This is a genomic window from Cellulosimicrobium arenosum (assembly GCF_014837295.1).
In the GTDB taxonomy this organism is placed as follows: Bacteria; Actinomycetota; Actinomycetes; order Actinomycetales; family Cellulomonadaceae; genus Cellulosimicrobium; species Cellulosimicrobium arenosum.
The window spans coordinates 1-113,898 of the sequence record NZ_JACYHB010000005.1 but is presented as its reverse complement, the minus strand read 5'-3'; the positions used below and the strand labels follow the sequence as shown (position 1 = coordinate 113,898).

At 73.0% G+C, this 113,898-nt stretch carries 99 protein-coding genes, 3 tRNA genes, 1 pseudogene and 1 riboswitch (1 of these 104 only partly in view); of the genes and pseudogenes, 59 read left to right on the top strand and 44 right to left on the bottom strand.

The genetic code is table 11. The annotated features are described in order from the left end of the window. Both IF651_RS08050 and IF651_RS08045 read left to right on the top strand, forming a co-directional pair. Positions 1-236, top strand: partial view of a hypothetical protein gene (locus IF651_RS08050; RefSeq protein WP_191828595.1) — the 3' portion only. Its footprint begins 1,000 nt before the window's first position; the window shows 236 of its 1,236 coding nt (coding positions 1,001-1,236); its start codon lies beyond the left edge, outside the window; it ends in the stop codon at positions 234-236. Between the two features lie 61 nt (positions 237-297). Beyond that, positions 298-370, top strand: a tRNA-Ala gene (locus IF651_RS08045). A 148-nt stretch (positions 371-518) separates the two neighbouring features. On the opposite strand, the gene IF651_RS08040 is transcribed toward IF651_RS08045, so the two are convergent. After that, positions 519-1,010, bottom strand: coding sequence for a DUF4190 domain-containing protein (locus IF651_RS08040; protein WP_191828594.1), 492 nt, complete (start codon positions 1,008-1,010; stop codon positions 519-521). Between the two features lie 92 nt (positions 1,011-1,102). Between IF651_RS08040 and IF651_RS08035 the strand changes: the two genes are divergently transcribed. The 3 genes from IF651_RS08035 to IF651_RS08025 all read left to right on the top strand — a co-directional run bounded on the left by IF651_RS08035 (position 1,103) and on the right by IF651_RS08025 (position 6,223). Further along, positions 1,103-2,788 carry a hypothetical protein gene (locus IF651_RS08035; protein WP_191828593.1) on the top strand — a complete coding sequence of 562 codons (1,686 nt, stop codon included), beginning with the start codon at positions 1,103-1,105 and terminating at the stop codon, positions 2,786-2,788. A 137-nt stretch (positions 2,789-2,925) separates the two neighbouring features. Next, positions 2,926-4,425, top strand: coding sequence for a family 20 glycosylhydrolase (locus IF651_RS08030; RefSeq protein ID WP_191828592.1), 1,500 nt, complete (start codon positions 2,926-2,928; stop codon positions 4,423-4,425). A 67-nt stretch (positions 4,426-4,492) separates the two neighbouring features. Then, the gene (locus IF651_RS08025; protein ID WP_191828591.1) at positions 4,493-6,223 is read left to right on the top strand and encodes a hypothetical protein; all 1,731 of its coding nucleotides are present in this window, start codon (positions 4,493-4,495) and stop codon (positions 6,221-6,223) included. Positions 6,224-6,239: 16 nt separating this feature from the next. Here IF651_RS08025 and IF651_RS08020 read toward each other — a convergent pair whose 3' ends face one another. Further along, positions 6,240-7,943 (bottom strand): dolichyl-phosphate-mannose--protein mannosyltransferase, encoded by a 1,704-nt coding sequence (locus tag IF651_RS08020; protein WP_191828590.1) that lies wholly within the window; start codon positions 7,941-7,943, stop codon positions 6,240-6,242. Between the two features lie 33 nt (positions 7,944-7,976). On the opposite strand from IF651_RS08020, the gene rsmI reads away from it, so the two are divergent. Further along, complete coding sequence (gene rsmI / locus IF651_RS08015; protein ID WP_191828589.1) at positions 7,977-8,906, top strand: 16S rRNA (cytidine(1402)-2'-O)-methyltransferase; 930 nt, start codon at positions 7,977-7,979, stop codon at positions 8,904-8,906. Positions 8,907-8,977: 71 nt separating this feature from the next. Here rsmI and IF651_RS08010 read toward each other — a convergent pair whose 3' ends face one another. From IF651_RS08010 to IF651_RS08000, 3 genes are read right to left on the bottom strand one after another with little or no spacing between them, the layout of a single operon-like run. Beyond that, a complete protein-coding gene (locus tag IF651_RS08010; protein WP_191828588.1) occupies positions 8,978-9,574 on the bottom strand; it encodes an isochorismatase family protein in 597 nt (198 codons plus the stop codon). A gap of 39 nt (positions 9,575-9,613) precedes the next feature. Next, positions 9,614-10,444, bottom strand: a complete 831-nt coding sequence (locus tag IF651_RS17420) for a MerR family transcriptional regulator (RefSeq protein WP_206715239.1) — start codon at positions 10,442-10,444, stop codon at positions 9,614-9,616. Positions 10,445-10,447: 3 nt separating this feature from the next. Beyond that, the gene (locus IF651_RS08000) at positions 10,448-10,828 is read right to left on the bottom strand and encodes a VOC family protein (protein ID WP_191828587.1); all 381 of its coding nucleotides are present in this window, start codon (positions 10,826-10,828) and stop codon (positions 10,448-10,450) included. A 187-nt stretch (positions 10,829-11,015) separates the two neighbouring features. Here IF651_RS08000 and IF651_RS07995 point away from each other — a divergent pair, with 187 nt between their 5' ends. The 6 genes from IF651_RS07995 (at position 11,016) to IF651_RS07970 (ending at position 19,279) form a co-directional block, all read left to right on the top strand. Continuing rightward, entirely contained in the window at positions 11,016-12,197 is a 1,182-nt protein-coding gene (locus tag IF651_RS07995; RefSeq protein ID WP_191828586.1) for an aminotransferase class I/II-fold pyridoxal phosphate-dependent enzyme, read from the top strand. Between the two features lie 23 nt (positions 12,198-12,220). Next, positions 12,221-13,558: a PQQ-dependent sugar dehydrogenase gene (locus IF651_RS07990; protein ID WP_338403840.1), complete on the top strand. Its 1,338-nt coding sequence runs from the start codon at positions 12,221-12,223 to the stop codon at positions 13,556-13,558. A 302-nt stretch (positions 13,559-13,860) separates the two neighbouring features. Further along, positions 13,861-15,132: an aggregation-promoting factor C-terminal-like domain-containing protein gene (locus IF651_RS07985; RefSeq protein ID WP_191828584.1), complete on the top strand. Its 1,272-nt coding sequence runs from the start codon at positions 13,861-13,863 to the stop codon at positions 15,130-15,132. Between the two features lie 63 nt (positions 15,133-15,195). Beyond that, complete coding sequence (metG, locus tag IF651_RS07980) at positions 15,196-16,998, top strand: methionine--tRNA ligase (protein ID WP_191828583.1); 1,803 nt, start codon at positions 15,196-15,198, stop codon at positions 16,996-16,998. Between the two features lie 58 nt (positions 16,999-17,056). Continuing rightward, on the top strand, positions 17,057-17,971 hold the full coding sequence (locus IF651_RS07975; protein WP_191828582.1) for a TatD family hydrolase: 915 nt from the start codon (positions 17,057-17,059) through the stop codon (positions 17,969-17,971). 141 nt (positions 17,972-18,112) lie between these two features. Beyond that, complete coding sequence (locus IF651_RS07970) at positions 18,113-19,279, top strand: aggregation-promoting factor C-terminal-like domain-containing protein (protein ID WP_338403839.1); 1,167 nt, start codon at positions 18,113-18,115, stop codon at positions 19,277-19,279. 16 nt (positions 19,280-19,295) lie between these two features. Here IF651_RS07970 and IF651_RS07965 read toward each other — a convergent pair whose 3' ends face one another. Next, complete coding sequence (locus IF651_RS07965; protein WP_241744238.1) at positions 19,296-19,697, bottom strand: VOC family protein; 402 nt, start codon at positions 19,695-19,697, stop codon at positions 19,296-19,298. Between the two features lie 152 nt (positions 19,698-19,849). Between IF651_RS07965 and IF651_RS07960 the strand changes: the two genes are divergently transcribed. The 4 genes from IF651_RS07960 (at position 19,850) to IF651_RS07945 (ending at position 23,926) form a co-directional block, all read left to right on the top strand. Then, positions 19,850-20,188: an HTH domain-containing protein gene (locus IF651_RS07960; RefSeq protein WP_191828580.1), complete on the top strand. Its 339-nt coding sequence runs from the start codon at positions 19,850-19,852 to the stop codon at positions 20,186-20,188. 447 nt (positions 20,189-20,635) lie between these two features. Then, entirely contained in the window at positions 20,636-22,006 is a 1,371-nt protein-coding gene (locus tag IF651_RS07955) for a transglycosylase family protein (RefSeq protein WP_338403838.1), read from the top strand. 88 nt (positions 22,007-22,094) lie between these two features. Continuing rightward, entirely contained in the window at positions 22,095-22,961 is an 867-nt protein-coding gene (gene rsmA / locus IF651_RS07950; RefSeq protein WP_191828579.1) for a 16S rRNA (adenine(1518)-N(6)/adenine(1519)-N(6))-dimethyltransferase RsmA, read from the top strand. Continuing rightward, positions 22,958-23,926, top strand: a complete 969-nt coding sequence (locus IF651_RS07945; RefSeq protein ID WP_191828578.1) for a 4-(cytidine 5'-diphospho)-2-C-methyl-D-erythritol kinase — start codon at positions 22,958-22,960, stop codon at positions 23,924-23,926. The genes rsmA and IF651_RS07945 overlap by 4 nt, the downstream gene beginning before the upstream one ends. 57 nt (positions 23,927-23,983) lie before the next feature. Here IF651_RS07945 and IF651_RS07940 read toward each other — a convergent pair whose 3' ends face one another. Then, a complete protein-coding gene (locus IF651_RS07940; RefSeq protein ID WP_191828577.1) occupies positions 23,984-25,081 on the bottom strand; it encodes an acetylxylan esterase in 1,098 nt (365 codons plus the stop codon). On the opposite strand from IF651_RS07940, the pseudogene IF651_RS18350 reads away from it, so the two are divergent. Both IF651_RS18350 and IF651_RS07935 read left to right on the top strand, forming a co-directional pair. Continuing rightward, positions 25,080-25,638: pseudogene (locus IF651_RS18350) on the top strand (ATP-binding cassette domain-containing protein); the annotation flags it as partial. The gene IF651_RS07940 and the pseudogene IF651_RS18350 overlap by 2 nt on opposite strands. 113 nt (positions 25,639-25,751) lie before the next feature. Beyond that, positions 25,752-27,074: an ATP-binding cassette domain-containing protein gene (locus tag IF651_RS07935; protein ID WP_422110465.1), complete on the top strand. Its 1,323-nt coding sequence runs from the start codon at positions 25,752-25,754 to the stop codon at positions 27,072-27,074. A gap of 25 nt (positions 27,075-27,099) precedes the next feature. Here the strand turns inward: IF651_RS07935 and IF651_RS07930 are convergent, their stop codons facing one another. The 8 genes from IF651_RS07930 to IF651_RS07895 form a co-directional block, all read right to left on the bottom strand. Continuing rightward, positions 27,100-28,104 carry a TetR/AcrR family transcriptional regulator gene (locus IF651_RS07930; RefSeq protein ID WP_191828575.1) on the bottom strand — a complete coding sequence of 335 codons (1,005 nt, stop codon included), beginning with the start codon at positions 28,102-28,104 and terminating at the stop codon, positions 27,100-27,102. A 113-nt stretch (positions 28,105-28,217) separates the two neighbouring features. After that, positions 28,218-29,042, bottom strand: coding sequence for an ABC transporter permease (locus IF651_RS07925; protein ID WP_191828574.1), 825 nt, complete (start codon positions 29,040-29,042; stop codon positions 28,218-28,220). Further along, positions 29,039-29,986 carry an ATP-binding cassette domain-containing protein gene (locus IF651_RS07920; RefSeq protein ID WP_191828573.1) on the bottom strand — a complete coding sequence of 316 codons (948 nt, stop codon included), beginning with the start codon at positions 29,984-29,986 and terminating at the stop codon, positions 29,039-29,041. The genes IF651_RS07925 and IF651_RS07920 overlap by 4 nt, the downstream gene beginning before the upstream one ends. 133 nt (positions 29,987-30,119) lie before the next feature. Next, positions 30,120-31,379: an MFS transporter gene (locus IF651_RS07915; RefSeq protein ID WP_191828572.1), complete on the bottom strand. Its 1,260-nt coding sequence runs from the start codon at positions 31,377-31,379 to the stop codon at positions 30,120-30,122. Between the two features lie 47 nt (positions 31,380-31,426). After that, on the bottom strand, positions 31,427-31,933 hold the full coding sequence (locus IF651_RS07910) for a MarR family winged helix-turn-helix transcriptional regulator (protein ID WP_191828571.1): 507 nt from the start codon (positions 31,931-31,933) through the stop codon (positions 31,427-31,429). Positions 31,934-32,039: 106 nt separating this feature from the next. Continuing rightward, complete coding sequence (locus IF651_RS07905) at positions 32,040-33,278, bottom strand: ABC transporter permease (protein ID WP_191828570.1); 1,239 nt, start codon at positions 33,276-33,278, stop codon at positions 32,040-32,042. Next, positions 33,275-34,267 carry an ABC transporter ATP-binding protein gene (locus IF651_RS07900; protein ID WP_191828569.1) on the bottom strand — a complete coding sequence of 331 codons (993 nt, stop codon included), beginning with the start codon at positions 34,265-34,267 and terminating at the stop codon, positions 33,275-33,277. Before IF651_RS07900 ends, IF651_RS07905 begins: the two co-directional genes overlap by 4 nt. A gap of 58 nt (positions 34,268-34,325) precedes the next feature. Then, complete coding sequence (locus IF651_RS07895) at positions 34,326-34,922, bottom strand: TetR/AcrR family transcriptional regulator (RefSeq protein WP_191828568.1); 597 nt, start codon at positions 34,920-34,922, stop codon at positions 34,326-34,328. 151 nt (positions 34,923-35,073) lie between these two features. Between IF651_RS07895 and IF651_RS07890 the strand changes: the two genes are divergently transcribed. From IF651_RS07890 to IF651_RS07840, 11 genes are all read left to right on the top strand, one after another. Then, positions 35,074-35,145 (top strand) — tRNA-Gln (locus IF651_RS07890). Between the two features lie 30 nt (positions 35,146-35,175). Continuing rightward, positions 35,176-36,861: a bifunctional UDP-N-acetylglucosamine diphosphorylase/glucosamine-1-phosphate N-acetyltransferase GlmU gene (gene glmU / locus IF651_RS07885; protein WP_191828567.1), complete on the top strand. Its 1,686-nt coding sequence runs from the start codon at positions 35,176-35,178 to the stop codon at positions 36,859-36,861. 67 nt (positions 36,862-36,928) lie between these two features. Then, a complete protein-coding gene (locus IF651_RS07880) occupies positions 36,929-37,912 on the top strand; it encodes a ribose-phosphate diphosphokinase (protein ID WP_191828566.1) in 984 nt (327 codons plus the stop codon). Between the two features lie 91 nt (positions 37,913-38,003). Then, entirely contained in the window at positions 38,004-38,159 is a 156-nt protein-coding gene (locus IF651_RS07875; protein ID WP_191828565.1) for a hypothetical protein, read from the top strand. 3 nt (positions 38,160-38,162) lie between these two features. Further along, positions 38,163-39,071 carry a hypothetical protein gene (locus tag IF651_RS07870; RefSeq protein WP_191828564.1) on the top strand — a complete coding sequence of 303 codons (909 nt, stop codon included), beginning with the start codon at positions 38,163-38,165 and terminating at the stop codon, positions 39,069-39,071. 58 nt (positions 39,072-39,129) lie between these two features. Continuing rightward, positions 39,130-39,870 carry a GOLPH3/VPS74 family protein gene (locus IF651_RS07865; protein ID WP_191828563.1) on the top strand — a complete coding sequence of 247 codons (741 nt, stop codon included), beginning with the start codon at positions 39,130-39,132 and terminating at the stop codon, positions 39,868-39,870. A 307-nt stretch (positions 39,871-40,177) separates the two neighbouring features. After that, positions 40,178-40,804 carry a 50S ribosomal protein L25/general stress protein Ctc gene (locus tag IF651_RS07860; protein ID WP_191828562.1) on the top strand — a complete coding sequence of 209 codons (627 nt, stop codon included), beginning with the start codon at positions 40,178-40,180 and terminating at the stop codon, positions 40,802-40,804. Positions 40,805-40,919: 115 nt separating this feature from the next. Further along, entirely contained in the window at positions 40,920-41,522 is a 603-nt protein-coding gene (gene pth, locus IF651_RS07855; protein ID WP_191828561.1) for an aminoacyl-tRNA hydrolase, read from the top strand. Between the two features lie 101 nt (positions 41,523-41,623). After that, positions 41,624-42,784 (top strand): glycosyltransferase, encoded by a 1,161-nt coding sequence (locus IF651_RS07850; protein WP_191828560.1) that lies wholly within the window; start codon positions 41,624-41,626, stop codon positions 42,782-42,784. Further along, the gene (locus IF651_RS07845) at positions 42,781-44,682 is read left to right on the top strand and encodes a Wzz/FepE/Etk N-terminal domain-containing protein (protein WP_191828559.1); all 1,902 of its coding nucleotides are present in this window, start codon (positions 42,781-42,783) and stop codon (positions 44,680-44,682) included. Before IF651_RS07850 ends, IF651_RS07845 begins: the two co-directional genes overlap by 4 nt. Beyond that, positions 44,679-45,863: a glycosyltransferase gene (locus IF651_RS07840; protein WP_191828558.1), complete on the top strand. Its 1,185-nt coding sequence runs from the start codon at positions 44,679-44,681 to the stop codon at positions 45,861-45,863. The genes IF651_RS07845 and IF651_RS07840 overlap by 4 nt, the downstream gene beginning before the upstream one ends. Here IF651_RS07840 and IF651_RS07835 read toward each other — a convergent pair. The 6 genes from IF651_RS07835 to IF651_RS07810 are packed head-to-tail and all read right to left on the bottom strand — an operon-like array spanning position 45,808 to position 53,521. Beyond that, complete coding sequence (locus tag IF651_RS07835; RefSeq protein ID WP_191828557.1) at positions 45,808-46,965, bottom strand: glycosyltransferase; 1,158 nt, start codon at positions 46,963-46,965, stop codon at positions 45,808-45,810. The two genes, IF651_RS07840 and IF651_RS07835, sit on opposite strands and share 56 nt — an antisense overlap. Next, positions 46,962-48,023: a glycosyltransferase gene (locus IF651_RS07830; protein WP_191828556.1), complete on the bottom strand. Its 1,062-nt coding sequence runs from the start codon at positions 48,021-48,023 to the stop codon at positions 46,962-46,964. Before IF651_RS07830 ends, IF651_RS07835 begins: the two co-directional genes overlap by 4 nt. Further along, positions 48,020-49,159 (bottom strand): glycosyltransferase family 4 protein, encoded by a 1,140-nt coding sequence (locus tag IF651_RS07825; RefSeq protein ID WP_191828555.1) that lies wholly within the window; start codon positions 49,157-49,159, stop codon positions 48,020-48,022. Before IF651_RS07825 ends, IF651_RS07830 begins: the two co-directional genes overlap by 4 nt. Then, the gene (locus IF651_RS18200; protein WP_191828554.1) at positions 49,156-50,493 is read right to left on the bottom strand and encodes an O-antigen ligase family protein; all 1,338 of its coding nucleotides are present in this window, start codon (positions 50,491-50,493) and stop codon (positions 49,156-49,158) included. Before IF651_RS18200 ends, IF651_RS07825 begins: the two co-directional genes overlap by 4 nt. Next, positions 50,490-52,520 (bottom strand): glycosyltransferase, encoded by a 2,031-nt coding sequence (locus IF651_RS07815; protein ID WP_338403836.1) that lies wholly within the window; start codon positions 52,518-52,520, stop codon positions 50,490-50,492. The genes IF651_RS18200 and IF651_RS07815 overlap by 4 nt, the downstream gene beginning before the upstream one ends. 50 nt (positions 52,521-52,570) lie before the next feature. Then, complete coding sequence (locus IF651_RS07810) at positions 52,571-53,521, bottom strand: glycosyltransferase (RefSeq protein ID WP_191828553.1); 951 nt, start codon at positions 53,519-53,521, stop codon at positions 52,571-52,573. 173 nt (positions 53,522-53,694) lie between these two features. On the opposite strand from IF651_RS07810, the gene IF651_RS07805 reads away from it, so the two are divergent. From IF651_RS07805 to IF651_RS07795, 3 genes are read left to right on the top strand one after another with little or no spacing between them, the layout of a single operon-like run. Beyond that, complete coding sequence (locus IF651_RS07805; protein ID WP_191828552.1) at positions 53,695-54,738, top strand: NAD-dependent epimerase/dehydratase family protein; 1,044 nt, start codon at positions 53,695-53,697, stop codon at positions 54,736-54,738. Then, positions 54,735-55,979, top strand: coding sequence for a class I SAM-dependent methyltransferase (locus IF651_RS07800; protein ID WP_194719999.1), 1,245 nt, complete (start codon positions 54,735-54,737; stop codon positions 55,977-55,979). Before IF651_RS07805 ends, IF651_RS07800 begins: the two co-directional genes overlap by 4 nt. Next, on the top strand, positions 55,976-56,851 hold the full coding sequence (locus IF651_RS07795) for a glycosyltransferase family 2 protein (RefSeq protein ID WP_191828551.1): 876 nt from the start codon (positions 55,976-55,978) through the stop codon (positions 56,849-56,851). Before IF651_RS07800 ends, IF651_RS07795 begins: the two co-directional genes overlap by 4 nt. Before the next feature lie 34 nt (positions 56,852-56,885). On the opposite strand, the gene IF651_RS07790 is transcribed toward IF651_RS07795, so the two are convergent. Genes IF651_RS07790 through IF651_RS07775 form a run of 4 tightly spaced genes read right to left on the bottom strand, consistent with a single transcriptional unit; the run spans position 56,886 to position 60,625 of the window. Further along, on the bottom strand, positions 56,886-58,196 hold the full coding sequence (locus tag IF651_RS07790) for an NAD(P)H-dependent oxidoreductase (protein WP_338403835.1): 1,311 nt from the start codon (positions 58,194-58,196) through the stop codon (positions 56,886-56,888). After that, positions 58,193-58,741 carry a dTDP-4-dehydrorhamnose 3,5-epimerase gene (gene rfbC, locus IF651_RS07785; RefSeq protein ID WP_191828550.1) on the bottom strand — a complete coding sequence of 183 codons (549 nt, stop codon included), beginning with the start codon at positions 58,739-58,741 and terminating at the stop codon, positions 58,193-58,195. The genes IF651_RS07790 and rfbC overlap by 4 nt, the downstream gene beginning before the upstream one ends. Position 58,742: 1 nt before the next feature. After that, entirely contained in the window at positions 58,743-59,543 is an 801-nt protein-coding gene (locus tag IF651_RS07780) for a sugar phosphate nucleotidyltransferase (protein ID WP_206715237.1), read from the bottom strand. Next, the gene (locus IF651_RS07775; RefSeq protein WP_191828549.1) at positions 59,540-60,625 is read right to left on the bottom strand and encodes an acyltransferase family protein; all 1,086 of its coding nucleotides are present in this window, start codon (positions 60,623-60,625) and stop codon (positions 59,540-59,542) included. Before IF651_RS07775 ends, IF651_RS07780 begins: the two co-directional genes overlap by 4 nt. 271 nt (positions 60,626-60,896) lie before the next feature. Between IF651_RS07775 and IF651_RS07770 the strand changes: the two genes are divergently transcribed. From IF651_RS07770 to IF651_RS07755, 4 genes are read left to right on the top strand one after another with little or no spacing between them, the layout of a single operon-like run. Next, complete coding sequence (locus IF651_RS07770) at positions 60,897-61,508, top strand: serine O-acetyltransferase (protein ID WP_191828548.1); 612 nt, start codon at positions 60,897-60,899, stop codon at positions 61,506-61,508. Continuing rightward, complete coding sequence (locus IF651_RS07765; protein ID WP_191828547.1) at positions 61,505-63,430, top strand: HAD-IIIC family phosphatase; 1,926 nt, start codon at positions 61,505-61,507, stop codon at positions 63,428-63,430. Before IF651_RS07770 ends, IF651_RS07765 begins: the two co-directional genes overlap by 4 nt. Next, positions 63,423-63,659 (top strand): acyl carrier protein, encoded by a 237-nt coding sequence (locus IF651_RS07760; protein WP_191828546.1) that lies wholly within the window; start codon positions 63,423-63,425, stop codon positions 63,657-63,659. The genes IF651_RS07765 and IF651_RS07760 overlap by 8 nt, the downstream gene beginning before the upstream one ends. 10 nt (positions 63,660-63,669) lie before the next feature. Beyond that, complete coding sequence (locus IF651_RS07755) at positions 63,670-64,665, top strand: glycosyltransferase (protein WP_191828545.1); 996 nt, start codon at positions 63,670-63,672, stop codon at positions 64,663-64,665. A 30-nt stretch (positions 64,666-64,695) separates the two neighbouring features. Here IF651_RS07755 and IF651_RS07750 read toward each other — a convergent pair whose 3' ends face one another. Genes IF651_RS07750 through IF651_RS07710 form a run of 9 tightly spaced genes read right to left on the bottom strand, consistent with a single transcriptional unit; the run spans position 64,696 to position 73,810 of the window. After that, positions 64,696-65,505 (bottom strand): polysaccharide deacetylase family protein, encoded by an 810-nt coding sequence (locus IF651_RS07750; RefSeq protein WP_191828544.1) that lies wholly within the window; start codon positions 65,503-65,505, stop codon positions 64,696-64,698. Continuing rightward, positions 65,502-66,644 (bottom strand): glycosyltransferase family 4 protein, encoded by a 1,143-nt coding sequence (locus IF651_RS07745; protein ID WP_191828543.1) that lies wholly within the window; start codon positions 66,642-66,644, stop codon positions 65,502-65,504. Before IF651_RS07745 ends, IF651_RS07750 begins: the two co-directional genes overlap by 4 nt. Further along, on the bottom strand, positions 66,641-67,780 hold the full coding sequence (locus IF651_RS07740) for a glycosyltransferase (RefSeq protein WP_191828542.1): 1,140 nt from the start codon (positions 67,778-67,780) through the stop codon (positions 66,641-66,643). Before IF651_RS07740 ends, IF651_RS07745 begins: the two co-directional genes overlap by 4 nt. Beyond that, positions 67,777-68,970: a glycosyltransferase family 4 protein gene (locus IF651_RS07735; RefSeq protein WP_191828541.1), complete on the bottom strand. Its 1,194-nt coding sequence runs from the start codon at positions 68,968-68,970 to the stop codon at positions 67,777-67,779. The genes IF651_RS07740 and IF651_RS07735 overlap by 4 nt, the downstream gene beginning before the upstream one ends. Then, a complete protein-coding gene (locus tag IF651_RS07730) occupies positions 68,967-69,911 on the bottom strand; it encodes a glycosyltransferase (RefSeq protein WP_191828540.1) in 945 nt (314 codons plus the stop codon). The genes IF651_RS07735 and IF651_RS07730 overlap by 4 nt, the downstream gene beginning before the upstream one ends. Next, positions 69,908-70,870, bottom strand: a complete 963-nt coding sequence (locus tag IF651_RS07725; RefSeq protein ID WP_191828539.1) for a beta-1,6-N-acetylglucosaminyltransferase — start codon at positions 70,868-70,870, stop codon at positions 69,908-69,910. Before IF651_RS07725 ends, IF651_RS07730 begins: the two co-directional genes overlap by 4 nt. Next, complete coding sequence (locus IF651_RS07720) at positions 70,860-71,678, bottom strand: ABC transporter permease (RefSeq protein ID WP_191828538.1); 819 nt, start codon at positions 71,676-71,678, stop codon at positions 70,860-70,862. The genes IF651_RS07725 and IF651_RS07720 overlap by 11 nt, the downstream gene beginning before the upstream one ends. Positions 71,679-71,694: 16 nt before the next feature. Continuing rightward, positions 71,695-72,909, bottom strand: a complete 1,215-nt coding sequence (locus tag IF651_RS07715; RefSeq protein WP_206715235.1) for an ABC transporter ATP-binding protein — start codon at positions 72,907-72,909, stop codon at positions 71,695-71,697. Positions 72,910-72,964: 55 nt separating this feature from the next. Beyond that, positions 72,965-73,810 (bottom strand): hypothetical protein, encoded by an 846-nt coding sequence (locus tag IF651_RS07710; RefSeq protein WP_191828537.1) that lies wholly within the window; start codon positions 73,808-73,810, stop codon positions 72,965-72,967. 178 nt (positions 73,811-73,988) lie between these two features. Between IF651_RS07710 and IF651_RS07705 the strand changes: the two genes are divergently transcribed. Continuing rightward, the gene (locus IF651_RS07705; protein ID WP_191828536.1) at positions 73,989-74,951 is read left to right on the top strand and encodes a glycosyltransferase family 2 protein; all 963 of its coding nucleotides are present in this window, start codon (positions 73,989-73,991) and stop codon (positions 74,949-74,951) included. Here the strand turns inward: IF651_RS07705 and IF651_RS07700 are convergent. Continuing rightward, positions 74,948-76,000 carry a glycosyltransferase gene (locus tag IF651_RS07700; protein WP_191828535.1) on the bottom strand — a complete coding sequence of 351 codons (1,053 nt, stop codon included), beginning with the start codon at positions 75,998-76,000 and terminating at the stop codon, positions 74,948-74,950. The genes IF651_RS07705 and IF651_RS07700 overlap by 4 nt on opposite strands. A gap of 190 nt (positions 76,001-76,190) precedes the next feature. On the opposite strand from IF651_RS07700, the gene IF651_RS07695 reads away from it, so the two are divergent. Next, positions 76,191-77,327: a glycosyltransferase family 4 protein gene (locus tag IF651_RS07695; protein WP_191828534.1), complete on the top strand. Its 1,137-nt coding sequence runs from the start codon at positions 76,191-76,193 to the stop codon at positions 77,325-77,327. A gap of 51 nt (positions 77,328-77,378) precedes the next feature. Beyond that, complete coding sequence (locus IF651_RS07690; protein ID WP_191828533.1) at positions 77,379-78,347, top strand: phosphoenolpyruvate carboxykinase (ATP); 969 nt, start codon at positions 77,379-77,381, stop codon at positions 78,345-78,347. A gap of 10 nt (positions 78,348-78,357) precedes the next feature. Here the strand turns inward: IF651_RS07690 and IF651_RS07685 are convergent, their stop codons facing one another. Then, positions 78,358-80,226, bottom strand: a complete 1,869-nt coding sequence (locus tag IF651_RS07685; RefSeq protein WP_191828532.1) for an ABC transporter ATP-binding protein — start codon at positions 80,224-80,226, stop codon at positions 78,358-78,360. 205 nt (positions 80,227-80,431) lie between these two features. On the opposite strand from IF651_RS07685, the gene IF651_RS07680 reads away from it, so the two are divergent. The 6 genes from IF651_RS07680 to IF651_RS07655 all read left to right on the top strand — a co-directional run bounded on the left by IF651_RS07680 (position 80,432) and on the right by IF651_RS07655 (position 85,142). Further along, complete coding sequence (locus IF651_RS07680) at positions 80,432-81,589, top strand: nucleotidyltransferase family protein (protein ID WP_191828531.1); 1,158 nt, start codon at positions 80,432-80,434, stop codon at positions 81,587-81,589. Between the two features lie 169 nt (positions 81,590-81,758). Further along, positions 81,759-81,941, top strand: a complete 183-nt coding sequence (locus tag IF651_RS07675) for a hypothetical protein (RefSeq protein WP_191828530.1) — start codon at positions 81,759-81,761, stop codon at positions 81,939-81,941. A gap of 2 nt (positions 81,942-81,943) precedes the next feature. Beyond that, positions 81,944-83,113, top strand: a complete 1,170-nt coding sequence (locus IF651_RS07670; protein ID WP_191828529.1) for an asparagine synthase-related protein — start codon at positions 81,944-81,946, stop codon at positions 83,111-83,113. A gap of 139 nt (positions 83,114-83,252) precedes the next feature. Beyond that, positions 83,253-83,411 carry a lasso RiPP family leader peptide-containing protein gene (locus tag IF651_RS07665; RefSeq protein ID WP_191828528.1) on the top strand — a complete coding sequence of 53 codons (159 nt, stop codon included), beginning with the start codon at positions 83,253-83,255 and terminating at the stop codon, positions 83,409-83,411. Positions 83,412-83,478: 67 nt separating this feature from the next. Continuing rightward, positions 83,479-84,648: an asparagine synthase-related protein gene (locus IF651_RS07660; protein ID WP_191828527.1), complete on the top strand. Its 1,170-nt coding sequence runs from the start codon at positions 83,479-83,481 to the stop codon at positions 84,646-84,648. Continuing rightward, complete coding sequence (locus IF651_RS07655) at positions 84,645-85,142, top strand: lasso peptide biosynthesis B2 protein (RefSeq protein WP_191828526.1); 498 nt, start codon at positions 84,645-84,647, stop codon at positions 85,140-85,142. The genes IF651_RS07660 and IF651_RS07655 overlap by 4 nt, the downstream gene beginning before the upstream one ends. A gap of 7 nt (positions 85,143-85,149) precedes the next feature. On the opposite strand, the gene IF651_RS07650 is transcribed toward IF651_RS07655, so the two are convergent. From IF651_RS07650 to lhgO, 3 genes are read right to left on the bottom strand one after another with little or no spacing between them, the layout of a single operon-like run. Beyond that, the gene (locus IF651_RS07650; protein ID WP_191828525.1) at positions 85,150-85,401 is read right to left on the bottom strand and encodes a PqqD family protein; all 252 of its coding nucleotides are present in this window, start codon (positions 85,399-85,401) and stop codon (positions 85,150-85,152) included. A gap of 33 nt (positions 85,402-85,434) precedes the next feature. Then, positions 85,435-86,085, bottom strand: coding sequence for a phosphatase PAP2 family protein (locus tag IF651_RS18195; protein WP_191828524.1), 651 nt, complete (start codon positions 86,083-86,085; stop codon positions 85,435-85,437). Position 86,086: 1 nt separating this feature from the next. Further along, the gene (gene lhgO / locus IF651_RS07640; RefSeq protein WP_338403834.1) at positions 86,087-87,358 is read right to left on the bottom strand and encodes an L-2-hydroxyglutarate oxidase; all 1,272 of its coding nucleotides are present in this window, start codon (positions 87,356-87,358) and stop codon (positions 86,087-86,089) included. Between the two features lie 161 nt (positions 87,359-87,519). Between lhgO and mfd the strand changes: the two genes are divergently transcribed. After that, positions 87,520-91,206, top strand: a complete 3,687-nt coding sequence (gene mfd / locus IF651_RS07635) for a transcription-repair coupling factor (RefSeq protein ID WP_191828522.1) — start codon at positions 87,520-87,522, stop codon at positions 91,204-91,206. Between the two features lie 6 nt (positions 91,207-91,212). Here mfd and IF651_RS07630 read toward each other — a convergent pair whose 3' ends face one another. Further along, on the bottom strand, positions 91,213-93,276 hold the full coding sequence (locus tag IF651_RS07630) for an acyltransferase family protein (RefSeq protein ID WP_191828521.1): 2,064 nt from the start codon (positions 93,274-93,276) through the stop codon (positions 91,213-91,215). 185 nt (positions 93,277-93,461) lie between these two features. Here IF651_RS07630 and IF651_RS07625 point away from each other — a divergent pair, with 185 nt between their 5' ends. Then, positions 93,462-94,580 carry an acyltransferase family protein gene (locus IF651_RS07625; RefSeq protein ID WP_191828520.1) on the top strand — a complete coding sequence of 373 codons (1,119 nt, stop codon included), beginning with the start codon at positions 93,462-93,464 and terminating at the stop codon, positions 94,578-94,580. A 19-nt stretch (positions 94,581-94,599) separates the two neighbouring features. On the opposite strand, the gene IF651_RS07620 is transcribed toward IF651_RS07625, so the two are convergent. Continuing rightward, on the bottom strand, positions 94,600-94,818 hold the full coding sequence (locus tag IF651_RS07620; RefSeq protein WP_191828519.1) for a PLD nuclease N-terminal domain-containing protein: 219 nt from the start codon (positions 94,816-94,818) through the stop codon (positions 94,600-94,602). A 383-nt stretch (positions 94,819-95,201) separates the two neighbouring features. Here IF651_RS07620 and IF651_RS07615 point away from each other — a divergent pair, with 383 nt between their 5' ends. From IF651_RS07615 to IF651_RS07600, 4 genes are all read left to right on the top strand, one after another. Next, on the top strand, positions 95,202-95,927 hold the full coding sequence (locus IF651_RS07615) for a nucleoside triphosphate pyrophosphohydrolase (RefSeq protein ID WP_206715226.1): 726 nt from the start codon (positions 95,202-95,204) through the stop codon (positions 95,925-95,927). 186 nt (positions 95,928-96,113) lie between these two features. After that, positions 96,114-97,394, top strand: a complete 1,281-nt coding sequence (gene eno, locus IF651_RS07610) for a phosphopyruvate hydratase (protein WP_191828517.1) — start codon at positions 96,114-96,116, stop codon at positions 97,392-97,394. A gap of 184 nt (positions 97,395-97,578) precedes the next feature. Further along, the gene (locus tag IF651_RS18190; RefSeq protein ID WP_191828516.1) at positions 97,579-98,310 is read left to right on the top strand and encodes a septum formation initiator family protein; all 732 of its coding nucleotides are present in this window, start codon (positions 97,579-97,581) and stop codon (positions 98,308-98,310) included. A 57-nt stretch (positions 98,311-98,367) separates the two neighbouring features. Continuing rightward, positions 98,368-98,898 carry a DUF501 domain-containing protein gene (locus tag IF651_RS07600; protein WP_422110461.1) on the top strand — a complete coding sequence of 177 codons (531 nt, stop codon included), beginning with the start codon at positions 98,368-98,370 and terminating at the stop codon, positions 98,896-98,898. A gap of 18 nt (positions 98,899-98,916) precedes the next feature. On the opposite strand, the gene IF651_RS07595 is transcribed toward IF651_RS07600, so the two are convergent. Further along, positions 98,917-101,058: a SpoIIE family protein phosphatase gene (locus tag IF651_RS07595; protein ID WP_191828515.1), complete on the bottom strand. Its 2,142-nt coding sequence runs from the start codon at positions 101,056-101,058 to the stop codon at positions 98,917-98,919. A 168-nt stretch (positions 101,059-101,226) separates the two neighbouring features. Between IF651_RS07595 and IF651_RS07590 the strand changes: the two genes are divergently transcribed. The 7 genes from IF651_RS07590 to IF651_RS07560 all read left to right on the top strand — a co-directional run bounded on the left by IF651_RS07590 (position 101,227) and on the right by IF651_RS07560 (position 108,293). Then, positions 101,227-102,243, top strand: coding sequence for a Ppx/GppA phosphatase family protein (locus IF651_RS07590; protein ID WP_191828514.1), 1,017 nt, complete (start codon positions 101,227-101,229; stop codon positions 102,241-102,243). 142 nt (positions 102,244-102,385) lie between these two features. After that, complete coding sequence (locus IF651_RS07585; RefSeq protein WP_191828513.1) at positions 102,386-102,718, top strand: PadR family transcriptional regulator; 333 nt, start codon at positions 102,386-102,388, stop codon at positions 102,716-102,718. Next, entirely contained in the window at positions 102,718-104,127 is a 1,410-nt protein-coding gene (locus tag IF651_RS07580) for a hypothetical protein (RefSeq protein ID WP_191828512.1), read from the top strand. The genes IF651_RS07585 and IF651_RS07580 overlap by 1 nt, the downstream gene beginning before the upstream one ends. A gap of 224 nt (positions 104,128-104,351) precedes the next feature. After that, positions 104,352-105,944: a Na+/H+ antiporter gene (locus IF651_RS07575; protein ID WP_191828511.1), complete on the top strand. Its 1,593-nt coding sequence runs from the start codon at positions 104,352-104,354 to the stop codon at positions 105,942-105,944. A gap of 100 nt (positions 105,945-106,044) precedes the next feature. Further along, positions 106,045-107,613, top strand: coding sequence for an NAD(P)/FAD-dependent oxidoreductase (locus IF651_RS07570; RefSeq protein ID WP_191828510.1), 1,569 nt, complete (start codon positions 106,045-106,047; stop codon positions 107,611-107,613). A gap of 98 nt (positions 107,614-107,711) precedes the next feature. Continuing rightward, a tRNA-Leu gene (locus IF651_RS07565) sits at positions 107,712-107,785 on the top strand. 115 nt (positions 107,786-107,900) lie between these two features. Next, positions 107,901-108,293: a hypothetical protein gene (locus IF651_RS07560; protein WP_191828509.1), complete on the top strand. Its 393-nt coding sequence runs from the start codon at positions 107,901-107,903 to the stop codon at positions 108,291-108,293. A gap of 47 nt (positions 108,294-108,340) precedes the next feature. Here IF651_RS07560 and IF651_RS07555 read toward each other — a convergent pair whose 3' ends face one another. Then, the gene (locus tag IF651_RS07555; RefSeq protein WP_191828508.1) at positions 108,341-108,703 is read right to left on the bottom strand and encodes a glyoxalase superfamily protein; all 363 of its coding nucleotides are present in this window, start codon (positions 108,701-108,703) and stop codon (positions 108,341-108,343) included. Between the two features lie 63 nt (positions 108,704-108,766). Beyond that, positions 108,767-108,903, top strand: a riboswitch (TPP riboswitch). On the opposite strand from IF651_RS07555, the gene IF651_RS07550 reads away from it, so the two are divergent. After that, positions 108,894-109,673 carry a TenA family protein gene (locus IF651_RS07550; protein ID WP_191828507.1) on the top strand — a complete coding sequence of 260 codons (780 nt, stop codon included), beginning with the start codon at positions 108,894-108,896 and terminating at the stop codon, positions 109,671-109,673. Its footprint overlaps the riboswitch before it by 10 nt. 34 nt (positions 109,674-109,707) lie before the next feature. Here IF651_RS07550 and IF651_RS07545 read toward each other — a convergent pair. Continuing rightward, positions 109,708-113,898: Ig-like domain-containing protein (locus tag IF651_RS07545; RefSeq protein ID WP_191828506.1), on the bottom strand; the 4,191-nt coding region annotated here is incomplete at its 5' end.

Genomic DNA, 113,898 nt, shown 5'->3' with positions numbered 1-113,898 from the left:
TCCCGGCGCCGACGTACACGATGAAGCCCGCGGCGCCCCGTCGCGAGCCCGCTCCGCTGCCGCCGGAGGAGACGGCCCAGCCGGCACCGTCCGACCGGTCGGTCGCGGCGTCGTCGGTCCCGGCGGGCAGGGTCGACGAGGGGTCCGTGGCCGAGGACGCCAAGAAGCCCACGACAGAGACGCTCGGGCTGGACCTCAACGAGATCCTGGCTCGCCGCCGGGTCGCGGGGGAGTGACGGTCGGCTCGACCGGTTTGCAGGATCCTCCCCCGGGAGTGCTAATCTGTACCCGCTTCACGGGGCTATGGCGCAGTTGGTAGCGCGTCTCGTTCGCAATGAGAAGGTCGGGGGTTCGAATCCCCCTAGCTCCACCGACCAGAAGGCCGGAACTCTCGAGTTCCGGCCTTCTGCGCGTGCACCCACGGACTGCTGCGGCGGTACCGGAACCGGCAGATACGCAACAGGCCCGCTCCTCACCAGAGGTGAGGAGCGGGCCTGCTCCGTGACGCTGACGAAGGGTCAGCTGCAGGTGTAGGTCACGCCGTCCTCGAAGTGCGTGCCCGGGCCGAGCTCCGCGCACTTCTCGAGCACCGCGCTGGTCCCGATCCCGATCACGATGGCGACGATGATGCAGATCACGAGGACCACGGAGCCGACGATGATGCCCGCGAGCGCGAGGTTGTTCTTGTAGCCGGCCTTCTTGGACTTCCGGAGGGCCACGATGCTGAGGATGAGGCCCACGATGGACAGGCAGCCGAGGAAGGACAGGACGAGGCCGACGATCCCCATCGTCCGGCCCGGGTCCTGCTGGGGCGCCGAGTAGCCCGGCGTCGAGCTGTACTGAGGCGCCTGCGGAGCCTGGGGCGCCTGGCCGGCGTCGTACGATCCGGGCGCGCCGTACTGGGGGGCGCCGCCCTGCGGGGGCTGGCCGGCGGGGCCCGGCTGGGACTGGCCGTAGGGGTTCTGTCCCTGCGGATCCTCAGGCTGGCCGGGCTGCTGCGGGGTGGACATTCGTTGTCTCCTCGTCGGTCACGGAAAATGCCGTCACGACTCTCTCACATCTGGGGTTTCGAGGGGAACGAAACCTGCGGGATGATGGTGTCGTGAACCCACCAAACATCCGCTTCGTCTCGTTTGCGTCGACGATGGCTCTCGCCGTCGGGGCCGCTGCGGGGCTCGCCGGCTGCACGGTGGAGCGTGCGGAGGCGAACAGGACGACCGGACAGGGCACGCTGGTCGCTCGGGCCGCAGAGCCGTCGAGCCGGGTGACCGTCCTCGGGTCCGGCGACCCTGCGGAGCTCGCGCTCACGGCGAGCCAGACGTTCTTCTCCTCGGCCCCGGTCGTCGTCCTCGCACCCGCCGAGGACGCCGTGGCGCAGGGGGTGGCGGAGGTCGCCGCGGTCCAGCTCGCCGGCCCGGTGCTGCTCGTCGGCGGGTCGATCTCCGGCGACGGGCTGCGCAGGGAGCTCGCACGGCTCGGGACCGTCGCCGTCGTCGACGTCCGCGAGGACGCGCTGCCGCCGGGGCAGCGTGCCGACTCGGGCGCGGACGCCACCGGGCCCGCTGCCGGCGCGGACGACGCGCCGCTCCCGGACGCGTCGTCCCCGCTGGACGTGCCGGACGACGTCGAGCACGTGCGCCTGGACCCGGATGCGCTCACCCCGTCGGGCGAGCTCGACCAGCGCGACCTCGGCCGTGTCCTCGACGCGCTCCCCGCGCGCGGCGAGCCCGACGTGCTGACCGAGGTGCTCGTGCTCACGGAGGCGGAGGGCGACGAGCCCGCGGCGGTCGCGACGGCCAGGGCCGCCGGTGCCGTCCCGCTCGAGGTCCCGACCGGAGATCCCCGTGCGACGAGCGAGGTCGTCGAGGCGATCAGCTCGGCGAAGGCGCTCGCCGTCGTCGGGATCGGTGCCGGCTTCGGCACCTCGGAACAGCTCGGATGGCGCATCGCTGCCGCGGAGACCGGCACGGTCCTGGCGAACGGGACCCAGCTCGCGTTCGCGCAGGGCACGCGCTACGTCGTCGTCGGCGCGGACGACGTCACGGGAGCCGCGGGCCTCGTGGACGGCGGCGCGGCCGCGGCCGACCGTGCGGTCGCGGCGGCGGAACGGTTCGCGGCGCAGGACGCCGACGCGGTCACGGTCCCGGTGCTGGAGGTCGGGGCGACCCGGGTCTCCTCGCTGGCCGGCGAGGACGGCGACTACTCGGCCGAGACGGTGCCGGACGCGCTGCTGCCCGTCCTCGAGGCGGCCTCGGGCGCCGACGTACCCGTGCTGCTGCGGCTCGAGCCGGGAACCGGGACGTTCGACGAGCAGGTCGCCGAGTACGCGGACCTGCTCGCGCGCCCCGACGTCGGGGTGGTGCTCGACGCCCGTGGGCGGTACGTCGACGGCAGGCGCTCCGGGGTCGTCGAACCCGCCGAGGTGCAGGCCGCGCTCGACGCGGTGGCCGCGACGGTGCGCGAGCACGGGCTGCCGCAGAAGCTCGTCGTGCTGCAGACGTCCGACCCGGCGGTCGCGCGCCGGGGCGTGCGGCCGGCCGGGGGGCCCCCCCCCGCCGGCGCCGGGCGCGATACCGGCGACGGCGAGGTCGCGCTGGTCGTCCAGCCCGTCGGGGCCGGGGGGTACGGCGCACGGGCGCAGGCGTGGGCGGAGCTGGACGCGCTGCTCGACGACGTGTCGCCCGACGGCGTCCGGGCCGCCTGGACGACGGGGTCCTCGGACCCCGCGCTCGACGTCGCCGGCGTGCTCGCGCTCGACCCGGTGCCGCAGTACGTCGCGGGCCGCTAGGCGTCCTTCGGCGGAGGAGGCGGTGCGAACGGCTGGCCCACCGGTGCTCCGCCAGTTAAGGTGGAGTCCTTGCAAATTACGGAACGATTCGATCGCACCGTGCGGGCAGATCGGACGCCGACGTCACGAGGAGCCTGATGGTCGCGCTCATCCCCCAGCCGCTGGACGTGCGGACCGCTGACGGGCACCTCGCCCTGGGCGGTCTCGCACCTGAGGCCTCGCCGCCCGGTTCCGTGCCCGAGCCGCTCGTGCGCGTCGTCCTCGACGAGCTGTCCGCGATCCTCTCGGCACGGACCGCCGGCAGGGACCACGGTCCCGGGGAGGGCGATGCTCACCGGGCCGACCGACCACGCCAGGCGCCGCTGCGGCTGCGCATCGACCCGGTGGCCGGGCCCGCCGGTTCCACGGACCCCGAGCGGTACACCCTCGTCGTGACGGCCGACGGCGTCACGCTCACCGCCCCCGAGCCGCGCGGGCTCCTGCACGCCTCGCGGACGCTCGCCCAGCTCGTGGAGGCTCCCGGCGAGGGGGAGCAGGCCGCGCGCGTGCCCTGCGTCGTCGTGCACGACGCGCCGCGATACTCCTGGCGCGGACTGTCGGTCGACGTCGCGCGCCACTTCTTCGACCTCGACGCGCTGTGCCGCGTGGTCGACGTCATCGCGTCCTACAAGCTCAACGTGCTCCACCTGCACCTCACCGACGACCAGGGGTGGCGCGTCGAGTCCCCATCCAGACCGGAGCTGGTCGAGCTGTCGGCCGGCAGCGACGTGTCCGGCGGACCGGGCGGGCACCTCTCGCTCGCGGACCTCGAGGCACTCCAGGACCACGCCGCCGAGCGGGGCGTGACCGTCGTGCCCGAGATCGACGTCCCCGGTCACACCAACGCGGCCACCCACGCGTACGGCGAGCTGCGCCCGGACGGGGTCGCGACCGACACCTACCAGGGGATCGAGGTCGGGTTCTCCCGTCTCACGTACGACCTGCCCGCGACCGAGCCCTTCCTGCGCGACGTGCTCGGCGACCTCGCGCGGGTCACCGACGGACCGTACGTGCACTTCGGCGGGGACGAGGTGCTGAGGATGGAGGCCGACGAGTACGCCCGGTTCGTCGAGCTCTGCGAGCGGGTCGTCCTCGAGTCCGGCAAGACCCCGGTGGCCTGGCAGGAGGCGGCCAAGTCGCCGCTGCGTCCCGGCACCCTCGTGCAGTACTGGGACACCCACCCGGGCGACCTGACCTACCTCGTCGACGCGGCTCGTGCGGGCACGCGCGTGATCATGTCGCCGGCGAACCGGGTCTACCTCGACATGAAGTACACCGCGGACTTCCCGCTCGGGCTGGAGTGGGCAGGCCACGTCGAGCTCCGCGACTCCTACGACTGGGAGCCGGACGACGCCGTCCCCGGCCTCCCGCCGAGCGCGATCGAGGGGGTGGAGGCCGCCGTGTGGACCGAGACCCTCCGGACGCCCACCGACCTGTTCACGATGCTCCTGCCGCGACTGTCCGCCGTGGCCGAGGTGGCCTGGTCGGCGCCGGCGCGCAAGGACTGGGACGACTACCGTCGGCGGGTCGCGGTCCAGGGCGCGGCGTGGCGGCGCGAGGGTCTGCCGTTCCACCCGACGCCTCAGGTCGACTGGTGAGGGGACTCACAGCCGCTCGGCTCCCGACCGGCTGGCGCAGCCGTCAGGACCTTGCAAGCATCGAGTGATGCCCTCTCGTCTTTCCCCGTCCAGGCCGTCCCTCGTCGCGCTCGCGCTGGGTCTCGTCCTCGCCCTCGCGGGGTGCACGGGCGGCGGCTCGGGTCCCGGGCCCACGACCGACCAGGAGTCAGAGTCGTCCGAGCCCCCGGCGGCTGCCGCGGCGGACGTGGACGGCGTGCGTGTCCTGCCCGGGTCGGACGCGGGGACGCTCGCGCTCGACGCGAGCCGCGCCCTGTTCGCGTCGTCGCCGGTCGTGGTCGTCGTCGCGGACGGGTCGACCACGGGCGACGCTGAGGACGACGGCGAGGAGGGCAGCGACCCCGCCCCGAGCGTCGCCGTCGCGTCGGCGGCCGCCGACGTCGTCGCCGGGCCCGTGCTCGTGGTCGACGGGACCGTCACGCACGACGACCTCGCGGCAGAGCTCGAGCGGCTCGGGACGACCGCGGCTGTCGTCGTCCGGCCGGACGCGTCGGACACCGCGACAGCTGATCCCGCGGCGTCGGGCACCGCCACGCCCGAGGACCCCGCGACGTCGGGCACCACCACGCCCGAGGACCCCGTCGAGGAGCTGCTGGGAGATCTCGAGACGGTACGTGTCGATCCGACGGACGTCATGAGCGACGACGCGGCGGTGGACGACGACGCGCTCGCCGACGCGCTGGCCGACCTCCCGGAGACGGGCGAGCCACGACGGTCGACGGGGGTCCTCGCACTGACGGACCCCGCCGCCGCACCGGCGAGCGCGGCCGCGGAGGCGACCGCCCGCGCGTCGGGCGCGTCGCTGCTCGCCGTCCCCGGCGGCGATCCGCGGGCGTCCGCGGAGACGGTCCAGGGCGTGCACGACGCCCAGACGGCCGACGGCTACCGCGCGACCGTGGGCATCGGGTCGACCTTCGGCACCGACGACGACCTGTCGTGGCGGGTCGCGACCGCGGCCACCGGCGTCGAGCTGCCCGCGGGCGGTCAGCTCACCCTGCCCGGCAAGCGGTACGTCGCGCTCTACGGAGCGCCGGGAGTCGCATCTCTCGGAGTCCTGGGCGAGCAGGACGTCGACGCGACCATCGCGCGGGCGAAGAAGCTCGCCGCCCAGTACGAGGACCTGTCGGACGAACCCGTCGTGCCGACGCTCGAGATCATCACGACGGTCGCCGCCGGGGCGGCCGGCGACGACGGCAACTACTCGAACGAGCGCCCCGCCGACCTCGCCCGGCCCTACGTCGACGCCGCACGCGAGGCCGGCGTGTACGTCGTGCTGGACTTCCAGCCCGGCCGGACCGACTTCCCCACCCAGGTGAAGCAGTACGAGGACCTCGTCCTCGAGCCGAACGTGGGTGTCGCGCTCGACCCGGAGTGGCGGCTCGGCAAGGACGAGAAGCACCTCGAGCAGATCGGGCACGTGGACGTCGACGAGGTGAACGCGGTCGGCGACTACCTCGCGGGGCTGGTCCGGGACAACGACCTGCCGCAGAAGACGTTCCTGCTGCACCAGTTCCGTACGTCGATGATCGCCGGTCGCGAACGGCTCGACACCGGTCACCCGGAGCTCGCCGTCGTCATCCACGCCGACGGGCAGGGCGGCCAGGAGGCCAAGCAGGCGACGTGGCGCACCCTGCACCACGGCGCCCCCGACGGCGTGTACTGGGGCTGGAAGAACTTCTACGACGAGGACGCGCCGATGCTCACCCCGGAGCAGACCATGCGGGTCGAGCCCACCCCGGACTTCATCAGCTACCAGTGAGCGACGCGTCCGCCGGTCACACCCAGCTCGGCAGCCACATGTGCGCGTTCCAGAACCAGTACGGCACCTGCCAGCCCGTCCAGACCGGGTAGAAGAACACGCTCACGACGCCGATCACCGTCAGGAGCGCGACGATCCCGGCGCGGACGTGGGACCGCCGGACCCGGGAGTGCTCGGTGTCCTCCAGCGCGACCGTCAGGACGTACACGAGCGTGAGCACGACCCACGGCGTGAACGCGATCGAGTAGAACGTGAAGATCGTCCGGTGCGCGTACCCGAACCACGGCAGCCACCCGGCCGCGATGCCGCTGAGGACCGCGAGGGCCCGCCAGTCGCGCCGCAGGAGCAGCAGGACGAGCGCCGCCACGACCGCGAGCGCCGCGGACCACCACAGGATCGGGTTGCCGAGCGACGTGATCGCGCGCGCGCAGGTGTCGACGCCGCACCCGCTCGCGCCGACGGCGTCCTTGCGCCAGTAGAACGACGTCGGGTGCCACTGCACGATCCACCCGAGGGGGTGCGCGGCGTACGGGTGGTCCGACTCGAGCCCGTTGTGGAACTCCCACATCCTGCGGTGGTACTCCCACAGGGAGCGCAGGGCCGGCGGGAGCCACGGCACGCCCTCCCCGGGGCTCTCCACGGCCCACTGGCGCAGGTAGGCCCCGGAGGAGGCGAACCACGACGTCCACGCGGCGAGGTAGGACACCAGCGCCGTCGGGACCATGACGAGCGCCGCGGGGATCGCGTCGACGATCAGCGCGTCCTCCCACCAGCGACCGACCCCGGCCGTGCGGCGGGCCGTCGCGTCCCACAGGACCGAGAGCACGGCGAACACCGCGAGGAAGTAGATGCCGGACCACTTCACCCCGCACGCGAGGCCGAGCGAGACGGCGGCGGCGAACCGCCACCAGCGCCAGCCGAGGCGCGGCCCGTACCTCCCGATCACGCCCCCGGCGTCGAGGATCGCGGCGCAGCGGTCCGCGAGGCGCCGTCGGGCCTGCTCGCGGTCCAGCAGCAGGCACCCGAACGCGACCAGCACCCAGAACATGAGCATGTTGTCGAGCAGCGCGATGCGCGAGTGGACGATCGCCTCGCCGTCCACGGCCATGAGCGCCCCGGCGACGATCCCCATCGCGGTCGACGCGAACAGCCGTCGCGCGATGCGCGCGACCAGGACCACCGCGACGATGCCCACGACCGCGGACGCGATGCGCCAGGACCACGGGTTCTCGGCACCGCCGAACAGTCGCATCCCGCTCGCGATCATCCACTTGCCGAGCGGCGGGTGGACGACGTAGTCGGCGCTCGGGAGGTACGTGTCGACGTCTCCCGCCTCGAACGCGGGGTTCGGCTCCTCGGGCCAGTCCGCCTCGTAGCCGACGCGCAGCAGGGTGTAGGCCTGCTTGACGTAGTAGGTCTCGTCGAACACGAGGGAGCCGGGCTTGCCGAGGTTCCACAGCCGGAGCACCGCGGCGACGACGGCCACGATCGCGACGCCCAGCCAGCCCCACAGCCGGTCGTGGCGCGTGGCGCCCAGCGCCAGCCGTCGCGCTCCCAGCAGCGCGACGAGCAACCGCTCACGGTGGTTCGGCGGGTCGGTCGGGCCGACGTCGCGGTGGGGCTCGTCGACGCTCGACGTCAGGTCGCGCTCGGGCGTGGCCGCGGGTCGGTCGGACACGTCGGGATGGCGATCGGCCGGCGGCTGGGACACGCAGGACATGGTAGGCGCTCGCCGCTGTGGCACCCTGGCCCCATGCCCGCCCCGACCCCCGACCGCCCGCGCCGCGCGCCGACGTCCGGCACCGGCTCCGACGTGCTGCCCGGCACCGCGGCCGCCTCGCGCGAGGCGGGCCACCTCGTGCTCGCCGGTACGCCGATCGGCGACGTCGAGGACGCGAGCCCGCGCCTGCGCCGCCTGATCGCCGAGGCCGACGTGGTCGCGGCCGAGGACACGCGTCGGCTGCACGCGCTCGCGTCGCGGCTCGGCGTCCAGGTCGGCGGGCGCGTCGTGAGCCTGCACGAGCACAACGAGAGCGAGCGGGCGGACGACCTGCTCGACGTCGTGGCGGGCGGGGGGACCGTCCTCGTGGTGTCCGACGCCGGGATGCCCGCCGTGTCCGACCCCGGGTTCCGGGTCGTGGCGCGGGCGGTGGAGCGGGACGTCCCCGTGACGTCGGCGCCGGGGCCGAGCGCCGTGCTGACCGCGCTCGCGCTGTCCGGGCTGCCGACGGACCGGTTCTGCTTCGAGGGGTTCCTCCCGCGCAAGGCCGGGGACCGGTCACGGGCGCTCGCCGCGCTCGCGGACGAGCGTCGGACGATGGTCTTCTTCGAGGCGCCGCACCGGGTCGCGGAGGCGCTCGCGGCGATGGCGGACGCGTTCGGCGCGGACCGGCCGGCCGCCGTCGCGCGCGAGCTGACGAAGACGTACGAGCAGGTGCTGCGGGGCGGGCTGGGCGAGCTCGCGGCCCGTGCGGCCGACGAGGCGCTGCGAGGGGAGATCTGCGTCGTGGTCTCCGGAGCTCCGGCGCGCGGCCCGGTGCCGCTCGCGGACCTGGTGCCGGAGGTGCTCGCGCGCGTCGACGGCGGCGAGCGGCTCAAGTCGGTCGTGGCCGAGGTCGCGGAGGCCGCGGGCGTGCACAAGCGCGACCTGTACGCGGCAGCGCTGGAGTCGCGAGCCCGCTGACGACGGCCTGCGCCGACGAGCTGTCAGCGGGGGTGAGGCTGGGGACTCACGGAGTGCTGACAGGTCGGGGATCAGTGCCCGACGACGGTGCTCACGTCCAGCTCGACGCCTGCCGCCCGGAGCTCCTCGCGCGCCGCGGCGCCCAGCTCCGGCGTCACCGGCACCGTGAGGTCGGTGAGCACCCGCGTCGCGAGCCCGAGCGCGTGGGCGTCCAGGGCCGTCGCCCGCACGCAGTGCGACTCCGCGATGCCGACGACGTCGACCGTCCCGACGCCCGCGGCCCGCAGCAGGTCCGCGAGCTCGCGTCCCTGCGGGTCGACTCCCTCGAAGCCCGAGTAGGCCGCCCGGTACTCGCCCTTCTTCACGGCCACGTCCGCGTCGAGCCCTGCGAGCGCGGGGTGCAGCTCGGCGTTCGGCGTCCCCGCCACCCCGTGCGGCGGCCAGGTGTCGACGAAGTCGGGGGACGCGCTCCAGTGGTCACCGGGGTCGACGTGCCAGTCCTGGGTCGTCACGACGAGGTCGTAGTCGCCGCGGTGGTCGCGCGCGAAGTCCGCGATGCGCTGCGCGACGTCGTTCCCACCCTCGACGGCGAGCTCGCCGCCCTCGCAGAACGTGGGCTGGACGTCGACGACGATCAGGGCGCGGCGGTCCGGGGTCAGCTCGGTCATGGTCCCACTCTGCCACCGTGCCGGTGCGGTCGGCAGGAGTCAGGCCCGGCGCGGGGTCCAGAACGACCACGGCTCGTCCTCCGGCCCGAGCGCGCCGTACTCGCGCACCCCGTAGGGCTGGTCCGTCGGGCCGAACGTGATCGTCCCCCCGCGCGCCACGACGGCGGCGTGGTGCGCGTCGACGTCCTGCACGGTGACGACCAGCATCCCGGTCGCCGCGCCGAGCGCCGCGGGCGAGGCGAGCCGCCACCGCGGCGCGACCCGGTGCAGCAGCACGAGTCCGTCCACCGTGCGCACCTCGGCGTGCACGACCTCACCCTGGTCGTCACGGTGCACCGGGCCGGGCTCCAGACCGAAGACGCGCACGAGGTGCTCGTGGGCGCGCCCGAGGTCCGCGTAGACGAGGACCGCGATCCTGCGCAGCGGTTCGGTCGCCGCGAGCCCGGTGTCCTCGAGCACCGCGAGCAGCCGGCGGCAGACGTCGGTGTCGGGCTCGTCGTCGCTCGACGACGCCGGGCCGCTTCCGCCGGGGAGCGACGTGCTCGCGTCGGTGAGCCGGTGGAGCAGCCGCTCGGTGCGCAGCACCTCGTGCTCGAGCGCGGCGAGGTGGTTGCGCAGCGCGCCGTCGAGCCGCCACGAGGGATCGTCGAGAGCACGCGAGATCTCGTCGAGCGGTGTGCCGAACCGCCGCAGGACGCTGATCCGGTAGAGCCGCTCGACGTGCTCGCGACGGTAGACGCGGTGCCCGGCCGGCGTCCGGTCTGGACGCAGCAGGCCGACGTCGTCGTAGTGGTGCAGGGTGCGCACGGTCAGCCCCGAGGTGGCGGCGAGCTCACCGACGCGCCAGGTGCTCGACCCCTCGCTGCTCACGGTTCACCGCGTGGGGGTGCTCAGGGCCCACCGGTGCCCGAACGGGTCGACGAGCCAGCCGCGCCGCTCGCCGTCCTGCTCGGTGGGCTCGCGGTCGGGCGTCGCGCCGGCCGCGACCGCCGCGGCGTAGGTCGCGTCGACGTCGTCGACCTCGAGCACGACGGCGCTCGTGCTGTGCCCGACGGTCGCCGGGGCGTACGCGCCGTGGTCGTGGTACTCGTCCGACAGGTAGAAGACGTCCGTACCGATGCCGAGGGCGACGAACCCGATCTTCGTGCCGTCGTCGTAGCGCTCTCCCGTCTCGCGCGCTCCGAACGCCGCGGCGTAGAACGCGACGGCCGCCGCGCCGTCGTGCACCGTCAGGTACGGGACCAAGCGTGTCATGTCCGTCTCCCTCGCCGGGCGGCGGTACGTCGCCGCCGCTCCCGACGACCGTAGGCCCTCACGCCACGTGAGGTGCAAGGGCCTGGGCGAGACGCGACGGCGGGCCCGCAGGCGCGGGCGTACGCTTCCGGGACCCGAGTCCCGCGCGAGCCCCGCGCGGGCACCTGCACAGAGCTGGAGCACTGCGATGGAGTTCCGCCGGATCCCCGGTCTGCCGCCCTACGTCTTCACGATCATCGACGGGCTGAAGATCGAGGCACGCCGAGCAGGTCGCGACGTCGTGGACCTGGGGTTCGGCAACCCGGACCTGCCGAGCCCGGAGATCGCGGTCGAGAAGCTCGCGGAGGCCGCGCACAACACGCGCAACCACCGCTACTCGGCGTCGCGGGGGATCCCCAAGCTGCGCGAGGCCGTCGCGGGCCTGTACCAGCGCAGGTTCGGTGTGAGCCTCGACCCGGAGACGGAGATCATCTCGACGATCGGCGCCAAGGAGGGCTTCAGCCACCTCATGTGGGTGCTGCTGCAGCCGGGCGACGTCGCGCTCGTCCCGACCCCGAGCTACCCCATCCACATCTGGGGTCCCTACTTCGCGGGTGCCGACGCCCGGCAGGTCCCCATCGGCGACGGGACGGACGCCGCGGGGTACATCGATCGCATCATCGAGGCGTGGGAGCTGGGCTGGCCCAAGCCGCGCGTGGTCGTGCTGTCGTTCCCGCACAACCCGACGACGACCGTCGCGACCAAGGAGGACCTGCAGCGCCTCGTCGACTGGGCGCGCGACAAGGACGTCGTGCTCGTGCACGACCTCGCCTACGCCGACATGACGTTCGACGGGTTCCGCCCGCCGTCGATCATGGAGTGCGACGGCGCGCGCGAGGTCGCCGTCGAGCTGTACTCCATGACGAAGTCGTTCTCCATGGCGGGCTGGCGCGTGGCGTTCCTCGTGGGCCGCCGCGACGTCGTGGGCGCGCTCGCGAAGCTCAAGAGCTACCTCGACTACGGCACGTTCCAGCCCATCCAGATCGCAGCGACCGTGACGCTCAACGAGGCGACCGAGTACCCGCAGGAGGTCTCGGGCGTGTACGAGTCCCGGCGCGACGCCCTCCACGACGGCCTGCAGCGCATCGGCTGGGACATCCACAAGCCGGGCGGCACGATGTTCGCGTGGGCGCGCATCCCCGAGCCGTACCGCGACATGGGCTCGATCGAGTTCGCGACCCACATCGTCTCCGAGTGCGACGTCGCGGTCTCGCCGGGCGTCGGCTTCGGCCCGGGCGGCGACGAGTTCGTCCGCTTCGCGCTCATCGAGAACGAGCACCGCATCGCCCAGGCGATCCGCGGCCTGAAGCGCGGCCTCACGCGCCTCTGACCCGCGAGATCGACCTGTACGTCGTGACGTCGACCCACCGAGGGTCGATCTCGGACGTACGGGTCGACCTCGCGGGCGGGCGCCTGAACCGCGACGATGGGGTGATGCGAAATTGCTGTCGGCGCGGAGCCGCCGTCGTCATCGGTGTGCTCGCCGCGGCGCTCGCGGCCTGCTCGTCCGGGCAGGGGCCTTCGCCCACCGGCTCCGGCTCGGGCGGTCCGCCCGCGACGTCCGACGCCTCCTCGGAGCCCCCGGAGGAGCCGGCCGAGACCGACCCGACGCCGTCCGGTGAGACGGGGCTCGTCGTCGTCCCCGACGTGGAGGTCGAGGTGGCCGACGTCGCGACCGGCCTCGACGCGCCGTGGGGGCTCGCGGGCCTGCCGGACGGGACGCTGCTCGTCTCGCTGCGCGACGAGCGCGGTCTCGTGGTCGTCGACCCCGACTCGGGCGAGATCCAGGACGTGGGCGGGCCCGGTGCCGACGAGCTGCGGGACGAGACGGTGACGGGCGGCGAGTCGGGACTGCTCGGGGTCGCGGTGGGTCCCGAGGGGGGCGACGGCGCGGGCGAGGTGTTCGTGTACCGCACGGCCGCGGACGGGAACGAGGTGCTGCGCGGGACGCTGGACGGTACCGGGCTGTCCGAGCTCGACGTCGTGCTCGACGGGATCCCCGCCGCGCAGTTCCACGACGGGGGACGGCTCGCCTTCGGTCCCGACGGGTTCCTCTACGTCGCGACCGGGGACGCGACGCAGGACGGCACGTCGCAGGATCCCGGGTCGCTCGGTGGGAAGATCCTGCGCATCACGGTCGACGGCGAGCCCGCCCCCGACAATCCGGAGCCCGGGTCGCCGGTGTGGAGCCTCGGGCACCGCAACGTCCAGGGGATCGCCTGGGACCCGACGGGGCGGATGCTCGCGAGCGAGTTCGGGCAGAACACGTGGGACGAGCTCAACGTCGTCGAACCCGGTGGCAACTACGGCTGGCCCGACGTCGAGGGATCGGGCGGGCAGGCCGACGGGTTCGTGGACCCGGTCGCGATCTGGGGGACCGACGACGCCTCGCCCAGCGGTCTCGCCGCCACGCGCGAGGGCGCGTACCTCGCAGGGCTGGGAGGCGAGCGGCTGTGGCGCGTCCCGTTCGCGTCGCCCGACGGCGGGTCGTCCGCCGACGCGTTCGGTGAGCCCCAGGTGGTGGTCGAGGACCTGGGCCGGTTGCGCGCCGTGCTCGTCGATCCCGCGGTCGAGCAGGGCGAGGACGGGTCGTCGGCCCTCTACGTCCTGACGAACAACACCGACGGACGCGGCGAGCCGCGCAGCGGGGACGACCGGCTCGTGCGCGTCGCGATCAGCCCTGCGTCCTGATCGTCCGATATCGCCGCGCGCTCGCGACCACCGGGTGCACGCCCCGGTGAGCGTTCGTGAAGAGTCTGGGAGCGTCCCCGCGTGGTTTGGTCGTTCATAACGGATCGGTTACGGTCGATTGTCTCGTGCTGCAGGATGCACCTGGAAGGTGTATCGGCCACGCGAGCTCGCGGCGTCGGACGCGCACCAGGCGTGACGCCGACTCACGGCCGGACGGGCTGAACCGGAACGGACTCCCGCGTCTCCACGAGGCGTGCGGACATCCGGCCGGGCCCGGATACCTCCCGAAGACTTGGACCACCATGCGCAACCCCTTCCGTACGACCGCGCCCGCGGTCGCGCCCGAGGACGTCCACCAGACTCCCGACGGCGGCACGGCGTCCGACACCACGACGCCGACCACGCGCGCGAACCGGCGCGCCCTGAACCGCTCGTCCCGTCGTCGGCGGCTCACCGTCGTCGCTGCCGCGACCGCGCTCGCGTTCGTCGGGACCGGTGCGGTGACCTACAGCCACGCGAGCAAGACCGTCACGGTCGACGTCGACGGGTCGACCCGGACCGTGACCACCACCGCAGGGACGGTCGCCGGTGCCCTCGACGCGGCAGGGGTCGAGGTCGACGATCGCGACGCGGTCGCCCCGGACCCGGCCCAGCCGCTGCACGAGGGCTCCGACGTCGTCGTTCGCCTGGGCAAGAAGGTCACCGTCGAGACGGACGGGAAGCCCTCGGACGTCTGGCTCACCGCTCTCGACGCGAACGAGGCCCTCGACACGCTCGCAGCGCGCGGTGACGACGTCAGCCTCGTCGCGTCGCGCTCCGGCGAGCGTGCGTCGCTCGGGATCAGGCTCGACACCGACGGTCCGGTCGAGGTCGTCGCCGACGACGAGACGGTGACCGTCCCCGACGGCAGCGCCGGTGCCGACGCGGTGCTCGCCGAGGCCGACGTCGAGCTCGGTGAGCTCGACCGGGTGAGCGTGCGCCCGACCGAGGACGACGAGGCGGACGCCGCCGTCGCCCTGGTGGTGCAGCGGGTCGAGGTGAAGCGCGAGAAGACCACGAAGGCGCTGCCGTTCGAGACCGTCGAGAAGTCCGACTCGTCGCGCTACACCGACGACCCCGCCGTCGTGAAGCGCGAGGGCAAGAAGGGCACGCGGACCACCGTCGCCGACGTCACGCTCGTCGACGGCTCGGAGGAGTCCAGCGACGTCGTGTCCGACGAGGTCACCACGAAGCCCGTGGACAAGGTCGTGGTGCGAGGGACCAAGGAGCGCCCGAAGGACCCCAAGACGATCGGGAAGCTGATGGCGGCCGAGCGCGGCTGGACCGGTGCCCAGTGGCAGTGCCTCGACAACCTGTGGACCAAGGAGTCGGGCTGGAGCACGACGGCGGACAACCCGACGTCGAGCGCCTACGGGATCCCGCAGTCGCTGCCGGGCTCGAAGATGGCCTCCAAGGGCTCCGACTGGGCGACCAACCCGGCGACGCAGATCGCGTGGGGCCTGGACTACATCGCCGGCTCGTACGGCTCGCCGTGCGGAGCGTGGAGCCACTCGCAGTCGGTCAACTGGTACTGAGCGGACCGTGCGCTCCCGGACGTCCGGGCGCCTGACCGCGACGGACGACTAGGATCGGGCCCCATGACCCACATCCTCTCGGCCGTGGCGTGGCCGTACGCGAACGGCCCGCGCCACATCGGTCACGTCGCAGGTTTCGGTGTTCCGTCGGACGTCTTCAGCCGGCACATGCGCATGGCGGGTCACGACGTCCTCATGGTCTCCGGGACGGACGAGCACGGCACGCCGATCCTCGTGCAGGCCGACAAGGAGGGCGTGAGCCCGCAGCAGCTCGCGGACCGCTACAACCGCGTCATCACCGAGGACCTGCAGCAGCTCGGCCTGACGTACGACCTCTTCACGCGGACCACGACGCGCAACCACTACGCCGTCGTGCAGGAGATGTTCCGCACGGTCCACAAGAACGGCTACATGGTCGAGCAGAAGACCATGGGCGCGATCTCGCCGTCCACGGGCCGCACGCTGCCGGACCGCTACATCGAGGGCACGTGCCCCATCTGCGGGTACGACGGCGCGCGCGGTGACCAGTGCGACAACTGCGGCAACCAGCTCGACGCGATCGACCTGATCAACCCGAAGAGCAAGATCAACGGCGAGACGCCGAAGTTCGTGGAGTCGAACCACTTCTTCCTCGACCTGCCGGCGTTCGTCGACGCGCTGGGGGACTGGTTGCGCACGCGCACCGCGTGGCGTCCGAACGTCCTGAAGTTCTCGCTCAACCTGCTCGACGACGTGCGCCCGCGCGCCATGACGCGAGATATCGACTGGGGGATCCCCGTCCCGCTCGACGGGTGGGAGGACAACCCGAGCAAGCGCCTCTACGTCTGGTTCGACGCGGTGATCGGGTACCTGTCCGCCTCGATCGAGTGGGCGCGCCGCTCGGGCGACCCGGACGCGTGGCGCGCGTTCTGGAACGACCCGGAGGCGCGGTCGTACTACTTCATGGGAAAGGACAACATCACGTTCCACTCCCAGATCTGGCCGGCCGAGCTGCTGGCGTACGACGGCCGGGGGAGCAAGGGCGGTGCGCCCGGCCCGTACGGCAACCTGCAGCTGCCGACCGAGGTCGTCTCGAGCGAGTTCCTCAACGTCGAGGGGCAGAAGTTCTCGTCCTCGCGCGGCGTCGTGATCTACGTGCGCGACATGCTCGCGCGCTACCAGCCGGACGCGTTCCGCTACTACGTCGCCTCGGCGGGCCCCGAGACGCAGGACGTCGACTTCACGTGGGCGGACTTCCAGCGCCGGACCAACGACGAGCTCGTCGCGGGCTGGGGCAACCTCGTGAACCGCACGGCGAGCATGGTGCACAAGAACTTCGGCGCGATCCCGACGCCGGGCGAGCGGCACCCGGTCGACGAGGGCGTGCTCGCCACGACGACCACGGCGTTCGGCCGGGTCGGCGAGCTCATCGCGACGCACCGCCAGCGTGCCGCGGTCGCCGAGGCGATGAAGACGGTCGGCGAGGTGAACAAGTACGTCTCGGACACCGAGCCGTGGAAGCTCAAGACCGACCCGGAGCGGCTCGGGACCGTGCTGCACACGGTGACGCAGGCCGTGAGCGACCTCAACACGATCCTGTCGCCGTTCCTGCCGCACTCGGCCCAGCAGGTGCACGAGGCGTTCGGCGGAACCGGCACGTTCGCCCCGCAGCCGCGCATCGACGAGGTCACGGACCTCGACGACGACTCGCGCCGCTACCCGATCATCACCGGCGACTACCGCCAGGGGGAGGGTGGGACGGTCCCGGCGTGGGAGCCGCGCCCGGTGGCCCCCGGCACGCCCGTGGGCAAGCCGACCCCGGTGTTCACCAAGCTCGACGACTCGATCGTCGAGGACGAGCTGGACCGGTTGCGCGAGTCCTCCTGAGCCCGACGCAGGAGCTCGGTCCCCGAACGAGACGTCCTACCTCGGCGAAGGAGGAGGCATGGCCAGGAACCGCGAACGCGGATGGCCGCCGGACCCGGAGCCGCTCCGGGTCCCCGTGGTCGACAACCACACGCACCTGGACTCGATCGCGGACGTCCTGCCCGACGACGTCCCTGCCCCCGACCCGGCAGCGCACCTGGAGCGCGCAGCCGCGGTAGGTGTGGACCGGGTCGTCCAGGTCGGCTGCGACCTGCCGTCGGCACGCTGGACCGACGCCCTCCTGCGTGGCGGGATCTCGTCCGTGGTGGGGGCCGTGGCCATCCATCCGAACGAGGCCGTGCTGCACGGGGGGGTGCGGGAGGTCGGGCCGGACGGGCTCGAGCCCGCCCCCCAGGCGCACCACGCGGTCTCCCTCGACGAGGCGATCGCCGAGGTCGCGGCCATCGCGCGCGCGAACGAGCGGGTGCGGGCGATCGGTGAGACCGGCATGGACCTGTTCCGTACAGGCGCCCAGGGCGAGCATGTACAGCGTCAGGCGTTCCGGGCCCACGTCGCGCTCGCGAAGGAGCTGGGCCTCGCGCTGCAGATCCACGACCGGGACGCGCACGCAGAGGTGCTCGACGTGCTCGCCCGCGACGGCGCGCCGGAACGCACGGTCTTCCACTGCTTCTCGGGCGACGCCGCGATGGCACGGTTCTGCGCCGGGCAGGGCTGGTACCTCTCGTTCGCCGGTCCGGTCACGTTCCGCGCCAACGACGGGCTGCGCGCGGCTCTGCGCGAGGTCCCCCTCGGCCAGGTGCTCGTGGAGACCGACGCCCCGTACCTCACGCCGCACCCCTACCGCGGCCGTCCGAACGCTCCGTACGTCCTGCCGGTGACCGTGCGTACCCTCGCGTCGGAGCGCGACATCGACGTCGACGACCTGTGCCGGCAGATCTCCGCGACGTCGACGAGCGTCTACGGCTCCTGGTAGCCGCGACCGGGTGAACCGGAGGTTTCACCCGGGCGCCCGCGTCCGCTACGGTCGACACGGTGCCTCGTGCACCGTTCGACGTCACGCACCCGTGCGTCGGGCCCGCAGAGGGAGTCCGACCCGCCCAGGAGGGAACGCCGCGTGCTCGCACCTGACGGGACCGTGCGCCGCCGCATGCAGCGCGTCGTGGCACAGGGGGCGGTCGTCGTCACCCTCCTCGGGGTCATCGGGGCCTTCGCGACGATGCACAAGAGCGTGGTCCTCGACGTCGACGGTGACGTCCACCAGGTCTCGGCGTACGGCCGGACCGTCGCCCAGGTGCTCGACTACCAGGACGTCTCGGTCGCGCCCGAGGATCTCGTCGAGCCGGCGCTCGACGACCCGGCCCGGGACGGCGGAACGATCCTCGTGCGCTCGAGCCAGGACGTCACGCTCGAGATCGACGGCCGCGAGCAGACGATCACCACGACCGCGCAGACGGTGGGAGAGCTCCTGACCTACCTCGGACCGCGCGCGGAGAACGCCGTCACCGACGTCTCGCGCTCCCAGGAGCTGGGCCGCGAGCCGATCCGCGTCTCGACCCTCAAGACCGTGCGCGTCGCCGTGGACGGTGTGGTCATGCCCATCACGACACCCGAGGCCACGGTCCGGGGTGCCCTCGCCCAGGCGGGGATCACGCTGGCCGAGGGCGACAGCACGTCCGCGCCGCTCGACGCCGCCGCCGTCGACGGCATGCTCGTCCTCGTGAGCCGGGCCGCGGCGACGTCGGACACCTCGACCGAGGTCCTGCCGTTCGAGACCGAGGAGGTGGAGGACCCCAACCTGCCGGAGGGCCACCGGGTCGTGGTGCAGTCGGGCCACGTGGGCGAGGCCACGACGACGTACTCCGTCGAGACCCTCGGCGGCGCGGAGGTGTCTCGCACGGTGCTCGCGCAGGTCGTGACCGTCGAGCCGCGCGACGAGATCATCAAGATCGGCACGATGGACGTCTCGGTCTCGGTCGACCCCGGCTCGTCTCGCGCGATCGCCCGGTCGCTGGCAGCGCAACGGGGTTGGGGGGACGACCAGTTCTCGTGCCTCGACAAGCTCTGGGCCAAGGAGAGCGGCTGGCGCGTCGATGCCGACAACCCGTCCTCGAGCGCGTACGGGATCCCGCAGGCGCTGCCCGGGTCGAAGATGGCGAGCGCGGGTTCCGACTGGCGGACCAACCCGGCGACCCAGATCACGTGGGGCCTCGGCTACGTCGAGGGCCGCTACGGGACACCGTGCTCCGCCTGGTCGCACTCGGTGGCCGTGGGCTGGTACTGACGGGTCGCAGCCTCCGTCACCTCACGTCGTCGGCTCGCGTGAGCATGCGCACGTAGTGCGGGTTCTCCATGATGCCGAGGACGTTGCCGAACGGGTCCACGACGGCTGCGGTGACGAACCCCTCGCCGTTCCCACGCTCGACGACTCCCTCGTACTCGGTCGCACCCAGCTCGAGGAGACGGGCGAACGACGACCGCACGTCGCCGACGTGCCAGTTGACGACAGCGCCCCCCGGTGCGTCGGGCTGGGGGTGCGGCGAGTACGAGCGCGCGATGATCCCCAGCTCGTGCTCGTGGTCCCCGACGCGGAACTCCACGTAGCCGCCCGGGACCACGTAGTAGGGCTCGCGGCCGAGGACGGCCGTGTACCAGGCCGAGGCGGCCTCCAGGTCGTCCGCCCACAGGTTCAGCGTCGCCATCCCTCGCAGCATGCTCGTCTCCCTCGCGTGGTCTCGTGCGCGGGCGGGTCTGCGCCCTCGCCGTGCACGGCTTCTCGGCCGTGAGCGCGACGCTACGAGCCTTTGCGGAACCTTCGGTTCCTCTTTCCGCGTCGGTGCCGGAGGATGGAGCCGTGCTCGACACCTCCGTCCGCCTCCTGCGGCTGCTCGCGCTGCTGCCGTCGCGCCCGACCTGGACGGGGCCCGAGCTGGCGGGCCGGCTGGGTGTGACGACGCGCACGGTGCGCAACGACGTCGAGCGGCTGCGGCTGCTCGGGTACGAGGTGCGCTCGACGCCCGGGGCCACGGGCGCCGACGCGCTGCGCGCAGCCCTGGTGAGCGTTCCGGCGGGAGGGCCGACGGTCGACCCGCAGGTCCTGACCGACGTCGCGACCGCCGTGCGCGATCGTGTCGGGCTGCGCGTGGAGTATCGCTCGCACGACGGGTCGACGAGCCTGCGCGCCGTCGGCTGACCGTGATCGACCCGCCGGAGCTGCGCGTGGTCCTCGAGCGCGCGGGCGAGCGAGCTGCTCGCGCGGCGGGGCGCGCGTGACGGCCGTCGGGTCGTGCGACCCGCTCGTGAGGAGTGCGTGGAGACTGCTCCGACATTCACGGAGATACTCGGACAGAACCTCCGAACATATCGCGCCAGGGGTTGGACTTCGATAACGGATCGGTTACGGTCGATCGTCGCCCGATGTGTGAGCGCACCTTCGACGGACCGGACCGGTCGGTGGAGCACGGTGCACGATCGCGCGGACGATGCGTCGCCGTCGGACCCTGGGGAAGGGGTGTCGAGGCGTCGCCGGTAGCCGGATCGGCTGTTCGAGACCTTGTGGTGCCCGTCCCTGCGGAGGCGGGCGGCACGGTGCGCACGCGCGCCGAGGCCACGGGTGGTGCGCACGCGCCGTCGAGCATCCGTGCCCGGGCCCCTCGACGACTGGACCCGAGTGAACAATCCCTTCCGACGGACCGCGGACGCGGCCGGAGCTCCACAGAGCACCGACTCCACCCAGACCCTCTTCGACCCCACGGTCGAGACGCCGGCAGCAGCCGCCTCGACCCCGACGGCCCGCCGTCGCCGCTGGCCGATCGTCGCCGGCGCGACCGCCGTCGCCCTCCTTGCCACCGGCGGTGTCGCCTACGCCAGCGCCCACAAGACCGTCGAGCTCGACGTCGACGGCGAGATCACCACCGTCTCCACCTTTGCCGGCTCCGTCGACGGCCTCCTCGAGGAGCAGGGCGTGAGCGTGGACGATCACGACCTCGTGGTCCCCGCGTCCGGCGCCGCGCTGCGCGGCGGGAGCGACGTCGTCGTGCGCTACGGGCGCGAGGTGCCCGTCCAGATCGACGGCGAGGACGACTCCGTCTGGCTGACCGCGCTCGACGCGGACGAGGCCCTGACCACCCTGTCCTCCCGCGGCAGCGACGTGCGTCTCGTGGCGTCGCGCTCCGGCGAGCGCGCGTCCCTGCCGATCCGCCTCGAGGCGGACGGCCCCGTGAACGTCGTCGCCGACGGCGAGACGAAGGTCGCGCCCGACGGCAGCGTCGGCATCGACGGCATCCTCGACCAGCAGGGCGTCGTCCTCGCCGACCTCGACCGCGTGCACGTGGTGCGCGACGACGACGCACCCGCCGACGAGCCGGACGTGTCGCTCGTCGTGCAGCGCGTCAAGGTCGAGGACGAGAAGAAGACCAAGAAGATCGACTTCGAGACCGTCACCAAGAAGGACGACTCCCGCTACGCCGACCTCGGGCCCGTCGTGACCCAGGAGGGCAAGAAGGGCGTCCACACGACCGTGTACTCGGTCACCACGGTGGACGGTGAGGAGGAGTCCCGCGAGAAGCTCTCGGCGAAGGTGACCACGAAGCCCGTCGACAAGATCGTCGTCGAGGGCACGAAGGCGCGTCCCGCGCCGGAGCCCGAGCCGGAGCCCGAGCCCGCGCCGAGCACCTCGTCGAGCTCGTCCGACTCGTCGTCCGACTCGTCCGGCTCGTCGTCGTCGGGCTCGTCCTCCCCGGCACCCGCCCCCAAGGCCACGGGGTCCGCGCCCGCGGGCGTCTGGGCGCAGCTCGCCCAGTGCGAGTCCGGCGGCAACCCGGCGACGAACACCGGCAACGGCTACTACGGCCTGTACCAGTTCTCGGCACAGACGTGGCACGCCATGGGCGGCTCCGGTCTCCCGTCGGAGAACTCGGCCGCCGAGCAGACGCGGCTCGCCAAGAAGCTCCAGGCACAGTCGGGCTGGGGCCAGTGGCCCGCGTGCTCGGCCAAGCTCGGGCTGCGCTGAGCCGACCACGAGGAACGACGCCGAGGGGCGGGGCGCGCACTGCGCCCCGCCCCTCGGCGCGTCCGGGCAGTCGGTAGGCTGGGCGATCATGAACGACACGCGAGGCGCCCTGCTGGGTCCGGCCGAGATCCGCGACCTGGCGGGGCGCCTCGGCGTGCGCCCGACGAAGACGCTCGGGCAGAACTTCGTGCACGACGGAGGCACGGTCCGCAAGATCGTCCGGACGTCGGGCGTGACCGCGGGGGAGCGCGTCGTCGAGATCGGCCCGGGGCTGGGCTCGCTGACGCTCGGCCTCCTCGAGGTGGGGGCCCGCGTCGTCGCGGTCGAGATCGACCCGGTGCTCGCGCGCCAGCTCCCGACGACGGTGGCGGCGCACGTGCCCGACCTGGGCGACCGGCTCGAGGTGGTCGGCGCGGACGCGCTGGACGTCGTGGAGCTGCCCGGCCCACCGCCCACCGCGCTCGTCGCGAACCTGCCCTACAACGTGGCCGTGCCGGTGCTGCTCACGTTCCTCGAACGGTTCGACTCGCTCCAGCGGGTGCTCGTCATGGTCCAGTCCGAGGTCGCGGACCGGCTCGCTGCCGGCCCGGGCTCGCGGACCTACGGCGTCCCGTCGGTCAAGGCCGCGTGGTACGCGTCGGCCCGGCGTGCCGGGACCGTGGGGCGTGCCGTCTTCTGGCCCGTCCCGAACGTCGACTCCGCGCTCGTCGCGCTCGACCGGCGCGAGCCTCCCGTCACGACCGCGTCGCGCGAGGAGGTCTTCACCGTGATCGACGCCGCGTTCGCCCAGCGGCGCAAGATGCTGCGTTCCGCGCTCGCGGGGATCACCGGGTCGTCGGCCGCCGCCACGGTCGTGCTCGAGGCGGCGGGCGTCGACCCGCAGGCGCGCGGCGAGACCTTGGACGTGCAGGACTTCGCCCGGATCGCCGAGAGCCTCGCCATGGTGGGCGCGTGAGTCCGCACCTGACGGCAGCGCCGCTGCCGTCGGTCCGCGTGCGCGCGCCGGGGAAGGTCAACCTGTCGCTCCGCGTGGGCGCGCTGCAGGACGACGGGTATCACCCGCTCGTGACGATCTTCCAGGCGGTCGGGCTGAGCGAGGAGGTCGTGGCCCACCAGGTGCCCGCGGGCGCGGGCGTGTCGCTCGGCGTGACCGGTCTGCAGGCCGAGCTCGTCCCGACCGACCGATCCAACCTCGCGTGGGGCGCGGCCGAGGCGCTGGCCGCCCACGTCGGCATCGACCCGGACGTCCGGCTGGAGATCGTCAAGGAGGTGCCTGTCGCGGGAGGCATGGCCGGGGGCTCCGCCGATGCCGCCGCGGCGCTCGTCGCGTGCGACGCGCTGTGGGAGACGCACGTGCCCCGCTCCGAGCTGCTGGAGCTGGCGGCAGGCCTCGGGTCCGACGTCGCGTTCGGGCTCGTCGGGCACACCGCGGTGGGTACGGGGCGCGGGCACGCGCTGACGCCCGCGATGGTCCGCGGCGAGTTCCACTGGGTGTTCGCCGCCAGCAGGGAGGGCTTGTCGACCCCTGCGGTGTTCCGGGCGTTCGACGAGTCCGCTGCCGCGGCGTCCGAGCTCGAGCTGGCCGACGACACCGCGCTCATGCAGGCGCTGCGCGCCGGCGACCCGGTGGGGCTGGGGCAGACCCTGCACAACGAGCTGCAGGACGCCGCGATCTCGTTGCGCCCGGCGCTCGGGCGGACCATCGACCTCGCGCTCGACGCCGGCGCGCTCGGGGCGATCGTCTCCGGCTCCGGCCCGACGGTCGCCGCGCTGGCGCGCAGCCGCCAGCACGCTCTGGCCATCGGGGCGCACTGGACCGCCGAGGACGCGTGCGACGCCGTCTACTGCACGACGGCGCCCGCGGCGGGAGCGCGCGTCGTCCCCCGCGCGTCCAGAGAGCGTCCCGGCAACCTGAGGTAGCGCGTCGCCGTGCCGGGATCCCGGCCGGGACCAGGTTCCCGTCTCGGGCTCGCAGTGCTATCCCGCGGGGTGCGGGTTCTCGTGCGGCAGGTGGGTGCGTAGCCACGCGAGCTGGGGTGCGAACCGGTAGCCCTGCCCGCCCTCGTGGTCGTTGAAGCGGTAGACGTCGATCGCCCGGTCGACCGTGCCGCTCGTGCCACCGCCGGTGACGCCGCCCGTGTCGCCCGCGCCGTGGGGCGCGGCCGAGGCGGCACCCCAGCCGTTGTACGCCGCGTACACCGTGGACGGCGGGCACGTGAGGTCCATCAGCCCGACGGAGAACAGCGCGGGGGCCGTGGCGCGGCGTGCGAGGAGAGCGACGTCCACGTAGGAGAGCGTGCGGAACACCTCCTCCTCCGCACCTCGGTGGACGGCGAGGTACCGCGTGATCTCCCCGTACGGGTCGCGGTCGGTGATCTCGACGGCGCGGCGGTAGTGCGAGAGGAACGGTACGTCCGGCGTCGCCGCGGCCAGGCCGTCGGCGAGACCCGCCACCGCGACCGCGATGCCGCCACCCTGGCTGATCCCGGCCACGGCGACGCGCGCCGGGTCGATCCCGGGCAGGGAGCGGATCGCGTCGACGGCGCGCACGCCGTCGGTGAAGACGCGCCGGTAGTAGTGGTCGTGGGGATCGGCCAGGCCTCGCGTGAGGAAGCCGGGCACGGCCGGTCCGGACCCGACCGGGTCGGGCGTCCCGCCGCCCGCGCCCCAGCGGCTGCCCTGGCCGCGCGTGTCGACGACGAGGTGGGCGTACCCGGCGTTCGCCCAGGTCAGGTGCTCGTGCGCGAGCCCTCGCCCACCGCCGTACCCGATGAACTCGACGACAGCGGGCAGCGGCGGCCCGTCCCCGGTCACCGCCGCGCGGGCCGCGTCGGCCGGCCGCACGAGCCAGGCCTTGATCGCGTGACCGCCGAACCCGGGGAACGTCATGTCGTCGACCACGACGAGGGGGAGCCCGGCGTCCACCCGCTCGAGCCGCACCGTCTCGGCGAGCTCCCCGCCCGCCTCCCGGGACTCGGCGAGCGTCGTCGTCCAGAACGCGTCGAGGTCGGCCGGTTCGTCGATGGTGGGGGAGTAGGCCTCGAGATCGGCGAGCGGCAGGTCGAACAGCGGCATGCCCGGACCCTACCGCTGCGTCGGCGTGATGCTCCCACCTGCCTCGACGGATTCCTCGTCCGACGTGCCGGGCGCCTACGCTCGTCGGGTGGCACACCTTCTCGGCGTCGACGGCATCTCCCTGACCGTCGGCACGCGCACCCTGCTCGACGACGTCTCGCTCGGTCTCGACGACGGCGACCGCGTCGGCATCGTCGGCCCCAACGGCGCCGGGAAGTCGACGCTCCTGCGCCTGGTCGCCGGGACGCAGCAGCCCGACGCCGGCCGGGTCACCTGGGTGGGCGGCCTGCGGGCCGGTCTGCTCGACCAGCGCGACGACGTCGGGACGGGCGCGACCATCCGCGACCTCGTGCACGGCGACTCCGAGACGCACGCGTGGGCGTCGGACGCGAGCATCCGCGCGGTCCACGACGGGCTGCTCGCCGACCTCGACCTCGACGCCTCGGCGGACACGCTGTCCGGCGGCCAGCGGCGCCGCGTCGCGCTCGCGGCGCTGCTCGTGGCCGACCACGACGTGCTGCTCCTGGACGAGCCGACCAACCACCTCGACGTCGAGGGCGTCGCGTGGCTCGCGGAGCACCTGCGCTCGCGGTTCGCGCGGCCGGGTGCGCGGGGCGCGCTCGTGGTCGTGACGCACGACCGCTGGTTCCTCGACGCGGTGTGCTCGCGGATGTGGGAGGTGCGCGGCGACGGGTCGGGCGCGATCGAGGGCTACGAGGGCGGGTACGCCGCGTACGTGCTCGCGCGCGCCGAGCGGGCGCGGACCGCGGCGGTCACCGCCGAGAAGCGCAACAACCTGCTGCGCAAGGAGCTCGCGTGGCTGCGCCGTGGCGCGCCTGCGCGCACGAGCAAGCCGAAGTTCCGGATCGACGCCGCGAACGCGCTCATCGCCGACGTCCCCGCGCCGCGCGACACGACGGAGCTCACGCGCACCGCGACCAAGCGGCTCGGCAAGGACGTGCTGGACCTCGAGGACGTCACCGTGACGGTCCCCGCGCGGCCCGTGGCTCCGGGTGCCGGGCATACGGCGGAGAGTGCGGGCGGCGACCGCCGCGTGCTGTTCGACGACGTCACCTGGCGCCTCGGCCCGGGCGACCGGTACGGCGTCGTCGGCGTGAACGGCGCCGGCAAGACGACGCTCCTCGCACTGCTCGCCGGGCGCCGCGAGCCCGAGTCCGGGCGCGTCAAGCGTGGCAAGACCGTGCAGGTCGCGGAGCTCACCCAGGACGTCGACGAGCTCGACGACATCGCGGGCCTGCGGGTCGTCCAGGTGATCGAGAGCGAGAAGCGCTCGGTCGTCGTCGACGGCAAGGAGCTCACGGCGTCCCAGCTCGTCGAGCGGCTCGGCTTCACGCGCGAGCGCTCCCAGACGCTCGTGCGCGACCTGTCCGGTGGCGAGCGCCGCCGCCTCCAGCTCCTGCGGCTCCTCGTGGCCGAGCCGAACGTGCTCCTCCTCGACGAGCCCACCAACGACCTCGACACCGACACGCTCGCCGCGCTCGAGGACCTGCTCGACGGCTGGCCCGGCACCCTGGTCGTCGTCTCGCACGACCGGTACCTGCTCGAGCGCGTCGCCGACCGTCAGGTCGCCCTGCTCGGCGACGGCCGCATCCGGGACCTGCCCGGCGGCGTCGAGCAGTACCTCGCGCTGCGCAACGCCGCGCTCGCCGCGGCGGGGCCGGCCTCGACCGCGGGGGCGCCGTCGGACGCCGGCACCTCGGGGACCGGCGGTGCGCTGGATCCCGACGGCGTGCCCGCCGCGACGCCGGGCCCGTCCGCGGCCGAACTCCGCGCCGCGAAGAAGGAGATCAACCGCATCGAGCGGCGCCTGACGAAGATCGCCGAGGCCGAGGCGCGGCTGCACGACCGGCTGGCCGCGCAGGCGACCGACTACGAGGCGGTCGCGGGCCTGGACGCGGAGCTGCGCACGCTCGCCGCGGAGAAGGACGAGCTCGAGGCGGCGTGGCTCGAGGCTGCGGAGATCGCCGGCTGACGGCGGTCGGCTCGCGGTCCCTGCGTCAGTCCCGGGACTTCTCCACTGCCGCCCGCACGGCGTCGCGCTCTGCCCGTCGCGCGTCGCGCAGCGACCTCTCGAGCTCGCGCACCGACTTCTGCGCCTCCCGCAGGCGCCGTTCGGCGTCGCGCCGCTGGAGCGCGGCTCGCTTCACCCGGGGATCTCGCGCGTGCGCGGACACCTGGTCGTGCCCGGCGTCGTCCGCCTCCTCGTCGGGCTCCGTCCCGCCCGGGTCCTGCTCCGAGCGGACGTCGCGACCTGCCCCGGGGGCGCCGGCGGCGCGCACCCCGACGTAGCTCTCGAGCCCGTCGAGGATGCGTTCGAGCCCCCACGCCGTGTCGTCGATCTGGCCCTCTCCGCCGTACGCCCCGGAGTCGACCAGCGGGTACAGGTTCGGGAAGCGCACGTCGTCCACGAGCGTGCGCAGCGCCGCGACGACGGCCGCCTCGTCCGGTACGCCGTCGGGGGAGTGCTCGGCTCGGGCCAGGTCGGCCTCGAGCTGTACCGCGCTCTTCGTGTACCCGCTGGTCAGGAGGATGACGGACATCTTCTCCTCCTCGTCGAGCGGGGTGGAGCGCAGCGCGCGGAGACCGGCGTCCGCCGCGCGCAGGTTGTTCGGCGTGAACGGGGCGCCGGTGACCGGGATCGAGAGGTACCAGGTGTGTGCCCGGAAGAGCTCCATCGTGAACTGCACCCATTCCCGCAGCTCGGCGCGCCAGTCGGCCGGGTCGTGCGCCGGGGGGTACTCGACGTCGAGCACGGCCTCCTGCATGAGCAGCAGCAGGTCGTCCTTGCTCGTCACGTACCGGTAGAGAGACATCGTCGTGAAGCCGAGGCTCTGCGCGACCTTCGCCATCGAGACCGCCGCGAGGCCGTCGGTGTCGGCGATCTCGACGGCGGCCTCGACGATCCGCTCGATGCTCAGCTCACGCTTCGGCGCACGCTCGGGCCGCTCGGCCACCCCCCACGCGAGCGCGAGTCGGTGCGGAAGCTCACTCACATCACTCATCGAACCATCATCCCCGACCCACACCCACCCGTCCCCGCCGAGCATGTGCCTGCGGCCTGTTCCGGGCTCGGGACGGGACACGGGCACATGCTCGACGGGAGGTAGGGGCATGGTCAGCGAGCCGTGCGGTGATGGTAGAGGATCGAGCCGGCCGTGGTGCTCACGATCAGGGTTCCTGCTAGCCAGGCTGTCGCCGCCGCCGCGGTGGCGCCGTCCCCCGAGCCGGAGAGCAGGCCGCGCAGCGTCTCGATGATCGGCGTGAACGGCTGGTGCTCGGCGAAGCCGTGCAGCCACGTCGGCATGGTGTCGACGGGGACGAAGCCCGAGCTGAGATAGGGCACGAACAGGAACAGCATGTTCACCGACTGCGACGCGTCCACGCTCAGCACCAGGCCGAGAGCCGCGCTCAGCCACGTGAAGGCGAGGACGGCGAGCACCGCGAAGCCCACGACGCCCACCCAGCCCAGCGGGCCGGCGTCGGGCCGGAAGCCGAGGGCGACCGCCACGAGCACGACGGTGCACGCCGAGACGAGGTTGCGGGCGACGCTCGCCAGGACGTGGCCCCACAGCGCCGACGGGCCGAAGATCGGCAGCGTCTTGAAGCGGTCGATCGTGCCGCTCGTCATGTCCTGCGCGACCGCGGTGGCGGCGGTCGCCGAGCCGAACCCGAGGCACATGACCAGGACGCCCGGCACGACGTAGTCGATGTAGTCGCCGCTGCCGCCCGAGATGGCACCGCCGAAGATCACCACGAACACGAGCATGATCGCGACCGGCAGGACGAGGGCGGTGACCAGCCCGTCGACGCTGCGCAGCTGGCGCCGCGTCTCGCGCGCGACCATCGTGCGTACGTCGCGCACGGCCGTGCCGACGGACTGGGGGCGACGGGTCGCGGGCACGCCGCGCGTCGCGCGGGCCGGCAGGGTCGTGGTGGTCATCGTGCGGTCTCCTTCGAGGTCAGGGCGAGGAACACGTCGTCGAGCGTGGGCTTGACGACGCTGACTCCGCTGACGGCGAGCCGGTGCGTGTCGGCCGCCGCGAGCAGGTCGCGGATGGTGCGCACGGGGTCGGCGCTGGGTGCGGACAGGGACAGGTCCTTGTCGTCGGTCGTGGTCGACACCATGCCGAGCCCGGCCGCGAGGTCGGTCGCCGCGGCGAGGCTCGCGCGGTCCTCGAACGCGACGCGCACGTGGTCGCCCGCGACGAGGGACTTGAGCTCGCTCGCCGTGCCGCGCGCGGCGACGCGGCCGTCGTGCAGGACGGCGATCGTGTCGGCCAGGCGGTCGGCCTCCTCGAGGTACTGCGTGGTGAGCAGGACGGTCGTCCCGTCGGCCGCGAGGCCACGGACGACCTCCCAGAGCTGGGAGCGCGAGGCGGGGTCGAGGCCCGTCGTGGGCTCGTCGAGCACGAGGAGCGCCGGGTCCGCGACGAGGCTGATCGCCAGGTCGAGGCGCCGACGCATCCCGCCCGAGTAGGTCCCGACGCGTCGGCCCGCGGCTGCGGTCAGGTCGAACCGCTCGAGCAGCTCGGCCGCGCGGGTGCGCACGGTGCGCCGGGGCAGGTGGGCGAGGTCCGCCATCATGACGAGGTTCTCCGCGCCGGTCTGGAACTCGTCCACCGCCGCGTACTGGCCGGTGAGCGCGATGAGCTCGCGGACCCGGCCGGCGTCGGTCGTGACGTCGGCGCCCCCGATCCTCGCGGTGCCCGCATCCGGTCGGACGAGGGTCGTGAGGATGTTGACCGCCGTGGTCTTGCCGGCGCCGTTCTGCCCGAGCAGCGCGTAGATCTCGCCGTGGCGGACCGTGAGGTCGACGCCCCGCAGCACGTGGTGGGCGCCGTAGGACTTCTCGAGCCCCTGGACGGCGATCATCGGCTGGTCCATCGCATTCTCCTTCTCGTCGGTCGGTGCAGTCTGTGTGCGGCGCACACGATGTGTATGCCATAAACGATGTTTACACCATAAACACGTACGTTGACCGATGGCAAGGGCTCTCGGGGTCGACGTCGGGCGGCGGCTACCGTGCGGTGGGCTGCTGCCCGCGCGGGCGGCCCGTCAGCACCAGCCCGATCCCCGTCATGACCAGCAGCGCGCCGAGCACGATCGCGACCGGCGTCGTCCACGTCCCCGTCAGCGTGTGCAACGCGCCCGCAGCCGTGGGGGCGAGCGCCGCGAAGGAGTAGCCGACGGTCTGGACGGTGGCCGACGCCGCTCGCGCGCGGGCGGCCGTCGGGAACCGGTGCGCGACGAGCGTGAAGATGACGACGAAGTTCGCCGCCTGGGCGATCCCGGCCATCGAGGCCCACACCGCCCAGGCCTCGGGTGCGACGAGGAGGCCGGCGGGCAGGGCGAGCCACAGGACCGCGACCGCCGCGAACGACTGACGCCCTGAGAACCGGCGGGCGGCGAGCGGGACGGCGAGCCCGCCCACGATCGCGAAGCCCTGGAACAACGACGCGGCGCCGCCCGACGCGCTGCGCGGGATGCCGGCGAGGCCCTCCAGGATGAGCGGCAGCCACGCCGTGAGCGCGTAGAAGCTGGACGACTGCAGCGCGAACATCGCGCACAGCCCCCACGTGAACGGCGTCGCGAGGACGCTCCGCTCCGCGCCGGGGGCCGTCGCCCCCGGACCGACCACGCCCGACGCCGCGGCCTTCGTCGCGCCGGGTCGTGCCGGCGCGTCGTGGGGGACGACTCGCCACCACCACACGAGCGCGACGACCGCGAGGACACCCCACGAAGCGAGCGCCCAGCGCCATCCGACGAGGCCGGCGAGCGGCGCGGTCAGGGCCGTCGTCGCGACGGTGCCGACGTTGATCGCGGCCGTGTAGAGCCCGGTCACGGTACGCACGTGGCCGGGGAAGTCGCGCTGCGCGATCATCGGGACGGCGAGGTTCGCGGTCGTGATGCCCAGGCCGAGCAGCACGGTCCCGGCGAACGTGCTGCCGTACCCGAGACCGAACCCGCTGAGGTCCGCCGAGCGCAGCAGCGTGCCGGTGAGGATGAGCGCGAGCGCGATCGCGATCGCCGTGCGCAGCGACGATCGTCCGAGGAGCCCGGCCACCGCGGGCGTGGCGAGCGCGAAGCACAGCACCGGGATGCCGGTGAGGAGACCGGCCGCGGCCGCGGTGAGGTGGAGGTCGGCCGCGACGTCGGTCACGACCGGCGGCACCGACGTGATCGGTGCACGCAGGTTGACGGCCACGAGCAGCACGGCGACGAGCAGGACGCCGTCGATCCCGCCCCGGAAGGCGGGTCGTCGTCGTGGCGGGGTCATGGGTGCCGATCTCCCGATGTGTGCCGGGTAGCGGGCGCGTCGAGGTGCTAGTCGAACTGTCCCACGACGGCGCGCAGGAGCGCGGCGAGCGCGGGGCGCTCGCCCGGTGCGAGGACGTCGAGGACCTGGGCCTCGACCGCCAGCAGGTCCGTCATCGCGGCATCGACGCGGTCCAGCCCCTCGGCGGTGAGACCCACGAGGACACCGCGACGGTCGTCGGGGGAGCGGCGGCGCTCGACGAGGCCGCGCGCCTCGAGCCGGTCGATCCGGTTGGTCATGGTGCCGCTCGTGACGAGCGTCTGGGTGACGAGCGCGCCGGGCGACAGCCGGTACGGGTCGCCCGCGCGGCGCAAGGCGGACAGGACGTCGAACTCCCACGTCTCGAGGTGGACCCGGGCGAACGCGGTGCGTCGTGCGCGATCGAGGTGGCGCGCGAGGCGGTCGACGCGGGAGAAGACCGTGAGCGGCTCGACGTCGAGGTCGGGGCGCTCGCGGTGCCAGGCCGCGACGATCCGGTCGACCTCGTCGGGTCCGACGTCGCAGTGCTGCTCCATGACGCGAGACTACTCGACATCTCTCGACATCAAGACTCTTGATGACCCGGGGCGCGACCGGTCCCGGGCTGAGGGAGGGCCCGGTGGCGCCGGGCCCTCCCCGCGGTCACGACGTGCGCAGCGCGTCCTTGAGCTTGACGCGTGCGCCGGTCCGGAGGACCGCGTTCGAGTAGATCGTCGCCGCGAGCCACACGAGCAGCGGGATGACGACCAGCGAGAGCCCCAGCGCGAGCAACGCCTCCCACGTCTCGGCGCTGCCGAGCGCGATCCGTACCGGCATGAGCAGCGGCGAGAACATCGGGATGTAGGACAACCACACGACGAGCGGGTTGTCCGGCGCCCACGGGGCGACCGAGATGCCGATGACGTACGGCACCACCATGAGGAACGTGACCGGCGTCGTCACGGCGCCGACGTCCTCCTGGCGCGAGACCAGCGCGCCCAGCCCGGCCATGAGCAGCGCGTAGCTCACGAAGCCGACGACGAACCACACGAGGGCCCACGCCGCCGCGGCGCCCAGGTCGATCGTCGACGTGTCGACGAGGCCCAGCCCGAGCGCGGTCCCGACCCCGGCGACCACGACGAGCGCGACCTGCCCGAGCCCGACGAGCCCGATGCCCAGGACCTTGCCCGCCATGAGGTGCCACGGCCGGACCGTGGCGAGCAGCAGCTCGACGACGCGGCTCGTCTTCTCCTCGACGACGCCCTGCGCGATGAGCTGGCCGCTGATCATGATGGACATGAACAGCAGGACCCCGGTGACGAGGCCGGTCACGTAGCGGGTCGGGTCGAACTCGGTCGGCTCGCCGATCGTCCGTACGGTCGGCTCCGCGCCCGCGATCTCGCCCGCGACCTGCCCGGGGTCGCCGCCGAGCTCGGTGACGGCGTCGGACAGCGCGGCCTGCTGCGCGACCGTCGCGAAGACCGGTGTCAGGGTCGCCGACAGTTCGGTGTCCACCACCACGGTCAGGTCCGTCCCGGATCCGGTGACGAGCGCGTCGAGGTCGCCGTCGCGCACCTGCTCCTCCCCGGCCGCGTCGTCCGCGACGGGGACGACCTCGAGCGGTGCTCCCAGGGCGTCCCCGGTCGCGGAGATCGAGTCGGAGAGCTCCTCGGCTGCCGGCGTCACGCCGACGCGTTCGGCGCTCGGCCCGGACCCGGTCGCCAGGTTGAGGACGAAGCCGCCGGCCACCACGACGGCGACCAGCACCACGGTCAGCCACACGAACGACCTCGACCGCAGCCGCGTCATGATCTCGCGTCCCGCGACGAGGCGGATCGACCCCCAGGAGGTCAGGGTCCCGGTGGTCGGCTGCCCGACGGCGGGAGTCCGGTTCGCGCTCATGCCGACACCTCCGTGGTCGTCCGGGTCGTGCCCGGGGTCTTGCCTGCGGCCGCAGCGTCGTCCGCGCCGTCGTCGACGGGCGAGCTCACGACGTCGCGGTACAACTCCGTCAGCGTCGGTCGCACGAGGGAGAACTCGCGGACCGGACCGGCGGCGAGGGCCGCGCGCAGCACGTCCTGCTCGCGGCCGCTCTCGGCACCGGTCCCCTCGCCGGGGGTCAGCTCCACCACGGTGCGCGACCCGTCGAGGCTCAGCGCGCGCGCACCGGGCACGGACCCGATCCACTCCGACCCCGGTGGTCCGTCCACGACCCAGCGCTCGGTCTCGGTCCGCCGCACCTCGTCGATCGTGCCGACCTCGACCATCGCGCCGTCCTTGATGATGCCCACGCGGTCGCACAGCCGCTCGACCAGCTCGAGCTGGTGGGACGAGAAGACGACGGGCACACCCGCGTCCGCGCGGTCGCGCAGCACGCCGCTCATGACGTCCACCGCGACGGGGTCGAGGCCCGAGAAGGGCTCGTCGAGCACGAGGAGGTCCGGGTCGTGCGTGAGGGCCGCGGCGAGCTGGACGCGCTGCTGGTTGCCGAGCGAGAGCTTCTGCACCTCGTCGTCGCGACGGGACGCGACGCCCAGGGTCTCGGTCCAGCGTTCCGTCGCGGCCCGGGCGTCCGGGGCGGAGAGCCCGTGCAGGCGCGCGAGGTACGTGAGCTGGTCGCCGACCCGCATGCGCGGGTACAGGCCGCGCTCCTCGGGCATGTACCCGATGCGCCGGCGCACGTCGTGGTCGATGCGGCTCCCGTCCCAGCGGACCTCGCCGCCGTCGGACGAGAGCACGCCGAGGATGATGCGCATCGTCGTCGTCTTGCCGGCCCCGTTCGAGCCGACGAAGCCGAAGATCTCCCCGGCGCGCACCTCGAACGACGTGCCGCGCAGCGCGTGCACCGTGCCGTACGACTTGGTCAGTCCGTCGATCTCGAGTGAAGGCATGCACACAGCCAACCACCGGATCGGGCAGCGGACCCGGGACATTCGTCACGTGTCGGTCTCAGGGCGTCACGAGCCGCGGGCGGCGCTCCATGCTCGACAGGCCGTTCCACGCCAGGTTCACCAGGTGCGCGGCGACCTCGGTCTTCTTGGGGCTGCGCGCGTCGAGCCAGTACTGGCCGGTGAGCGCGACCATCCCGACGAGCATCTGCGCGTAGATCGGTGCGACCTTGGGGTCCAGACCACGTGTCTTGAACTGGTCGGCGAGCAGGTGCTCGACCTGGGTCGCGACGTCGCCGATGAGGCTCGAGAACGTCCCGGTCGCCTGCGCGACGGGGGAGTCCCGCACGAGGATGCGGAACCCGTCCTCGTTCGTCTCGATGTAGGTCAGCAGGGCGAGCGCGGTGCGTTCGAGCAGGACCTTGGGGTGCCCGCCCTGGTCGAGCGCGCCGGACAGCGCGCCGGTGAGGGACTGCACCTCGCGGTCGACGACGACGGCGTAGACCCCCTCCTTGCCCCCGAAGTGCTCGTACACGACCGGCTTGGACACCTCGGCCCGTGCGGCGATCTCCTCGACGCTCGTCCCCTCGAACCCCTTCTCCGCGAACAGGCCGCGGCTGACGGCCAGCAGCTGCTCGCGTCGCTGGCTCGCGGTCATGCGGGAACGGGGGGTACGTCTCGACTCGGCCACGGGTCCATCATGCCGTGCGCGTCATCGGGCACGGGTCTCCACCTGGCAGACTGGACCCCGACGCACCGGCCGCCTCGATCCCGCACGCGTGGGGTCGCCCGCGCGGGGGTGGGTCCGATCCGCCTTGGTGTAATCGGCAGCACAAGGGTTTTTGGTGCCCTTGGTCCAGGTTCGAGTCCTGGGGGCGGAGCCCGTGCCACCGAACTCGAGGGGATCCTCCATGGAAGAGCAGCAGGGCACCAGCGACGTCGACACCCCAGGAACCGCCGTCCCCCCCGCTGCCGTGATCGTGCTCGCCGCCGGCGAGGGCACACGGATGAAGTCGTCCACCCCGAAGATGCTCCACACGATCGGCGGGCGCAGCCTCCTCGGGCACGTGCTCGTCGCGTCCCGCTCGCTCGACCCGGCGCTGCTCGCCGTCGTCGTGCGCCACGAGCGCGACCGGGTCGCGGAGCACGCGCAGGGCACGGACCCCGCGGTCGTCGTCGTCGACCAGGACGAGATCCCCGGGACCGGTCGCGCCGTGCAGTGCGCGGTCGACGCGCTCGACGCGAAGGCGCACGCCCGGGCCGTGGTCCACGGCGTGCCCGACGGCGAGGAGGGCCGCGGTCTCGGCGACGGGCTCGAGGGCCCGGTCGTCGTGACGGCCGGCGACACCCCGCTGCTCGACGGCGGCACGCTGGCCCAGCTCCTCGCCGCACACGTCGCTGACGGCAACGCGGTCACGATGCTGACGACGACGCTCGAGGACGCGACGGGGTACGGGCGCGTCGTGCGCGACGCCACGGGTGACGTCGAGCGGATCGTCGAGCACAAGGACGCCTCGGCGGACGAGCTCGAGATCCGTGAGATCAACGCGTCGATCTACGTGTTCGACGCCGCGGTGCTGCGTCGCGGCCTGGGCACGCTCGGGCGCGACAACGCGCAGGGCGAGGTCTACCTGACGGACGTCGTCGCCGCGGCCCGTGCCGAGGGCGGCGCGGTGCGCGCCCTGGTCTCCGACGACCCGACGATCGTCGAGGGCGTCAACGACCGCGTCCAGCTCTCGGTGCTGCGCGCCGAGATGAACCGTCGGATCGTCGAGGACTGGATGCGCGCGGGCGTGACGGTCGTCGACCCGTCGACCACGTGGGTCGACGTCGACGTCGAGCTGGCCCGGGACGTGACGCTCCTGCCGGGTACCCAGCTCCACGGCGCGACCGTCGTCGGCGAGGGTGCGACCGTCGGTCCGGACACGACGCTCACGGACACCGAGGTGGGCCCGGGCGCGACGGTGACCCGCACGCACGGGACGCTCGCCGTCCTCGGTGCCGGGACGAGCGTCGGCCCGTTCGCCTACCTGCGTCCGGGCACGGTCCTGGGCGCCCAGGGCAAGATCGGCACGTTCGTCGAGACGAAGAACGCCGAGATCGGCGAGGGCTCGAAGATCCCGCACCTGTCCTACGTGGGCGACGCGACGATCGGCGAGCACACGAACGTCGGCGCGGCGTCGGTCACCGTCAACTACGACGGGGTGCACAAGCACCGCACAGTGATCGGCTCGCACGCGCGGACGGGAGCGGACAACATGTTCGTCGCGCCCGTGACGGTGGGCGACGGCGCGTACACCGCGGCGGGGTCCGTGATCCGCCGCGACGTGCCGGCCGGGGCGCTCGGCGTCAGCGCGGGATCCCAGCGCAACATCGACGGCTGGGTCGAGCGGCGTCGGGCGGGCACGGCTGCGGCCGACGCCGCGGCGCACGCCCGGTCGAAGGACCCGCAGGCCCCGGCGGTCGGCACGCAGGCCCAGGCCCAGCTCGCCGACCACTCCGCCGCGGCGACCGCCGAGCGCCCGTCCCCACCGCCGCCCGGCCCCGAGCTCGAGCACACCCTGGACGCGCTGCGCAACGCGCGCCAGGGCGAGTGACGCGCGAGACTGCAACCCACGACGACTCCCCGACACCGGACCCGAGAGACGAAGGAAACCCACTCGTATGAGCAGCACGATCGCCGGAACCGGGGGCAAGTCCCTCGTCCTCGCCACGGGACGCGCGCACCCCGAGCTCGCCATCGAGGTCGCACGGGAGCTGGGCATCGACCTCCTGCCCACGACCGCCTACGACTTCGCCAACGGGGAGATCTACGTCCGGTTCGGCGAGTCCGTGCGCGGCGCGGACGTGTTCATCCTGCAGAGCCACACCGCGCCGATCAACCAGTGGATCATGGAGCAGCTGCTCATGGTCGACGCCGCCAAGCGGGCCTCGGCGCGCACCATCACCGTGGTCCAGCCGTTCTACGGCTACGCGCGCCAGGACAAGAAGCACCGCGGCCGTGAGCCGATCTCGGCCCGCCTCATGTCCGACCTGTTCAGCAAGGCCGGTGCCGACCGCCTCATGAGCGTCGACCTGCACGCGGCACAGACGCAGGGCTTCTTCAACGGGCCGGTGGACCACCTGTGGGCCATGCCGATCCTCACCGACTACGTCCGCACGCGCGTCGACACGACGAACGTCACCGTCGTCTCCCCGGACGCGGGGCGGATCCGGGTCGCCGAGCAGTGGGCGGCGAAGCTCGGCGGGGGACCGCTCGCGTTCGTCCACAAGACGCGCGACGTCACGCGGCCGAACCAGGCCGTCGCGAACCGCGTCGTCGGCGACGTCGAGGGCCGCGACTGCGTGCTCGTCGACGACCTCATCGACACCGGCGGCACCATCGCCGAGGCCGCCCGCGTCCTCATGGAGGCCGGTGCGAAGTCGGTCATCGTCGCCGCGACGCACGGCGTGCTGTCCGACCCGGCCGCGCAGCGCCTCTCCGAGTCCGGTGCGAGCGAGGTCGTCATCACCGACACCCTGCCCATCGCCGCCGACAAGCGGTTCCCGCAGCTCACCGTGCTGTCTATCGCGCCGCTCCTGGCGCGTGCGATCCGCGAGGTGTTCGACGACGGGTCGGTCACCTCGCTGTTCGACGGCAACAGCTGAGCACCGGTGCGCGGCGCGATTTCATCCTTGCGCAGCGTGCGGGAAGACGGAACCGTGGAGTCGTCGGGAAGACGACCTCGCAGGAGACGCGATGACCCTGGAGCCGGGCACCTACGTCGGTGAGTACCACTGGGACGGCGAACGCCTCCTGCGGTGGGACGGCACGAGCTGGACCGTGCCGATACCCGGTGCCGGGCCGGACCAGCAGCCGGCCGTGGACGACTACACGTCCCCGTCCGAGGGCTGACAGGTGCCCGCGCCCGACACCGGCACCCAGTCGGTGGAGACCGGCCTGACGGTCGCGCGCATCAGCTCCTACGACGCGTCGACGGCGCGCCTGCGGGACGTCGCCAAGTGGTTCGCGACGTCGACGGTGGCCTTCGTCGCGTTCCTCGCCGCCGCCTTCCCGATCGCGGGCATCGTCTCCGACGTCGGGTCGGTGACCTGGCTGGGGGTGGTGCTGGGCCTGGTGATCCTCGTCGCGCTCGGCTACGTCGTCGCACTCGCGGCCCAGGTCCTCGCGCCCCAGGTCGTGACGGTCGACGCGGTCGCCACCGAGCCCGAGCTCGACGGTCTGCGCACCCAGATCGATGGCGCGCCCTACCTGTTCCTCGGGCTGTGGGCCGACGACGTCGCCGGGTTCGTCGACCGTCGCAGCGAGGTCTTCGAGGACCAGAGGATCGTGCGAGGGCTTCTCGGCGACCCGGGAAGCGGACTGGCACCCGAGGTGATCGAGGCTCTGCGCGAGCGGCTCCGGCAGATCGAGCGGGACCTCAGCATCCTCGGCTGGGTCGCGTACCGCGTCGAGTCCGCCGGGCTGTACGCACTGACATGGCGCCGTTTTCGACGACTGCGCGTCCACGCCGCCCTTGCCGTGCTCGTCGCCTCGGCGAGCCTCGTCCTCCTCGTCGCATCGGTGCGCGAGGGCGCGAGCGTGCAGTACGCCGGCAGTCCCGTGACCGTGACCTTCCTCGACTCCGTCGAGCCCGACCCGACGAGCCTGCTCGGCGTCGACTGCCCGGAGACCGTCGACGGGGAGCTGGTCTCGGCCGTCGCGGAACCACCCTGGACCGTCCACGTCGACCAGGCCGGTTGTGATCCGGTGACGCTGAACCTCACGGCGGACCAGGCGGTTCTCGTCATCCACGACGCGCCCTGACCTGTTCAGTGACAAAGAGCACGGGGTGGCCCCCGTCCGGAGAGCTAGCGTGGACGCCATGCTCATCCTGGAGGACTACCTGCTGCTGACCCTCGACGACGAGACGGGGAAGGCTGCCGTCGACGTGAGCTACCGCGAGCAGGCCGCGGCCGGCGCGCTCCTCGTCGAGCTCGCTCTCCTGGGTCGGGCGGACCTCGCCGGCGACGGCGACGGCGGTCGCGTGGGCCGCATCGTCGTCCGCGACACCGCCTCGACGCAGAACGCGCTCCTCGACGAGGCGCTCGACGTCGTCCGGTCCAAGGAAGGGGCCACGCCCAGGGCGCTGATCGAGCCGATCGTCAGGCTCAAGCCCGCCACGCGCGCGATCGAGTCGCTCGCGGAGCGTGGAGTGCTGCGCCGCGAGCAGGGCAGGATCCTCGGCATCTTCCCGACGACGCGCTGGCCGGCCGCCGACTCGCGGCACGAGGACGGGTTGCGGACCGAGCTGTGGCGCGTCCTCGTCGACGGTGGGCGCCCCGACGCGCGCACGGGAGCGCTCGTCACGATCCTCTCCGCCAGCGGGCTGGCGAGCCAGGTCCTCGCGTCGGGCGGCGACCGCGGGGCTCCCGCGGTGGTGGGCGGGTCGCGGCGCTGGGGGCTGCGGGACCGGCACGCCGTGGACGAGCGCGCCCGGGAGATCGCCCGCGAGAGCTGGGCCGGTGCCGCGCTCAAGGCCTACGTCGACGAGATCGCGGCCGCGGTGCTCGTCAGCACGACCGTCGCGACCACCGCGGCGACGTCGGCGGCGATGAACGGCTGACGGCGATGAACGGCTGACGGCGATGAACGGCTGACGGCACTGGGCTGCGGGTTTCGCCACCCCGCGCTGCCCGGGTACAGTAGTCAGGTTGCCTCGGCGAGGGACGTCTGACGGCCGGTGAGAGCCGGAGGGTCAGGTAGGACCTGTTGGATCTCCGTAATCGACTGGGCGGTCGCTCGTCCGCGCGTCCGTCATGTGTCCCGCGCCGACGCAACCGCCCGTCCGGGGTCGGCCCTCTCACCGCCCGGACAGCCGACCGCTCCCCCCTGGTGGCCGGCCCGCAACGCATCTTCCAGGAGTGATCCACGTGTCCGAGATCAAGCTCGCAGCCGAGTCCCGCACCGAGTTCGGCAAGGGTGCGGCACGCCGTATCCGCCGTGCCGACAAGATCCCCGCCGTGCTGTACGGCCACGGCGGCGACCCCGTCCACGTGACCCTGCCGGGTCACCAGACGATGATGGCGCTCAAGCACTCCAACGCCCTCTTCTCGATCGAGCTCGACGGCAAGGGCCAGCTCGCGATCGCCAAGGACGTCCAGCGCGACCCGGTCAAGGGCGTCATCGAGCACGTCGACCTCCTCGTCGTGAAGAAGGGCGAGAAGGTCGAGGTCGACCTCTGGGTCCACGTCGTCGGCGAGTCCGCGCCCGGCACGATCCACCTCGTGGACCTCCAGGAGATCACGGTCGAGGCCGAGGCCACGCGCATCCCCGAGTCCGTCGAGGTCTCCATCGAGGGCCTCAAGGCGGGCGAGACCGTCTACGCGCGCGACGTCAAGCTCCCGAAGGGCGTCACGCTCGTCTCCGAGAACGACCTCGCCGTCGTCTACATCTCCGTGCCGCAGGACAACTCGGCCGACATCGAGGCCGCCGAGGCTGAGGCCTCTGCGCAGGCCGCCGAGTCCGAGGCCGCCGCGGAGACCCCCGAGTCCGAGTGACCTCTGCGGGGCACCGCGACGCAGGTGCCTCCGCCCAGCACGACGCGACGCCCGGTACCGTGACGGTGCCGGGCGTTCGTCTGCCCCCGACGCACTTCACGAAGGACCAGGTGACATGACCGACCAGCTGTGGCTCGTCGTCGGGCTCGGCAATCCCGGGGACCGGTACGCCGGGAACCGGCACAACGTGGGCCACATGGTCCTGGACGTCCTCGCGGGCCGCGCCGGTGCACGGTTCGCGCGGCACCCGCGCGCGCAGGCCGCCGTGGCCGAGGCGCGGATCGGCATGCTGCCGGGTGGTCGCCCGGGACCGCGCGTGATCCTCGCGAAGCCGAGCACCTACATGAACGTCTCCGGCGGACCGGTCTCGAGCCTCGCGAGGTACTACGGCGTCGAGCCGGACCACGTGCTCGTCGTGCACGACGAGGTGGACATCCCGTTCGGGACGATCAAGCTGAAGACCGGTGGGGGAGAGGGCGGCCACAACGGGCTGCGCGACGTGACCAAAGCGCTCGGGACCAAGGACTACGTGCGCGTGCGCGCGGGGGTGGGGCGCCCGCCCGGGCGGACGGACACCGCCGACCACGTCCTCAAGGACTTCAAGGGCGCCGAGGCCAAGGAGCTGCCGTTCCTGCTCGACGACGCCGCCGACGCGGTCGAGCTGGTGCTGACCGAGGGGCTCGCGACCGCGCAGGGGCGGTTCCACACCAAGGTGTGACTCGGGGTTTCACCCGGGTGAGTGTCCGGTTCGTCCGGTCCGCCCTCCCGCGGCCGACCTAGGCTGGTTCGCGCCGAGAGTCGGCCGAGCCGGGAGGTGCCATGACCGAGGGTGTCGCTCTCGCGCACGACTACGCGACCCAGCGCGGCGGCGCCGAGCGCGTCGCGCTGCTGCTCGCCGACGCCTTCCCCGGGTCGCCGATGTACACCACGCTGTACGACCGGGACGGGACGTTCCCCGAGTTCGCCGCGCTCGACCTGCGCACGTCGTCGCTCGACCGTGTCGGTGCGCTGCGGCGGCACCACCGGATCGCGCTCCCGGCGCTCGCTCCTGCGATCGACCGCCAGCGCGTCGTCGGCGCGGACGTGCTGGTGGCGTCGTCGACCGGCTGGGCCCACGGGTACCGGGGCGCGGCGAAGACCGTCGTCTACTGCCACGCCCCGGCGCGCTGGCTCTACCAGCGCGACCGGTACCTCGGGCCCGACGAGGGCGGCCTCGCCCACCGCGCCCGACGACGCGCGGTCGGGGCGGCCCTCGGGCTCCTCGCACCGGGGCTGTGCCGGTGGGACGCGGCGGCGGCAGGCCGTGCCGACGTCTATCTCGCGAACTCGACCGTCACGCAGCGCGCGATCCGTGCCGCGTACGGGATCGACGCGGAGATCCTGCCCCCGCCCCCGGCGCTGCTGCCCGCCGGGGAGGAACGGGCGGTGCCCGGCGTCGAGCCCGGCTTCCTCCTGTGCGTGGCCCGCCTGCTCCCGTACAAGAACGTCGACGTGGTGATCGAGGCGGCGCAGGCCACCGGGCGCACGCTCGTCGTCGTGGGCGACGGGCCGGACCGCGGGCGCCTGGGGGCGTTGGCCGCGCGGTCCGGTTCCGTGCACCTGCTCGGCCGGGTCGACGACCCCACGCTGCGCTGGGTCTACCGCAACGCCTCGGCGCTCGTCGCGGCGTCGTACGAGGACTACGGGCTCTCGCCGCTCGAGGCCGGTGCCTTCGGACGACCGAGCGTCGTGCTGCGTGACGGCGGCTACCTCGACACGGTGGCGGACGGCGTGAACGGCGTCTTCTTCGACGCGCCGGAGGCCGGGCTCGTCGCGGCCGCCGTGGAGGCCGCGGCCGCGCGCCCGTGGGATGATGGCACCGTCGTGGCGCACGCGGCGACGTTCGGCCGGGACCGGTTCGTCACCCGGCTGCGCGCGGTGGTCGACCAGCAGCGGGGCCCGGTGCCGGCAGGACGGGCGGGCGGAGAGGGAGGCAGATGACTCTCAGGGAGTTCATCCGGACCGTCTGGGCAGCCAAGTACTACGTCCTCGCCGCCGTGCTCGTCGTCCTGGTCGGGGCGGGCGTGTACCTCGATCGCCAGACCACCGTCTACGAGGCGACCGCGAACGTGCAGATCGTGGCGGCGGAGTCGGTGCCGGGGGCGAACCAGGAAGCCTCGTCCGTGACCGTCGACACCGAGCCGGAGATGGTCCGGCTCCCCGCGGTCGTCGAACCCGCGACCGAGGCCCTGGACGACGGCACCGACCCGCGGGTGCTGGCCGCGAACGTCGAGGGCTTCTACAACGCCGAGGACCTGACGATGTCGGTCGTGGCCCGTGGCGGTTCTCGGGTGCAGGCGGCGCACCGCGCCAACGCCGTGGCTCAGGCGTACATCGCCTACCTGCCCACGGTGCTCGACGAGCAGGTCGCCGCGCTCGACGAACGCCGTGACGCCCTGCGCGAGCAGCTCGACAAGCTCCAGGGCCAGCTCGTGCTCGACCCCGACGACCCCTTGGCGCAGGCGGAGCGCGACACGATCGTCTCCCAGTACCAGGCGGTCTCGGCCCAACGCAGCACCTTCGACTCGATCGTCAGCCCGGCGGTGCTCGTCGACCCGGCGACGTCGGCCGTCCCGCTCGGGCTGCCCGCCCCGCTCGTCCTGGCGATCGCCCTGCTCGCAGGGCTCGTCGCGGGCGTCGGCCTCGCGTTCGCCAAGCGCGGCCTCGACCTGCGGGTGCGGACGACGGCGGAGGCCGTCCGGCTCGCCGCCACGCCCGTGCTCGCGGAGCTCTTCGACGTCCGCAGCGCGGACAAGGAGTTCCGGCACAGTGGGAACCTCCCCGTCTCGAGCCGGCACGCCTCGCCCTTCACCGAGTCGGTCCGTGAGCTGCGCACCGCGGTCCGTGTCTCGCTGGGAGACGTCCAGGACGCCGTCGTCGTCGTGACGGCCGCGGACCCGCACGCCCCCCGGGCGTTCATCACCGCGAACCTCGCGGCCTCGTTCGCGCTCAGCGGTCGCTCGACACTCGTCCTGTGCGGGGACCTGCGCCGTCCGCAGCTGGCCGACCTCCTGCCCGCACCCGAGTCCTGGTCCGGCGAACCCGGTGAGATCCGCCCCACGCGCATCCCGAACCTCCAGCTCATGTCGATCCAGGACGAGGAGATGGACCCGGCCGACTTCCTCGCGACGACCGACGTGCGGAACCTGGTCGACGGACTGCGCGACAAGGCGACGATCGTCGTCGTCGACGCGCCCCCCGTCCTCGCCGCCGCCGACGCCACGATCCTCGGCGGGTACGCCAACGGCGTCGTACTCGTCGCCTCGCTCGAGCGGACCGACCGCGTGGTCCTCCAGGAGGCGGCCGAGCGCCTGCGCATCAACAACGTCCCGCTCGCGGGCATCGCTCTCGCCGGGGTCAAGGGCGACCGACGCATGCACTACGCGTCCTCGTACGGTGCGGACGCCCCCCTCGTCGCGTCGGCGGAGCCTGCCGAGGACGAGACCGCGGCCGGGTCGCCCCCGTCAGCCGAGGTCGCGGACGGCAGGCCCTCCGACCCGGTCGAGCCGGGTAGGTCGACCGGCACCGTCCCGGCGGCCGAGAGCGACGACGCGACCGGGAAGCGGGCCGCGGACGCGACCGAGAAGGCGACCGCGCCCGAGCACGAGACCGCGGACGAGAACCCGGTCCCCGCGGAGGCGATCGGGCAGGGCTCTCCGGAGCGCAAGAAGGACTCGGACGCCCCCGACCCGGGCTCCCGGCGAGGTGCCCGGGCGCAGGCGCGACGGCTCGAGCCGAAGTGGTCGAAGGTCCCCGGCTCGCAGGGGGGGGCGGCACCTGACGAGCCCCAGCGCACGGTGGACGACGACGGCATCCGGCGTCGTCCGTTCCGATGGTGACGGCGCCACCCGGTCCCGTACGCGTCCTGGTCCTCGACCACACCGCCCGGCCGAGCGGCGCCGAGCTGGCGCTCCTGCGCCTCTGCGAAGCCCTCGGCCCGGACGTGTCGGTCCGGTGCGTGCTGTTCGCGGACGGGCCGCTCGTCGGCCGGTTGCGCACGCTCGGCGTGCCCACCCGGGTGCTGCCGCTCGACCGGCGCGTGGGCGGTGCGTCGCGGACGGCGCTCGCACGCCCGGCGCTCGGGCACCTGCGCTCCGCGTTCGCGCTCGTGCGGTTCCAGCGCGACCTGCTCCGCCTGATCCGGGTGACGGGCCCCGACGTCGTGCACACGACCTCCCTGAAGGCGGACCTGCTCGCTCTGCTCCCCGCGGTCCTCGCCCGGCGCCCGCTCGTGTGGCACATCCACGACCGCATCGCGTCCGACTACCTGCCGCGCGCGCTCGTTCGGCTGGTGCGGGTCGCCGCGCTCGTCCCCGCGGCGCTCGTGGCGAACTCGCGGGCGACGGCGTCCACGCTCGGGCGCTCCGCGGTGGTCGCCTACCCCGGGCTCGCCCCCGGTCAGGTGCGCCCCGGGCGGCGGACCCCGCCGTCGGGACCGCCCGTCGTGGGGTTGCTGGGCCGGATCAGCCCGACGAAGGGCCAGCTCGAGCTGGTGCGCGCCGTGCCGTTCGTCCTGCGCCGGCACCCGGGTACGACGTTCCGGATGGTGGGCGCGCCCACGTTCGGGGAGCACGAGTACGAGGCTGTGGTGCGGGCCGAGGCGGAACGGCTGGGTGTCGCGCCGAGCATCACCTGGGTGGGCGCGGTCACGGACCCGTCGGACGAGCTCGACCGGTTGGCCGTGCTCGTGCACGCCTCGCCCGTGCCGGAGCCGTTCGGTCAGGTCGTCGTCGAGGGGATGGCGCGCGGGGTGCCGGTCGTGGCGACCGATGCGGGGGGTGTCCCGGAGATCGTGGGTCGCGGCGCGCAGGCACTCGGGGAGCTGGTCGCTCCCGGTGACGTCCGGGCGCTCGGCGAGGCGATCGTCGCCGTCCTGGACGACCCGGTGGGGTCGGCGGAGCGGGCCGAGCGAGCCCGGGTCACGGTCGCGGAGCGGTTCACGGCACGCCGGACGGCGCAGACCGTCACCGCGGTCTGGTGGGACGTGACGCGGCGGTCGCGGCGAGCGCCTCGGCCATGAGCGCGGCCTGACCCGACCAGGTGGGGACGTCCGCGAGGGCGGCGACCGGCGGGACGTCCTGGCGGGAACCGAGCAGCGCGTCGCGCACGGCGTCCGGGAAGTCGGCGCTCTCGACGGCGCGGACGTGCGCGTCGGTCCGTTCGCGGAAGCCCGCCACCGGCGTCGAGACGACGGGTCGCCCGACCGCGAGGTACTCGTAGAGCTTGATCGGGTCGAGGCTGTCGGTGAAGGCGTTCACCAGGTGCGGCACCAGCAGCACGTCGGAGTGCTGCAGGTATGCCGGGACGCTCTCCCAGTCGCGCGCCCCCAGGCAGCGCACCCCGAGCCGCGCGAGCTCCGCGAGGTCGTCGCGCGCGACGTCCACGACGGGGCCGACTACGACGAGCGTCCCCGTGCCATGGACCGCCTGGGCGGTCGCGGCGAGCAGAGGGACGTCGAACCGGTCGGGGTGCACCGTGCCGACGTACAGCGCCACCGGCCCGGTCGGGAGATCCGCAGGGCGGTCGTGGCGGGCGCGGTAGCGGTCGACGTCGACGGCGTTGGTCACGAGCCGTACTTCCCGGTGCGCTCCCTTGCTCGTGGCGAGCGCGGGCGAGCACACGACGACCTGCGCGCACCGGTCGAGGAGGATCGCCTCGTCCGACACCAGGCGTCGGTGCTCGTCGTCGGTGCGGTCGGCGACGAGCCAGTCGTCCGTGACGTCGTACAGCGCGGGCCACCCTGTCGCGCGGAGCAGGTTCGCCGCGGCCGGGTCGTTGACCCACAGCACGGGCGCGGCCATGGCGAGGCGCCGCGCGGCGGCGACGGTCGCCCGGGAGAGGCGCCGGTCGGCGCGAGGGTCCAGACGCCGGGGGAGGAGCTTCGTCGGCTGGTACAGCCACAGCCGGTCGCGGTCGACCCCTGCCACCTCCGGCGCGCGGCGCAGACCCCGGCCGCGCCGCGGCCGCCACCCTCTGCTGAGCGAATGGAGCGGGTCGGCCGCGGGCTCCACGAACAGCACCCGCAGCCCCGGGTCCGCGCGGAGCAGCTCGGTGATCAGGTACTGGTTCCGCCTCCACACGGCGTCCCATGCCTCGAGCGAGGCGACGACGACGTCGGTCATGTCGACCCCAGCGCCGCGCGGTACACCCGATCGGTGGCGATCGCCTGGGCGGAGGGGCTGAACCGGTCCTCCTGGCGCGACCTGGCCGCCGCAGCGATCGCATCTCGACGCCCGGGGGCGTGCGCGAGCACGGCGAGGGCACGTCCTGCTGCTGCCGCGTCGAGCGGGGGATTGAGCAGGACGTCGTCGATCCCACCGAGGAGCTCGACGTGCCCCCCGGCATCCGCGGCGACGACGGGCAGCCCGTTCGCCATCGCCTCGAGCACGCTCAGCCCCAGCCCTTCGACAGGGCATGGCGCGAGCATGACCGACGCGCGGCCCATGAGTGCGTCCACGTCGTCGAGCCGGCCGAGGAAGCGGACGCTCGTCCCGACGTCCAGCTCCTCGGCGAGGTCCACGAGGGCCCCACGCTCGGAGCCGTCGCCCGCGACGTCGAGCCGCCATCCCTGTGCGGCGAGACCGGACGCGTGGAACGCGCACAGCGCGGCGTCCGTCCGCTTCTCCGGCTCGAGCCGCTGCGCCACGAGGACGACCGGATCGCGCTCGTCGGAACGGGGGAACGTGGTGCTCGCGGACTCGAACCCGGGGCGCACGACGACGCTCGGCCCGTCCACGGCGTCCGCCACGTACGTGCTGATGGCGATCTGGGCACTTACCCGGCGCCGGGCGACCGCCGCGACCACGGGGCCGAGCCGACCGGTCCCCCGGGGGCGCGCGAAGTGTCGCGTGGCGACGACCGGAGCCAGCCGTCGCCGACCGGCCCCGACGAGGGGCAGCAGGGTCGCGGCGACCGTCGCCGCCACCTCGGCGGCGGTCATGTGCACGTGCACGACGTCCGCCTCGGGGCCGAACCGCAGGAGCGCGAGCACGACGGCCCGCGTCGTCGCGCCCGGCACGAGGCGCACCGGCGCGGCACCGAGCGTCCTAGCCATCGGAGCGGCGTCGCCGCCGACGACGACGACCTGGTCACCCTGCTCCGCCTGGGCGCGAGCGAGCCTCGCGACGTGCCGCTCGACGCCCGCGAACCCGTCGGACCGCACGGCGTGCAGGACCCTCACAGCGTGACCCGCCGGCCGGTGGGCGACTCCTCGAGGTCGCGCAGCACCTCGACGTAGCGACGCGCGACCGCCTCCCAGGAGTGCTGCTCGGCTGCGGCGCGGGACGCGGCGGCGAGCAGCGTCCGGTCGCGGGCGGCGAGATCGCGGACGGCAGTGGCGATCTCCTCGGCGTCCGCCGCCACCACGTAGCCCGACGCGCCGTCGACCACGACATCGGGCACGCACCCGACCGGCGTGGCGACGACCGGAACCCCGCACGCGAGCGCTTCGAGGACCACGAGGCCGTACGACTCGTACGCGCTGGGCAGGACGAGGGCGTCGGCGGCGTGCAGGACCGGGCGGGGGTCGGGCGTGCTGCCCAGGAGGTGGACGCGGTCGGCGAGACCGCGGGCGCGGACGTCGCTGCGCAGGCCCCGGACCATGTCCTGGGTACCACCGGCGACGACGAGGTGGGTGTGCTCGTCGAGGCGCTCGAGCGCGTCGACCACGAGCGGCAGTCCCTTGCGGGCGAACTCGTGGCCGACGAACGCGAGCACGGTGGCGGGCTCGGGCAGGCCGAGCGCCTGGCGCGCCGTCGTCCGCTGCGCCGCGGTCGGCGGTGCGTACCGCTCGATGTCGACACCGTTGCCGAGCACCACCGTCGGCGGGCGGAGCCGGGGGTAGGTCGCGCGGAGCGCTGCGTCCTCCTCGTGCACGAGGTTGACGACCAGGCGATGACTGCGACCGGAGTACCGCAGCGTGTCCCTCGTGGCGATGAACAGGTGCATCGGGTTGCGGGCCATGCGCAGCGCGAAGCGCCCCCGCGACCGCATGGCGACCTGCAGGATCCCGTGGTTGACGTAGACGTCGCCCGCGAGCGCGTCGTTGTGACACACGCCGACCGCGGCCGGATCACGCCTCAGCGCGCGCCGTGCGAGCACGGTCCCCACGGTGGAGAACCAGACGACGCGCAGCGCGAGGACGAGCTTGCCGCGCGCGCCGGGCCCCGGTTCGGGGAGCCAGGACCCGGCGGCGTCGTCCAGGGTGAAGCGCGCCGTGGGCACGCCGAGCCGTTGCCACTCGGCCTCGAGATGGTGCGCGACGGCGCCCACCCCCGTCCCCGGTCCGATGGTCGGGACGATCTGGAGGATCTTCATCGACGGGTTCTCTCCATCTCACCGACGGACGTGAGCTCACGGTCGGGGTCGAGGCCGACGAGGCCGTCCCGCACGGCCTCTCGGGAGCGGGCGTAGGCCTCGGCGCCGACGCAGACACCGGCGATCACGAACGGCAGCGTCACGACGATCGACGACCAGAAGAGGTCGAACTGCCCCTGGACGAAGCGGGCCAGGATGACGGTGAGCGCGAGCGTCCCGAAGCGGGGGTTCATGCGCCACAGGACGACGACACACCCCCCGAACAGGATGAGGAAGCCGAGCAGTCCGATCACCCCCGCGGACGAGAGGACCTCGAGCTCCGCGTTCGGCGGTTGGAACACGTACTGCGTGCGTTCGGCGACCCACCATCTCAGTCCGACGCCGACCCACGGGCTGGTCCGCCACACCTCGAGGGCCTGCTCGTACCACGTGAGGCGCTGGTTCGCGGAGTTGAACTCGTTGTCCGACGAGAGCTGCTCCTGGACGGCGAGCACCACGAAGTAGATCGCCGGGATCGCGGCCAGCAGGATGAGCTTTGACCGCTTGCGGTCGGGGTCGGCGCGCAGCGTGATGATCATGATGCCGATCGCCATTCCGACGAGCCCCTGCCGTGCCTGGGACGCGAACACGGCGAGCGCGCACAGCCAGAACGACGTGTAGGCGAACCAGCGGGGCCAGCCGACCCACCAGGGTCGCGCGTAGGCGACGAGCGCCGCGATCCCGAGCACGCAGCCGATGAAGTTCTTGTGCATGCCGTACGGCCACACGAGGTACACGGGTCCCGTGATGCCGGCGGCGAGCTGCTGCACAGCGGCGACACACGTCAGCACGGCGATGATCAGGCACGGGACCATGAAGAGCGTCAGGCCGATCCGCGCGCGCCCCGCGCGTCCCACGGCCCAGCCGACGACGAGAGCGCCGCCGGTCGACAGCCACGCGTGGAACCACTCGACGGTGTTCTGCGGGTACGGGTTCGCGATCACGGTGAAGAGCGTCGCGACCTGGTAGACGGCCGTCAGCCACAGCAGGCTGCGCAGCTGCGGCGAGAAGGGTCGGGGGCCGAGGACGAGGGCCGCCCACATCGCGGCGAAGACCGCGAAGTCGCTCATCGTCAGGTCGACCCCGCTGCCGCCGACGCGCTGGACGATGACGAGCGCTGGCATCGCGAGGATCGGGAGCGCCACCGGCTCGTACGCGGTGAGGCCGACGACGAGCACCGCAGCGGCGAGCGCGACGGCGACCGCCGACTGGGTGGGGACGAGATAGCCGATCACCACCAGCACGGCGACGACCGCCAGCGTGCCGACGAGCCAGCCCGTCGACCGCCGTATCACTGCGTCCCCGGCGCGCGGAGGCGCCGCTCGGCGACTGCGGGGCCCTCGACGTAGAGCCGCAGCCGGGTGCGCGCGGCCACTCGTGCGTCGCCGCGTGCCAGGACCGAGCGCACGGCGGCACCCGCGACGGCGCCCGCGCGCGCGGCCCACCAGCCGGGCGCCCCGTGGTGCTTGCGCTGGAAGTGCTCCTGCGAGGCGTGGAAGTGCGTGTCGCGGCGCGTGGAGTCGGTCGAGGTCGCGCCACCGAGGTGCACCGCGACGACGTCGTCGTCCACGGCGTGGCGCCACCCACGCTGGTTGGCGCGATACGACCAGTCGGTCTCCTCGGCGTAGAGGAAGAACCGTTCGTCGAAGGGCCCGACGTCCTCGAGGGCGGCGGCCGAGAGCAGGAGCACGGAGCCCACGACGAAGCTGCGGTCGGCGGGCATGCGTCGCAGGCGCCCGAGCCCGACGGCCTCGACCCAGGTCGCGAGGGGCGACGGGTAGGGCCACACGACGCGCGCCGGGCGACCGTCGCCGTCCACCTGGGCCGGCCCCACGCTCGCGGTCCGTGGCGCGGCGTGCAGCGTGCGCTGGAGCCGCGCGACGTCGTCGGCGCTCACCACGGCGTCGGGGTTGAGCAGCAGGACGTCGCGGCCGGGCGCCTGCCGGTGGGCGAGCGCGTGGTTGACGCCGGCGGCGAAGCCGCCGTTGCTCCCCGGGTCGAGATAGCGACCGCCCGCGAGCTCCGTGATCTCGCGGATCTCGGGCAGCGACGAGTTGTCCACGACGGTGAGAGGGAGCTTGCCGACCAGGGGGGCGAGGGCCGACCGGACGAGGTCGGGGGCGCCGTAGGCGACGAGCACGGCCTCCGGGGGTTCGGGGTCGGTGCCGGGATCGGTGCCTGGACCGGTCCTGCCGGTCGTCGGGCCGGTGATCGCGTCGTACAGGGCAAGGTATCGCCGAGCGACCTCGGTCCAGGTGCAGGCCGCGGCGCGCGCGGCTCCCGCCGTCCGTAGCGTGGACGCGAGCCCCGGTTCCGTACCGATCCGAAGGAGGGCGTCACGCAGTGCGGACGGGTCGCCCGGCGGGACGAGCAGCCCGGCGTCGGCGACGACGTCCGGGAGTGCTCCGCTCGCGCTCGCCACGACCGGGGTGCCGCAGGCCATGGCCTCGATCGCGACCCGACCGAACTGCTCGACCCAGCCGGGGGTCGTGAGCGACGGCACCGCGACGACGTCGACACCGCGGTAGAAGTCGGCCAGCGCGGCGTCGTCCAACGACCCCACGAACGTCACGCGCTCGCCGGACCGGCGCGCCCGCAAACGCAGGGCGGCCTCCTGCGGTCCGGCGCCCGCGATCCGCAGGACGAGGCGGTCGTCGGCCTCGACGGCGTCGAGCAGCACGTCGATGCCCTTGTGCGGGGCCAGCCGGCCTGCGTAGCCGACGACGACGTGCGAGGCCACGGGCGTGCGAGCTTCGGCCGCCGGGCGGAAGACCCGCGGGTCGAGACCGAGGGGCACGGTCTCGACCACACCGCGGGCGCCCTTGCGGCGCACGATGCGTCCCGCCTCGTCGTTGCACACCGAGACGGCGGCGGCACCGCGCAGGGCTCGTCGCTCGAACCAGCGGAAGGGTACGGGGTAGCGCTTGTCGAGGTTCTGGGCGGAGTACAGGACGTACGGCTCGATGCCCCGACGCCGTCGGCCGCGCACCCGGTCGACCACGTGGCGCAGCGACCGCAGCGCCAGGATCTCGGCGGTGGCGAGGGCGAACGGCTCCTCGTGCAGGTCGAGGACGTCCCGGTCCTCGCCGAGCGCGCGCCACAGGGGACGAGGGTCGTAGACGAAGAGCGCGGGGTGGGTGCCGAACGTGGCGGCGCCGACGACCGGCTCGCCCGGCCGTGGGTCGAGCCGGACCCGGGAACCCGCCTCGTCCCACTCCTGGGCGGAGACCAGGTGGACCTCGGCGCCGGCGTCCCGCAGCATGCGTTCGCGCTCACGCCAGGCCGTCACGACGGCGCTGTGGGAGATGCGCAGGACCTTCACGGTCCGATTCTTCCTCAGTTCCGGGCGCTGGCGGCCGGTTCGCGCCAAGATCACCCGCCCGGATGCTGCCGACCGTGGGCCACCAGCCGTCGCTCGTGCCGTCGGTGCCGCCTGTGCTCCTCGCGAGGACCGGCAGCGTGCCGGACCCGAACCGGCCCGCGGGCGAAGTTCCCCGCGCGCTCGAGGCACTCGTGCCGTGGGGTTCCCGCGTGCAGCGCGGCCCGGGCCAGGGCCTCGACGACGACGGCGGCCCGTGACAGCTGCCAGCCGGCCGCGCCGTAGTGCTTGCGCAGGTACTCCTCGAGGGACGCGTTCTTCTCGAGCTCGCGGAGCCTCTCGTCGGTGCTGGTCCCGCCGCCGACGTGCATCGCGGTGGCCTCCTCGACGACCTCGTTGGTCCAACCCGCCAGATGAGCGCGGTACTCCCAGTCCGTCTCCTCGAAGTACAGGAAGAAGCGCTCGTCGAACCCTCCGACCTCGTCCAGGGCCTGCCTCCGCAGGAGAAGGACGGAACCCACGACATACCGTCCACGCTCTCGGAGGCGGTGCGCCGAGCGTGCGGCGTCCGCGACGTAGCGAGCCGGCGTCGGGAACGGCCAGCACACCTGGGACCGGACGCCGTCGGCGTCGCACTGGCTCGGGGTGACGCACGCTGCCCCCGGGTGCTCCCGCAGCGCCGTCTGCAGCACGGCGATGTCGCGTGGCCGGACGACGGCGTCGGGATTGAGGAGGAGGACGTCACGCTCGGGCGCCTGGCGGCGCGCGAGCGCCTGGTTGACGCCGAACGCGAAACCTCCGTTGCGCCCGAGGTCGTGATAGACGCCACCCGCCGACGTGGCGATGCGCTCGATCTCCTCAAGCGAGGAGTTGTCGACGACCGTGAGGGGCATGAGCCCCGCCAGGGGTTCGAGCGCACGACGCAGCAGCTGGGGCGCACCGTACGCCACGACGACCACCTCGGGAGGTGGGTGGTCGCCGACGCCGAGCGGCGGCACGTCCATGTCGTCATTCTCGTCCCGATCCGACGCGATGCCCACCGTCGGGCCAGGAAATCACCCGCTCTGCGCGTACGGAAGGAGGTCCGCGCCAGAATCCACCCGCTCCCGGGGTTCCGCTCCCGCGACGGACGAGTAAGTTCGGTCCTGTCCTGGCATGACTGAAATGGGGGAGTATCGTGCGCGTTCTCGTCGACGGTGACCGTGGCTACATCGGCGCGGTTCTCGTACCGTACTTCCAGGCAGCCGGGCACGACGTCGTCGGCCTCGACGTCGGGTGGTACGACGGGTGCGACTTCGGTCCGCCCGTGAGCGGGTACGAGCAGCGAACCGGCGACATCCGGGACGTACGCCCACAGGACCTGGAAGGTTTCGACGCCGTCGTGCACCTCGCGGCGATCTCCAACGACCCGCTCGGCCATCTGAACCCCGGCTCGACCTACGACGTCAACGCCCACGGCGCGGTGCACATGGCGCGGACCGCCAAGGCGGCGGGAGTGCCCCGGTTTCTGTTCTCGTCGTCGTGCTCGCTGTACGGGGCCGGCGGTGACGGGAAGGTCGCCGAGGACGGCGCATTCCACCCCGTCACGCCCTACGGCGAGTCGAAGGTGATGGCGGAACGCGGCATCTCACCGCTCGCCGACGACACCTTCTCGCCGAGCTACCTGCGCAACGCCACCGCGTACGGTTCGTCCCCGCGGCTGCGGGCCGACATCGTCGTCAACAACCTCACGGGGACCGCGTTCACCCGGGGCGAGGTCCGGCTGCAGTCCGACGGGTCGCCCTGGCGGCCCCTCGTGCACGTCGAGGACATCTCGCGCGCGTTCCTCGCGGTGCTCGAGGCGCCGCGGGAGTCCGTCCACGACCAGGCGTTCAACGTCGGCCGGGACGAGGACGTCGTCCAGATCCGCACGATCGCGGAGCAGGTCAGCGAGATCACGGGTGCCCCGGTGTCGTTCGCTCCCGGCGCCGGGCCGGACACGCGCGACTACCAGGTCGACTTCGCGAAGATCGGCGAGGTGCTGCCCACGTTCGAGCCGCGGTGGACCGTGCCCGCGGGGATCCACGAGATCTGGGAGCATGCGAACGAGCGTGGCCTCATTGCCGCCGACTTCGAGGGTGAGCGCTTCGTGCGCCTGCGCCGGATCGAGGCGCTCGCCGCGTCGGGCCGGCTCGACCTGAGCACGCTGCGCCTGCACGGCGAGGGCGCGGTGACGTCATGACCGTGCGCACCTGCCGCCTCTGCGACGCCGAGCTCGTCACGACCTTCGTCGACCTCGGGATGAGCCCGCCGGTCCAGAGCTTCGTCCCGCCGGAGCACGTGGACGAGCCCGAGACGTTCTACCCTTTGCACGTGCGGGTGTGCGACCGCTGCCTCCTGGTCCAGCTGCCCACCTACGTGGCGGCCGAGGACATCTTCACCGACTACGCGTACTTCTCGTCGTTCTCCGACTCGTGGGTGCGTCACGCCGAGACCTTCGTCGCGGACGCCGTCGAGCGGATCTCGCTCGACGACTCCTCGTTCGTGGTGGAGATCGCGAGCAACGACGGCTATCTGCTGCAGCACGTCGTGGACCGCGGGATACGCTGCCTCGGCGTCGAGCCTGCCCGCAACGTCGCCGAGACCGCCCTCGCGCGCGGGATCCCCACGGAGGTCGACTTCCTGGGAGAGGAGACCGGTGCGGGGATCGCCGCGCGGCACGGACGGGCCGACCTCGTCGTCGCGAACAACGTCATCGGGCACGTGCCCGACCTGCGCGACTTCGTCCTCGGCCTGCGCCGGCTCGTCGCCGACGACGGGTGGGTCGCCGTCGAGATCCCGCATCTGCTCCGCCTCATCGAGGGCAACGAGTTCGACACGATCTACCACGAGCACTTCCAGTACTACACGCTCCTGACCATGCAGCGCGTGCTCGCCGTCGCCGGGCTCGAGGTGGTCGACGTCGAGGAGCTGAGCACCCACGGCGGGTCGTTCCGGACGTGGGCGCGCCCGCGGGAGCACGCGGGCGCGCCGGCCGCGGCGGTCGAGCGGGTGCTCGCGGCCGAGCGGGAGGCGGGGCTGCACGCGCTGTCGGGGTACGCCGGGTTCGCCGCCCGGGTCGCGCGCGTGCGCGACGACCTCGTGCGGTTCCTGATCGACCGCTCGGCGGAGGGTGCGACCGTCGCGGCGTACGGTGCCGCCGCGAAGGGCAACACGCTCCTCAACTACTGCGGGGTCCGCCAGGATCTCCTCGCGTTCTGCGTGGACCGCAACCCCGTCAAGCAGGGCACGTTCCTGCCGGGGACGCACATCCCGGTGCTCGCCGAGGAGGCCCTGGTCCACGCCCGGCCCGACTTCGTCCTCCTGCTCCCCTGGAACCTGCGGGACGAGATCGTCGAACAGCTCGCCTACGTGGCCGACTGGGGCGGACGCCTGGTGGTCGGCCTGCCGAGGCTCGAGGTGCTCGAACCGGCCCGGTCATGAGCGCGGCGCCTCCCGTGAGCGTGTGCCTGCCGGTGTACAACGGTGAGCGCTACCTCACCGAGACCCTGCTCTCGGTGCGGGCGCAGACGTTCGGCGACCTGGAGATCGTCCTGTCCGACAACGCGTCGACCGACGCGACGGCGGAGATCTGCCGCGAGCACGCCGCTGCGGACCCGCGCATCCGCTACGTACGTCATGAGATGAACCGGGGCGGTCTGTGGAACTTCAACGAGGCGATCCGGCTCGCACGCGGCGAGACCGTGAAGCTCGCGGCGGCCGACGACGTGCTGCGCCCCCGCTTCCTCGAGGTGTGCGTCGCGGCGCTCGACGAGGGCGGACCCCAGGTCGTCCTGGCCTACCCGCGCACCCAGATCATCGACGGGGAGGGGACGATCACCGAGGACCTGCACGACGAGGGCCTGCGGGGAGACCGGGCCACACCCCACGAGCGGATCGCCGAGGTCCTGCGGGCGCAGGCGGCGCACCTCGTGTTCGGCCTCTACCGCACGGACGTCCTGCGCACCACGCGTGGGCTGCGCCCCACGATCGGCAACGACGTCGTCGTCCTCACCGAGATGGCCTGCCGCGGTCGGTTCGCGCTCGTGCCGGAGCAGCTCTTCCTGCAGCGCCGGCACGCCACGCAGTTCTCCGCGCAGGGTGCACGGCAGGTCCAGTTCCACGCGCCCGGCAAGAACGTGCGCTTCGACTTCCCGCACGCACGCCTCGCGGGCGAGCTGTGGTCGGCGGTGACCAGCTCGCGGCTGCGGGCCGAGGAGTCCGTCCGGTCGCTGGCCGCCGTGACGACGAACTGGGTCCTCCCGCGCTGGCGCGGCGTCGCCGGTGACGTCCGTCGCGCCGTCACCGGCCGCTGAGACGCGCTGAGACGACCGGGACGCCGGAGGGCTTTCAGGAACCCAGCACGGCGAGGCTGCCGCCACGGCCGGACTGGGCCCGGCGCAGCTCGTCGGACAGCCGTCCGCCGGGGACCGTCACGTCGGCGTAGGTGACGGCCTGGTCCCGGATGACGGGGCGCACGAGCGTGCAGCCCTCTGCGAGGCCGACCGGGAGCAGCGCGTCGCGGGACGTCACGTCCGCCCGTTCGCACTCGCCGAAGTAGTGGTACCCGCCGAGACCGTCCAGGACGGTTCCCGCCGGCAGATCGGCCTTGGCGACCGTCACGACGTCGACCGTCGGCGGGCCCGCGGGGTGCAACGTCGTCTCGCCGAGCAGCACGGTGCGCGCGATGGTGTCCGGAACCTCGAAGTGGCACAGGTGGTAGGGCGTGTAGAACGAGTAGAGGGGACCGGTGCCCAGCTTGTAGAGCTCGAGGTAGTGCTGCTGACGGGGATCGTCCATCGCGGCGAGCACGTACACCCCTGGCCCTGGCTTGGCGCCCACGACGTAGTCGACCGCACCCCCGAGGGCACGCAGCTCGTCGACGTCGTAGCGCTGCGTGAGCTCGTCGACGTGGCCGTCGTGGTCGCGCCCCAGCAAGCCGCGGCGGTGCACGGACATGCCGGTGGCGTTCGCGACGAGGGCCTGCTCCACGTTGACCTTGGTGCCGTCGGCGAAGCTCGAGACCATGCGGGGGTCCTGCCCCCAGCGCGCGGCGAAACCCTGCTGCGTCGTGGGATTGCGGAAGCGGTCCTGGAGGCCCTTGATGTTGCCGCAGACCAGCGGCTCCAGCCCGATCCGCCGGACGTACCGGTACAGGTTCATCTGCACGCCGGGCTGGTCCCCGTCGCACCCCGTGTACACGACGCCGGCCGACGCAGCCCGGCAGGCGAGCTCCCATCCGAGGGTCGCGTCGAGCTCGGCGTTCATGAGCACGAGGTGCTTGCCGTGCTCGAACGCGCTGAGCGCAGCCACCGCACCGAACTCGACGGCACCGGTGACGTCGACGACCACGTCGACCTCGTCGGCGGCCATGACCGCCGTGACGTCCTGGGTGAGTGCGACCCGGCCGGCCCGGGCGCTCCTGTCGACCGCGGTCGCGGAGTCGACGACGTCGACGTCGTCCACGCCGGCCCACGCGAGCGCGGTACGCGCCTTGTCGACATCGCGACAGTGCACGGCCGTGACGACCATGCCGGGCGTGGTCCCCATGATCTGCAGGACCAGCGCCTTTCCCATGAAGCCCGGACCGAGGACCGCGACCCGGATCGGGCGGCCGTCGGTGGTGCGCCGCGCGAGGCCGGCGTCGGTGGTGATCGTCACGGGGCGGTGACCTCTCGTTCGGCGAGCAGCGACCACGCCGCGTCCTTGGGCGAGACGAGGCGTACGGGCAGCGGCCAGGCGATGCCGAAGGCCGGGTCGTCGTGACGGTACCCGTCCTCGCCGGCGGGCACGTACGGGACCGAGCACTGATACATCATCTCGACGCCGTCGGTCAGCGCCTGATAGCCGTGGGCGACGTAGGGCGGGACGAACAGCGCGCGCCGGTTCGTGGCCGAGAGCTCGACCATCACGTGGCGGCCGAACGTCGCCGAGCCCGGCCGCACGTCGACCGCCACGTCGGCGATCGCACCTGCGACGCACCGGACGAGCTTGCCCTCCGCGTGCGGGGGAGCGAGCCGATGCAGGCCTCGCACCGTCCCGGCGAACCGGTTGGCGGACATGCTGGTCTGCGCGACCTCCGACGGCAGCCCGGCGGCGGCGAACGTCTCGGCGTCGAACGTCCGCGCGAAGAAGCCGCGCTCGTCCGTGAGCAGGTCGAGATCGACGATCGTGACACCGTCGATCTCGGTGGGCGTCAGCTGCACGTCAGGCCCACACCTTCCACGGCGCGTCGCCGGTGTCCCAGCGTCTGTTGAGCTCGGTCCAGTCGCGGAACGTGTCCATACCCATCCAGAAGCCCTTGTGCTCGAAGACGCCGAGCTTCCCGTCGCGCGCGAGCTTCTGCAGCGGCCGGTGCTCGAGCATCTCGTCCTGGTCGTCGACGAGGTAGTCGTCGACGAAGGAGCGTTCGAACAGGAAGAACCCGCCGTTCACCCAGCCGGTGGCGAGCGTCGGCTTCTCGTTGAACTCCGTGACGACCTCGCCCGTCACGTGCATCTCGCCGTACCTGCTGCTCGGGTGCACGCCTGTCACGGTACCGACCGCGCCCGAACGCTCGTGCTGGGCGAGGAGATCGTCGATGCGGACGTCGCCGATCCCGTCCCCGTACGTCACCGCGAAGCGCGGCGCGTCGAGGTACTTCGCGGCGCGAAAGATGCGCGCAGCGGTCGCGGTGGTCAGGCCGGTCTCGGCGAAGGTCACGCACCAGTCCTCGACCTCGTTCGTGTGGAACACGGCCGGCTCCCCGGCCCCGAGGTCGAGCGTGAAGTCGGCGGTGAGCGTGCGGTAGTTGAGGAAGTACTGCTTGATGAGCTCGGACTTGTACCCGAGCAAGAGGACGAACTTGCGGAACCCGTAGTGCGAGTACGTCTTCATGACGTGCCACAGGATCGGGCGTCCGCCGATGTCCACGAGGGGTTTGGGCAGGCGTTCGCTCGCCTCCCGCAGCCGGGTACCCATGCCTCCGCACAGGATGACGACGGGGATGTCTGCAGGGTCGGTGCTCACGGGGTGCCCTCCTGGGCCAGCTCGGGCGCGGCTGCGGGGGGCACGTCGGTGCGGCGTACCCCCACCCAGCGGCGCGGTACCGCGGTGGACGGCCACTCGAAGAGCCAGCCGACGATTCTCACGTGCCGGAGTCGTACGAGTCCGTACGCGACGGCAACGGCGAGGACGAACAGGGCGAGCACGAGGATCGGCGTTGCCCAGGAAGGCGGCTGGGCACCGCTGCGCGCGGCGCCGTCGACGAGCAGGACCAGGAGCGGGAAGTGCGTCACGTACACGACGACGGAGTTGCGGCCGAGCAGCTCGACGAATCCGGTTCGGCCACCGTCGACGGCGATCATGGACGCCGCGATCACCCCGAGCACCCCGACGGACGACAGCAACGCGTACGCGCCCGAGTGCTCGAACGCCCCGGTCACGAGGACGAGGACGACGGGAGCGAGGCCGAGGACCACGAACAGGGGGCGCCGCGCTCTGACGGACCGCAGGAGGCCGGGGTACAGCGTCAGCGCATAGCCGGCGAAGAAGAACCCGCCGAGGTAGAGGAGAGACTTCGTGCGTCCGTCGGAGACGACGTCGAGCGGCGTGGACACGGAGATCAGAGCGAGCACGAGCACCACGACACCCCAACGAGGCAGCAGGCGCACGAGCGGGGCGACGGTGAAGTAGCAGAGCAGGAAGAAGATGAACCAGAGGTAGCTGGTGGCGTACCAGGTCCGTGGATCGAGGATCGGTCCCGGGAGATTGCCCACCGCTGCGAGCACCAGGACCCAGACGAGGTAGGGCCAGAGGAGCGTGCGCGCCTTGCTGACGTAGTAGACGACGAGCGGTTTGCGGAAGGCCAGCGGCAGCAGCATGCCGGAGAGCGCCATGAGGGCGGGCATCCGGTACGGCATGAGCAGTACGTCGAGGCGCAGCATCCACGCCGGGACGGGGTAGGTCTCGGCGAGGATCAACGTCGCGTGGCTGAGCACGACGAACAGGACCGAGACACCCCGGACGACATCCATCCACCGCTCGCGCGGCCGGTCGGCGGAGACCGGCCTGCCGGCCCGCGCGGGACGCGTGCCATGACCGACAGCCATCGGCGTCTCCCCACGGTCGGTCTTCCGCGGGACCGGTCGCCGGTCGCGACTGCGGCCCCATCCTCTCTCGTGGATGCTATCGACACGGGCGAGCAGTCAGTAGGTCGGCGACGGGTGAATGTCCGTCCCCACCACGGCGGGAGCCGGGTGAAATGCGCCGGGTTCGTCTACCGGCAGCCGTTCGTGCGGTCTACGCTCCCGGAACAGAGCAGGTCCTCGTGGGACACGGTGCCAGCAGACGGAGAACGGAGAGGCACAAGTGGCCGACGCCTTGAGCAGATCGACGGACGAGACGGATGAGACGGTCGAGACCGACCGGTCCACCACGTCGAGCAGCGCGGCCTCGTCCTTCGCGGAGCTCGCACGCCTCGTCCGGGAGGATCACCGCTTCAACAGCGAGGGACTGTGGACGCCCGGGTTCTACGCCGTCGCGGTCCACCGTCTCGGCGCGTTCGCTGCCGCTCCAGGCTGCCCGCCTCCGCTGCGTCGCGTGCTGGCAGCCATCGCCGACCACGCGTCTCTCCTGGTGCGGAACGTGCTCGGGATCGACGTCCCGCGGACGGTTCGCCTCGGCCGACGAGTGGAGTTCGCGCACCAGCACGGGATCGTCATCCATCCCCTCGCCACGATCGGGGACGAGTGCGTGGTCCGCCAGGGAGTGACGATCGGGGCAGGCAGCGGCGAGACCGAGGCATTCCTCCGCCAGGCGCCGACCATCGGTGCGCGGGTATCGCTCGGCGCGGGGTGCGTCGTCGTCGGTGCGGTCACGATCGGCGACGACGCGAAGATCGGTCCGAATGCCGTCGTGATGACGAACATCCCGGCAGGTGCGACAGTCCTCGCGCAGCCTCCGCGGATCGTGCGGGCCCGGTCCACGTCGTGAGCTCCGACCTGGTGGCCGAGGCGCGGCGTCTGGCCGACGAGGGCGACATGGCCGGGAGTGCCGCGGTGCTCGCGAGGCTCGCGTCCGACCCATCCACCATCGGTGCGTGGCCGGCGGCGGACCGCGTCCAGGGCCGGTTGCGAACCGAGGACGGCGCGGCGCCCTGGGCACGACGCACGGTCCGGCTCGCTCTCCTCGCCTCGCACACGAGCGGCCAGCTGGCGTCGGCGCTGCGGGTCGCCGCGTTGGCCCACGGGATAGCGCTCGACGTGTACGAGGCGCCCTACCACGCGTACGAGCAGGAGATCGCTGACCCGACGTCGGGCACCTACACGTTCCGCCCCGACGTGGTCCTCCTCGCCGTCGACCAGCGCGAGGCGCGGCTGCCGGACATCTCCGCGGACCCCGACGAGGACGTGCGGCGCGAGGTCGCCCGGTGGCGCTCGCACTGGGGCCTCCTGCGCTCGCGGACCGCTGCCCTCGTGCTCCAGACGTCGTTCGTGCCCGCGCCCTACGACGCGCTGGGTGACGTGGCGCTGCGGACCCCGGGTTCGCGCCGGCGCCTCCTGCGACGGGTCAACGACGAGCTCGCGGTCGCCGGGACGGCGGGAACGTACGTCGTCGACGCCGAGGCCGTCGCCGCCGAGGTCGGTGCCGATGCGTGGTTCGAGCCGCGCTACTGGCACGCCGCCAAGCAGAACGTCGGCCCGGGTGCGGTGCCGTTCCTCGCGGGGCGCGTGCTCGACGTGCTCGCGGCGGCTCTGGGCCTGGGGCGCAAGGTGCTCGTCCTCGACCTCGACAACACGTTGTGGGGCGGTGTCGTCGGAGAGGACGGACTCGGGGGGATCGTGCTCGGGAACGGGCCGGCGGGCGAGGCGTTCGCCGAGTTCCAGACGTACCTCGCGTCGTTGCGCCGCCGTGGTCTCCTCCTCGCCGTCTGCTCGAAGAACAACCCCGCGGACGCGCGACTGCCCTTCGAGAAGCACCCGGAGATGCGGCTCCGGCTCGACGACATCGTGGCGTTCGAGGCCTCGTGGGACACCAAGCCCGAGGGGCTGCGCCGGATCGCGAAGCAGCTCGACGTCGCCCTCGACGCGCTCGTCCTCGTGGACGACAACCCCGCCGAGCGCGAGATCGTCCGCCAGCTCCTGCCGCAGGTCGGCGTGGTCGACCTCCCGGAGCAGCCGAGCGGGTACGTGCGGGCCGTCGCGTCGTTCCCGGGTCTCCAGTCCGTAGGGCTGACGGCCGACGACGGACGACGCACCGAGCTGTACCACGCTCGGCGTGAGGCGGCCGAGCTCGAGAGCCGTGCGGCGACCCGCGAGGGCTTCCTCGAGAGCCTGGACATGACGGCGCGCATCGAGCCGCTCGACGAGGTGAACCTGCCCCGCGTCGTCCAGCTCATCGCCAAGACGAACCAGCTCAACCTGACCGGTCGGCGGCACCGGTCGGCCGAGGTGCTCGAGCTCGCCGGGCGTCCGGGCGCGGTCGTCTGGGGGCTGCGTGTCGCGGACCGCTTCGACGACCACGGGCTCGTCGGAGTGCTCGTCGCGGTGCCGGAGGGGGAGGACCTGCGGATCGACACGTTCGTGCTCTCGTGCCGCGTGCTGGGGCGGACCGCCGAGCGCGCCCTGCTCGACGCGCTGCGCACCTGGGCGGTCGCGCAGGGCCGCACGCGCATCCTCGCCGAGCTCGTCCCGACCGACCGCAACGCCCCGGCCCGCCCGATCCTGCCGGAGGCGGGCTTCCGCCCGACGGATCCGCCGCCGGGCGGGGAACAGTCGTCGCAGTGGTGGGAGCTCGTCGTGGACGAGCAGGGGATCGGGTCACCGTTCGTCGCGTGGACGGGTCCGGACGAGATGGCAGGTGGTGGTCGTCCCGACGCGGCGGCCCGGGACGACGAGGAGGACATTCATGGATGAGGTCGAGGAGGGTGTGGTCGAGGTGCTGCGCGAGGTGTTCGCGCAACCCGACCTGGTGGTGCTGCCGTCGACGACGGCCGGCGACGTCGACGGCTGGGACTCGCTGGCGCACCTGAACGTGCTGTTCTCGCTCGAGAGCCGGTTCGGCGTGCAGTTCACCGACACCGAGATGGGTTCGATCCAGGACGTCGGAGAGCTCACCTCCTCCATCCGGACGAAGCTCGGCTGAGGAGAGCGTCGTGGGCACGTCGTCGCCGCCGGTCTCGGTCGTCATCGCGGCGCGCGACGCCGCCGCGACGCTCGGCGAGCAGCTGCGTGCGGTCTGCCCCCAGGTTGTTGCGGTCGGTGGAGAGGTGCTCGTCGCCGACAACGGCTCGCGCGACGCGACGCGCGACGTCGCCGAGGAGGCGGGCCGACGCTGGCCAGGTGTCCGCGTCGTCGACGCGAGCTCCGGCCGCGGGCCGGGGGGCGCTCGCAACATCGGCGTGGAGCTGGCAGGGGCGTCGCTCGTCGCCTTCTGCGACGCCGACGACGTGGTGGCCACTGGGTGGCTCGAGGCGATGCTCGCGAGCGAGCGCGTCGGCTCGCTGCGTGCGGGTCGCCTGGACGACTCCCGCTTCCCGGGCGGGCAGTCCTGGTTGCAGCAGGCGGACGGGCTGATGCACAACCCCCTGATGCCGGGACTCTGGTGCGCAGGTGCCGGGAACATGGCCGTGGGCAGGGAGGCGTTTCTCGCGATCGGCGGGTTCTGCGAAGAGCTGCGTGCGGGTGAGGACGTGGACCTGTGCTGGCGGGCACAGCTCGCCGGGGTCGAGATGCACAGCGTCCCCGACGCGGTCGTCTACGTCCGCCACCGCGTGACGCTGCGTGGTATCTATCGGCAGATGTACGGCTGGGGAACCGGGTCCGCGGTCCTCGAGGAGCGGTACGCCGAGCTGCGGGCCGCGGGCCTCGGCGCGGCACCGGACCAACCGTCCGCCGACGGTCCGCCGACTCAGGTCGGTCGTCGTGCGAGCGTCCGACGAGCGGCCAGGGGGTCGGTCAGGAGGACGGCCCGGCTGGCGACCGCCGCGGGCCGCGCCGACCTGGCCTCAGCGCTGGGGGAGCGGCGTGGTCGTGCGCGCGGCACGTTCGGAGCCGAGGTGCCCCGGCTGTCGCTCGACGACGTCGAGCGGGCACGACGGCGCGTGGGTGCCCTGGGCGAGGCCGGCGGGCACGGAGACCGCGCGACCTGATCGTCCCGGCTGCCCACCGCCGTCGGCGGGTCAGCGCACGAGATCGGGTCCGTAGCTGCGCAGCACGCCGCCGGGTCGCACGTCTCCGACCGTCGCCGCCCGCAGACCGGCCGCGGCCATACCGGTCAGCACCCCTCGCAGGACCTCGGCACGGTCGAAGTGCGGCAGCTCTGCGGGCTCCGTGGCCAGCTCCGGGTCGGCGCGGTCGTCGTGCAGCAGGAGGAACGCGCCCGGTCGAAGGGTTGCCAGCGCGTTCTGCGCGAGCGTGTGCTCGTCGTCGTGCAGCCAGTCCTTCGCCTCGGCCGTCCAGAGGACGACGTCGAGGCCTCGGGCACGAAGGGCGGCGTTGACGCGCAGGGTGCTCGCCCCGTACGGAGGGCGGAAGAATCGCACGGGGACCTGGGCGACGTCCTCGACCGCGCGGCGCGCACCGAGCACGGACGAGACCGCCGCGCGTGTCGACAGCCGCGTCAGGCGTCCGTGGTCGGCGCCGTGCAGCGCGATCTCGTGGCCCTCGGCGACCGCGCGACGCACGACGTGGGGATGCCGGCGAGCAGGACCGGCGAGCACGAAGAAGGTCGCGCGGGTCCGGTGCTCTGCGAGCACGTCGAGGATCCGCGGGGTGTGCTCCGGGTGCGGGCCGTCGTCGTAGGTGACCACGACCCGGTCCAGCGGGTTCCTGGCCCGGAAGGCGGGAAGCACCGGGCCCAGTGCGGCGGCCAGCACCGCGTCCGCAACCCGCTCACCACGTCCACGGGGCTCGGGCACCACCCGGTCCGTGAGGTAGCGACGCCGCACGACGCGGTCGCGACGACCCCCCGGGCCGGCCTCGATGCTCATGAGGTGCTCCGCAGCGCCGCGTCGAGATCGTGACGCGCCCGGTCCCAGGAGTTGGCCTCGGCCCACGCCCGAGCGGCGGTCCGGGCGCGCGCGAGCTCGGCGCGATCGGTCGCGAGGAGCTCGATCACCTCCGCGACCGCCGCCGGGTCATCGGGCGGGACGAGGCGGGCACCGTCCCCGGCGAGCTCGGGGATGCCTCCCACGGAGCTCGCCACCACCGCTGCACCGGAGGCCATGCCCTCGAGCACGGTCAGACCGCTCGGCTCGGACCAGACCGACGGGACGACGACGACGTCCGCGTCCTGCATGAGCGCGACGACCCGGGAGCGCCCCTGGAACGGCAGGAACGACACCCGGTGGCCGAGCACCCCCGCCCGGGCGCGCAGCGACTGCTCGTAGGGTGACGGACCGGCCGCGGCGTCGAAGCCCTGCGACCCGACGACAGTCGCACGGACATCGGTCCGGTCGAGCCGCGCGAGTGCCTCCACGAGCACGTGCACGCCCTTCTCCGGGACCACTCTTCCGACGAACAGGACGTGCAGCTCGTCGTCGTCCCGTGGGGCCGCACGTGGCCGGAACTGCTCGACGTCAACCCCGTTGCGGACGACGACGACCCGCTCGGCGAGCCGGGGGCCGACCTGCTCGCGCACATGGTCGGCGAGGTACGTGCTGACGCACACGATCGCGCCTGCGCGGTCGAGGGTTCGGCGGATCTCGGCTCGGCCATAGGTGCGCAGCAGGTCGTTGTGCGCGTACAGCACCGGGACGTGCGGGCCCCTCACGAGCGGCACGAGCTGGGGAGCGTTGTGCGCGAGGACCACCGAGGGCGCCCATCGCTCCTGCCCCGAGAGGGCGGCGCCCAGCTCTCGACGTGCCGCGGGCCGGGGAAGACCGAGCCGCCCGAGCCCCGCGTCGGCGGCTCTCGCCGCGCGCGGGGGGACCGGTGCCTGGTCGTACTCGACGACGTCGGCGCTCGCGTAACGGTCGGGATACGTTCCACGCGCCACGAGCACCGTCGGGCGGCGGGCGGACGCCGAGGCGAGCCCGTGCACGACCGTCGGGACCGCCGAACCGGTGCGGGGGGAGTAGTGGTCCCCAGGGGTCAGGAGGTGCACCTCGCCCAGGCGCGGCCCCGTCATGCTGCCCGGACCCCGCCCTCGGCGTCGAGCACCCTCACGAGGGCCGCGACGGACGCCTCCCAGCCGAACGCCTCGGCCCGCTTCCGCGCCCGGCGGCCGAGGTCGGCGCGCAGAGCGGGATCCTTCGCGAGCTCGGCGATCGCCTCGGCGACCTCGCCGACGGAGGGCTCGACAAGCCGTGCCGCGTCGCCGACGACCTCGGCAAGGCCGCCGGCCGGCACGGCGACGACCGCGCACCCCGTTGCCATCGCCTCGAGCGCGGCCAACGAGAAGGGCTCGGGCACCGAGGTCAGCGCGAGCGCGACGTCGTGGTCGCGCAGCAGGCCCGGCACTGCGTCGTGCGGTACCTCACCGAGGAGGCGCCCACCGGCGGAACGTATTGCGGCGGTCAGCTCCGCCCGGTAGGTGACGACCCGCGCCGGGTCCATGCCGAACGTCCGCAGCGCCCCCGCGACGGCGAGATCGACCGGGACGCCGCGCGCGCGCAGCGAGGCGACCGCACGCGCCGCGACGAGCTGGCCCTTGTTGGGGTCGATCCGTGCGTGCAGGACCACCCGTAGAGGTCCGTCCTCGCGCTCGCCGGAGCGTGGGTGGAAGAGATCCAGGTCGACGCCGTTGGGGACGACGTCGATCCTGTCGAGCGGCACACCGTGGCGCTCGAACGTCCAGTGCCGGACGTAGTCGCTCACGGCGACCAGCCGGCAGGCGTGCGCAGCCTCGGCGACGGCGTCGTCGACGACGAGGTTGTGGAGCCACAGCAAGACGTTCCGCCCGCGAGCCGCGAGCATCTGGGCGAGTCGCGCGTCGTTGTGCACGACGAGGGTCCCGGGCGGCGCTACGGCGATGACCTGCTCGCGGTAGCGATGATGCGGGTCGACCGGGGAACGACGTACGACACGTGCCAGGCGCCGGGCCACGCGGACGGGGAGCGAGGCCGAGGGGCCCCACGCGGTCGCCGTCACAGGGACGTCGTCGAGCAGCACAGGTCCGTCCAGTCGGGGTGAGACGACCTGGACCGGCCGGCCCCAACCCTGGAGACCGCTTGCCAGGTGTGCGGTGACCCTGGCGACGGCACCAGCACCCTGCCGGACGAACGGCTCGTCGGCAGGAAGGACGAACGTCGTCGGCTCGTTCATACGGCGACCTCCGGGTCCGGCGCCGACGGGAGGCCGTCGACGAGGGCGGACCACGTCCGGTCCCACGTGAACTCTTCGGCGCGTGCCCGCGCGGCACCCCCCAGCCGATCCCGCGCCGGCCTGTCCCGCAGCAGCCGCTCCAGGGCGTCGGCGAGCGCCACCGGCGACTCGCGGGGGACGAGCAGACCGGCGTCGCCGACGAGCTCCGGCGTCCCGCCCGTCGCGGACGCGACGAACGGCAGCCCGGTGGCCATGCCCTCGAGGACGGTGAGCGCGCACGGCTCGTCCCAGCGCGAGGCGAGCACCTGGACGTCGGCGCGGCGCAGGACGTCGGGCAGGTCGGCGCGCGCGACGTGGCCCGTCGTCCGCACGTCGACTCCGCCGGCGCGCAGGGCCGCGACCCGCTCGGCGACGGCCGTGCCGAACGGGCCGCCGTCGGAGAACCCCCAGTTCGTGTCCCCGATGACGAGGACCGTCAGCTCGACGCCCCGGCGCTGGAGGACCTCTGCGGCGTCCAGGAAGACGTCGAGGCCCTTCTCGACGGCGACGCGGCCGAGGTGGGCCACCGTGAGGGCGCGCTCCTCGTCGTCGAGCCCGGGCGCCGCGCCCGGGGTGAACCGTCCTGCGTCCACGCCGTTGCGGGCCACGCCGACGCTCCCCGGCGACAGGCGGTAGACCTGCTCGACGGCGCGCGCGAGGTAGGCGCTGACCGCGACGGTGCGCACGCGTGAGCCGTGGAGCGCCGCGTAGGCGCGCCGCCAGCGGTCGCCGGCAACCTCGAGGTTGTGGAACCAGTGGACCACCTGGGTGTCGGTCAGCACGCGGGCGAGGTGGACGGCGACCTCGGGGTCGTTGCTGCACACGGCGGTGTCGGCGGGTGAGCGGCGCAGCGTGGCACCGACGAGCCGCGCGTACGATGCCTGGTCGGCGTGCGCCCACCCGGAGAGACGACGGAGCGCGCGACCGGCACGCCGGTCCGCGAACGGGTGCGGGTGCGGTCGGACGACCTCCACGACGGGCGTGGGGTACGTGGGTGCGGCGGCTGGGCGGGTGACGACCCGGTCGACACGGAGCGAGCCCTGCTCGGTGCGCAGCAGCTCCCACAGGCACGTCGCGATCGCGCCGCTCACCGTCGGCGTGAACGTCTCGCGCGAGTTGTTGACGAGCGCGACCCGCGACGGCGTGCTCATCGCTCGGCCTCCGCGTGCAGGTCGAGGCCGCGCTCGTCGTAGCGCCGAGGGGTGCCGCGCAGCCGCAGCATCTCGCGGTGGAAGGCGAGCTCGCGCCGTGCTCGGAGAAGCCTCTCGTCGAACCCGTCGCGGGCGGTAGCGCGCCGGAGGACGAGCTGGGCACGGTGCGCGCCGACCCGGGCGCGCTGACCGCGCAGCCGCGTGTGCAACCAGTGGTGGTAGAGAAAGGCGTCGCACCTCCCGTAGCCCTCGGCCTGGGTCCCGAGCCTGGTGGCGTCGAGCCGGTCCGGCGCGAAGTGGTGCAGGACGGTCGCGTCGGGCACGCCGCGGACGCGGAAGCCGGCCTCGAGCGCCTGCACGTAGAGCACGACGTCCTCGGAACCCGGGTAGCGCGGGGTGCCGAGCATCGGGTCGAACGCGAGGCGGTCGAGCACCGTCCGGGCGACCGCCATGTTCGCACCCATGGGGCACGGGGAGATCTCGGGCGGCTCGGGCACGTGGGCGTAGTAGGAGGCGCGCAGCTCGTCCGTCATCCACGGTCGCTCGAGGTCGTCGGCCATGCGGACACCACCGGCGACGACGTCCGCAGTGCCGGACCGTATCGGCGCGGTGACGGCGAGCAGCCAGTGCGGGGGGACCACGACGTCATCGTCGGTGTAGGCGACGATCGCGCCCGTCGCCGCGCGGGCACCGGCGTTGCGGGCTCGTCCGATCCCCGCCACGGGCTCGTGGACGTAGCGTAGGCGCGCGTCCTGCGCGGCGAGCGTGCTGACGACCTCCGCGGTCCCGTCGTCGGACCCGTTGTCGACGACGACGAGCTCGGTGGCGAGGCCGGCCTCCTCGGCGAGGTCGAGCGCGAGGCGGACGCTCGCCAGCGTCCGGCCGAGCCGCGCGGCCCGGTTGCGCGTGCACACGACGACCGAGACGTCCACGCCGCTCACCGCGACCCCACGAGCCGGTCGAGGTCCTCGGTGATCGCGCCGAGAGGGCCGTCCCCGACCTTGCGGGCGAAGGCGGCCCCGGACCCGCGCGCGGACTCCAGGTCCTCGGGACGGAGCACGAGGTGGGGGCGGCGGTCGAACCTCTCCCACGGCGCGTACGTGGTCGGTCGGTCCTTCACCCGGAGCCCGGTCGTGTTGTGGACGACGGAGTGCAGGAACGACTCGTCGGGGACGAGCGTGCGGGTGAAGTGGCGCACGACGGCGCGTGGCGCGTCGAGCGCAGCGGTGCGCGCGGCCGGCCCGAGGGCCATCCACTGCTCGCCCTTGTGCAGCGTCCAGCCCGGGACGGGGAACGGTGCGTCGCGGAGCGCGACGGCGTAGCCACGTCCCCAGAAGTTCATGACCGCGGGGTACCGCTCGTGTCGGCCTGCGCGCCTCTCCAGCCTGCGCACGACCGCGTCGAGGACGCGGGCAGGCACGGCGAGCCGTGGCCGCGGCAGCATCGTCCAGCGCGCCCCGTACCGCCGGGTCTCGTCCCAGGCGAGCGGGTGGTCGCCGTCCTCGGAACGGGACCGCTCGACGGGGCGGGAGCGGAGCAGCGCGTCGGCACCGCTCGTCCGGACCTCGTGCTCGAACTCGGTGAGGTCGCGCACCGGCCAGTCCTCGCCCGAGACGAGGACCGACCAGCCGCACCCGGCCCGTTGACCGGCCGAGAGCAGAGCCAGGGTCGCCTCGACGAGCGACCAGTCTCCCCACCGGGTCCGGACCCGGTGGCCGATCACGGTCGCACCGTCGGGCAGGTCGGCGGGCGGCGGCTCCTGTGACGACGCGTCCCAGTGGACGAGGACCGTCGCGCCCGGGCTGAGCTCCAGCACGCGTCGGACGAGCCGGGAGACCTGTGCCGGCCTGCGATGGCCCAGGACGAGGTACGCGAACGGTGCCGGCTGGTCAGATGACATCGGCGAACTCGCGCTCGAGCGACTGGAAGACCAGCACCCCCGCGAGGAAGACCACGGGGGCGACCACGGCGAGCGCGATCATCTGCCAGGCCGGAGGCGCGGGCGTGCCGAGCAAGGACCAGCGGAACGACTCCAGGAGCCACGTGACGGGGTTGGCCGCGAAGAGCGGCTTGAGGTTCTCGGGGACCTCGGACAGCGCGTACGCCACGGGGCTCGCGTACAGCAGGATCTGGAAGAACCACGGCAGCACGTAGCCCACGTCCCGGTACCGGACCATGAGCGCGGAGGCGGCGATCCCGATCCCGGCGCCGAGCAGCGCGGTCAGGACGGCCCAGACGGGCAGCGTCAGCACCGCCCAGCCGGGGTTGATGCCGAAGACGAACAGCAGGACGACGGCGAGCACGAGCCCCACGAGGAAGTCCACCGCCACCGACGCGACGGTCGACAGCGGGACGAGGAGGCGAGGGAAGAACACCTTGGACACGAGCGCCTGGTTGCCGACCAGGGACGCCGCCGACCGCGTCGCGATGCCGCTGAACAGACCCCAGGCGAGCATGCCCGCGAGGCTGAAGACGATGTAGGGCACGTCGCCGCTCGACAGGTTCGCGACCTCGCCGAAGACGACCGTGAAGATTCCTGCGGCGGCGAGCGGCTGGATGAGGACCCAGGCGACACCGAGCGCCGTCTGGCGGTAGCGAAGGATGAGGTCGCGCTGGGCGAAGCGCACGAGGACCTCGCGCGACGTCCACAGCTCGCGCCAGCGCGGGAAGTTGAGCCGGCCGGGCGGGTTGATGACGGTCGTCTGCATCTGTCCTCAGTGCCTCTCAGTACTGCTCGTAGGCGAAGTCGGCGTGGATCACGCCGCGTCCGATCCCGTCCGCCTCGGCCAGCTCCGGGTAGGGGAGGTCGGGCAGCACCTCGATCTGGGCCGCACCCTCCCACGCGTCGAGCACTCCGGCCTGGCAGACGAACATGTCGATGGTGTAGCGGCCGGGCTTGAGCCACAGGTTCTTGATGACGAGGCGTCCGCGCTGGGCCGTCGCCGGATCGAGCCACATGCCGACCAGACGCGAGTCGCACTGCGCGATGACGGTGCCGTTCTCGTCGTTGACGTGGCAGGACACGTAGTACTGCCCGGGCACGTCAGGATTGGGTCCGACTTCGAACTCGACCGACTTGTCGGCGTCCGACGTCGTGTAGAGGTCCTCGACGACGACGTCCGTGAACCGGAGCTGGCCGGACCCACCGCGGTTCGACGGGTCGGCCTGCGCGAGCGCGAAGCTCTCGAAGCTGGCCCGGTACTCGTGCAGGGTGGACTCGACGCTCCCGTGGTGCAGGAGCCGCCCGCGGTCGAGCAGCACGGCGGAGGTGCACAGCGCCTGGACGGTCTGGACCTGGTGGCTGACGTACAGGACGGTGCGCCCGTGCTGCGCGGCGTCGCGCATCTTGGCGAGCGACTTGCGCTGGAACTCCGCGTCCCCGACCGCGAGCACCTCGTCGATCGCGAGGATCTCCGTGTCCAGGTGCGCTGCGACGGCGAACGCGAGCCGGACGTACATGCCCGACGAGTACCGCTTGACGGGGGTCTCGAGGAACTTCTCCACGCCGGAGAAGTCGACGATCTCGTCGAACCGGCGCCGGATCTCCTGACGTGTCATGCCGAGCAGCGCACCGTTGAGATAGATGTTCTCGCGCCCTGTGAGCTCCGGGTGGAAGCCCGTGCCGACCTCGAGCAGGCTCCCGACGCGCCCGCGCATCTCGATGCGCCCGCGGGTCGGGGCCGTGATCCTGGTGAGGATCTTCAGCAGGGTGGACTTCCCGGCCCCGTTGCGTCCGACGATGCCGAGCGCCTCGCCCTGGGCCACGTCGAAGGTGATGCCGTCGAGCGCGTCGAACGTGCTCCACGACCTGGCGGCGCGGGGGTGCCGCAGACGCTTCAGCGCAGCCTCGGCAGCGGTCGCGGGACGGTCGCCCGAGGCACCGATCCGGTAGGTCTTGCCGACCCCGGACAGATGGATGGCGGGCGGTGTGGACGTCACGCGACCACAGTAGGTCGTGCGTGCGGGCCGGGACCACGGTGGACGGGGTGAATTGTCACGGTCCGCCGACCGTGCCGGGGACCTGGCGGCGCTCGTCCTCCCGAGATCCCGCCCGGGCGTCGGCGACCCGGGCCCGCAGCACGTGGACCCGGTGCTTCAGCGCCTCGCGCAGTCCGTCCCGCACCGGGCGTGCGGACCTGCGCGGTGCGAGGAACCCGCCGACCAGCTCGCGTGCGGCCTGCTCGTCGTCGTCGAGCTGGTCGAGGAAGGTCTCCATCTGCTTCTCGGCGTCGTCGGTGCGGTACCCCCGCGAGGCAGGGTGCGTCACGTGCACCGTCGAGTCGAGCAGGACCTCGCGTCCGGTCGCGCGGGCGTAGCACGCGGCCGCCCAGTCGATGCCCCAGCCGACGTTGTTGATGCCGTAGTCATGGCGCGCGAGCCGGACGACGGCGTCGGCCGACAGAGCCCAGACGATGCCGTCCACGAGCGCGACGTGGTGCAGGTGCTGCCCCGCGTCGGCCAGGTGGGTGACCCGCAGCGGCAGCGGCGTGAAGCTGACGTCCGGAGCCCAGACCGCGAGCCGTTCGCGCGACCCGAACGTCTCGGCGCAACGGGTGACGAGCGCCGGCCAGTCCTCGCACGTCGCGTCCGCCTGGACCTGCAGCATCACCCCGGGATCGTCCCGCTCGAGCTGGCGCCGCAGCGTCTCGGCGAACTTGGGTCCGTAGAACCAGTCGTCGGGCACGGCGACCCACTCACCAGGACCGTCCCACCGCTCGTCGTCCTGGTTGGAGTAGACGACCGTGAGGCTCCGCACCACAGGCTCGATCGCGGTCGCGACGGTCCGCGCGGACTCGCCACGCCCGGTCCAGGCGATGATGAACGCATCGATCTCGGTCATGGTCGCTCCCGGTCCGCTGGTACCGCTCACTCGTCTACCGCCCGCGCCGAGCGTACTGGCGCCGTGCGTCGTCGTTCGGGTGAAATCCGGCACGGGAGCTCTCGTAGGCCGCGTGACCGCGGGTGAAGTCTGCACGTGCTCTGCTGCCAGCGGGACCGGGGACGGATACCTTCGGTGCATGCCGAGCCCCACCGTCTCCGTCGTCATCCCGACGTACAACCGGCCGGAGCACCTGCGCACCTGCCTCGAGCACCTGGCGGGTCAGGTGCCGCCCGCCGACGCGATCGTCGTCGTGGACGCGTCCACCGGGTCCGAGTCGCGAGCCGTCGTCGAGGCCGCCGAGGGCGTGCACTACCTGCGCAACGACCTCGGCGCGGGCCACACCGCGGGCTCGCGGCAGATCGGCGTGGCCGCGACCACGACGGACGTGATCGCCTTCGTCGACGACGACGCCTACGCGAGCCCCGGCTGGTTGGCAGCGCTCCTGGTGCCGTACGGGGACCCCGCTGTCTCCGCCGTGGGCGGCCGGGCAGCCAACGGGGAGCCGGGGGAGGAGCTCGAGGGCGCGGACCAGGTGGGCAGGTTCCTCCCCGACGGGACCCTGACGGGCTTCTTCGCCGCGGATCCCGGCCACGACGTCGACGTCGACCACCTGCTGGGCGCGAACATGTCCGTGCGCCGGGCCGCGCTCGACGAGGTCGGAGGGATCCGGGACATCTATCCCGGGACGTGCTTGCGGGAGGAGACCGATGCGGTCCTCAGGATGCGTATGCGAGGGGACAGGGTCGTCTACACGCCCGCCGCCGAGGTCAGGCACGTCGCCGGTCCGTACGCGAAGGGCCGACGGTTCGACCTCCGGTACTCGTACTACGCACAGCGCAACCACCTCGTGCTCCTCGGCGCCACCGTGGGGATCCGCGACACGCACTTCCGGCGGTACCTGCTGGTGTCGCTGCGCGCCGCGGGCGGCGAGATCGCCTACGCGGCCCGGGCCTTCGGGCGGCTGCGGACCCGTGAGGGCTCGGTCGTGCGCGGGGTGGCGAACGGGCTGCTGCGCTCGGTGTCGACCTTCGCCGGGATGCTCGTCGGCCTCGGGCGAGCGATGACCCTGCCGGCCGCGGCGCGGGGCACCACCCGCTAGGTACGCGCCAGCACCTCGCGCCACACGGACGCGTGTGCGGCGGCGCTCGCGTCCCACGTGAACAGACGCGCGCGGGCGAGCCCTCGCTCGACACCGGCGTCCACGCCCTCGTCACGGGTCAGGGCGTGGACGAGACCGTCCGCGAGCCCCGCGCCGTCGGGCTCGACGAGGATCCCCGCGTCGCCGCAGACCTCCGGCAGGGAGGAGCGTGCGGCAGCGACCACGGGGACCCCGACCGCCATCGCCTCGAGCGCGGGCAGCCCGAAACCCTCGTAGATCGACGGGACGACGACGGCCCGGGCCCCGGCGACGAGACCCGGAAGCCGCTCGTCCGGCACGAGGCCGACGCGCACGGCGCCGTCGAGCGCGCCGAAGAGCCGGTCCCGGCGCTCCGACGGCGGACCGCTGAGGACCAGCGTGACGTCCGGGTGGGCGCTGCGGACGGACGGCCACGCCGCGGCGAGACCTTCGAGGTTCTTGCGGGTCGACGACCCCCCTGCGTGCAGGACGTACGGGCCGTCGACCCCGAGGTCGTGCAGCGCGCCCGGGGACAGGGGCAGGGCCTCGAAGAACCGGTCGTCGACGCCGTTGTGGACCACGTGCACGTGGTCCAGGCCGAGGCGCTCCGCGACGTCGTCGGCGGCGAACTGCGAGACGGACACGACGGCGCGTGCGCGCCGCGTCTCCTCGGCGGCGAAGGGCTCGGGCGCGGACTCGTCGGGGAACCGCCACGCGACCGTGTCGTGCACGGTGACGATCTCCGGGACCCGGGCCGGCGGGAGGGACAGGCCCATGCGGTGCACCACGTCGGCGCCCGGGTACATCAGCGCCCCGACGGCGCGACGGACCCCGGCGGGCGCCTCGCGCAGCACCCAGTGCGGCAGGCGTGCGGTCCCGGGGAGCGGGGAGCGCAGCGACCGCGTCACCGAGCGGCCGACGTCGACGTCCGGGCCCAGCGCGGACTGCGCGCGTCGCGAGACCTCACGCTCGTAGACCTGCTGTCCCATGGGCACGCCCACGGCGATGGTCGCCAGCGTCAGTCGTGGCACCCCGCACCTCCCGTCCGTCGTCCGGCAGACCGTCGTCCGCGGACCCTCATTGTCGGGGAGCGCGGCCTGGTGGCCCACGGTCAGGGCCGGGGTTCACCCGCCACGCCGGGACCCGAGGCCCGATTTCACCCGTGAGGCGAGGGAACGGGCGCCTACGCTTCCAGGGTCCGCCACCCCCCGAAGGAGGCTCATGACGACCGCGGTCGCCCTCGTCACCAGCTCGTTCCTGCCCCGGGCCGGGGGCGTCGAGGAGCACGTGCGGCACGTCGCGCACGCGTTGCGGGACGCCGGGCACCGCGTCGCCGTGTGGTCGGTGGACCAGGGCGACGAAGAAGTCCCGCACGACCTGGACGGCATCCCTGTCCGCTACCTCCCGACCCCGATGCCGGCGCGCAACGTGGGGTCCGTCGTCGACCTCGTCCGCCACGCACCCGGCGCGCTGGGTGCGTGGCGCGCGGCGTACCGGGCGGATCGACCGGACGTGCTGCACGTGCACTGCTACGGCCCGCAGGGCGTGTGGGCCCACGGGCTCTCCGCGCTCACGCGGACGCCGCTCGTGGTGACAGGACACGGAGAGACCTTCATGGACGCGCACGACGCGTTCGACACGTCGGCGCTCCTGCGCGCAGCCCTGCGCCGCTCGCTCGCCGAGGCGTCCGCCGTCACGGCCTGCTCGGGCTACGCGCTGACCGACCTGGAGCGGCGGTTCGACCTCACGCCCGGCGCGGGGACGGTCGTGCCCAACGGGATCGACCTCGACGAGGCGGGCGGAGCCCGCCCGTCGTGGCTCCCGGACCGCTACCTCCTCGCCGTCGGGCGGGTCGTGCGCACCAAGGGCTTCGACCTGCTGCTGGAGGCCTTCGCGCGGGCGGACCTGCCCGAGGACGTGCGCCTCGTCCTCGGCGGCGACGGCCCGGAGCTGGAGCCGCTGCGGCAGCAGGTCGACCGGGCCGGCCTCGCGGATCGTGTCGTGCTGCCCGGGCGGCTCTCGCGTCCTGAGATCGTCACGACGGTGGCCGCCGCGCAGGCGCTCGTCGTACCGAGCCGCGTCGAGGCGTTCGGGATCGTGGTGCTCGAGGGATGGCGCGCGGGCGTTCCGGTGGTCGTCACCTCGAGGGGAGGGCCGCCCGAGTTCGTCGACGAGGCGCGCACGGGACTCCTGGTCGACCCCGAGGACGCCGGTGCGCTCGCGCACGCGCTCGAGCGCGTGGTGCACGACCGTCCGCTCGCGGACCGGCTCGGTTCGCAGGGCCGCGCCGAGGCCGGCCGGTACAGCTGGGACCGGGTCGCCGCGGCGTACGCCGCGCTCTACCCGGCCAGAGGGTGAACTTCGCCGGCGGGCCGTGGTGGCGGCACCCGCGGCGGCTAGCCTGACGCCGTGACGCACAGGGTCGGGGTCGGCGAGGCCGGGTGGGAGCACGTCCGGCTGTACGGCCTGCACGTGGTGTCCGAGCTGCCGCTGCACCAGGACCGACCTGCGGACCCGGCCGAGCCGGTCGACGTGACGGTGCGGTGGGGCGACGAGATCGTGGACGCCTCGGAACCGGCGGACGCCCGGACCCTCCTCGACTACGCCGACGGCGACCGGGCGTTCTACACGTTCTTCGAGCGGGCATCGGGGGACTACCTGCTGCGCTTCCACCGCACGTGCGACGTGCACGTCTCGGCCGACCTCGCCACGGTCCACGTCCATCTGCGTGCGGGAGCGGACCCGGGCGTCGCCGCCATCCTCGTCACCGGGGCCGTGCTGTCCTTCCAGCTCTACCTGCGCGGTGTCGCGGTCCTGCACGGCAGCGCGGTCGACATCGGGGGTCGGGCCGTCGCGTTCGTCGGCGCGTCCGGCATGGGGAAGTCGACGATGGCGACGCTGCTGTGCGCCGCGGGCGGCTCGGTGATCACCGACGACGTCCTGCGCGTCGACCTCGACGGCACGCCCTCCGTCCGGCTCGGGGCGAGCGAGCTGCGCCTGCGCAAGGGTGCGGACGAGCTCGTCGGCCGGTTCGAGGGCGAGGATCCCGCCGTGCGCACCAGCGCGGACGCGCGGCAGGTCCTGCGGCTCGGCGCGGGTGCCGACGACGCGCTGCCCCTGGCCGCGATCGTCGTCCCCTGGCCCGACCGGGAGCACGCCGAGCTCGACGTGGAGCGGATCGAGCCGACCGTCGCGGTGTTCGCGCTCATCACCTACGCGCGGTTGCTCGGGTGGAAGGACAAGACGGTGGTCGACCGGCACTTCGCCCAGGTCGCCCAGATCGCGCGCAGCGTGCCCGTCTACCGGGCACGCGTGCCCTGGGGCCCGCCGTTCGCGCCGGACCTCGCTGAACGGCTCCTCGCCGAGCTCGACGTCTGAGCTGCCGGGGTCAGGGCGTCGACCGCCCCGGGTCGAGGTAGGCGTCCGCCTGCAGCGTGAACAGGTCGGCGTACAGCCCGCCCCGGGCCATCAGCTCGTCGTGCGTGCCGTGCTCGGCGACGCTGCCCTCGTCGAGCACGTAGATGCGGTCCGCGGACCGCACCGACGAGAAGCGGTGCGAGATGAACACCGCCGTGCGCCCGGCGAGCACGTCCCGCAGGGACTCGAAGAGGTCGTGCTCGCCCCGCGGGTCGAGCGACGCCGTCGGCTCGTCGAGGATGATCAAGGGCGCGTCGCGGTAGAACGCGCGGGCGATGGCCACCCGCTGCCACTGCCCGCCGGACAGGTCGCGCCCGCCCCGGAAGAGGCGCGAGAGCATCGTGTCGTACCCCTGGGGGAGCGCGGACAGGAAGCCGTCGGCACCCGCACGGCCCGCGGCGGCGCGGACGCGGTCGTCGTCGCCGGGCGCCTCAACGTCCCCGACCTCGACGTTGTCGCGCGCCGAGAACGCGTACCGGACGAAGTCCTGGAAGATCGGCGCCACGCGCTCGCGCACGGTCGAGCGGTCCAGGGTGCGCGTGTCGCGGCCGTCCCACCGGACGGCGCCGTCGTCGGCGTCGTAGAGCCCCGCGAGGATCTTCGCGAGCGTCGTCTTCCCGGACCCGTTCTCCCCGACGAGCGCCACCACCTCGCCGCGCCGGATCGTCACGTCGACCCCGCGCAGCGCGGGCACGTCGCTGCCCGGGTACGTGAAGCCCACGTCCTGCGCGTGGATCTCCGCGAACGACTCGGGGGCCGGGTCGCCGGCCTCGAGGGAGTCCGCGGACGGGCCCAGCTCCATGAACGCGTCGACGTCGTCGAGGAAGAGCCCTGCCTCGAAGATGGACTGCACCGACCCGAGCAGGGTCGCGACCTGGCCCTGCAGCATGCGGATCGCGACGATGGCCGCACCCGCCTGTGCCACCGTCATCTCGCCCTGCGCGATGAGCCAGACGACGAAGAACAGCGTCACCGCGAGGACGAGAGCCGAGGCGAGGTTCCCCACGACGCTCAGGAGTGTCCGGCGCCGCAGGTGGACGGCCAGGTCCTCCTGGTACCGCCCGTACAACCCGTCGAACCTGCGGCGCAGCGTGCGGCCGAGCCCGAAGGCGCGGATCTCCTTCGCCTCGTTGCGGCCCGTGAGGACGATCGACAGGTAGCCCCGCTCGCGCGCCGGGTAGGTCTGACGGACGGAGAAGTCGAACTCCAACCGGCTCTCGCGCCGGTTCGTGAGCAGCAGCGGCAGCCCACCGAGGACGAGCAGCCCGAGGAGCGCGGGATGGATGGCAGCGAGCGTCAACCCCACCGTCACGGTGACCGCGGCGCTGCCGAACGCGCCGAGGAGCGCCTGCGTCACCTGCAGTGGACGGCTCGCGGCGTTCGCGCTGACCCGCTGCAGCGAGTCGTAGAACGCGGGGGACTCGAACTGCCGCAGGCTCACGCGCGTCGCGACCGCGAGGACCTGCTGCCAGGTCCGTCGCGCGACGGAGTCGGCGAGGAACCGGCGGATCGAGCCCTGGACGCTGCCGACCAGCGCTGCCGCGCCCATGAGGACGGCGAGGGCCGCGACCGGTCCGACGAGGCCCTGCATGCTGCCGCCCTCGGACAGGTCGACGACGGCATTGAGAAAGCGTTCGACCACCAGCACCTGTCCGGCGAGCAGGACGGCTCCGACGAGCTGGAGGGCGGCGAGCGCGAGGAACAACCAGCGACCCGAGCTCCAGACCAGGGACGTGCTGCGCGCGACCAGCGTGGCGCCGCGGCGGAACGAACGCCGCTGGTTGCGCTCGCGCACCCGCAGGTCGAGCGGGTCGACGAACGTCTCGCCGTCGCCTGCCATGGCAGATCCTCCTCGCGTCGCACGGTCCTGCCGACCGCTTCGCCAGTGTCTCAGCGCCCGACCACACGCAGGAGCGCTGCGTCGGGTGAAACCTCGCCACGGGGCACCGCACCGCCGACGTCGCGCGGTACTGTCGCTCGCGGCCGGTGCGCGACGGAACGACGACCTGACGCACGGCGGTCGACCGAGGGGAGGCAGGACGGCGGTGACGGCGCAGGACGACACGACGCTGCGACCGCTCGCCCGGCTGCTGATCGACGCCGTCCGCGAGGACGCCGGGACGTCGTGCCCGCCGGGGCTGCGCGGCACCTCGCCCGAGGACGTGGTCGCAGCCGGCCGGCTGCACCGCGTGACGCCTGCCGTCGAGCGCGTGACGCGCGCGTGGCCGGACGAGCCGGCAGGCTGGCGCGCAGCCCTCGAGCAGGCCAAGCACGACCAGCTCATGCGGCACCTGCGGGCGCTCGCGGACGTGGCCGGTGCGGGCGCGGTCCTGGACGCGGCCGCGGTCCCGTGGGTCGTCGTGAAGGGTCCGGTGCTCGCCGGAGCGATCTGGCCCGTCGTGAACATGCGCGAGTACTACGACGTCGACCTCGTGGTCGCGCCGCACCGGTTCGAGGACGCGGTGGCGGCGCTGCAGGAGCGCGGGGTCCGTCTGCTCGACCGGAACTGGCCGGAGATCCGGCGCACCGGCCGCGCGGAGCTCGCGATGCTGACCCCCGCCGGGACACCGCTCGACCTGCACTGGCACGTCGCCGTCCCGGCGGAGCTGCGGCGCGCGTTCCCCCTCGACATCGACGCCATGCTCGGACGGCGCCGCCACGTCGAGGTGGGAGGACGCGCGGTGCCCACGCTCGATCCCGTCGACACGGTGCTCCACCTCGCCTTCCACGCGGCGCAGGCCGGCGCCAACCGGCTCATGTGGCTCGCGGACGTCCGCTTCGCGCTCGAGCACGGCCAGGTCGACGTCGCCGAGCTCGAACGTCGCTCGCGCGCGGCGGGGACCTGGCTCGGCGTCCGGTCGGTCCTCGCGCGCGTGCACCGGGTGCTCGGACTCCCGTCGGACCGGGTACCGCGCGGTCCGGCTCCCGCCTGGGTCCGGCTGACCGGGTTGCGCGACGCCCGTCGGCCCTTCCCCGGGCTTCCCGGAGACCCGGCGCTCGGCGGCAACGAGTACTCCGCGGCACGCCGCGGGGTGCTCGACAGCGCGGGAGTCCTCGCCCGCCACCACCTCGCCGCGCGGCGTGCAGGCCGTCAGCACGACGCAGGGCTGGACGAGCGTCGCCCGCTGCAGGTCGACGTGCCGGACGGGCAGGCGAGGCGGGACTACTTCCGCTCGGTCACGGAAACTTCTCGGTCGAGCTGACCTGGACGGCCGTCCAGCCCGTTCGGGTGAACTTTCCACCGCTGCGGGTGGAATGTTGCACGGGCCCCCGGGTCACGCCCTCGGCGCCGGTATTCTCATCGAGGTCGGGCGCAGCCGCGTGCGACGGATCCCTCGCCTCCGGGCGACCCGATAGAAAGGTCGGTGGCTCATGATGTACTCACCGCCCTCGATCACCTCCGTGGGAACGGTCCAGGGCCTGACCCTCGGCTACCCGCAGAACTGCAAGTACGGGCACGGCGCCGACAACACCCTGCCCAACCAGCTGCCTGGCCTGGCAGACGGGAGCGGCGACTGGAAGCCCGGCTGCGGACCCGGCGACCCGCTGTCCTAGAAGTGACCCTTCCGGGTCATCATCCTGACCTCCTCCGTGTCGACGATCTCGAGATCGCGAGCGGGTGGGTCTTCGGACGCACGCGCGCCCCTCAGATACCCCGTACCGGAGGGGCGCGCGCCGTTCTCGAGGCGGTCGTCCGCGAGTCGCTCGCAGCGGCGCCGACGTTCGTCGGTTTCTCGGGCGGGCGGGACTCGTCGCTGGTGCTGGCGGTCGCCGCCCACGTCGCCCGGCGCGACGGCCTCCCGCTCCCCGTGCCCCTCACCCTGACATTCCCTGGGGTCGCGGGGGCTGATGAGACGGAGTGGCAGGAGCTCGTGCTGGCCCACCTCGGTCTTCGCGAGCGCGTCGTCGTGCGGGTGACGGACGAGATGCGCCTGCTCGGAGAGGCCGCACGTGCCGGCCTCGCGAGTCGTGGTCTCGTGTTCCCCGCCGTGGCCCAGGTCGACGGTGTGCGGCTCGCCCAGGCCACGGGAGGGTACCTGCTGACCGGCGAAGGCGGCGACGACGTCCTCAACCGGCGTCGCGGCACGCCCCTGTACCTCCTGCGGCGTCGCCTCGCGACACCTGCCCTGCCGACCCGACGTCTGCTCCGCGAGGTCGCGGGCGCCCTCCGGCCGGTCCGCACGCTCCCCCGTGGCCGGTACCGCGACGCCCTGCCCGAGTGGTTGCGCCAGGACGCCGCGAGCGAGGCAGCGTCGCGGCTCGCCGCCGACGACACGTCGCCGTTGCGCTGGGACCGTGCCGTGCACGGTCTGCTCGGCTCGCGGGCGACGCACGTCGTCCTGAACAACCTGTCGGTCGTCGCGCGCGAGCACGACGTCCGCTACGTCCACCCGCTGGTCGACCCACGGTTCGTCGGGGCGCTCGCCGTGGACGGCGGCGCCTGGGGCTTCGCCGGTCGCACGGACGTGATGCGTCGCCTCGCCGCGGACCTGCTTCCCGACGCGGTCCTCGCACGCACGTCCAAGGCCTGGTTCAACGCGACGCGGTGGGGGCCCGAGGAACGGGCGTTCGCACGGAGCTGGGACGGGTCGGGCATCGACCGGGACCTCGTCGACCACGACGTGCTGCGCGCATCCTGGGCGACGACCGCACCTCCCGCGGCCGCAGAGCTGCTGCTGCACGCGGCCTGGATCGGCTCGGGAGGGGCCAGCCGGTCACCCGGGTGAAATACACCCCGGAAAGGTTCTCGCCGCAAACGATCGGGCCTACGCTCACGATTGCTGGAAACGATCGCCTGCGGCGAGGTGAAAGGCCGTCCGGTCACCGACCGTGATGACGAGCACGACATCGTGAGAGGAGGAAACGATGGCTTACGAGGCACCCAAGATCTCGCGTGTCGGCTCCGTGCGCGGACTGACGCTCGGGTGGGACACCTGGCGCGAGTACCAGGACGAGGCGTACTTCTACGGGCACAAGATCCCGCTCCCCGGCTCCGGCGACGACGACGGCAGTGACCTGAGCTGACCACCTGTGCTGCGCGGCGCCGTCTGGCACGGCGTCGCGCAGCAGCACCCGATCTCGAGGTTGACCTGTGGACGACCGTCCCGACCCGTTCCGGCGGCTCACTCCGTTCGAGGTCGCGCTCTCTGCTCCTGTCGGCACGTCCGAGCACGCGCTGCGGGCGACCGTCGTCGGCTCCGCGCGCGCCGCGCTCGAGCGTTCCGTTCTCCCCGCGCTCCGTACCGGTTCCTGCCGCGTGCTGTTCTCCGGGGGGCGCGACTCCTCCCTCGTCCTCGCGGTCGCGACCGCGGTCGCACGCAGGGAGGGTCTTCCGCTTCCCGTCCCGGTCACGGCGGTGTACCCGGGGATGCCCGAGGCCGACGAGAGCGAGTGGCAGGCCCGCGTCCTCGGGCATCTCCGCCTGACGGAGCGCATCGTGATCGAGGTTCGTGCCGAGCGAAGTCTCCTGGGCGACGTCTCGGTGGGATCCCTCGCACGGCGGGGCCTCGTGTGGCCCGCCGCGGTGCAGAGCCAGCCGATGCTGTTCGACGGGCTCGGCCACGGCGTGTACGTGCTCACGGGCGAGGCCGGTGACGGCGTGCTGGCCCCGGTGCGCGGGACGCCCCTGCACCTCCTCGCTTCCTCCCGCCGGCGGCCGTCGCGCGCACTCGTGCGGGCCGCGATCGGGGCGCTCGAGCCGTCGACCCTCGCACGGTGGCGCCTCCTGCACGGGGACGGTCTGCACGACGCGGCGCCCTGGCTCCGGCCGCGAGCGCTCCGGGCCCTCGTCCGCGAGTCGGTCGAGGCGCGCGGGCCGTTGCGTTGGGACGCGGCCAAGCGCGCGCTCATGGAGCGCCGCGGCTCGGTCATCGCGCTGCACAACATCGTCGCAGGCGCCGCGGAGCAGGGCGTGACGCTCAGCCACCCCCTCGCGGACGAGTCGTTCGTGGCGGCGCTCGCGGCGGACGGCGGCGCACGGGGGTTCCGTGGTCGGACGGACACGTTCCGCCGCCTCGGCGCCGACCTGCTGCCCGACGATGTCCTGGCACGCTCGACCAAGGCGCGCTTCAACTCCTCCCGCTGGGGCGACCGCGAGCGCGACTTCGCCGCCTCGTGGGACGGTAGCGGTGTGGACCCCGAGCTCGTCGACGTCGAGCGCCTGCGGCGCGAGTGGTTGGGAGATGCGCTGCCCTCTGCCCAGTTCCTCGTCCATGCGGCGTGGCTCGCGACCGCCCCACGGACCACCCGGACCACGGCATGAGCGCCGTGACGACGCTGCGTCGGCTGGCGCGCGGGGCACGACGAGTGCCGCTCTCCCGGTGGCCGGGCCTCGTCCGGACGGCGGGGCTCGTCGTCGCGATCGAGATCGGCGTCCGGACGGCGCGTCTGCCACGCGTCTCGGGGTGGGCAGGCGTGCCGCTGGCCGACGCGCCACCGACGCCCGCGTCGTCGGCGACACCGGCCACCGATCGTCCGGCGCCGCTCGAGCTGAGCGTTCGCGAGCGGGTCGGCGTCGAGGACGCGCGCCGGGTGCTGTCCGTCCCCGGGGTCGACGGGACGTGCTTGCGGCAGTCGCTCCTCGTCGGCCACGTCCTGCGCCGGCGGGCGCCTCGGCTGGTCCTCGGCGTCGCGAAGCGGGGCGGCGCCGTCGCCGCGCACGCGTGGATCGAGGTCGAGGGGTGGACGATCGACGACTTCCACGTCCTGGCGCGCCCGCCCGTCGGATTCGAGCGGTTGCCCGCCGGAGTCTCCTGAGCCGGAGTCAGCGGAGCAGCTGGTGCTCGACGAGCTCGTCCACGAACGCCTGCGCGTCACGCAGCGCGTCGTCACGCTGGATCTCGAACTGGGCGACGAGGGCGTCGGCGAGGTCGTCGAGACTGCGGTCCTCGACGAGCAGCTTGGTCAGCAGCGCGCCGCTGGCGTTGGTCGTCAGGTAGACGGAACGCTCGAGGTCCAGCAGGACCAGCTCGCCGTCGATCTCCTGCCAGGTCACACCGTCGGTGCGGATCTGCATCTCGTCCTCCGTCCGCCGGGCCGTCCGGCCGGTTCAGGCTACCGGCGCGTCCCGTGCCGGGCGAGGATGAAAACGGTCCTCCCGCCGGCGCAGCACCGCCGCGGCGGTGCCGCCCAGGGCACCGACGAGCAGGACCGAGGCGACGACGTCGCTGGGTCGATGGGCATGCCCGATCACGGATGCGACGCACGCCATGGTGATCAACGCCCCGGCGGTGAGCGCCGCCGGACGCGTCGCCCACGGCCACAGCAGCACCGCGGCCACGGAGAGGGCCGCGGCCGCGGTCACGTGGCCCGAGGGCAAGGTGTTGTGCGTGTACCCGAGGTCACCGAGGAACGGCCGGGTCAGGGCGACGTCCCGCAGCCAGCCGGAGAGCGGCACCGCGACGAGGACGAGCCCGGTCGCGAGCGTGACGGCCAGCCACCGGCGTCGGACCAGGGCCACCACGCCGAGGACGACGCACAGCAGGACGAGCACCGCCGGCAGCACCGCACGCACGAGCGCCGCGACGAGCTGCACCCCGTACGGGAAGCCCTGGAACGAGGCGAACCCTGCGACGTCGACCTCTTGGCCGACGTACGTCCGCACGGCGACGAGGTACAGGACGACGAACCCGAGGGCGAACACGCCGACGCCGACGAGGTCCCACGGGACACGGGTGCGCCGCGCCGTCGCGGTCCTCACGTCAGGCACCGCGGACGAGGCCACGGTCGAGCTCGTCGACGAGGTGGCGCGCGATCTCCAGCGACGCCGTCGCCGCGGGGGAGGGCGCGTTGATCACGTGCACCTGGCGCGGACCGCGCGCGATCAGGAAGTCGTCGACGAGCGAGCCGTCGCGCGCGAGCGCCTGGGCCCGCACGCCGGCCGGCGCCGGGACGAGGTCCTCGGGACCGATCCCCGGGACGAGCCGGGCGAGCGACGCCGCGAAGAGCCGCCGCGACGCCGAACGGGCCACCTCTCTCGCGCCGGGGACGAGGTTGCGCGCGCCGAGACGCCACAGACCGGGCCACGACAGCTCGTCGCGCAGGTCACGCAGCGACACGTCGCGCCAGGTGTAGCCCTCCCGGGCGAGTGCGAGCACCGCGTTCGGTCCGGCGTGCACGCCGCCGTGGACCATCCGCGTCAGGTGGACACCGAGGAACGGGAACCGGGGGTCGGGGACCGGGTAGATCAGGCCATGGACACGCTCCGCCGCGTCGGGCGTGAGCTCGAAGTACTCGCCGCGGAACGGGACGATGCGGGCGTCGACCCGGACGCCGCACGTCCGGGCGAGGCGGTCGGCGTACAGACCCGCGCACGCGACCATGGCGTCGGCGCGCACCATCTCGTCCCCGTCGCGACCTGTGACCTGGACGCGCAGGCCCGTGGTGTCGTGGGTCACGCCCATGACGCGTGTCCCGGTGCGCAGCCGGCCCCCGGCCGCGCGCACCTGGTCGGCCAGGACCCCGCACACGCCGCGATAGTCGACGATCCCCGTCGACTCGACCCGCAGCGCGGCGACGCACGACACCTCGGGCTCGTGCTCGCGTGCCTCGGCGGTGGAGACGCGCCGCGCCGGCACGCCGTTGGCGACCGCGCGCTCGGCGAGGACGTCCAGCCGCGCCCGCTCGCCCTCGTCCACCGCCACGACGAGCTTGCCGCACGTCTCGACGGCGACGCCGTGCTCGCGGGCGAACAAGCTCATCGACTCCGCGCCCGCTCGCCCGAGCCGCGCCTTGAGGCTGCCCGGGCGGTAGTAGAGACCGGAATGGATGACCCCGGAGTTGCGGCCCGTCTGGTGCCGGGCGACGTCGTCCTCCTTCTCGACGACCACGACCTCGTCGCCGCGGGCCGCGAGCCGCGCGGCCGTCGCGAGCCCGACGATGCCGGCGCCCACCACCACAACCTTCATGCGTCGCTCTCCTCGCGCTGCGCGGTCCTCGTCCGAGGCTAGTGCGCCGGCGCTCGCAGTGACCATGCGCACGGCGGGTGATTCCGGGCCCCGGCGTGCGGCGCCCGACCTGTCACCGGCCCGGCGTACGCTGGCTCCTGCTCGTCCGAGCCCGCCCGATCGGTGGTTCTCCCGCATCGGACGTCTCGCGCTGCCCCCGTCGCCCGTTCCCGAAGGACCCGCGCCCCATGAACCTCACCGGCATCCTCCCCGCGCTGCTCGCCGACCCGGCCGCGGCGGCCGTCGTCGAGCACGTGCGTGCGCGGGGCGAGGCGGACGTCGTCGGCCCGTCCGGGTCGCGCCCCCCGCTGCTCGCGGCGATGGCGGGCGCGCGGGCGACGTCGGGCCGCGAGCCGGGGACCGCGGCGTCGGGCTCGCGCCCGCTCGTGGTGGTCACGGCCACGGGCCGTGACGCCGACGAGCTCGCCGCGAGCGTGCGGGCCTACCTGCCCGACGAGCTGGGCGACGTCGTCGCCGTCCTGCCGAGCTGGGAGACCCTGCCGCACGAGCGGCTCTCCCCGCGCGCGGACACGGTCGCCAAGCGCATCGCGGTGTTCCGCCGGCTCGCGCACCCGGATGCCGACATCGGTCCGACGGGGCCGATCCGCGTCCTCGTCCTGCCGGTGCGCGCGCTGCTGCAGCCGGTCGTGGACGGCCTGGGCGAGCTGGTCCCGGTCGAGCTGCACGACGGCGCCACCGCGGACCTCACGGACGTCGCCGAGCGCCTCGTCGCGGCCGCGTACACGCGTGTGGACATGGTCGAGCGGCGGGGCGAGTTCGCCGTGCGCGGCGGGATCCTCGACGTGTTCCCGCCGACGGAGGACCACCCGCTGCGGGTCGAGTTCTGGGGCGACGAGGTGTCCGAGATCCGCTGGTTCGCGGTCGCCGACCAGCGCAGCCTCGAGATCGCCCAGCACGGGCTGTGGGCGCCGCCGTGCCGCGAGATCCTGCTCACGGAGCCGGTGCGCGAGCGGGCCGCCGCGCTCGTGGAGCACCTGCCGGGCGCGGTGGAGATGCTCGACAAGATCGCGGGCGGTGTGGCCGTCGAGGGCATGGAGTCCCTCGCGCCGGCGCTCGTGGACCGCATGGTCCCGGTGCTCGAGCTCGTGCCCGACGACGCGCTGCTCGTGGTCGACGACGCGGAGCGGGTCCGGCGTCGGGCGCACGACCTCGTCGCGACGACCGAGGAGTTCCTCGCCGCCGCCTGGACCGGCGCGGTCGCGGGCGGGAACGCGCCGATCGACCTGTCCGCCGCGTCGTTCGAGACGTTCGCCGAGGTGCGCGCCGTCGCGCAGCGCCGCGGGCTCGGCTGGTGGACGATGTCGTCGTTCGCGCTCGACAACCCGGACCTGGACGTGGCCCCCGAGGAGACCTCGGCGGGTGGCGCGTCGTCGGGCACGAGCCGCTCCCACGTGGGCGAGAGCGCCGACGGGGTACCGACGTTCACGATCGGGGCACGGGACGTCGAGTCCTACCGGGGCGACATCTCGCGCGCGCTCGACGACCTGCGCGGGCTGCAGCACGCGGGCTGGCGCCTCGTGCTCACGACGGAGGGGCACGGCCAGGCCCAGCGCATGGTCGAGCAGCTCGGCGAGGCCGACACCCCGGCCCGGCTCGTGGCGCGGCTGGACGACGAGCCGGAGGGCGGCGTCGTCTCCGTGACGCCCGCGATGGTCGGCAAGGGGTTCGTCGCCCCCGAGCTGCGCCTCGCCGTCTTCTCCGAGGCCGACCTCACGGGCCGCGCCGGGACGGGTACGCGCGACATGCGCAAGATGCCGTCGCGACGGCGCAACGTCGTCGACCCGCTGCAGCTCAAGGCGGGGGACTTCGTGGTGCACGAGCAGCACGGCGTGGGGCGGTTCGTCGAGCTCGTGCAGCGCACGCTCGGTACGGGCGGCAACGCGGCGACGCGCGAGTACCTGGTCATCGAGTACTCGGCCTCCAAGCGCGGTCAGCCGGGGGACCGGCTCTTCGTCCCGATGGACCAGCTCGACCAGGTCACCAAGTACACCGGCGGGGAGTCGCCGAGCCTGAACAAGATGGGCGGCTCGGACTGGCAGAAGACGAAGTCGCGCGCGCGCAAGCACGTCCGGGAGATCGCGAGCGAGCTGATCCGGCTGTACTCGGCGCGGATGGCGACCGAGGGCTACGCGTTCGGCCCGGACACGCCGTGGCAGCGCGAGCTCGAGGACGCGTTCGCGTACGTCGAGACGCCCGACCAGCTCGCGACGATCGACGAGGTCAAGGCCGACATGGAGAAGACGGTCCCGATGGACCGGCTCGTGTGCGGGGACGTCGGCTACGGCAAGACGGAGATCGCGATCCGCGCCGCGTTCAAGGCCGTGCAGGAGGGCAAGCAGGTCGCGATCCTCGTGCCGACGACGCTGCTCGTCCAGCAGCACTTCGAGACGTTCTCCGAGCGGTACGCCGGCTTCCCCGTGTCGGTCAGGGCACTGTCGCGGTTCCAGACCGTGAAGGAGTCGCAGGAGGTCGTCGCGGGGCTGGGTGACGGCACGGTCGACGTCGTCATCGGCACGCACCGCCTCATCACGGGCAGCATCCGGTTCAAGGACCTCGGCCTCGTGATCATCGACGAGGAGCAGCGGTTCGGCGTCGAGCACAAGGAGACGCTCAAGCAGCTGCGCACCAACGTCGACGTCCTCGCGATGTCCGCGACCCCTATCCCGCGCACGCTCGAGATGGCCGTCACGGGCATCCGCGAGATGTCGACGCTCGCGACCCCGCCCGAGGAGCGCCACCCGGTGCTCACGTACGTCGGGGCGTACGAGGAGAAGCAGATCTCCGCCGCGCTGCGCCGTGAGCTGCTGCGCGAGGGTCAGGTGTTCTACGTGCACAACAAGGTCGAGACGATCGACCGCACGGCCGCCCGGCTCCGCGAGCTCGTGCCGGAGGCCCGGGTGGGCGTCGCGCACGGCAAGATGAGCGAGAACCAGCTCGACCAGGTGATCCGTGCGTTCTGGGAGAAGGAGCTCGACGTCCTCGTCTGCACGACGATCATCGAGACCGGCCTCGACATCTCCAACGCCAACACCCTCATCCTCGAGCGCGCCGACATGCTCGGGCTCTCGCAGCTCCACCAGCTGCGCGGCCGCGTCGGCCGCGGTCGCGAGCGCGCCTACGCCTACTTCCTCTACCCGCCCGAGAAGCCCATGACCGAGACCGCGCACGACCGCCTCGCGACCATCGCGGCCCACACCGACCTCGGCTCGGGCATGCAGGTCGCGATGAAGGACCTCGAGATCCGCGGCGCGGGCAACCTGCTGGGCGGCGAGCAGTCGGGGCACATCGCCGGCGTCGGGTTCGACCTGTACGTGCGCATGGTCGGCGAGGCCGTCGCGAACTTCCGGGGCGACGGCGACGAGGAGCAGCCCGAGATCTCCATCGAGCTCCCGGTCGACGCTCACCTGCCCGAGTCCTACATCGCGACCGAGCGGCTGCGCCTCGAGGCCTACCGCAAGATCGCCACGGCGACCGACGAGCCGCAGCTCGCCGAGGTGCGCGCAGAGCTCGTCGACCGGTACGGCGCGCTGCCCGACGTCGCGTCCGCGCTGTTCGACGTCGCGGACTTCCGCAACCACGCGCGCCGCGCCGGGCTCACCGACGTCACTGCACAGGGCAAGTTCATCCGGTTCGCCCCCGTCGATCTCGCCGAGTCCGCGCAGCTGCGGCTCAAGCGGCTCTACCCGGGCACGCTCCTCAAGCCCGCGATCCGGGCGTTCCTCGTGCCCTTCCCGACGACGGCCCGCATCGGCGGCCGCGCGCTGCGGGGGCCCGAGGTGCTGGCCTGGGCACGTCAGCTCATCGACGCCGTCGTCCTCGGGGACGTGAGCGCGGCGGCCCGGGTCGGGACCTGAGCGAGCTCAGCCCGGGCTCTCGGTCGGGACCTTGGTGACGCTCCCGGGCTCGGGGCCCTCGACATGGATCGACAGGCCGAGCTCTTGGAGCTCTGCGTCGAGCGCCCCGGTGAGCGTCCGGGCGTAGGTCGCGGTCAGGTGGTCCCGGTCCTGGTAGGCGACGACGTTGCCGATGACCGCGGAGCACGCCCGGGCGCTGCAGAAGAGCTCGGACACGTCGAGCTGGTGCGCATCGGTCGCGGGCGCCCGGACGGTGCTCCATTCCGCGTACACGAGGTCGCGGTGCTTGGCACACGGATCGGGGGTGCCGTTCTCGAGCAGGCACTCGGGGACCGACCATGCGAAGCGCGGTGTGTCGCGAAGAGCGACGACGTCGACCCCTTCGAGGACCAGCTCGTCCCACGCCAGAATCTGACCTTCGTCCGGGGGGCGTTCCACCCCCGACGTGCCGGTCCAGGTCCCGCTCAGGAGGACGAGGTCCGGGGGCTCGCTGGTCAGCTCCTCCATCGCGTTCGCACTCCATCGCCCGCATGCCGGCCGGTCCGGAGGGGAGGGTGTCTCGACGCCGAGCCGACAGCCGTGCTTGATCATGGCGGTCACCGACCAGCCATGTCGTTCTGCGACGGCGACGGCAGCGGGGATCCACTGCTCGATGTGCGAGCCGCCGACCAGCGCGAGCCGTGGCGCGTCCTGGGCTCCGGTCGTGAGAGGGCACCGGACGACGGCGTCGTAGCGCGGTGCGTCGAGGTGCGACTGGACGCACGAGTCGTCGACCGGCTTGTCGAAGGCCGCCAGCTCGGGAGCGGGCCTCGGCGGTTGCTCGCCACCGTCAGCACCCTCGTGGAGCGCTCGTGCGCCGACGTAGGTCGAGCGGTCGGCAGCCAGGACGAGCTCGTCCTGGACCTTCGTGTGGATCGACGTCGTCACGCCGAGACCCCCGAGAGCGACGGTGAGGCACGCGGCCGCGACGACGAGGATCGAGCGCCGCGGCGCGATCCTCGAGAACGTCGAGCGCAGCGGCCGCTCGACGAGACGTGTGGTCGCCCAGGCGAGCGCGCACGACACGAGGAGGACGAGGACCGCGCCGCGGTAGCCGAGCTCGAGGTGGAAGCGATAGGCGAGGTAGAACACCATGACCGGCCAGTGCCACAGATAGAGCGCGTAGGAGCTGTCCGCCACGACGCGCCAGGGGCGGTTGTCGAGCAGCCGGCGGGCGAGCGGCGACCCGCCCGCGGATCCGACGATGACCAAGGAGGCTGCACCCACCGGCCAGAGCGCCCAGGGGCCCGGGAAGAGCGACCCGCCGTCTAGCACGAATCCGCAGGTGACGAGGAGCAGGAGGCCGCCGACCACCAGCACCCCACCCAGCCGACGCGGAAGCCGGAGGTACGGGAAGACGAGTGCCAGCGCGGCACCGATCCCGAGCTCCCAGAAGCGTGTGAAGGTGCTGTAGTACGCGACGTCCTGGTCCGTCACCGACGTGACGGCGGCGTGCGCGAAGGACAAGAGCGTCATCGCGCCGACGAGTCCGGCGACCGCGCGGCGTGCGGGCACGCCGGTGCGGCGCGCGAACCGGTGGACGCCGAGGAGGACGAGAGGCCACACGACGAGGAACTGCAGCTGGACCGACAGCGACCAGAAGTGCTGCAGGGGATTGGCGGACGGGCCCGCGCCCCCGTACGAGAGCCCCGTCCGGACGAGCTCCCAGTTCTCGAGGCCCACGGCTGAGGCAGCGACCTGCTGCGCGATGCCGGGCCATCGGGTCGCGGGGAGCACCAGCGCGGTGAGCAGCGCCACCACCGCGAGCACCAGCAACGACAGCGGCAGGAGCCGCCAGAAGGTCCGGCCGACCTGGCGGCTCGGGGCGAACGTCCCGTCGTCGAGACGTGACGTGACGGTGAGCGTGCAGAGGAAGGCCGAGACCACGAGGAACACGTCCACGCCGCCGGACACCCGCCCTTGGCCGAAGAGGTGGAAGACCACGACGAGCAGGAGCGCCAGGCCGCGCAGTCCCTGCAGCTCCGCGACGTAGCGGCGGCGCGGGCTGGTCTCGGCAAGGGAGCTCGGCATGCAAGGTCTTCTCTCGTCGTCGGCTCCGGCGAGTCTTCCCCGGACCCGGGAGCACCACGAGTGCGCGACGGCGGATTCACCCGGTCTCCCGTGGATTTCACCCGTCCCAGCGCCTCCGTGACGATCGTCCTGGCCGTAGCGTCCCGGAGGAGGATGCTCCGCCGTGGACAGGGAGAGGCGAGCAGGTGACGGTTGAAGCCCCACCCCCGAGCAGCAGACGCCTCGGCGGTGTCGACTCCCTGCGCGGTCTCGCGGCGTTCGCCGTCTTCGCCTGCCACATCGGCGGCTACTGGGCTCTCGGCGATCCACCGAAGATGCTCCTGAACCTGCTGAGCAACGGGACGCACGGCGTCGACGTCTTCATCGTCATCTCAGGGTTCTGCCTCGGGCTCCCGGTCCTCGCCGCGCACCGGCTCTTGGCGACACGGACGTTCTACGGGCGTCGAGCCTGGAGGATCCTGCCCCCGTACTACGTGGCGCTCGCGATCGCGACCGCCCTCGCAGTGCTGCCGGCCACCTGGCCGCTGGTCGTGTCGCGTCCGGCGGACGGCACCGACATCGCCGTGCACGCGATCGGCATGCAGACCTGGTTCCCCCCGACGCTCGGGACGATCAACGGCTCCCTGTGGAGCGTGTCGCTGGAGATCCAGCTCTACCTCGTGTTCCCCCTGCTCGTCCTGGTGTGGCGCCGTTGGGGGAACGTCGCGTTGCTCGGCGTCGCACTGGTCCTGTCCGTCGGCTGGGAGGTCGCCGGGCGTCTGGGGGACACGCCCTATCTGGGCGACAGCCATGCACTGCCCGCGTGCTTGATCCAGTTCGTCGCGGGGATGGTCACGGCCGACGTCGTACGTCGCGGGCGCGGGCCGTCCACGCCCGTCGCGCTCTCGTCGCTCGTCGTCCTGCTCGCCGGCGGGGTCCTCGTCTACACGATCGGGCTGTCCGTCCCCGTCCAGAAGGTCACCTGGGGTGCCGTGGGGGTCGCCGCGGTGCTCGTCGTGTCCGGGCCTACGGGGCAGGTGCTGGGCCGCACCGCGCTCGAGTGGTTCGGAGCGAGGTCCTTCAGCTTCTACCTGTTGCACCAGCCCGTCCTGCTCCTCTGCGGAGCGCTGGTGGCGCTGGTCCCGGGTGGCTGGGTCGTCCGGTTCTTCGTGTGCGGCGCACTGTGCTTCGCCCTGGTGACGGCGCTCGCCGCGATCATGTACCGATTCGTCGAGATGCCCGCGCACCGGCAGGGCCGCACGCGCTTCCCGTCCCGTCGCTCCGGCGTCGCGCCGGACGGCTCGGTCTCGGCGGTCTCCTCCTGAGGGACGCGTTCCGAGGGCGTCAGTCCTTGCGACCGTCGAGGTAGTACGCGATTGGGCCCACCCAGTTCACGAGCAGCGCGATGCCCCACGCGACCTTGGTCCCGTTGACCTTGTCGTCCGGCCGGTTGAGCAGGTCCCGGTAGGCGCTCGCGGTCAGCGCGAGCTGGGCCAGGCCGACGATCCCGACGGCGGTCTTCTGACCCGTGGTGAGGTCCTTCCAGCGGCGGTGCTTGCCCATGGTGCTGTCCTCTCGTGGTGTTCGGCATGCTCGGCCCGCTCGACGCTAAGCCTCGAGCGACCCACGCGCGCGTCGAACAGCGACCAGGGCCGCGCTCGGGGACTGACGTGGGGCGACCGCATCGGCACCCGCGGGATCTTGCGCGGTCTCGAGGATCCGTGAGGCCCTCCGCCGCCGGGATGGGGATCGGGATTCTCTCGTTCCGGCACGGTGTGGGCACCGCTGTCGGCGCACGACAACGTCTCGGACCCCAGCCACGCATCGCGAGGAAAGTACACCGGCGAGCATGCCGTTGTGGAGCACCCTGCCCTCATGACGGTCCGCACCAGCATGGTCGACGGGGCAGGGGCGCATGGTCGACGGGGCTCCCTACCATGGGTGGCATGGCAGGTTTCGAGAGTTCTGGCGACGTGCTGCGCGACGCCGTCGCGGTCATGGACCGTCTCTACTCGCCCGGTGGGTGCCCGTGGGACCGCGAGCAGACCCACGAGTCGCTCGTGCACTACCTGCTCGAGGAGGCGCACGAGCTCGCCGAGGCGATTGAGACGGGTGACCACGCTGGTGTGCGTGAGGAGCTCGGCGACGTCCTGCTGCAGGTCCTGTTCCACGCGCGGATCGCGAGCGAGGAGGCAGACCCGTTCACGGTGGACGACGTCGCGGCCGACCTCGTCGCCAAGCTCGTGCGCCGTCACCCGCACGTCTTCGCCGACGACGGGCAGGCGGCCACGCTCGGCGACCTGCACGTCCAGTGGGACGCCATCAAGAAGACGGAGAAGCAGCGAGACTCCGTCCTCGAAGGGATCTCGCACACCCAGGGCGCGCTCGCGCGCGCGCAGAAGGTCGTGTCGCGGGCCGGACGCGGCGGTCTCGGCCACGTCGTGGGGGAGGCTGCTGCGGCGCCGTCGGGCGCGACGGTCACGACGCACGCGGCGGACGCGACCGGCGTGTCGGGCCTGGGACACAAGCTGTTCGCGCTCGTCGCGCGCGCGGAGGCGGCCGGCCTCGACGCGGAGGCCGCGCTGCGCGCCGAGCTGCGTCGCGTCGAGTCGGCGATCGCCGCCGCCGAGCGCGCGCCCGCAGACGCCCAGGACGTGGGACGAAGGACCTGAGCGCGTCCACGGAAGGTCACCGCTGTCGCCCGAGGGGCGGACGCAGGGGCGCACGCCTCGTCGGAGCACTACGCTGGGGGCGTCAACCCACCACCGTCGCGGGCGCGCACCCCGGTGCGCTCGGGTGACCATCCCCGAGGAGGCCGTGCCTCCAGCGCCTGCGAGCCCTGCTGCTAAGGAGCACTTGTGGCCACCATCGAAGCCGTCGGCGCGCGCGAGATCCTCGACTCCCGAGGGAACCCGACCGTCGAGGTCGAGGTCGTCCTGGACGACGGGACGTTCGCCCGCGCTGCCGTGCCCTCGGGCGCGTCGACCGGTGCGTTCGAGGCCGTCGAGCGTCGTGACGGAGAGTCCGCCCGCTACCTGGGCAAGGGCGTCGAGGGCGCGGTCAACGCCGTCATCGACGACATCGCCCCCGAGCTGATCGGCTTCGAGGCCGAGGACCAGCGCCTCATCGACGCCGCGCTCATCGACCTCGACGGCACCCCGAACAAGGGCAAGCTGGGCGCCAACGCGATCCTCGGCGTCTCGCTCGCCGTCGCCAAGGCTGCCGCGAAGAGCGCCGGCCTGGACCTGTACCGCTACGTCGGCGGCCCCAACGCGCACGTCCTGCCCGTGCCGATGATGAACATCCTCAACGGCGGGTCGCACGCCGACTCGAACGTCGACATCCAGGAGTTCATGATCGCGCCGATCGGCGCGACCTCGTTCCGCGAGGCGCTGCGCATGGGCGCCGAGGTCTACCACGCGCTCAAGGGCGTGCTCAAGGAGAAGGGCCTCGCGACCGGCCTCGGCGACGAGGGCGGCTTCGCGCCGAACCTGCCGAGCAACCGCGACGCGCTCGACCTCATCATCGTCGCCATCGAGAAGGCCGGCTACACGCCCGGCACGGACGTCGGGCTCGCTCTCGACGTCGCCGCGACGGAGTTCTTCGAGGACGACAAGTACACGTTCGAGGGCGAGCCGAAGCAGGCCGCCTTCATGATCGAGTACTACGAGCAGCTCGTCGCGGACTACCCGCTGGTGTCCATCGAGGACCCGCTGGCCGAGGACGACTGGGAGGGCTGGAGCGCGCTCATGGCCCGTATCGGTGACAAGGTGCAGATCGTCGGCGACGACCTGTTCGTCACCAACCCGGAGCGTCTCGCCAAGGGCATCGAGCTCAAGTCCGCGAACTCCCTGCTGGTCAAGCTCAACCAGATCGGCACGCTCACCGAGACGCTCGACGCCGTCGAGCTCGCGCAGCGCAACGGGTTCACCACGATGACCTCGCACCGCTCGGGCGAGACCGAGGACACCACGATCGCCGACCTGTCCGTCGCGACGAACGCCGGCCAGATCAAGACCGGTGCCCCCGCCCGTGGCGAGCGCATCAGCAAGTACAACCAGCTCCTGCGCATCGAGGAGGCGCTGGACGACGCCGCGCGCTACGCCGGTCGGAGCGCGTTCCCGCGCTGGAACGCCTGACACGTCGCAGCACCGCACGCACGCCGCGTGCATCCCGGGGCCCGGCGGACCATGTGGTCCGCCGGGCCCCGGCACGTCCGGACCGGCGGCGAGCGGTGAAGAACTCGTGTCGGGTACGGCACGTTCGTCCGGCGCGCCGGGCGGGCTGCGCGGGCGGCGCGCCTCGGGACGGCACAATCGACGCGTGCCCTCCTCACGTCGCCCTCCGCGCCCCGGCTCGTCGCCGCGCCCGGGCGGGCGGGGGGCGTCGGGACCTCGCTCGACCGGGACGAAGACCTCGGGCACGAGGGTGTCCGGGGCCGCGTCCGGCGGGACGAAGAAGGCGCCCGGCACGTCCGGGACGTCGTCGTCCGCGACGCCCGGACGCACCGCGAGCGGCCGCGCCCCGACGCCACCCGCACGTCGGCCGGCGAGCCGGCCCCCGCGGCGTCGGCCCACGGGTCCTGCCCCGGAGGTGCGTCGGCGCAGCCGTTACGGGTTCCTCCTGCCCGAGGTGGTCACGGTCCGCACGCTCGTGCTGTCCGTCGTCCTGCTGCTCTCCCTCGTCCTGCTGCTGCCGACCGTGCGCGCCTACGTGGCGCAGCAGGGCGAGCTGAACGGGATGCGCGACGAGCTCGCGCAGGCCGAGGAGGAGCACGACGAGCTCGAGTCCCAGCTCGGCCGCTGGGACGACACGCGCTTCGTCGAGCAGGAGGCGCGCGACCGACTGAACTTCGTCATGCCGGGGGACCGGCCGTGGCGCGTGCTGGACCCGGAGTCGGTGGTGGACGACATCGACCCCGTCACGGGCGAGGCGGTCGGCGACGGCCCGGTGCGCGGCTTCGACGAGGGCACCCCGTGGTACGACGCGATCTGGACGTCGGTGCAGGTCGCGGGTGACCAGCCGGTCGACGACAGCGGACCCGCGGCGCCCTAGTCCGGCTGGATCGGTAGAGGTCCACGGGCACGGCCCCGGAGCGGGGACAATGGGACCGTGACGACCGACGCCCGCCTCGCCATCCCCGCCGACGACCCTGCCGCCGCGGTGACCGCGCACGACCTCGAGGTGCTGTCCGCCCAGCTGGGCCGGACCCCGCGCGGCGTCGTGGGGATCGCGGCCCGCTGTGCGTGCGGCCGCCCGCTCGTCGTGCGCACAGCCCCGCGCCTGGAGAACGGGACCCCGTTCCCGACGACGTTCTACCTCACGCACCCCGGTGCGGTCGCAGCGGCGTCGACGCTCGAGGCGAACGGCGTCATGAAGGAGATGACGGACCGGCTGGCCGAGGACGACGGTCTCGCGGCCGCGTACCGCCGGGCGCACGAGCACTACCTGGCACAGCGCGCCGCCCTCGGCCACGTCGAGGAGATCGACGGGATCTCCGCCGGTGGCATGCCGACGCGGGTGAAGTGCCTGCACGTCCTCGTCGGGCACTCGCTCGCCGCGGGCCCGGGCGTCAACCCGCTCGGCGACGAGGCGCTCGCACGCGTCCGTGGCGTCTGGCGCCCTGACCGCTGCACCTGCTGATCCCTCGCCCCGGACCGGTCAGCCGGGCCCCTCGATCGGGAGGACCTCGGGCCCTGCCTCGGGCGGACGCGGCCGGTCCTGCGGGTGCGCGTGCACCCCGAGCAGCGCGACATCGTCCTCGCCCGCACCGGCAAGGTCCTCGATGAGCCGGTCGCACAGGTCCTCGAGAGACAGCCCGCTGAGACCCTCGGCGGTGCGGCGCAGCCGCTCCAGCCCGGTCCGCAGCGACTCTCCGCGGCGCTCGACGAGGCCGTCGGTGTACAGCAGGAGGGTCGAGCCGGGGTCGAGGAGCTCCGTGTGGTCGTGCCGGTCGACGTGCGCTCGCAGTCCCACGGGAAGGTCGTTCCGGCGCTCGAGCAGCTCGGCCCGTCCGTCGGGGCGGATCAGCAGCGGCGGCAGATGGCCGGCGCTCGACCAGCGCAGGCGCCGCAGGCCGCGCGCCGCGAGCTCGTCGTCCTGCTCGAGCTTCGCGAGGATCCCGGTGACGATCGTGCCGACGCCGAGGTCGTGCACGGCCCAGTCCAGGGCGGAGAGGATCGCGCCGGGCGGTTGCACGACGGCGTGCGCCCCGCCCCGCAGGACGTTGCGGACCTGCGCCATCGAGACCGCGGCCCGCAGGTCGTGGCCCGTGACGTCGCCGATGACCAGGCAGGTCGTACCGTCCCGGACCATGAAGGCGTCGTACCAGTCGCCGCCGATCTGGGCCCCGGTCGCCGCGGCCGGGACGTACCGCGCCACGAGGTGCAGATGGTCGGGCTCGGGCAGCTCCGTCAGCAGGCTCCGCTGCAGCTCCTCGGCGAGGTCACGCTGGGCCGCGTGCAGGCGTGCGTTGTCCAGGGCCAGCCCGATCTGCGCCACGACCTCGCGCAGCGTCGCGAGCTCGGCCTCCGTGTAGGCGCCCCGCTCCTCGCCGCGCATCAGGGTGACCAGCCCACGGGTGTGCCCGCGGCCTCGTAGCGGCAGCACCACGATCGCGTGCGGGGTCAGGCGCACCAGCAGGTCCTGGGCGCGCCCCGGCTCGACGAGGTCGCCCGGCTCGGGCAGACCGGTGTAGAGCGCCTGCGGTGCGCCGCCGACCGCCTGCGCGATGAGCGACGTGCGCGAGAGCGCAGGGACACGGAGGGCGACGTACTCCGCGAGCACCGGGGCCTTCTCGGGGTCGCGGTGCAGCCCCGCGACGTCGTGGAGCCGTTGCTGCCAGTCGGCGGCACCGTCGTCCAGGACGCTGGCGATGGCGAAGTCCGCGACCGCGGGCACGAGGTGGGGAAGCACGACCTCGAGCGCGCGGACGGGGTCGAGGGTCTCGGCGAGGTCGGTGGCCACCGCTGCGAGGAGCTGCGACCGCGCCTGCGCCTGCTGGGCGAGATCGAGCGCGCGGCGTCGCTCGGAGACGACCGTGAAGTAGACGGCGACCCCGCCGCGCTCGGGCACGGCGCGGACCTCGTACCAGTCGTCGAGCGGCTCGGGGTAGTACGCGTCGAACACGACGGTCTGGCCGTCGCGCGCCACGCCGCGACAGCTCTCCTCGAGCACGGTGCCGACCGCGGCGGGGAACAGCTCCCAGATCACCCCGCCGAGCAGGGCGCCGTGCGGGCTGTCGAGGATGTGCTCCGCCTCGCTGTTGACGTAGCCGAACCGCCAGTCCGGGTCGAGCCAGAAGTAGCCGATCGACATGTCCTCGAGGATCTGCTGGACCCGCTCGTCGCCCCGGCGCAGGGCGGTGATGTCCGTCGCCACGCCGACGACCTCGCACGCCGGGCCGGACGGGTCGGAGGCGTGCGGCTGGGCGCGACCCCGCGCGGACAACCATCTCGTGCTGCCGTCCGGCCGCTGGACGCGGAACTCGGCCTCGTACACGCCGCAGGCACCGATCGCGGCGTCGAGCGCGGCCGAGACGGGCGGGACGTCGTCCGGGTGCAGGCGTGCGTTGAACGCCGCGATCGTGCCGCCGAACGTGTCCTCGTCGTAGCCGAAGACCTCCAGGAGCGTGGCGTCCCAGTGCAGCGCGCCGGTCGTCAGGTCCCACCGGAACGTCCCGAGACCGGCCGCACGAGCCGCGGCATCGAGCAGGTCGCGACGGTCGGCGCGCGCGTCCCCGAGCTCGAACGACACGACGGCGTCCGGCGACAGGTCACGCCTCTCGCCCCCGGGATCGAGCATCGTCAGTCTCCTTGCAGCACGTCGCGGGGTCGCCGCGCCCGCAGTGGTGCGGGCGGTACAGCGTACGGCAGCGCGCGTCCCGATCTGCATCGTGGTTGCTCCGGGCTCCAGACTCCGCGCGCTGGGCCCGACACGCATCGTGGACGGTCCGGATGGCACCCTGTTCGCATGACCACTGGCTCCAGCTCCCCGTCCTCCGCGTCGCCGGCACCTGCGGCGTCCCCGGTGCTTCCGGGAGCGTCCCGCGTCGCCGCGATCGACTGCGGGACCAACTCCATCCGCCTGCTCGTCGCCGACGTCGACCCGGTCGCGGGCACGCTCGTCGACCGGGACCGTCGCATGGAGGTCGTGCGGCTCGGTCAAGGGGTGGACCGGACCGGTCGGCTCGCACCGGAGGCGCTCGAGCGCACTCTCGACGCCGCGCGGCGCTACGCCGCGGTGATCGCGGACCTCGGGGCGACGCGCGTGCGGTTCGTCGCCACGTCTGCCACCCGGGACGCGCAGAACCGCGACGAGTTCGTGGCCGGCGTGCTGGACGCGCTGGGCGTCGAGCCCGAGGTCGTCTCGGGGGAGGAGGAGGCGGCGCTGTCGTTCCGCGGCGCGACGTCGACCGTCGCGGCGGTGCGCCCCGGGCCGTACGTGGTCGTGGACCTCGGGGGAGGGTCGACCGAGCTCGTGCTCGGGACGGCGACGCCCGACGCGGCGTTCTCGATGGACGTCGGGTGCGTGCGGATGACCGAGCGGCACCTGCGCTCCGACCCGCCGACCCCGGACGAGGAGGCGGCTGCCCGCGCCGACGTGCGCGCCGCGCTGGACGAGGCGGCCGGCGTCGTGCCGCTCGGACGGGCGGTGACGCTCGTCGGGCTCGCGGGGTCCGTGACCACGGTGACGGCGCACGCGCTCGGTCTGGCTGCGTACGACCGCGACCGGATCAACGGCGCCGTGCTGCCGGTCGAGACGGTGCTCGCGGCGTGCGACGACCTGCTGCACCGCACCCGCGCCGAGCGCGCCTCGCTCGGGTTCATGCACCCGGGTCGCATCGACGTGATCGGCGCGGGCGCGCTCGTGTGGTCGGAGGTCGTCCGCCGGGTGCACGACGACGTCGCCGCCGCAGGGGGATCCCTGACCGAGGTCGTCACGAGCGAGCACGACATCCTCGACGGCATCGCCTGGTCCCAGGCCTAGAGCCCAACTCACTTCTCGGCTCGTGGGGACTCGGGGGGCTGATGTCAACAGTGGACACTAGTGTGTATCGCGCGGTAGCGTGCGAGGTGCGGGTTGGTTCCCGGGTGCCGGGGTGCCGGCAGATCGTCGACGGAGGGGTCGGATGGACACCACACAGCTGCTCAAGGGGGTGCTCGACGCCGCGGTGCTCGCGGTCGTCGAGGACGAGGACGGGTACGGGTACGACGTCGTGCGCCGGCTGCGCGCGGCGGGGTTGGAGGACGTGGGGGACGCGTCGGTCTACGGCACCCTGCGGCGCCTGTACGCGGGCGGCGCGCTGACCACGTACGTGGTCCCGTCCGACGCCGGGCCGCACCGCAAGTACTACGGGATCAACGCCAACGGCCGGGCTGCGCTCGACCTGCACCGCAAGGAGTGGCAGAAGTTCACCGGCACCATGACGGCGCTCCTGCGCACCGGAGAGGTGGCCGCCTGATGCCCGCGACACGCCCGACGCCGTACGCCGGCCCCGCCGCGGGCCTCGCCTTCTACGACCACGTCCGCGCGTACGCCGACCAGGTGCGCGCGCACCTCGCCGACCTGCGGCCCGAGCAGGTCGAGGAGCTCACCGACGGGCTCGAGGCGAACCTCGCCGACGCGGTCGTCGACGCACCCGGCGCGCTGCCCCGCCGGACCGCGCCCGAAGGGCAGGAGGACGTGGCGCTCGACCTGACCGTGCTGTTCGGGGCGGCCGACAGGTACGCGGCCGAGCTGCGGGCGGCCGCAGGCCTCGTACCGCGCGAGGCGCCCGACGTGCGGCACCGGCCCGGCGTGCGAGGTGGTGTCCGGACCCTCGGGCACTCGCTCGCCGGGCGGTGGCTCGCGCTGTGGCGACCGGTCACCTCGACGCCGCAGTGGGCGGCCTTCCGGGAGTTCTGCCGCGCGCTCACCCCTGTGTGGTGGGTCCTGCGCGGCTGGCTCGCTGCGACGATCCTGCTCGCGGTCTTCGGCGGCTACGGCGTCGCACCGCTCCCGCCCGACGGTTCGGCGCGGCTCTTCCTCGTGGCCCTGGTCGTCGTGAGCGTGCAGTGGGGCCGCGGCCGGTGGCTGCCGCTGTCGTGGATGCCGCGCGCGCTGCGCTACGCCTCCGTCGCCCTTGCCGTCGTCGGGCTGCCCGTCGCGTGGCACGCGGCCGCGGCGCCGACGACCACCGCGAGCTACGCGCAGGGCTACCAGCAGGGCTACGACGAGGCGGCCGGATACGCCGGCACGCAGCCGGTCGCGTACGACGGCTTCGCGGACCCCGGTGCCGACGGCGTATGGGTCGACGGCATGCAGGTGTCCAACCTGTTCGTCTACGACGCCGACGGCGACCCGGTGCGCGACGTGCAGGTCTTCGACGATCGAGGCCGCCCCGTCCGCACCGTGACCGACGACGGCGCGTTCCAGGCGTGGTCGGTGCCCGACGTCGAGGGCGCGTGGTACTTCCAGCCGGCCCTGGCCGCGGACGGGCGCGAGCGCTGGAACGTCTACCCGCTGCGCGCCGTCGACGAGCAGGACGTCGACCATCCCGACGGCGACGGGAGCGGCGAACCGGTCCGACCGGTTCCGGCGACCGGCGCTGCGACGCAGGCCATGCCGTGGCCGTTCCTCAAGGCGCCGACGGCGATCCCCGCCACCGGTCCGACGGCTCCGGGGGACGGCGGCTCCGGCGACGCCGAGGACACCACCGGCACCCGGGACACCACCGGCACCCAGGGCACCACCGGCACCCAGGGCACCACCGGCACGGAAGACACCGGCGGCACGGGGAGCGACGGGAAGAACGACCCGAAGGTCGACACGGACAGCGAGGACACCCCGAGCGGAACCGCCCCGTCCCCTGTCCTCGAGGCGGACGGCTGACACGCCCACCGCGCCCCACACCCCTCTGACCGCCCTGCCTGAACCGTCGAGACGTGAGCTGCCGCCCCTGATCTGCTGGTATCGGGGGCGCCGGCTCACGTCTCGGCACGGATCGGAGGGTGCGAGCGCGGGGTGGTGCTGCGGGGTGCGGGTGGGGGGCGCTAGCGTGTCGGCAGGTCGGTGGCCGTGTGGTCTCCGTCGTCCCGAACGTCGCTGGAGGTGCCGTGCCCACCGCGCTGCTCGTGGCCGTGCTGCTCGCCGGCATCGTCGTCCTCACCCCGCTCGCCGACCGGGTGCGCATCCCTGCGCCGGTGCTGCTGACCGTCTTCGGGCTCGCGGTGCCGCTCGTCCCCGGCGTCCCGGAGCTGCGGCTCGACCCCGAGTACATCCTGCCCGTCGTGCTCCCGCCCTTGCTGTTCGCGGCGACCCAGCGCGCCTCGGTCCACGACTACCGGCGCAACGCGAGCCCGATCCTGCTGCTCGCGGTCGGGCTCACGATCGCCACGGCCGCGTGCGCGGCCGTGGTCGCGCACGCGCTGGGGCTCCCGTGGGGGCCGGCGATCGTGCTCGGTGCCGTGATCGCACCGCCCGACCCGGTCGCGGCGACCGCCGTGGCGCGGCGCCTGCGGCTGCCGGGGCGCATGGTCGCGGTGCTCGAGGGCGAGGGGATGTTCAACGACGCGACCGCGCTCGTGATGTACAACCTCGCCGTCGCGGCCGTGGTCGCCGGGGGCGTGAGCGCCGGCGAGATCGGGCTCGAGCTCGTCCTCGCGATCGTCGTCGGCATCGTCGTCGGGCTGGTCGCCGGCGGGCTGACCCGGCTCGCCCTGAGGTACCTGCACCAGGCGGCCCCGGAGACGGTGGTCACGATCGCCGTCCCGTTCGCCGTGTACCTCGGCGCCGAGGAGCTCGGCGGCTCGGGTGTGCTCGCCGTCCTCGCGCTGGGCCTGTACCTGCGTGTGACCAGCCACGACGCCGTGACGTCCGCGGGCTGGCTGCTCGGTCGCTCGGTGTGGGACTTCGCCGACTTCCTCATCACCAGCTTCGTCTTCGTCTTCATCGGGTTCGAGCTGACGGCCGTCCTGCGCGACGGGAGCGACGACCGCACCGCCACGATCTGGACGGCGCTCGCGCTGGCGGCCGTCCTGGTCGTCGTGCGCTTCGCGTGGGTCTTCCCCGTGACGTGGCTGCGACGTCTCGCGCGCGGGGCGGGGCGGCCAGGAGCCGAGCCGGCCTCGACCCCCGAGGCGACGGTCGTGTCCTGGGCGGGGATGCGCGGCGTCGTGACGGTCGCGAGCGCGCTCGCGCTGCCGCACGTGGTCGACGGCGGCGGCGACTTCCCGCACCGCAGCGGCATCGTCTTCATCGCGCTCGTCTGCGTCCTGGTGACCCTCGTGCTCCAGGGGCTCACGCTCGCCCCCCTGGTCAAGGCCTTGCGCGTCGGGTCGGAGTCGGACTCGCACGCCGAGGCGGCGACGCTGCGGCGCGAGGCCGCGGTCGCCGGGCTGTACGTCGTGCGGGACGCGACCGAGGACGACGACGGCAAGCCCTACCCGGACCGGGTGCGTCGCGCCGTCGAGCTCCAGTACGAGGGTCGCATCGATGCGCAGGACGCGTTGCTCGAGGCGCGGCACGGCGCGGACCACGACGAGGGCGACGACGGCGACGAGCGGGCGGTCGAGGACCTGCTGCGTCGCGGCGCCGAGGCCGAGCGGGATCACGTGATCGAGGCGCGCGGTCGAGGGCAGGTGAGCGCGGAGGCGGCCGACACCGTGCTCGACGACGTCGAGACTCGTGCCGTCCGCGAGATGCTCTGACCTGCGACGTCGCTCCCGGGACCGTCGCAGTGCCGCGCGTCACGCCCGCTGGGCGGACGCTTCGGCGTGCCCATGCCCTCAGGAGTAATACTCTGGAACCATGCCTCAGAATGACCTGACCTCGGTCAGCCATGCCCAGGACGCGCCGAACGGATCGACGTCGGCGGCGGCGCACGTCGCGTCGTCGCCCTCGACGGCGACGACGGTCGGCCCCCGCGCGGCCTCGCCGCGGCCCCGCAAGGTGCCGCGCGTCGTCGTGCTCGGTGGCGGTTCGGTGGGCCTGTACGCGGCGCGCCGGCTGCGCAAGAAGCTCGGTCGCCGCGAGGCGGCGATCGTCGTCGTGGACCCGCGTCCGTACATGACCTATGCCCCGTTCCTGCCCGAGGCGGCGGCGGGCTCGATCGACGGGCGCGACGTCGTCGCTCCGCACCGCCGTGCGCTCAAGGGCATCGACGTGCTGCAGGGCAAGGTCGTCGCGATCGACCACGGGCGGCGCAGCGTCACCATCCGCCCGGAGGAGGGCGACGACTACTCGGTCACCTACGACCACCTGATCGTCGGTCTCGGCTCCGTGTCGCGCACGCTGCCCATCCCCGGGCTCGCGGAGACCGCGATCGGCTTCAAGAACGTGGAGGAGGCCATCGCGGTCCGCAACCACGTCCTGAACCGGATGGACGTCGCGTCGTCCACGTGGGACGAGGCGCTGCGGCGCCGCATGCTGACGTTCACGTTCGTCGGCGGCGGGTTCGCGGGCATCGAGGCGCTCGCCGAGATCGAGGACATGGCCCGGTACGCCACGCGCAACTACGCCACGATCGAGGAGAGCGACCTGCGCTTCGTCATGATCGAGGGCGCCGGTCGCATCCTTCCCGAGCTGAGCGAGCCCATGGCGGGGTACGCGCTCGACGAGCTGAAGAAGCGTGGCATCGAGTTCCACCTCAGCACGTTCCTGTCGTCCTGCGAGGGCGGGCACGTCGTCACGTCCACCGGGGTCGAGTTCGACTCCGACACCGTCGTGTGGACCGCCGGCGTCAAGGCGAACCCGGTCATCAAGGACGCGTCGGACCTCCCGACCGACAAGATGGGCCGGCTCACCGTGCGGCCCACGCTGCAGGTCGAGGACGCGGAGGGCAACCTCGTCCCGAACGCCTGGTCGGCCGGCGACTGCGCCGCCGTCCCGGACGTCCTCAACCCGGGCAAGTTCTGCCCGCCGAACGCCCAGCACGCGATCCGTCAGGCGAACCGCCTGGCCGACAACCTCGCGCTCGAGCTGCACAGCGACGAGCCCGTCGAGTACCGCCACAAGAGCGTCGGTACGGTCGCGTCGCTCGGCCTGTACAAGGGCGTCGCCGAGCTGTTCGGCGTGTTCAAGCTCCGTGGGGTCCCCGCATGGTTGATGCACCGCAGCTACCACGTGCTCGCGATGCCGACGGGGAACCGCAAGATCCGCATCTTCATCGGGTGGATCGGCCAGTTCCTCATGGGACGCGAGCTCGTCTCGCTCGGCTCCCTGCACGACCCGCGCGCCGAGTTCCGCCAGGCGTCCGTCCCTCCGAAGAAGGACGCCGGCGCGGTCGAGCAGTCCGCGCAGGGTTCCGCGGCCAGCGCCGAGTCCGGGACCGCCTCGATCGAGTCGGACGAGAAGACGCCGGCCGGCAAGACCTCCTGACGCTGCGGCGGCGTCCGGCTGCCCGCTGCCCGACGACGAGGGGCGAGGTGCGTACAGCACCTCGCCCCTCGTCGCGCAGCGGGTAGATTCGGGCCCGCGCCCCCATGGCCCAACTGGCAGAGGCAGCCGGCTTAAACCCGGCGTGGTCCGGGTTCGAGTCCCGGTGGGGGCACAGCGCCGCGTGCCACCGGGACTGGACAGACGTTCAGTTAACGATCAGGTGACGATCAGGCACTTCTGCCGACCTGACGCTGAAAGTTCACCGCTCTCCTGTCTAAAGTGTCCTCATGAGGCTTTGCTGGGGGGCAAGGGGCGACGACTACGTCGCCCAGACGATCTACGGCACGTACTCCGTCGTGCGGCGGGGCGACGAGTGGTGCCTGGTCAAGCCCGAGGTGATGGCCGGGCGGATCGGTGGGTTCGGGAGCCCGGCCGAGGCGATGGCACTGGGAGAGGACCTGCACGCGGCACGTATCGGCCCGCAGGTCCGAACACCCCCGTCCGGATGGCCCACGGTCGACGAGTTCGCTCGGGAGATCCACGCCAACGCAGCCGACGTCCGGGTCTGGCTGCGGGTGCATGCGAGCGGGTCCACGAGCCCCCGTCGGCGCCTGGACCCGACCACTCGGGAGCGGATCCGGAGCTTCTGGCTGATCGACACGGTGCTTCGCGACTCCTGATCCGACGCCCAGGACCACGAGAAGCCCGGTCCGGGCACGGGGATCGGCTACTGTCGCTGGCCGAGGACGACGACGTTGCCGTCCGGGTCCTGCACCCGTGCGACACGCTCGCCCCACGGCTGGTCGGCCGGCGGATCGAGCACGTGCACCCCCGCGGCCGCGAGGTGCTCCACGGCGCGCTCGCAGTCGTCGACGTACACCCAGAGCGTGGTGGCACCGACCCCGCCGGGGGAGAACCCGTCGTCGAGCCCGACGCCGAGCGGTGACGAGCCCACGAGCACGCTCACGTAGACCGGGGTGCCGTCCGGCGGGAAGGCGTACTCCACCGTGCCCCCCAGCAGGTCGCGGTAGAACCCGAGCGACCGCTCGACGTCGCTCACGGTGAGTATCGGGAACAGGCTCGTGAACACCTGCCCATCGTCTACCCCGGTGGCGGCCACCGCGCGCCGGGCGCCGCCGCTGCTAGGGTGCCGGTGAACCACGCGGGGTGTCCCGCCCGGGTCGTGCACGCACGACAGGGGCGTCGGGACTGAGACGAGCGGGAAGGCCGCTCGGACCCGTCGAACCTGATCTCGCTAGCACGAGCGGAGGAACGTGGGCATGACGACGCCTGCTGCCATCACCCTGACCGACCCCACCACGACCGCGGCCACCAGCACGAGCGGTCCCAGGGTTCTCGTCGCCGCCGACGAGGTGGGCTTCACGGCCGACCTGGGTCGCCGGTACGCGCACCTGTTCGCCGAGTTCTACGACCACCCGTTCCTCGCCGGGCTGCGGGACGGGACGGTCGCTCGGGACGCCGTCCGGCACTACGTCGGACAGGACCACCAGTACCTCACCGCGTACCTGCGCTGCTACGGGCTCGGTATGTCCCTCGCGCCGGACCGCGACTGGGCGGGCTGGTTCCACGACAAGGCCGGGTTCCTGCTCGACGACGAGTCCCACGCCCACCACGCGATGTGCGAGTTCCTCGGCGTGCCGTACGCCGAGGCGCAGACGAACCGTCTCGCGCCGAGCGCCCAGGCGTACATCGACCACATGCTCGCGTGCGGTCACGACTCGCTCGGCGTGCTCCTGGCCTCGCTCTTGCCGTGCCCGTGGACCTACATCTGGTCGGCGCGCCGGTTCTGGCTCGCCGAGCGCCCGGTCGGTGCGGACGGTGCGTCGACGGTCGCGGACGACCACCCGCTCGCGGGGTGGTGGGAGTTCTACGCCGCCGAGCGCACCGAGGAGACCCTCGCAGACCTGCGCGGCCGGATCGACGCGCTCGCCGCCGACGCCGGCGAGGCCGAGCGGGCGCGCATGGAGCGTGCGTTCGAGCTGAGCTGCCGGCACGAGATCCGGTTCTGGCAGATGGCACAGACGCTCGAGACCTGGTGACCCGCCACTGAGCAGAACGGGCGGCCGGTCGGTGTCATCCCCAGGTGACGCTGCGCGAGTTGCCGAACTTGTTCGTCTTGATCCAGACCTGCGCCCCGGGCTGCCCGTAGTGGCACCACATCTGGGTCCGCGGGAAGTTCCCGTTCCCGTCCGTCTTCAGCGTCCGATTCTGGCGGTCGTAGGAGTAGGTCTTGGTCCCCTCGAACATGTGATCGCCGTTGTGGCTCGTCCAGCAGGACGCGGTGAAGGTGGTGTTCGGCGTCGCGCCGGAGATCGAGAGGTCGACGATCGCGCACGACGCGTTGCTGCAGGTGCTCGACTGGTGCTTCGAGCCCACGTACGCCCGGAGCACCGGCTCGGGCTTCTTGTCCGACGTGGCCGAGGCGCACTTCTCCTTGGCCGCGCCCTCTGTCGGCGTGACCTTGACGCAGATCTTCTTGGTGTCGGAGAACCCGGCGCTCACCGTCTTCGAGCCCGACGTGGCGCTCGAGGTCGTGGCGCCGGTCACGGACACCGAGTAGCCGCGCCCGTTGCCCGACGTGGACCAGCTGAACGACACCGACTCCTTGCCACCTGTCGCGGAGACGGTGGGCGCCGGGATCGGGCCGTACGGCTTCTCGCCGTTGGCGTTCGTGCCCTGGCCTGCTTCGTTGGCGCCGTCGACACCTGCCACCGCGCGCACCGCGATCGTGTAGCTCGTGCCGTTCGTCAGCCCGCCCACGATCTTGTTCGCACCGAGCTTCTGCCAGCCGCCGCCGGCGTTGTACTCGTAGGTGATCTCCTCGGCCTTGACACCCTTGCCGGACGCGGCGCCGAACGCGAGCTGGATCTGCCCGTTCTTCCCGGTTGCGTCGGCGCTCAGGTTCGAGACCGCGCCCGGCGTGGCGAACGCCCGCACCGGGTTCGAGGCGGGCGAGTACTCGGCGTTCCCGAACTTGTCCGTCGCCTTGTTGTGCGCGCGCACCCGGAACGTGTAGCCCGTCGTGTCGGCTGCGACGCCGATGGTCGTGGACGTCGCCCCGCCGCCGGCGGTCACGGTCTTGACGGCAGAGCCGCCCTGGAGGACCTCGATCGTGTACGACGAGATCGCGGCACCGTTCGAGCTCGGCGCGGCCCAGGACACCTCCATCTGCGACGTGGTCCCGATCGACGTCCGTCGCGCGTTCGGCTTCGCGGGCGCGGCAGGCTTGCCCGCGGGGGTCTCCGCCGCGGACGCATCGCCCCAGTCGGAGGGGTCCGGGGCGTCGTTCTCGGCCTGGACCTGGACCGTGTAGGCCTGGCCGTTGGTCAGGCCGTCCCACGTGGTGGAGGTGCCCGTCACGCACGTCTTGTCCGTCGCACCACCCGACGGTGCCGGGGAGATGCGCAGGTTGACGCAGTCGATCGGGGACCGGTCGGTGTAGGTCTTGTTGGTCCAGGAGACGGTCAGGGCCTTGTCTCCGAATTCGAGGGAGGGTGCGGCGGGCGGGTCGGGCTTCTGGTCCGGTCGCGCGACGGGCGACGGCGGGGACTTCGGTCCGTCGCCGACGTCGTTGGTCGCGAGCACGGTGAAGGTGTACTCGACGTCGTTGGTCAGCCCGTCCAGGGTGCAGGTCGTGGTCCCGCACTCCTTGGTGTACCCGTTCTGGGAAGCCACGGTGTAGGCGGTGATGTCGGCGCCGTTGTTGTTCGGCGGGTCCCAGGACAGCACGACGGTCTCGGAGCGGACCTCCTCGACCTCCGGGGTCGCGGGCGCCTCGGGCTTGCCGAGCACGGTGAGCTGGACGCGGCCCTCGACCTCGCGGTCCGGATCCTTCGTCGCGTCCTGGACGCGGTAGCGCACGACCATCACGCCCACGTAGTCGTCGCGCGGGGTGACCGAGACCTGGTCTCCTGCCACGGAAGCGGACCCCTGACCGGTCTCCACGGTGGCCTGGGTCAGGGTCAGCGGGGTCTCGGGGAAGGGGTTGGAGTCGTTCGCCAGGACGGGGACTGAGGTCTGGCTGCCCTGGTGGGCGTCGTCGACGCTGTCGTCGTTGGCACGGGCGAGCGGACGCGTGGAGGCGACCACGGTGAGACGGGCGGTGGCCTCGACGGGCGGGTTCTGGGCGTCCGTCACGCTGATCGGGACCTGCACGACGGTGCCCTTCGGCGTCTCGGGCGTGGCCTGGGCGTGCAGGGTCGAGCCCTCGAGGCTCGTCGTGACGCCCTGGGCCTGACCGGTCGCCCGGAAGGCGAGGGAGTCGTCGTCGGGGTCGGTCGCGAAGCGGGCGAGATCGACCGAGGCTTCCTCGCCGGCTGCGACCTCGAGCGTCGGGTCCTGCACCTCGGGCGGCAGGTTCTCCGGCGGCAGGACCGTGATCGGGATGGTCAGCAGCGACGTGCTGCCCTCCGGGTCGTCCGGGCCGGAACCGTCGGTGACCTCGAACGACACCGCCGCAGGGCCGTGGTAGTCGGCCTTCGGGGTGTACGTGATCGCGGTGACGGACGTGACCTCGCGTGCGCCCTCGGTCGCCGTGACCGCGTCCTCCGTCGTCAGCCGTGGCGTGCGACCGTCGACCACGAGCACGTGGTCGGTGATGTCGATGTCGAGCGAATCCCCGGCCTGGACCTCGAGCGAGGTCCCCGGGCGCAACGTGGGTGCCTGGTCGGTCAGGCCCGGGACCTTGACGAAGGCCTTGGCCGTCAGCCCGTCCACGTCCGTCACCGTGTAGGTGAGGACCTGGCGCTGCTCGGTCAGCGTGACCACGAGTCGGCCCTCGTCGTCGACGGTGGCGGTCTCCGCGTCCGCCGTGACGGTGAGATCGCTCGCGGCACCGTCGGGGTCGTCGTCGTTGTCGAGGACCGCGACCGGGACCTGCGTCTCGCCGAGGATGTCCTCGACCTGCACGGCGTCGTCGCGCGCGACCGGGGGCAGCAGGGGGGCGTCGTCGGCGACGTCCACCGTGATCGCTCCGGATCCGCGGGCGCCGTAGGTGTCCTGGATCGCGTAGTAGAACGTGTAGGCGCCTTCGTCGGCCGGGGTGGTCACCACGACGCGGTCGCCGACGACCTCGGGGTCCATGCCCTGGGAGTCGTCGAGCTCGGAGGGTACGAGCGCGATCTGGTCGCCGTCGGGGTCGGTGTCGTTGCGCAGCGCCGCGATCGCGACGGTGCGGTCAGGGCGGACCGTGACCTCGTCGTCGACCGCGACCGGTGACTGGTTCTGGTCGGCGGGCTTCGAGATCCCGACCCGCACCGCCCCGGTCGCCGTCGCACCGCGCGCGTCGAGCACCGTGTACGTGAACGTGTCGAGACCGACCGCGTTCTTCGACGCCGTGTACTCGAGGTACCCGTCGACGATCCGCGCCGTCCCCTTGCTCGGTGCGGACGCGACACCCGTCACCAGGACGGAGTCCCCGTCGGGGTCGATGCCGTGGACGGGAACGTCCACGCGGGTCGAAGCCCCGGACAGGACGCGTGCCTCGACGTCGCGAGGCTGCGGTGGCTCGTTCTCCTGCCCGTCCCGGACGTGGATCGTGACCTGCGCCGAGTCCTCCTGCCCGTTGACGTCGCGCACCCGGTAGATCGCGTGTGCCGTGCCCGACTCCGACAGGGCCTTGAACCGCAGCGTGTCCTCGGACACGAACGCCTCGCCGAGCGTGGGTTCCACCTCCTGCTCGAGCTCACCCTGCAGGGACAGCTCGAGCCCGTCGGGGTGGGTGTCGTTGCGCAGGACGGGGATCGTCACGACGTCGCCGGTGTGGACGGTGACCGAGTCGGCGGCCGCGTTCGGCGGCTGCAGCTTCGTCGGGGCCGGTACGGGCACGACGCGCACCTGTCCCGTCGACGTCTCGGTGCCGTTGGACACGGTGTACCCGATCGTCACCGGCCCGTCGAGGCGCCGGATCTCGGTGATGCGCAGCATCTGGTGGGCGAGGACCGCGACCGAGACGCCGGCGTCGTCGGGGACCTGGACCGACTGCACCACGAGCACCCCGCCCGCGGGGTCGGTGTCGTTGGCGAGCACGTCGACCAGGGTCTTGCCCCCGGTGGGCAGCATCGCGGTGTCCGTCACCACGACCGGCGCCCCGGACGCGTCGTCCGGCGAGGTCACGTCGACCCGCACCAGACCCGTCGTCGCGTTCGGGCCGTCGGTGACCTGGTACGTCAGGTCGTACGAACCCGGCTCGTCAGAGACGAACCGGAAGGTCCCCGCGTCGAGGTTGGCCGTGACGAGCGCCTTGTCGTGCTCGTCGACGTCGGA

What these genes read in the sequence shown, in the direction of transcription:
- IF651_RS07620 (WP_191828519.1), bottom strand. Translation starts at nt 94,818, where the DNA reads ATGGGCAAGCACCGCCGCTGGAAGGACCTCACCACGGGTCAGAAGACC.
- IF651_RS07995 (WP_191828586.1), top strand. Translation starts at nt 11,016, where the DNA reads ATGGAGTTCCGCCGGATCCCCGGTCTGCCGCCCTACGTCTTCACGATC.
- IF651_RS08020 (WP_191828590.1), bottom strand. Translation starts at nt 7,943, where the DNA reads ATGTCCTGCGTGTCCCAGCCGCCGGCCGATCGCCATCCCGACGTGTCC.
- IF651_RS07705 (WP_191828536.1), top strand. Translation starts at nt 73,989, where the DNA reads ATGCCGAGCCCCACCGTCTCCGTCGTCATCCCGACGTACAACCGGCCG.
- IF651_RS07560 (WP_191828509.1), top strand. Translation starts at nt 107,901, where the DNA reads ATGAGGCTTTGCTGGGGGGCAAGGGGCGACGACTACGTCGCCCAGACG.
- IF651_RS07905 (WP_191828570.1), bottom strand. Translation starts at nt 33,278, where the DNA reads ATGAGCGCGAACCGGACTCCCGCCGTCGGGCAGCCGACCACCGGGACC.
- IF651_RS08040 (WP_191828594.1), bottom strand. Translation starts at nt 1,010, where the DNA reads ATGTCCACCCCGCAGCAGCCCGGCCAGCCTGAGGATCCGCAGGGACAG.
- IF651_RS07850 (WP_191828560.1), top strand. Translation starts at nt 41,624, where the DNA reads ATGACCGAGGGTGTCGCTCTCGCGCACGACTACGCGACCCAGCGCGGC.
- IF651_RS07675 (WP_191828530.1), top strand. Translation starts at nt 81,759, where the DNA reads ATGATGTACTCACCGCCCTCGATCACCTCCGTGGGAACGGTCCAGGGC.
- IF651_RS07725 (WP_191828539.1), bottom strand. Translation starts at nt 70,870, where the DNA reads ATGTCATCTGACCAGCCGGCACCGTTCGCGTACCTCGTCCTGGGCCAT.
- IF651_RS07585 (WP_191828513.1), top strand. Translation starts at nt 102,386, where the DNA reads ATGGACACCACACAGCTGCTCAAGGGGGTGCTCGACGCCGCGGTGCTC.
- pth (WP_191828561.1), top strand. Translation starts at nt 40,920, where the DNA reads ATGACCGACCAGCTGTGGCTCGTCGTCGGGCTCGGCAATCCCGGGGAC.
- IF651_RS07865 (WP_191828563.1), top strand. Translation starts at nt 39,130, where the DNA reads ATGCTCATCCTGGAGGACTACCTGCTGCTGACCCTCGACGACGAGACG.
- IF651_RS07810 (WP_191828553.1), bottom strand. Translation starts at nt 53,521, where the DNA reads ATGGACGTGCCGCCGCTCGGCGTCGGCGACCACCCACCTCCCGAGGTG.
- IF651_RS07665 (WP_191828528.1), top strand. Translation starts at nt 83,253, where the DNA reads ATGGCTTACGAGGCACCCAAGATCTCGCGTGTCGGCTCCGTGCGCGGA.
- IF651_RS07595 (WP_191828515.1), bottom strand. Translation starts at nt 101,058, where the DNA reads ATGCTCGATCCCGGGGGCGAGAGGCGTGACCTGTCGCCGGACGCCGTC.
- IF651_RS07975 (WP_191828582.1), top strand. Translation starts at nt 17,057, where the DNA reads ATGGCCAGGAACCGCGAACGCGGATGGCCGCCGGACCCGGAGCCGCTC.
- glmU (WP_191828567.1), top strand. Translation starts at nt 35,176, where the DNA reads ATGGAAGAGCAGCAGGGCACCAGCGACGTCGACACCCCAGGAACCGCC.
- IF651_RS07655 (WP_191828526.1), top strand. Translation starts at nt 84,645, where the DNA reads ATGAGCGCCGTGACGACGCTGCGTCGGCTGGCGCGCGGGGCACGACGA.
- IF651_RS07930 (WP_191828575.1), bottom strand. Translation starts at nt 28,104, where the DNA reads ATGAGTGATGTGAGTGAGCTTCCGCACCGACTCGCGCTCGCGTGGGGG.
- IF651_RS08030 (WP_191828592.1), top strand. Translation starts at nt 2,926, where the DNA reads ATGGTCGCGCTCATCCCCCAGCCGCTGGACGTGCGGACCGCTGACGGG.
- IF651_RS07735 (WP_191828541.1), bottom strand. Translation starts at nt 68,970, where the DNA reads ATGAGCACGCCGTCGCGGGTCGCGCTCGTCAACAACTCGCGCGAGACG.
- mfd (WP_191828522.1), top strand. Translation starts at nt 87,520, where the DNA reads ATGAACCTCACCGGCATCCTCCCCGCGCTGCTCGCCGACCCGGCCGCG.
- IF651_RS07650 (WP_191828525.1), bottom strand. Translation starts at nt 85,401, where the DNA reads ATGCAGATCCGCACCGACGGTGTGACCTGGCAGGAGATCGACGGCGAG.
- IF651_RS07630 (WP_191828521.1), bottom strand. Translation starts at nt 93,276, where the DNA reads ATGCCGAGCTCCCTTGCCGAGACCAGCCCGCGCCGCCGCTACGTCGCG.
- rsmI (WP_191828589.1), top strand. Translation starts at nt 7,977, where the DNA reads ATGCCCGCCCCGACCCCCGACCGCCCGCGCCGCGCGCCGACGTCCGGC.
- IF651_RS07590 (WP_191828514.1), top strand. Translation starts at nt 101,227, where the DNA reads ATGACCACTGGCTCCAGCTCCCCGTCCTCCGCGTCGCCGGCACCTGCG.
- IF651_RS07925 (WP_191828574.1), bottom strand. Translation starts at nt 29,042, where the DNA reads ATGACCACCACGACCCTGCCGGCCCGCGCGACGCGCGGCGTGCCCGCG.
- IF651_RS07825 (WP_191828555.1), bottom strand. Translation starts at nt 49,159, where the DNA reads ATGAAGATCCTCCAGATCGTCCCGACCATCGGACCGGGGACGGGGGTG.
- IF651_RS07750 (WP_191828544.1), bottom strand. Translation starts at nt 65,505, where the DNA reads ATGAGCATCGAGGCCGGCCCGGGGGGTCGTCGCGACCGCGTCGTGCGG.
- IF651_RS08000 (WP_191828587.1), bottom strand. Translation starts at nt 10,828, where the DNA reads ATGACACGCTTGGTCCCGTACCTGACGGTGCACGACGGCGCGGCGGCC.
- IF651_RS08010 (WP_191828588.1), bottom strand. Translation starts at nt 9,574, where the DNA reads ATGACCGAGCTGACCCCGGACCGCCGCGCCCTGATCGTCGTCGACGTC.
- IF651_RS07910 (WP_191828571.1), bottom strand. Translation starts at nt 31,933, where the DNA reads ATGGAGCAGCACTGCGACGTCGGACCCGACGAGGTCGACCGGATCGTC.
- IF651_RS07900 (WP_191828569.1), bottom strand. Translation starts at nt 34,267, where the DNA reads ATGCCTTCACTCGAGATCGACGGACTGACCAAGTCGTACGGCACGGTG.
- lhgO (WP_338403834.1), bottom strand. Translation starts at nt 87,358, where the DNA reads ATGGTCACTGCGAGCGCCGGCGCACTAGCCTCGGACGAGGACCGCGCA.
- IF651_RS07695 (WP_191828534.1), top strand. Translation starts at nt 76,191, where the DNA reads ATGACGACCGCGGTCGCCCTCGTCACCAGCTCGTTCCTGCCCCGGGCC.
- IF651_RS07740 (WP_191828542.1), bottom strand. Translation starts at nt 67,780, where the DNA reads ATGAACGAGCCGACGACGTTCGTCCTTCCTGCCGACGAGCCGTTCGTC.
- IF651_RS07775 (WP_191828549.1), bottom strand. Translation starts at nt 60,625, where the DNA reads ATGGCTGTCGGTCATGGCACGCGTCCCGCGCGGGCCGGCAGGCCGGTC.
- IF651_RS07920 (WP_191828573.1), bottom strand. Translation starts at nt 29,986, where the DNA reads ATGGACCAGCCGATGATCGCCGTCCAGGGGCTCGAGAAGTCCTACGGC.
- IF651_RS07915 (WP_191828572.1), bottom strand. Translation starts at nt 31,379, where the DNA reads ATGACCCCGCCACGACGACGACCCGCCTTCCGGGGCGGGATCGACGGC.
- IF651_RS07580 (WP_191828512.1), top strand. Translation starts at nt 102,718, where the DNA reads ATGCCCGCGACACGCCCGACGCCGTACGCCGGCCCCGCCGCGGGCCTC.
- IF651_RS07935 (WP_422110465.1), top strand. Translation starts at nt 25,752, where the DNA reads ATGTGGGAGGTGCGCGGCGACGGGTCGGGCGCGATCGAGGGCTACGAG.
- IF651_RS07795 (WP_191828551.1), top strand. Translation starts at nt 55,976, where the DNA reads ATGAGCGCGGCGCCTCCCGTGAGCGTGTGCCTGCCGGTGTACAACGGT.
- IF651_RS07875 (WP_191828565.1), top strand. Translation starts at nt 38,004, where the DNA reads ATGACCCTGGAGCCGGGCACCTACGTCGGTGAGTACCACTGGGACGGC.
- IF651_RS07615 (WP_206715226.1), top strand. Translation starts at nt 95,202, where the DNA reads ATGGCAGGTTTCGAGAGTTCTGGCGACGTGCTGCGCGACGCCGTCGCG.
- IF651_RS07985 (WP_191828584.1), top strand. Translation starts at nt 13,861, where the DNA reads ATGCGCAACCCCTTCCGTACGACCGCGCCCGCGGTCGCGCCCGAGGAC.
- IF651_RS07550 (WP_191828507.1), top strand. Translation starts at nt 108,894, where the DNA reads ATGACGACGCCTGCTGCCATCACCCTGACCGACCCCACCACGACCGCG.
- IF651_RS07760 (WP_191828546.1), top strand. Translation starts at nt 63,423, where the DNA reads ATGGATGAGGTCGAGGAGGGTGTGGTCGAGGTGCTGCGCGAGGTGTTC.
- IF651_RS07685 (WP_191828532.1), bottom strand. Translation starts at nt 80,226, where the DNA reads ATGGCAGGCGACGGCGAGACGTTCGTCGACCCGCTCGACCTGCGGGTG.
- IF651_RS07800 (WP_194719999.1), top strand. Translation starts at nt 54,735, where the DNA reads ATGACCGTGCGCACCTGCCGCCTCTGCGACGCCGAGCTCGTCACGACC.
- IF651_RS07895 (WP_191828568.1), bottom strand. Translation starts at nt 34,922, where the DNA reads ATGACCGCGAGCCAGCGACGCGAGCAGCTGCTGGCCGTCAGCCGCGGC.
- IF651_RS08025 (WP_191828591.1), top strand. Translation starts at nt 4,493, where the DNA reads ATGCCCTCTCGTCTTTCCCCGTCCAGGCCGTCCCTCGTCGCGCTCGCG.
- rsmA (WP_191828579.1), top strand. Translation starts at nt 22,095, where the DNA reads ATGAACGACACGCGAGGCGCCCTGCTGGGTCCGGCCGAGATCCGCGAC.
- IF651_RS07880 (WP_191828566.1), top strand. Translation starts at nt 36,929, where the DNA reads ATGAGCAGCACGATCGCCGGAACCGGGGGCAAGTCCCTCGTCCTCGCC.
- IF651_RS07570 (WP_191828510.1), top strand. Translation starts at nt 106,045, where the DNA reads ATGCCTCAGAATGACCTGACCTCGGTCAGCCATGCCCAGGACGCGCCG.
- IF651_RS07710 (WP_191828537.1), bottom strand. Translation starts at nt 73,810, where the DNA reads ATGACCGAGATCGATGCGTTCATCATCGCCTGGACCGGGCGTGGCGAG.
- IF651_RS07720 (WP_191828538.1), bottom strand. Translation starts at nt 71,678, where the DNA reads ATGCAGACGACCGTCATCAACCCGCCCGGCCGGCTCAACTTCCCGCGC.
- IF651_RS07940 (WP_191828577.1), bottom strand. Translation starts at nt 25,081, where the DNA reads ATGCCGCTGTTCGACCTGCCGCTCGCCGATCTCGAGGCCTACTCCCCC.
- metG (WP_191828583.1), top strand. Translation starts at nt 15,196, where the DNA reads ATGACCCACATCCTCTCGGCCGTGGCGTGGCCGTACGCGAACGGCCCG.
- IF651_RS07845 (WP_191828559.1), top strand. Translation starts at nt 42,781, where the DNA reads ATGACTCTCAGGGAGTTCATCCGGACCGTCTGGGCAGCCAAGTACTAC.
- IF651_RS07965 (WP_241744238.1), bottom strand. Translation starts at nt 19,697, where the DNA reads ATGGCGACGCTGAACCTGTGGGCGGACGACCTGGAGGCCGCCTCGGCC.
- IF651_RS07745 (WP_191828543.1), bottom strand. Translation starts at nt 66,644, where the DNA reads ATGACGGGGCCGCGCCTGGGCGAGGTGCACCTCCTGACCCCTGGGGAC.
- IF651_RS07835 (WP_191828557.1), bottom strand. Translation starts at nt 46,965, where the DNA reads ATGACCGACGTCGTCGTCGCCTCGCTCGAGGCATGGGACGCCGTGTGG.